The organism is Promicromonospora aerolata (assembly GCF_042682255.1).
GTDB lineage: Bacteria > Actinomycetota > Actinomycetes > Actinomycetales > Cellulomonadaceae > Promicromonospora > Promicromonospora aerolata.
In genome coordinates this window covers 5,766,881-5,881,143 of record NZ_JBHUHF010000001.1, presented here as the reverse complement: position 1 = coordinate 5,881,143, position 114,263 = coordinate 5,766,881, and the positions used below count along the sequence as shown (strand labels likewise).

104 protein-coding genes and 1 pseudogene (1 of these 105 cut by a window edge) are annotated in these 114,263 nt (G+C 71.4%); 37 read left to right on the top strand and 68 right to left on the bottom strand.

Annotated features, from left to right (window positions below):
* Together ACFSL2_RS26240 and ACFSL2_RS26235 are read left to right on the top strand one after the other, a co-directional pair.
* On the top strand, positions 1–323 hold the final stretch of the coding sequence (locus tag ACFSL2_RS26240; RefSeq protein WP_377200663.1) for a LuxR C-terminal-related transcriptional regulator. 2,377 nt of this gene lie to the left of the window's left edge; the window shows 323 of its 2,700 coding nt (coding positions 2,378–2,700); the start codon falls outside the window, past its left edge; the stop codon is at positions 321–323.
* A 100-nt stretch (positions 324–423) separates the two neighbouring features.
* Positions 424–1,611, top strand: coding sequence for an AI-2E family transporter (locus tag ACFSL2_RS26235; RefSeq protein WP_377200662.1), 1,188 nt, complete (start codon positions 424–426; stop codon positions 1,609–1,611).
* Here ACFSL2_RS26235 and ACFSL2_RS26230 read toward each other — a convergent pair.
* From ACFSL2_RS26230 to ACFSL2_RS26190, 9 genes are all read right to left on the bottom strand, one after another.
* The gene (locus tag ACFSL2_RS26230; protein WP_377200661.1) at positions 1,608–2,246 is read right to left on the bottom strand and encodes a hypothetical protein; all 639 of its coding nucleotides are present in this window, start codon (positions 2,244–2,246) and stop codon (positions 1,608–1,610) included. The two genes, ACFSL2_RS26235 and ACFSL2_RS26230, sit on opposite strands and share 4 nt — an antisense overlap.
* A 30-nt stretch (positions 2,247–2,276) precedes the next feature.
* Complete coding sequence (locus ACFSL2_RS26225) at positions 2,277–2,681, bottom strand: hypothetical protein (protein WP_377200660.1); 405 nt, start codon at positions 2,679–2,681, stop codon at positions 2,277–2,279.
* 79 nt (positions 2,682–2,760) lie between these two features.
* The gene (locus ACFSL2_RS26220; protein WP_377200659.1) at positions 2,761–3,120 is read right to left on the bottom strand and encodes an SHOCT domain-containing protein; all 360 of its coding nucleotides are present in this window, start codon (positions 3,118–3,120) and stop codon (positions 2,761–2,763) included.
* A 41-nt stretch (positions 3,121–3,161) separates the two neighbouring features.
* The gene (locus tag ACFSL2_RS26215; protein ID WP_377200658.1) at positions 3,162–3,602 is read right to left on the bottom strand and encodes a DUF6325 family protein; all 441 of its coding nucleotides are present in this window, start codon (positions 3,600–3,602) and stop codon (positions 3,162–3,164) included.
* A 49-nt stretch (positions 3,603–3,651) separates the two neighbouring features.
* Positions 3,652–4,125: a DUF6069 family protein gene (locus ACFSL2_RS26210; protein WP_377200657.1), complete on the bottom strand. Its 474-nt coding sequence runs from the start codon at positions 4,123–4,125 to the stop codon at positions 3,652–3,654.
* A gap of 92 nt (positions 4,126–4,217) precedes the next feature.
* A complete protein-coding gene (locus ACFSL2_RS26205; protein WP_377200656.1) occupies positions 4,218–5,201 on the bottom strand; it encodes an HAD family hydrolase in 984 nt (327 codons plus the stop codon).
* Entirely contained in the window at positions 5,198–6,220 is a 1,023-nt protein-coding gene (locus tag ACFSL2_RS26200; protein WP_377200655.1) for a formylglycine-generating enzyme family protein, read from the bottom strand. Before ACFSL2_RS26200 ends, ACFSL2_RS26205 begins: the two co-directional genes overlap by 4 nt.
* A complete protein-coding gene (locus ACFSL2_RS26195; protein WP_377200654.1) occupies positions 6,217–7,716 on the bottom strand; it encodes an arylsulfatase in 1,500 nt (499 codons plus the stop codon). The genes ACFSL2_RS26200 and ACFSL2_RS26195 overlap by 4 nt, the downstream gene beginning before the upstream one ends.
* 38 nt (positions 7,717–7,754) lie before the next feature.
* A complete protein-coding gene (locus ACFSL2_RS26190) occupies positions 7,755–9,104 on the bottom strand; it encodes a hypothetical protein (protein ID WP_377200653.1) in 1,350 nt (449 codons plus the stop codon).
* A 214-nt stretch (positions 9,105–9,318) separates the two neighbouring features.
* Between ACFSL2_RS26190 and putP the strand changes: the two genes are divergently transcribed.
* On the top strand, positions 9,319–10,818 hold the full coding sequence (gene putP, locus ACFSL2_RS26185; protein ID WP_377200652.1) for a sodium/proline symporter PutP: 1,500 nt from the start codon (positions 9,319–9,321) through the stop codon (positions 10,816–10,818).
* Positions 10,819–10,879: 61 nt separating this feature from the next.
* Here putP and ACFSL2_RS26180 read toward each other — a convergent pair whose 3' ends face one another.
* Positions 10,880–11,848 carry an MBL fold metallo-hydrolase gene (locus ACFSL2_RS26180; RefSeq protein WP_377200651.1) on the bottom strand — a complete coding sequence of 323 codons (969 nt, stop codon included), beginning with the start codon at positions 11,846–11,848 and terminating at the stop codon, positions 10,880–10,882.
* Positions 11,849–11,990: 142 nt separating this feature from the next.
* Between ACFSL2_RS26180 and ACFSL2_RS26175 the strand changes: the two genes are divergently transcribed.
* From ACFSL2_RS26175 to ACFSL2_RS26150, 6 genes are all read left to right on the top strand, one after another.
* Positions 11,991–12,863, top strand: coding sequence for a helix-turn-helix transcriptional regulator (locus tag ACFSL2_RS26175; protein ID WP_377200650.1), 873 nt, complete (start codon positions 11,991–11,993; stop codon positions 12,861–12,863).
* 99 nt (positions 12,864–12,962) lie between these two features.
* Positions 12,963–13,547, top strand: coding sequence for a DUF488 domain-containing protein (locus ACFSL2_RS26170; protein WP_377200649.1), 585 nt, complete (start codon positions 12,963–12,965; stop codon positions 13,545–13,547).
* A gap of 153 nt (positions 13,548–13,700) precedes the next feature.
* Positions 13,701–14,615 carry an ATP-binding cassette domain-containing protein gene (locus tag ACFSL2_RS26165; protein ID WP_377200648.1) on the top strand — a complete coding sequence of 305 codons (915 nt, stop codon included), beginning with the start codon at positions 13,701–13,703 and terminating at the stop codon, positions 14,613–14,615.
* Positions 14,612–15,430: an ABC transporter permease gene (locus ACFSL2_RS26160; protein WP_377200647.1), complete on the top strand. Its 819-nt coding sequence runs from the start codon at positions 14,612–14,614 to the stop codon at positions 15,428–15,430. Before ACFSL2_RS26165 ends, ACFSL2_RS26160 begins: the two co-directional genes overlap by 4 nt.
* 65 nt (positions 15,431–15,495) lie before the next feature.
* Positions 15,496–16,227 (top strand): response regulator transcription factor, encoded by a 732-nt coding sequence (locus tag ACFSL2_RS26155; RefSeq protein ID WP_377200646.1) that lies wholly within the window; start codon positions 15,496–15,498, stop codon positions 16,225–16,227.
* Entirely contained in the window at positions 16,224–17,684 is a 1,461-nt protein-coding gene (locus ACFSL2_RS26150; protein ID WP_377200645.1) for a sensor histidine kinase, read from the top strand. The genes ACFSL2_RS26155 and ACFSL2_RS26150 overlap by 4 nt, the downstream gene beginning before the upstream one ends.
* Before the next feature lie 36 nt (positions 17,685–17,720).
* On the opposite strand, the gene ACFSL2_RS26145 is transcribed toward ACFSL2_RS26150, so the two are convergent.
* Positions 17,721–18,365, bottom strand: coding sequence for a cytochrome b (locus ACFSL2_RS26145; protein ID WP_377200644.1), 645 nt, complete (start codon positions 18,363–18,365; stop codon positions 17,721–17,723).
* 151 nt (positions 18,366–18,516) lie between these two features.
* Between ACFSL2_RS26145 and ACFSL2_RS26140 the strand changes: the two genes are divergently transcribed.
* From ACFSL2_RS26140 to ACFSL2_RS26125, 4 genes are read left to right on the top strand one after another with little or no spacing between them, the layout of a single operon-like run.
* The gene (locus tag ACFSL2_RS26140) at positions 18,517–18,744 is read left to right on the top strand and encodes a hypothetical protein (protein ID WP_377200643.1); all 228 of its coding nucleotides are present in this window, start codon (positions 18,517–18,519) and stop codon (positions 18,742–18,744) included.
* Between the two features lie 7 nt (positions 18,745–18,751).
* Positions 18,752–20,452, top strand: a complete 1,701-nt coding sequence (locus ACFSL2_RS26135) for an alpha-amylase family protein (protein ID WP_377200642.1) — start codon at positions 18,752–18,754, stop codon at positions 20,450–20,452.
* Positions 20,449–21,405: a TIGR03885 family FMN-dependent LLM class oxidoreductase gene (locus ACFSL2_RS26130; RefSeq protein WP_377200641.1), complete on the top strand. Its 957-nt coding sequence runs from the start codon at positions 20,449–20,451 to the stop codon at positions 21,403–21,405. Before ACFSL2_RS26135 ends, ACFSL2_RS26130 begins: the two co-directional genes overlap by 4 nt.
* A 41-nt stretch (positions 21,406–21,446) precedes the next feature.
* Positions 21,447–22,943 carry a lipase maturation factor family protein gene (locus ACFSL2_RS26125; protein ID WP_377200640.1) on the top strand — a complete coding sequence of 499 codons (1,497 nt, stop codon included), beginning with the start codon at positions 21,447–21,449 and terminating at the stop codon, positions 22,941–22,943.
* A 9-nt stretch (positions 22,944–22,952) separates the two neighbouring features.
* Here the strand turns inward: ACFSL2_RS26125 and ACFSL2_RS26120 are convergent, their stop codons facing one another.
* The 18 genes from ACFSL2_RS26120 to ACFSL2_RS26035 form a co-directional block, all read right to left on the bottom strand.
* Complete coding sequence (locus ACFSL2_RS26120; RefSeq protein WP_377200639.1) at positions 22,953–24,461, bottom strand: multicopper oxidase family protein; 1,509 nt, start codon at positions 24,459–24,461, stop codon at positions 22,953–22,955.
* 45 nt (positions 24,462–24,506) lie between these two features.
* Positions 24,507–27,248, bottom strand: a complete 2,742-nt coding sequence (locus ACFSL2_RS26115) for an ATP-binding protein (RefSeq protein WP_377200638.1) — start codon at positions 27,246–27,248, stop codon at positions 24,507–24,509.
* On the bottom strand, positions 27,176–28,540 hold the full coding sequence (locus ACFSL2_RS26110; protein ID WP_377200637.1) for a hypothetical protein: 1,365 nt from the start codon (positions 28,538–28,540) through the stop codon (positions 27,176–27,178). The genes ACFSL2_RS26115 and ACFSL2_RS26110 overlap by 73 nt, the downstream gene beginning before the upstream one ends.
* Before the next feature lie 3 nt (positions 28,541–28,543).
* Positions 28,544–29,941, bottom strand: coding sequence for a family 43 glycosylhydrolase (locus ACFSL2_RS26105; protein ID WP_377200636.1), 1,398 nt, complete (start codon positions 29,939–29,941; stop codon positions 28,544–28,546).
* A gap of 208 nt (positions 29,942–30,149) precedes the next feature.
* Entirely contained in the window at positions 30,150–31,910 is a 1,761-nt protein-coding gene (locus ACFSL2_RS26100; protein WP_377200635.1) for an HNH endonuclease signature motif containing protein, read from the bottom strand.
* Between the two features lie 298 nt (positions 31,911–32,208).
* Positions 32,209–33,174: a hypothetical protein gene (locus ACFSL2_RS26095; RefSeq protein WP_377200634.1), complete on the bottom strand. Its 966-nt coding sequence runs from the start codon at positions 33,172–33,174 to the stop codon at positions 32,209–32,211.
* Between the two features lie 109 nt (positions 33,175–33,283).
* Positions 33,284–37,669, bottom strand: a complete 4,386-nt coding sequence (locus ACFSL2_RS26090) for an FtsK/SpoIIIE domain-containing protein (protein WP_377200633.1) — start codon at positions 37,667–37,669, stop codon at positions 33,284–33,286.
* Between the two features lies 1 nt (position 37,670).
* On the bottom strand, positions 37,671–39,536 hold the full coding sequence (locus ACFSL2_RS26085) for a discoidin domain-containing protein (RefSeq protein WP_377200632.1): 1,866 nt from the start codon (positions 39,534–39,536) through the stop codon (positions 37,671–37,673).
* On the bottom strand, positions 39,529–41,196 hold the full coding sequence (locus tag ACFSL2_RS26080) for a LysM peptidoglycan-binding domain-containing protein (protein ID WP_377200631.1): 1,668 nt from the start codon (positions 41,194–41,196) through the stop codon (positions 39,529–39,531). The genes ACFSL2_RS26085 and ACFSL2_RS26080 overlap by 8 nt, the downstream gene beginning before the upstream one ends.
* A 64-nt stretch (positions 41,197–41,260) precedes the next feature.
* Entirely contained in the window at positions 41,261–41,938 is a 678-nt protein-coding gene (locus ACFSL2_RS26075) for a hypothetical protein (protein ID WP_377200630.1), read from the bottom strand.
* Positions 41,935–42,579 carry a hypothetical protein gene (locus ACFSL2_RS26070; RefSeq protein WP_377200629.1) on the bottom strand — a complete coding sequence of 215 codons (645 nt, stop codon included), beginning with the start codon at positions 42,577–42,579 and terminating at the stop codon, positions 41,935–41,937. The genes ACFSL2_RS26075 and ACFSL2_RS26070 overlap by 4 nt, the downstream gene beginning before the upstream one ends.
* Positions 42,579–43,985 carry a DUF308 domain-containing protein gene (locus ACFSL2_RS26065; RefSeq protein ID WP_377200628.1) on the bottom strand — a complete coding sequence of 469 codons (1,407 nt, stop codon included), beginning with the start codon at positions 43,983–43,985 and terminating at the stop codon, positions 42,579–42,581. The genes ACFSL2_RS26070 and ACFSL2_RS26065 overlap by 1 nt, the downstream gene beginning before the upstream one ends.
* A gap of 62 nt (positions 43,986–44,047) precedes the next feature.
* A complete protein-coding gene (locus tag ACFSL2_RS26060) occupies positions 44,048–44,329 on the bottom strand; it encodes a hypothetical protein (protein ID WP_377200627.1) in 282 nt (93 codons plus the stop codon).
* A 2-nt stretch (positions 44,330–44,331) separates the two neighbouring features.
* Complete coding sequence (locus ACFSL2_RS26055; protein WP_377200626.1) at positions 44,332–44,628, bottom strand: WXG100 family type VII secretion target; 297 nt, start codon at positions 44,626–44,628, stop codon at positions 44,332–44,334.
* 244 nt (positions 44,629–44,872) lie between these two features.
* Positions 44,873–46,129 (bottom strand): lipase family protein, encoded by a 1,257-nt coding sequence (locus ACFSL2_RS26050; RefSeq protein ID WP_377200625.1) that lies wholly within the window; start codon positions 46,127–46,129, stop codon positions 44,873–44,875.
* Positions 46,130–46,281: 152 nt separating this feature from the next.
* Complete coding sequence (locus ACFSL2_RS26045; RefSeq protein WP_377200624.1) at positions 46,282–46,902, bottom strand: DUF6580 family putative transport protein; 621 nt, start codon at positions 46,900–46,902, stop codon at positions 46,282–46,284.
* The gene (locus ACFSL2_RS26040) at positions 46,881–47,300 is read right to left on the bottom strand and encodes a DUF4430 domain-containing protein (protein ID WP_377200896.1); all 420 of its coding nucleotides are present in this window, start codon (positions 47,298–47,300) and stop codon (positions 46,881–46,883) included. Before ACFSL2_RS26040 ends, ACFSL2_RS26045 begins: the two co-directional genes overlap by 22 nt.
* Before the next feature lie 81 nt (positions 47,301–47,381).
* The gene (locus ACFSL2_RS26035) at positions 47,382–49,505 is read right to left on the bottom strand and encodes a DNA gyrase/topoisomerase IV subunit B (RefSeq protein ID WP_377200623.1); all 2,124 of its coding nucleotides are present in this window, start codon (positions 49,503–49,505) and stop codon (positions 47,382–47,384) included.
* Between the two features lie 221 nt (positions 49,506–49,726).
* Between ACFSL2_RS26035 and ACFSL2_RS26030 the strand changes: the two genes are divergently transcribed.
* Positions 49,727–49,933: a DUF7455 domain-containing protein gene (locus tag ACFSL2_RS26030; RefSeq protein ID WP_253867690.1), complete on the top strand. Its 207-nt coding sequence runs from the start codon at positions 49,727–49,729 to the stop codon at positions 49,931–49,933.
* A gap of 100 nt (positions 49,934–50,033) precedes the next feature.
* On the opposite strand, the gene ACFSL2_RS26025 is transcribed toward ACFSL2_RS26030, so the two are convergent.
* Positions 50,034–52,646, bottom strand: a complete 2,613-nt coding sequence (locus tag ACFSL2_RS26025) for a LamG-like jellyroll fold domain-containing protein (RefSeq protein ID WP_377200622.1) — start codon at positions 52,644–52,646, stop codon at positions 50,034–50,036.
* 424 nt (positions 52,647–53,070) lie between these two features.
* Here ACFSL2_RS26025 and ACFSL2_RS26020 point away from each other — a divergent pair, with 424 nt between their 5' ends.
* Complete coding sequence (locus ACFSL2_RS26020; RefSeq protein WP_377200621.1) at positions 53,071–54,039, top strand: hypothetical protein; 969 nt, start codon at positions 53,071–53,073, stop codon at positions 54,037–54,039.
* A 164-nt stretch (positions 54,040–54,203) separates the two neighbouring features.
* On the opposite strand, the gene ACFSL2_RS26015 is transcribed toward ACFSL2_RS26020, so the two are convergent.
* From ACFSL2_RS26015 to ACFSL2_RS25970, 10 genes are all read right to left on the bottom strand, one after another.
* Positions 54,204–55,394 (bottom strand): hypothetical protein, encoded by a 1,191-nt coding sequence (locus ACFSL2_RS26015; protein ID WP_377200620.1) that lies wholly within the window; start codon positions 55,392–55,394, stop codon positions 54,204–54,206.
* A 2-nt stretch (positions 55,395–55,396) separates the two neighbouring features.
* A complete protein-coding gene (locus tag ACFSL2_RS26010; RefSeq protein ID WP_377200619.1) occupies positions 55,397–55,936 on the bottom strand; it encodes an HK97 family phage prohead protease in 540 nt (179 codons plus the stop codon).
* Between the two features lie 110 nt (positions 55,937–56,046).
* The gene (locus tag ACFSL2_RS26005) at positions 56,047–56,268 is read right to left on the bottom strand and encodes a hypothetical protein (protein ID WP_377200618.1); all 222 of its coding nucleotides are present in this window, start codon (positions 56,266–56,268) and stop codon (positions 56,047–56,049) included.
* A gap of 670 nt (positions 56,269–56,938) precedes the next feature.
* Positions 56,939–57,448 carry a hypothetical protein gene (locus tag ACFSL2_RS26000; protein WP_377200617.1) on the bottom strand — a complete coding sequence of 170 codons (510 nt, stop codon included), beginning with the start codon at positions 57,446–57,448 and terminating at the stop codon, positions 56,939–56,941.
* A gap of 513 nt (positions 57,449–57,961) precedes the next feature.
* Complete coding sequence (locus ACFSL2_RS25995) at positions 57,962–58,258, bottom strand: hypothetical protein (RefSeq protein ID WP_377200616.1); 297 nt, start codon at positions 58,256–58,258, stop codon at positions 57,962–57,964.
* A gap of 82 nt (positions 58,259–58,340) precedes the next feature.
* Positions 58,341–58,604: a hypothetical protein gene (locus ACFSL2_RS25990; protein ID WP_377200615.1), complete on the bottom strand. Its 264-nt coding sequence runs from the start codon at positions 58,602–58,604 to the stop codon at positions 58,341–58,343.
* Between the two features lie 44 nt (positions 58,605–58,648).
* Positions 58,649–59,557 carry a tyrosine-type recombinase/integrase gene (locus ACFSL2_RS25985; protein WP_377200614.1) on the bottom strand — a complete coding sequence of 303 codons (909 nt, stop codon included), beginning with the start codon at positions 59,555–59,557 and terminating at the stop codon, positions 58,649–58,651.
* A 115-nt stretch (positions 59,558–59,672) separates the two neighbouring features.
* Positions 59,673–61,349, bottom strand: coding sequence for an RNA polymerase sigma factor (locus tag ACFSL2_RS25980; RefSeq protein WP_377200613.1), 1,677 nt, complete (start codon positions 61,347–61,349; stop codon positions 59,673–59,675).
* Between the two features lie 325 nt (positions 61,350–61,674).
* Entirely contained in the window at positions 61,675–62,040 is a 366-nt protein-coding gene (locus ACFSL2_RS25975; RefSeq protein ID WP_377200612.1) for a universal stress protein, read from the bottom strand.
* Positions 62,041–62,080: 40 nt separating this feature from the next.
* A complete protein-coding gene (locus ACFSL2_RS25970; RefSeq protein WP_377200611.1) occupies positions 62,081–63,448 on the bottom strand; it encodes a DUF4192 domain-containing protein in 1,368 nt (455 codons plus the stop codon).
* A 130-nt stretch (positions 63,449–63,578) separates the two neighbouring features.
* Between ACFSL2_RS25970 and ACFSL2_RS25965 the strand changes: the two genes are divergently transcribed.
* A complete protein-coding gene (locus ACFSL2_RS25965) occupies positions 63,579–64,157 on the top strand; it encodes a hypothetical protein (RefSeq protein WP_377200610.1) in 579 nt (192 codons plus the stop codon).
* 10 nt (positions 64,158–64,167) lie between these two features.
* Positions 64,168–65,316 (top strand): polyprenyl synthetase family protein, encoded by a 1,149-nt coding sequence (locus ACFSL2_RS25960; RefSeq protein ID WP_377200609.1) that lies wholly within the window; start codon positions 64,168–64,170, stop codon positions 65,314–65,316.
* Positions 65,317–65,326: 10 nt separating this feature from the next.
* Here ACFSL2_RS25960 and pknB read toward each other — a convergent pair whose 3' ends face one another.
* Positions 65,327–67,207 (bottom strand): Stk1 family PASTA domain-containing Ser/Thr kinase, encoded by a 1,881-nt coding sequence (gene pknB / locus ACFSL2_RS25955; protein WP_377200608.1) that lies wholly within the window; start codon positions 67,205–67,207, stop codon positions 65,327–65,329.
* A gap of 126 nt (positions 67,208–67,333) precedes the next feature.
* Here pknB and ACFSL2_RS25950 point away from each other — a divergent pair, with 126 nt between their 5' ends.
* A complete protein-coding gene (locus tag ACFSL2_RS25950) occupies positions 67,334–67,699 on the top strand; it encodes an Rv2175c family DNA-binding protein (protein WP_377200607.1) in 366 nt (121 codons plus the stop codon).
* Here the strand turns inward: ACFSL2_RS25950 and ACFSL2_RS25945 are convergent.
* On the bottom strand, positions 67,696–69,057 hold the full coding sequence (locus tag ACFSL2_RS25945; RefSeq protein WP_377200606.1) for a class II 3-deoxy-7-phosphoheptulonate synthase: 1,362 nt from the start codon (positions 69,055–69,057) through the stop codon (positions 67,696–67,698). The two genes, ACFSL2_RS25950 and ACFSL2_RS25945, sit on opposite strands and share 4 nt — an antisense overlap.
* Before the next feature lie 31 nt (positions 69,058–69,088).
* Positions 69,089–70,315: a pyrophosphate--fructose-6-phosphate 1-phosphotransferase gene (locus tag ACFSL2_RS25940; protein ID WP_377200605.1), complete on the bottom strand. Its 1,227-nt coding sequence runs from the start codon at positions 70,313–70,315 to the stop codon at positions 69,089–69,091.
* Positions 70,316–70,943: 628 nt separating this feature from the next.
* On the opposite strand from ACFSL2_RS25940, the gene ACFSL2_RS25935 reads away from it, so the two are divergent.
* On the top strand, positions 70,944–71,477 hold the full coding sequence (locus ACFSL2_RS25935; RefSeq protein WP_377200604.1) for a GNAT family N-acetyltransferase: 534 nt from the start codon (positions 70,944–70,946) through the stop codon (positions 71,475–71,477).
* A gap of 151 nt (positions 71,478–71,628) precedes the next feature.
* Here the strand turns inward: ACFSL2_RS25935 and ACFSL2_RS25930 are convergent, their stop codons facing one another.
* Entirely contained in the window at positions 71,629–73,461 is a 1,833-nt protein-coding gene (locus ACFSL2_RS25930; RefSeq protein WP_377200603.1) for an AMP-dependent synthetase/ligase, read from the bottom strand.
* Positions 73,462–73,626: 165 nt separating this feature from the next.
* Between ACFSL2_RS25930 and ACFSL2_RS25925 the strand changes: the two genes are divergently transcribed.
* The gene (locus ACFSL2_RS25925; RefSeq protein WP_377200602.1) at positions 73,627–74,571 is read left to right on the top strand and encodes an ROK family glucokinase; all 945 of its coding nucleotides are present in this window, start codon (positions 73,627–73,629) and stop codon (positions 74,569–74,571) included.
* A gap of 76 nt (positions 74,572–74,647) precedes the next feature.
* On the opposite strand, the gene ACFSL2_RS25920 is transcribed toward ACFSL2_RS25925, so the two are convergent.
* A complete protein-coding gene (locus tag ACFSL2_RS25920) occupies positions 74,648–75,271 on the bottom strand; it encodes a hypothetical protein (RefSeq protein ID WP_377200601.1) in 624 nt (207 codons plus the stop codon).
* A gap of 55 nt (positions 75,272–75,326) precedes the next feature.
* Between ACFSL2_RS25920 and ACFSL2_RS25915 the strand changes: the two genes are divergently transcribed.
* Positions 75,327–76,091, top strand: a complete 765-nt coding sequence (locus ACFSL2_RS25915) for a lysophospholipid acyltransferase family protein (RefSeq protein ID WP_377200600.1) — start codon at positions 75,327–75,329, stop codon at positions 76,089–76,091.
* A gap of 46 nt (positions 76,092–76,137) precedes the next feature.
* Here the strand turns inward: ACFSL2_RS25915 and ACFSL2_RS25910 are convergent, their stop codons facing one another.
* Complete coding sequence (locus tag ACFSL2_RS25910; protein ID WP_377200599.1) at positions 76,138–76,701, bottom strand: sulfatase/phosphatase domain-containing protein; 564 nt, start codon at positions 76,699–76,701, stop codon at positions 76,138–76,140.
* A 93-nt stretch (positions 76,702–76,794) separates the two neighbouring features.
* Between ACFSL2_RS25910 and ACFSL2_RS25905 the strand changes: the two genes are divergently transcribed.
* The 4 genes from ACFSL2_RS25905 (at position 76,795) to ACFSL2_RS25890 (ending at position 81,477) form a co-directional block, all read left to right on the top strand.
* A complete protein-coding gene (locus tag ACFSL2_RS25905; protein WP_377200598.1) occupies positions 76,795–78,435 on the top strand; it encodes an alpha-amylase family glycosyl hydrolase in 1,641 nt (546 codons plus the stop codon).
* Positions 78,436–78,445: 10 nt separating this feature from the next.
* Positions 78,446–79,276, top strand: coding sequence for a phosphoribosylaminoimidazolesuccinocarboxamide synthase (locus ACFSL2_RS25900; RefSeq protein WP_377200597.1), 831 nt, complete (start codon positions 78,446–78,448; stop codon positions 79,274–79,276).
* Positions 79,277–79,402: 126 nt separating this feature from the next.
* The gene (locus tag ACFSL2_RS25895) at positions 79,403–81,202 is read left to right on the top strand and encodes a DEDD exonuclease domain-containing protein (protein ID WP_377200596.1); all 1,800 of its coding nucleotides are present in this window, start codon (positions 79,403–79,405) and stop codon (positions 81,200–81,202) included.
* Positions 81,196–81,477: an Lrp/AsnC family transcriptional regulator gene (locus ACFSL2_RS25890; protein WP_253867636.1), complete on the top strand. Its 282-nt coding sequence runs from the start codon at positions 81,196–81,198 to the stop codon at positions 81,475–81,477. The genes ACFSL2_RS25895 and ACFSL2_RS25890 overlap by 7 nt, the downstream gene beginning before the upstream one ends.
* A 75-nt stretch (positions 81,478–81,552) precedes the next feature.
* Here ACFSL2_RS25890 and qcrB (ACFSL2_RS25885) read toward each other — a convergent pair whose 3' ends face one another.
* The 6 genes from qcrB (ACFSL2_RS25885) to ctaE all read right to left on the bottom strand — a co-directional run bounded on the left by qcrB (ACFSL2_RS25885) (position 81,553) and on the right by ctaE (position 88,546).
* Positions 81,553–83,253, bottom strand: a complete 1,701-nt coding sequence (qcrB, locus tag ACFSL2_RS25885) for a cytochrome bc1 complex cytochrome b subunit (protein ID WP_377200595.1) — start codon at positions 83,251–83,253, stop codon at positions 81,553–81,555.
* Positions 83,254–83,422: 169 nt separating this feature from the next.
* Positions 83,423–84,052 carry a superoxide dismutase gene (locus tag ACFSL2_RS25880; RefSeq protein ID WP_377200594.1) on the bottom strand — a complete coding sequence of 210 codons (630 nt, stop codon included), beginning with the start codon at positions 84,050–84,052 and terminating at the stop codon, positions 83,423–83,425.
* Positions 84,053–84,218: 166 nt separating this feature from the next.
* Positions 84,219–85,931, bottom strand: a complete 1,713-nt coding sequence (gene qcrB / locus ACFSL2_RS25875) for a cytochrome bc1 complex cytochrome b subunit (RefSeq protein ID WP_377200593.1) — start codon at positions 85,929–85,931, stop codon at positions 84,219–84,221.
* Complete coding sequence (gene qcrA / locus ACFSL2_RS25870) at positions 85,928–87,010, bottom strand: cytochrome bc1 complex Rieske iron-sulfur subunit (protein WP_377200592.1); 1,083 nt, start codon at positions 87,008–87,010, stop codon at positions 85,928–85,930. Before qcrA ends, qcrB (ACFSL2_RS25875) begins: the two co-directional genes overlap by 4 nt.
* A complete protein-coding gene (qcrC, locus tag ACFSL2_RS25865) occupies positions 87,007–87,786 on the bottom strand; it encodes a cytochrome bc1 complex diheme cytochrome c subunit (protein WP_377200591.1) in 780 nt (259 codons plus the stop codon). Before qcrC ends, qcrA begins: the two co-directional genes overlap by 4 nt.
* Positions 87,787–87,892: 106 nt before the next feature.
* Complete coding sequence (ctaE, locus tag ACFSL2_RS25860) at positions 87,893–88,546, bottom strand: aa3-type cytochrome oxidase subunit III (protein WP_377200590.1); 654 nt, start codon at positions 88,544–88,546, stop codon at positions 87,893–87,895.
* Between the two features lie 178 nt (positions 88,547–88,724).
* Between ctaE and ACFSL2_RS25855 the strand changes: the two genes are divergently transcribed.
* Positions 88,725–89,162: a response regulator gene (locus ACFSL2_RS25855; protein WP_377200589.1), complete on the top strand. Its 438-nt coding sequence runs from the start codon at positions 88,725–88,727 to the stop codon at positions 89,160–89,162.
* On the top strand, positions 89,159–90,220 hold the full coding sequence (gene trpD / locus ACFSL2_RS25850) for an anthranilate phosphoribosyltransferase (protein WP_377200588.1): 1,062 nt from the start codon (positions 89,159–89,161) through the stop codon (positions 90,218–90,220). The genes ACFSL2_RS25855 and trpD overlap by 4 nt, the downstream gene beginning before the upstream one ends.
* 31 nt (positions 90,221–90,251) lie before the next feature.
* Here the strand turns inward: trpD and ACFSL2_RS25845 are convergent, their stop codons facing one another.
* From ACFSL2_RS25845 to ctaC, 4 genes are all read right to left on the bottom strand, one after another.
* Positions 90,252–91,094, bottom strand: a complete 843-nt coding sequence (locus tag ACFSL2_RS25845; protein ID WP_377200587.1) for an SCO4651 family lipoprotein — start codon at positions 91,092–91,094, stop codon at positions 90,252–90,254.
* 222 nt (positions 91,095–91,316) lie between these two features.
* Positions 91,317–91,718, bottom strand: a complete 402-nt coding sequence (locus tag ACFSL2_RS25840; RefSeq protein WP_377200586.1) for a cytochrome c oxidase subunit 4 — start codon at positions 91,716–91,718, stop codon at positions 91,317–91,319.
* Positions 91,715–93,529, bottom strand: coding sequence for an aa3-type cytochrome oxidase subunit I (gene ctaD, locus ACFSL2_RS25835; protein WP_377200585.1), 1,815 nt, complete (start codon positions 93,527–93,529; stop codon positions 91,715–91,717). Before ctaD ends, ACFSL2_RS25840 begins: the two co-directional genes overlap by 4 nt.
* The gene (gene ctaC / locus ACFSL2_RS25830; protein ID WP_465264544.1) at positions 93,529–94,440 is read right to left on the bottom strand and encodes an aa3-type cytochrome oxidase subunit II; all 912 of its coding nucleotides are present in this window, start codon (positions 94,438–94,440) and stop codon (positions 93,529–93,531) included. Before ctaC ends, ctaD begins: the two co-directional genes overlap by 1 nt.
* A gap of 361 nt (positions 94,441–94,801) precedes the next feature.
* Here ctaC and ACFSL2_RS25825 point away from each other — a divergent pair, with 361 nt between their 5' ends.
* Both ACFSL2_RS25825 and ACFSL2_RS25820 read left to right on the top strand, forming a co-directional pair.
* Positions 94,802–95,950 carry a cysteine desulfurase family protein gene (locus tag ACFSL2_RS25825; RefSeq protein WP_377200583.1) on the top strand — a complete coding sequence of 383 codons (1,149 nt, stop codon included), beginning with the start codon at positions 94,802–94,804 and terminating at the stop codon, positions 95,948–95,950.
* A 34-nt stretch (positions 95,951–95,984) separates the two neighbouring features.
* Complete coding sequence (locus tag ACFSL2_RS25820; protein WP_377200582.1) at positions 95,985–96,230, top strand: sulfurtransferase TusA family protein; 246 nt, start codon at positions 95,985–95,987, stop codon at positions 96,228–96,230.
* Between the two features lie 155 nt (positions 96,231–96,385).
* Here the strand turns inward: ACFSL2_RS25820 and erpA are convergent, their stop codons facing one another.
* On the bottom strand, positions 96,386–96,739 hold the full coding sequence (gene erpA / locus ACFSL2_RS25815; protein WP_108495706.1) for an iron-sulfur cluster insertion protein ErpA: 354 nt from the start codon (positions 96,737–96,739) through the stop codon (positions 96,386–96,388).
* A 142-nt stretch (positions 96,740–96,881) separates the two neighbouring features.
* Positions 96,882–97,478, bottom strand: coding sequence for a hypothetical protein (locus ACFSL2_RS25810; RefSeq protein ID WP_377200581.1), 597 nt, complete (start codon positions 97,476–97,478; stop codon positions 96,882–96,884).
* Between the two features lie 41 nt (positions 97,479–97,519).
* On the opposite strand from ACFSL2_RS25810, the gene nadA reads away from it, so the two are divergent.
* The 3 genes from nadA to ACFSL2_RS25795 all read left to right on the top strand — a co-directional run bounded on the left by nadA (position 97,520) and on the right by ACFSL2_RS25795 (position 99,964).
* The gene (gene nadA, locus ACFSL2_RS25805; RefSeq protein ID WP_377200580.1) at positions 97,520–98,734 is read left to right on the top strand and encodes a quinolinate synthase NadA; all 1,215 of its coding nucleotides are present in this window, start codon (positions 97,520–97,522) and stop codon (positions 98,732–98,734) included.
* Between the two features lie 15 nt (positions 98,735–98,749).
* Positions 98,750–99,340, top strand: coding sequence for a DJ-1/PfpI family protein (locus tag ACFSL2_RS25800; RefSeq protein WP_377200579.1), 591 nt, complete (start codon positions 98,750–98,752; stop codon positions 99,338–99,340).
* A gap of 66 nt (positions 99,341–99,406) precedes the next feature.
* A complete protein-coding gene (locus tag ACFSL2_RS25795) occupies positions 99,407–99,964 on the top strand; it encodes an acyl-CoA thioesterase (protein WP_377200578.1) in 558 nt (185 codons plus the stop codon).
* Between the two features lie 76 nt (positions 99,965–100,040).
* Here the strand turns inward: ACFSL2_RS25795 and ACFSL2_RS25790 are convergent, their stop codons facing one another.
* Positions 100,041–101,420, bottom strand: a complete 1,380-nt coding sequence (locus ACFSL2_RS25790; protein ID WP_377200577.1) for a dipeptidase — start codon at positions 101,418–101,420, stop codon at positions 100,041–100,043.
* Between the two features lie 56 nt (positions 101,421–101,476).
* Here ACFSL2_RS25790 and ACFSL2_RS25785 point away from each other — a divergent pair, with 56 nt between their 5' ends.
* A complete protein-coding gene (locus ACFSL2_RS25785; RefSeq protein WP_377200576.1) occupies positions 101,477–102,097 on the top strand; it encodes a DUF3043 domain-containing protein in 621 nt (206 codons plus the stop codon).
* Between the two features lie 155 nt (positions 102,098–102,252).
* On the opposite strand, the gene ACFSL2_RS25780 is transcribed toward ACFSL2_RS25785, so the two are convergent.
* A complete protein-coding gene (locus tag ACFSL2_RS25780; RefSeq protein ID WP_377200575.1) occupies positions 102,253–103,266 on the bottom strand; it encodes an aldo/keto reductase family protein in 1,014 nt (337 codons plus the stop codon).
* 70 nt (positions 103,267–103,336) lie between these two features.
* On the bottom strand, positions 103,337–104,041 hold the full coding sequence (gene yczE / locus ACFSL2_RS25775) for a membrane protein YczE (RefSeq protein ID WP_377200574.1): 705 nt from the start codon (positions 104,039–104,041) through the stop codon (positions 103,337–103,339).
* Between the two features lie 144 nt (positions 104,042–104,185).
* Here yczE and yczR point away from each other — a divergent pair, with 144 nt between their 5' ends.
* Positions 104,186–105,718, top strand: a complete 1,533-nt coding sequence (gene yczR / locus ACFSL2_RS25770; protein ID WP_377200573.1) for a MocR-like transcription factor YczR — start codon at positions 104,186–104,188, stop codon at positions 105,716–105,718.
* On the opposite strand, the gene ACFSL2_RS25765 is transcribed toward yczR, so the two are convergent.
* On the bottom strand, positions 105,691–106,344 hold the full coding sequence (locus tag ACFSL2_RS25765) for a TetR/AcrR family transcriptional regulator (protein ID WP_377200572.1): 654 nt from the start codon (positions 106,342–106,344) through the stop codon (positions 105,691–105,693). The genes yczR and ACFSL2_RS25765 overlap by 28 nt on opposite strands.
* A gap of 92 nt (positions 106,345–106,436) precedes the next feature.
* Between ACFSL2_RS25765 and ACFSL2_RS25760 the strand changes: the two genes are divergently transcribed.
* Genes ACFSL2_RS25760 through ACFSL2_RS25750 form a run of 3 tightly spaced genes read left to right on the top strand, consistent with a single transcriptional unit; the run spans position 106,437 to position 109,935 of the window.
* Positions 106,437–108,698, top strand: coding sequence for an MMPL family transporter (locus ACFSL2_RS25760; RefSeq protein WP_377200571.1), 2,262 nt, complete (start codon positions 106,437–106,439; stop codon positions 108,696–108,698).
* Entirely contained in the window at positions 108,695–109,081 is a 387-nt protein-coding gene (locus tag ACFSL2_RS25755) for a hypothetical protein (protein ID WP_377200570.1), read from the top strand. The genes ACFSL2_RS25760 and ACFSL2_RS25755 overlap by 4 nt, the downstream gene beginning before the upstream one ends.
* Positions 109,078–109,935 carry an alcohol dehydrogenase catalytic domain-containing protein gene (locus ACFSL2_RS25750; protein WP_377200569.1) on the top strand — a complete coding sequence of 286 codons (858 nt, stop codon included), beginning with the start codon at positions 109,078–109,080 and terminating at the stop codon, positions 109,933–109,935. Before ACFSL2_RS25755 ends, ACFSL2_RS25750 begins: the two co-directional genes overlap by 4 nt.
* Here the strand turns inward: ACFSL2_RS25750 and ACFSL2_RS25745 are convergent.
* The 6 genes and pseudogenes from ACFSL2_RS25745 to ACFSL2_RS25720 all read right to left on the bottom strand — a co-directional run.
* Positions 109,923–110,063, bottom strand: a pseudogene (locus tag ACFSL2_RS25745) (D-glutamate cyclase family protein); the annotation flags it as partial. The gene ACFSL2_RS25750 and the pseudogene ACFSL2_RS25745 overlap by 13 nt on opposite strands.
* A 134-nt stretch (positions 110,064–110,197) precedes the next feature.
* Positions 110,198–112,054: a SigE family RNA polymerase sigma factor gene (locus ACFSL2_RS25740; RefSeq protein ID WP_377200568.1), complete on the bottom strand. Its 1,857-nt coding sequence runs from the start codon at positions 112,052–112,054 to the stop codon at positions 110,198–110,200.
* Between the two features lie 72 nt (positions 112,055–112,126).
* Positions 112,127–112,336, bottom strand: a complete 210-nt coding sequence (locus ACFSL2_RS25735) for a hypothetical protein (RefSeq protein WP_377200567.1) — start codon at positions 112,334–112,336, stop codon at positions 112,127–112,129.
* Positions 112,333–113,421, bottom strand: coding sequence for a quinone-dependent dihydroorotate dehydrogenase (locus ACFSL2_RS25730; protein WP_377200566.1), 1,089 nt, complete (start codon positions 113,419–113,421; stop codon positions 112,333–112,335). The genes ACFSL2_RS25735 and ACFSL2_RS25730 overlap by 4 nt, the downstream gene beginning before the upstream one ends.
* Complete coding sequence (locus tag ACFSL2_RS25725; RefSeq protein WP_377200895.1) at positions 113,418–113,846, bottom strand: hypothetical protein; 429 nt, start codon at positions 113,844–113,846, stop codon at positions 113,418–113,420. The genes ACFSL2_RS25730 and ACFSL2_RS25725 overlap by 4 nt, the downstream gene beginning before the upstream one ends.
* The gene (locus ACFSL2_RS25720) at positions 113,846–114,205 is read right to left on the bottom strand and encodes a hypothetical protein (protein ID WP_377200565.1); all 360 of its coding nucleotides are present in this window, start codon (positions 114,203–114,205) and stop codon (positions 113,846–113,848) included. The genes ACFSL2_RS25725 and ACFSL2_RS25720 overlap by 1 nt, the downstream gene beginning before the upstream one ends.
* Positions 114,206–114,263: the final 58 nt, after the last annotated feature.

Here is a 114,263-nt window from a genome sequence, read left to right as displayed (position 1 = left end):
AGCGCCCGGCCACCCGGTGGCTGCACGAGCTCACCACCACGGCGTCCGGCCGCCCGGACGTCACCGCGCTCTACGCGTCGATGACCGCGACGCCCCGTGAGCTCGACGACGTCAGCCAGGCCCTCACCCCGCCGGCCCTGAGCCCCCGCGAGCGCGAGGTGCTCAACGAGCTCGCCCGGGGCGCGACGTACGCGGACATCGCCGCCGCCCTGTTCGTCTCGGAGAACACCGTCAAGACCCACGTGTCGAGCCTCTACACCAAGCTCGCGGCGTCCCGCCGCAGCGAGGCGCTCAAGATCGCCCGCAGCTTCCACCTGCTCTGACGCCGCCGCCGGCCCGCGCCGCCCGGCGGGCACCTCACCCGAAGCAGGTGAGCACACCGGGCCACCGCGCGGCTTGGCTGGTCGGTGTGGAGGCGAGAACATGACAGTTCCCGAACCGGCGCCCGTCGCGACCCCGGGGCGGGGCGAGCCCACCTCGCGCCGTCCGCCGCGCTGGCTCCCCCGAGCCCTCTTCATGGGGGTCGTGGCCGTCTATCTCGGAGCGTTCGGCTGGTACGCCATCGGCACGCTGCAGGCCCTCGCGATCAACGTGCTCATCGCGTTCTTCCTCACGCTGGCACTGGACCCCATCGTGGTCTGGTGCGTGCGGCGGGGCTGGCGCCGTCGGCTGGCGGCCGGCGTCTCGCTCGGCGGGTCCCTCGTCGCCATCGCGCTGGTCCTGGCGCTGTTCGGCAACCTCTTCGTCCAACAGCTCGTGCAGCTCCTGCGGACCGTGCCCGACATCTACACCGAGGTCCAGAACCTGGCCGAGGAACGGCTCGACGTCGCCATCCCGGACTCCGACGACCTGGTGCTCGGCGTGCTGACGCGGTTCGGCAACGACGTGGCGTCGGGCGCCTGGCTGTTCGGCACCAGCGTGATCGGCGGGCTCTTCGCGGTGCTGACCATCCTCCTGGTCACCTACTACCTCCTGGCGGCCGGGCCGCGGTTCCGCGCCGCGGTGTGCCGCTGGCTCACCCCCGCACGGCAGCAGGAGGTCCTCACGCTGTGGGAGATCACGCAGGTGAAGGTCTCGGACTTCATCAACACCCGCATCGTGCTGGCCGCGCTCTCCGGCGCCTTCACCTTCGTGTTCCTGCTGATCCTCCGCACCCCCTACGCGCTGCCGCTCGCCGTGTTCGTCGGGGTCGTCTCGCAGTTCGTCCCGACCATCGGCACGTATCTGGGCGGAGCGCTGCCCGTCGTGGTCGCGCTGACGTCGCAGGGCATGCCCCAGGCGCTCGGCGTGCTCGCGTTCGTCATCGCGTACCAGCAGCTGGAGAACCTGTACTTCTCCCCCAAGGTCTCCGCGAAGGCGCTGCAGATGAACCCTGCCGTGAGCTTCGTCGCGGTCCTGGGGTTCGGTGCGCTCTTCGGCGCGCTGGGCGCGTTCCTCGCGCTGCCCGTGGCCGCCACGATCCAGGCCACGGCCAACACGTATCTGCGCAGGCACGCGCTCATCGAGTCGCACATGCTGCAGGACCCGGTCCGCCGCCGGTCCGGCCGCGACGACGAGGCGCGCCACGGCGGGCCGGCGGACGAGACGGACCCGGCGGACCCGGCGACCTAGATGATCTTCGGGAATGCGATGAGCAGTCCGATGCCCACCAGCAGGAGGACCCCGGCACCCCCGAGCAGGGCCCAGGACCGGCGCTCGGAGTCGAACCGGCTGGAGAGCGCGCCGAAGAACAGCACCAGCGCGAAGAGCACGGTCAGCAGGGTGTAGTTGTCCCCCCGCCGGTTGTCGGCCAGCGCGTCGGCGAAGTACTCGTCGGCGCGTGCGTCGGCCTCCTGTGCCTCGACCTTGCCGGGCGGTACGTACTCCTCCAGCGCGAACGGGCTCCGGGGCGCGTCCGGGTTCTTCAGCGGACGCGCCGCGAGCCAATCGTCGAACGCCGGTGCGAAGTGGTCCGTGAAGCGTTCGCGGGCGAACTCCTCCAGCCGCGGGTCGTTCTCCGCGGTGGCCTCGAGCCAGATGCCGAACACCTGCAGGTCGACGGCGCGTGCGGCTTCCGCGGTCGTCGCCGCACGCGCCGCCTCGATCCGTTGGGTCGAGGCCCTGGAGAACGAGATCGACATCTCGCCGCTCCACTTGCTCGCCTCGAACCCGCTCCAGGCGGTGAGCACGGCAGTGATCGCCAGCAGCGCGACGGCGACGTTCTCCACGGACCAGTGGCTGTCCGGCTGACGCTTCTCCTCTGCCATGGCTCGGCCCTCAGCGACCCGGCCCGGGCCTCAGCAGCCGAGGTCCTCGGCGACGGCGTCCCGGGCCTCCTGGACCTCGACGGCGTCGTCACGGAGCGATTCGGCCGCGTCGGCGATGGTCGCGTCCCCGCTGAGGTCGTCGACCGACTCCGCGAAGCCGCTCCACGCGTCCTCGAGCGCCTGCCCACGGTCCTCGGCGACGGCGTCCGCCGCGGCGTCCAGGTCCTGCCACGCCGTGCGGACCTCGTCGCGCGCGGACCGCACGTCCTCGACCGTGGCGTCCGGGGTCAGTGTCATGTCGAGGTTGTCGAGCGCGACGGTGAGCTCTTCCGCCGCGCCGCACGCTGCTTGGGTGTTCTCCTCCGGCGTCTCGCTGGAGCACGCGGCCGTCACCAGGATCATCAGCCCGACCAGGACTCCTGTGGTCCGTCTCATGTTCATGCCCTTCTGCCATCGGTACGGATCGCCCCGAGGGGCCGAGTTCAGATGCGGCAGCCCACCGCAGCGCGGCGACTCAGCGCAGCAGCTTCGCCTTGGCCGCCGCGAACTCCTCGTCGGTGAGCACGCCCTGTCCGTGCAGGTCACCGAGCTGGGTCAGCTGCGCGAGCAGCTCGTCGTTCGCGCCGCCTCCACCGGCGCCGCGCGGCTGCGCCATCGGCTGCGGCGCAACGGCCTGTGGTGCAACGGGCTGCGGCGGCGCCACCGGGGCCTGGCTCTGCTGCTCGTACTGCTGGGCCTCGTAGCGCTGCTGGGCACGGTTGGCCTGGCGGCGGCCGACGGCACCGGCTGTCGCCTGGGCGGTACCCGCGATCACCGCGGTACGTGCCGCGGTGCCCAGCAGGCCCGGCCTGCCAAAGCGTCGTAAGGGGGCCATGTCGATGCTCCGTTCCGGTGAGGGTGGTGGTGGGGTGGCGCTCAGGCCTGGGCGCTCGGCTCGGCCTCGGCCAGAGCGGCGATCTCGTTGACGGTCACGGCGGGGACCCGCTCGTGCAGGATCACGTCGGCGTCCGCGGTGACGGCCGCCGACACCAGCTGCCGCGACCACGTGTGCTCGATCGCGAGGACGAGCACGGACGTGCCCGGGTCGACCGCCGCGGCGATCTCCCGGAGGTCCTCGTCGCCCGTGAGGCCGGACGCCGGCAGGTCGACCGTGACGAGGTCGACCTCGTCACCGAGGTCGTGCGCCTCCAGGACGGCGAGCTCGCCGTCCTCGCCGCGGCGCACCACGGCGAGGTCCAGCAGGGTGACCGCACCGGTCTCGGCGACCTCGAGCACGGCTCGGGCGACCGCTGGTGGTATGCGTGGAGCGTCGAAGGCGAGTGCGACGAGCTCGACGGGGCCGAACGACGATGGCATGGGATCCTCCAGGGCGGGTTGGGTGGGCAGACTGGGCACGGGCCGTACCTCACCCGTTCCGTACCGCACGGGCGACGGCGCTCCGCGCCACGCCCGAGACCAGACCGAGGATCGCGAAGCCGATGATCACGTTGATGAGCGCGCTCGCCAGCTTGCTGGCGAGGTCGGCATCGGTGATGAACGGCGCCACACCTGCCACGACGGTGGCGAGGCCCACGATCCAGCTGAAGAACGACAGGGCGCGCGGGGTGCTCAGCAGCAGGAGGTGGACCAGCGCCACCGCGATCAGCGCGGCGACGGCGGCGACGGACATGAGCCAGACCGTCGACACGTCACCCCAGACCCCGTCGCCCTCGGGTGCCAGGATGGGGATGCCGAACACGCCCCGGAAGACCACCACGCCCACCAGGGCGATCAGCGCCACGACCAGGGCAGTCGCCACGCCGCCGGACCACAGGGTCCGGGCGTCGATGCTGCGCGAAGGAACTGGAGCACCTTGCGGTTGCTGTCCATAGACAGCCATAAGCTCGCCTCCTGTACTCGTCGTGACTCGTCGGTCCCGTCGTCCTGCTCTGTCTGCCCTGCGACTGTGCGTGGTCCCCGCGGGCGAAGTACTCACCCGTTGCGGGTGAAGGTGGGCGGTTCGGTGTCGTCGCCGCGACCGACGGGACTGTCCTGGGCGAACACGGAGGCCCAGTCGTCCTTCATGCTGATGGTCGTCCAGCCGAGACGCCGGGCCGTCGTCGTGATGGGTTCGCCGGCCGCGAAGGACTGCGCCTCGCTGGCGTAGCCGAACTCGCGGTCGGGGTCGTCGTGGTCCACCAGGAGGGAGAGGTGCGGGCCGTCCGCGGCGGCCGCCCACTCGAGCAGCTCCGTGTCCCCGGCGGAGTTGCCGGCCGCGAGCGCCGGCGCCCTGCCCAGCTGGGTCTGGATGTTGGTGACCTTGGCGGCGCCCTCGTTGACGTCGCCGAGCACCCGTGCGGTGCGCCGCAGTGCCGGGCGGCCGCGGGGGTCCTGCTCCAGCTCGTACGCGATCATGGTGCCGACCACCCGTTCGGGCGGTACGCCGTACAGCTCCTGGCTGACGGCGCGGACGAACTCGGTGCCGCCGCCGGTCACGACACCGATCGAGAAGTCGAGCCCCTGGAGGGCGTCGAGCAGCTCCAGCATCGGGCCGTAGCGGACGTCGCTCAGCGGGCGGCCGAGGGTCGGGTGGGTGCTGGACCGCAGGAACGCGCGGACCTCGCGGGTGAAGGCGCGTGGTTCGAGCCCTTGGAAGAGCCCGGCCAGGGCCAGGGCCACGCGTTCGAGCCCGATCTCCCCGACCGCCGAGACGTCGCCCGCGAGCACCGCCCGGAACTCGGCCTCCTCGGCGAGCGCGGGTTCGTCCTGCACGCGCCGCCGCAGGGCGTCGAGGAAGAACTCGTACTGGACGTAGGTCGGCCGCTCGCACCACAGGGTGCCGTCGTTGTCGAAGTAGGCGACGCGGTCCTCGACGGGGATGGACGGCGCGGCCTCCAGGAACCCGAGCACGGCGTCGCGGGTCGCTCCGGGGCGCCACGACGGGAGCCGGCCGTCGGGGGCCGGGACGCCGCTCATGACGCCATCCCCAGGAGCCGGGCGCCCGCCGGCACCGCCGGGGCGGTGTCGTTGTGGACGCACCGGAAGCCCACGTGGCTCATCCCGGTGTCGACCGCCTGCGGCCGGCGCGCCGCCGGGCGGTAGCGGAGGCAGTAGGTGTCGGCGCAGAGGAAGGACCCGCCCTTGATGACCTTGCGCGGGACCGCGAACTGCGGCTGGCGGGGGTCCCGGCTCGCGTCGGCGTCGCCCCCGCGGGGGTTGACGGGTGCGCAGCACGGTTCGAGCGCGGCCTCGGGGTGCCGGTCGGTCCACCAGTCACCGGTCCATTCCCAGACGTTCCCGGCCATGTCGTACAGCCCGTACCCGTTCGGGGCGAACGACCCGACGGGTGCGGTGCGCAGCCAGCCCGACTCCCCGGTGGACCGCCACGGGAAGTCCGGGCCGTCCCACGTGTTCGCGAGGATGCGGCCACCGGGCCGCGGTTCGTCGCCCCAGGTGAAGGCGGCGCCCTCGACGCCGCCCCGGGCGGCGTACTCCCACTGGGCCTCCGTCGGCAGGTCGGCGCCGGCCCACGCGGCGTAGGCGGCGGCGTCCTCGTGGGCGACGTGGACGACCGGGTGGTCCCCACGGTCGTCGATCCCGGACCCGGGCCCCTCGGGGCGACGCCACGAGGCTCCGGGGACCCAGGCCCACCACTGGCTGAGGTGGCGCAGGTCCACGGGTCCGGGGGTCGGTGTGAACACCATGGACCCGGCCGCGAGGTTCTCGGGTGGCGCGCCGGGGTAGAGCGCCGGGTCCAACGGCCGCTCGGCCACGGTCACGTACCGCGTCGCCGTGACGAACGCGTCGAACTGCGCGTTCGTCACGGCGAAGCGGTCGATCCGGAACCCGTCGACCCGCACGGGGTGCGCGGGGGACTCCTCCGGGTAGTGGGCGTCGGAGCCCATGGTGAACGTCCCGCCGTCGAGCACGACGGCGTCGTCGGCGTGGGGGCGCTGCTCGCCCGTGGCGTGCGCGTGGTCGGTGTGGGTGGTCATGCGCTGGTGATTCCCGACTGGAGCTTGGCGAGGACCTGTTCGACGTTGAAGCTGGCTGGTTCCTGGCGGGCCGGGAACTCGGCCAGCGTCTCCAGCATCTCGGCCACGTACGCCTGGGCGGGCACGAGCAGCCAGACGTGGTCCAGCATCCAGTCGAAGTAGGAGTTCGACGTGATGTCCGCCCGTTCGAACGGGTCGGTGCGCAGGTTGAAGATCTTGGGTGCGCGCAGCTCGACGTAGGGTTCCAGCCAGATGTCGAGCGTGCCGGCCGCGCGCTGTTCGAGGAACACGATCTTCCAGTTGTCGAAGCGCAGCGCGGTGAGGTCGCCGTCGTCGGACACGTAGAAGAAGTGCTTGCGCGGCGACTCGTCGGTCTCGCCGGTGAGGTAGGCGAGCTGGTCGTGGCCGTCGAGGTGCACCTTGTAGCGGGTGCCGGCGAGCTCCGTCCCCTCGCGCAGCTTGTCGGCGATGGCGGGCTCTCCCGCGGCCGCGAGCAGCGTCACGAACCAGTCGTTGTGGCTGAAGAGCCCGTTCAGGATGGTGCCCTCGGGGATCCGGCCCGGCCAGCGCACCATCGCCGGGACCCGGTAGGCGCCCTCCCAGTTGGAGTTCTTCTCGTTGCGGAACGGTGTCATGCCGGCGTCGGGCCAGCTGTTCATGTGCGGGCCGTTGTCGGTGGAGTAGACGACTATCGTGTTCTCGGCGATACCGAGCTGGTCGAGCTCGTCGAGCAGGCTGCCGACGACCTCGTCGTGGTCGAGCATCGTGTCGTGGTACTCCGACTGCCACCGGCCGGCCCGGCCCTTGCTCTCGGGCTTGCCGTGGGTACGGAAGTGCATGTGGGTCGAGTTGAACCACAGGAAGAACGGCTCGTCGTCGCCGGCCCTGCCGCGCATGAAGTCGAGCGCGGCGTCCCGGAACTCCTCGTCGACGGTCTCCATGCGCTTCTTGGTCAGTGGGCCGGTGTCCTCGATCCGCTGCGTGCCGTCGTCGTTCGCCCACGAGTGGATCACGCCGCGCGGCCCGAACTTCTCCCGGAACCCGGGGAACTCCGCCTCCGTCGGGTAGTCGTCCAGCTCGGGCTCCTCCTCGGCGTTCAGGTGGTACAGGTTGCCGAAGAACTCGTCGAAGCCGTGGGCCGTCGGCAGGTGCTCGTCCCGGTCGCCCAGGTGGTTCTTGCCGAACTGGCCCGTGGCGTACCCCTGCTCCTTGAGCGCCGTCGCGATCGTGGGGTCCTCGTCCTGGAGACCGACCTTGGCGCCCGGCATGCCCACCTTCGTCATCCCGGTCCGGTACGGGTTCTGCCCGGTGATGAACGCCGCCCGGCCCGCGGTGCAGCTCTGCTCGCCGTAGTAGTCGGTGAACCGGGCACCCTCCGCCGCGATCCGGTCGATGTTCTCGGTGCGGTACCCCATCACCCCGTCGGAGTACGCACTGATGTTGGTGATCCCGATGTCGTCACCCCAGATGACGACGATGTTCGGCTTGTCGGCCACGATGTCTCCTTCGTGTGGGCGGTTCTCGTGCTACCGCGTCAGGACGGGTCGTCCCTGGCGGTGGACAGGGGTCGGGCGAGCAGTTCGACGAGCGCGATGAGCACGCCGGCGCCGACGGCGATCCCGACGACGAGGCCGGCCGTCGGGTTCGCGGCGAGGAGGAAGACCAGGATCGCGAGCGCGACGACGGCCGTGCGGGCGACACCTCGGTACCGGGCGAGCCACCCGCCGACCGGGCCGGGCGTCACACCACGCCCCTCGGCCCACCCGCGCGCCTTGCCGAAGCCGGTGCCGATGCCGGACCGCAGGCTGCGCGCCGAGGCGCTGGACCCGCCCAGGTAGGCGACCAGGGCCACGACCAGGCCGAGCACCGCGGCCGTGCGCAGGGCGACGCGCAGGAAGGCGACGAGCTGGTCGAAGACGACCTCGGCGGCGTCCAGCCGCACCACTGCCCCGCTGAGCGCGTCGAGGTACAGGCCGCGGGCCACCACGAGGCCGACCGCCAGCACCAGCATCGCCGCGGCGAGCGCGAGCCCGGCGGCGACCAGCGCCCGCAGGTGACGGTGCGCGACGGCGACGCCGGCGCCCAGCAGGCCGAGGACGATCCACGGGAGCCAGGTCCCCAGGGCGACGACCTGGGCGTACCGGTTGCGGGCCTCGACCAGCTGCGACGTCTCCAGGACGGTGAACGTCGCGTTGATCGTGGGCAGGTTGGCCGCGAGCCCGAACCCCCGCTCGTCCAACCGTTCCTTCAGCAGCTCGATCATCCCGGCGAGCTGGATCGTGAGCTGACCGTCCTGCCCCACCTGGACGACGTCGCCCCCGGTCCCGCGCAGGACCGCCACCAGCTGCTCGTGCGCCACCCGGTTGGCCTGGTCCCACGAGTCCGCGAACTCGTCGCTCGTCACGACCCGGTCGGCGGTCTGCCGTACGAACGACTCGACCCCGCTGGTCAGCGGCGCCTCGAGCGTGGCGAGGGCCTGGGTGGCGCGGGGTGGGACGTCCTGCTCGGCCAGTCCGGCGGTGACGCCGTCGACCAGCGCACCGACGTCGATCCGGGACATCACGGCCTCGGTCAGCCGGCCCGCGAGGGCGGACCGGACGGTCGGGTCGTCGGCCAGGGGGCCGACCGTGTCGACGTAGCGGTCGGTGTCGGTCAGCGTGCGTTCGGTCCAGGCGGCGGCGACGGCGACGGGTGCCAGCAGGGCGCCGACGACGATCAGGACGACGGCGGCCGCGCTCCGCGCACGGTTGCGGGCCGACGTGCCGGACGGGCCGGCGGGCGTCGTCGGCCCGTCGGCGAGGCGCCGGCGGAGCGCCTCGTTCTCCCGTTCGAGCGCGGCGAGCCGGGCCGCGACGTCGTGCTCCGCTCCGGTCGCCTCGCTCATGCTGTCGCTCCCCTCGGTACGCACCGCAAGGTGGCTGCACCTGCCGGGTTCGATGCTTGCGGGAGCACGCACGAGGGGCCTCACCCAGAATGGGTGAGCGCTCAGGAAGCGGTCCGGAGAGCGATGTGAGCTCTCGGCAATACTTCTGCCAGACTGCCGGGCTCAGGTATGACCCGCACGTAAGTCTTTTCCGCAACGAAACTGGAGCGACTCCATGACCCCCGAGGCTTGGAAGACGATCGCGATCGTCGCGTACCTCGCACTGATGCTGGGTATCGGCTATGCGGCGTTCCGCCGCACGGACAACCTCGACGACTACATGCTCGGTGGCCGGCGACTGAGTCCCGGCGTCGCCGCCCTGAGCGCCGGCGCGTCGGACATGTCCGGCTGGCTGCTGATGGGCCTGCCCGGCGCCATCTACGTGAGCGGGCTCGTCGAGTCCTGGATCGCCATCGGTCTGACGATCGGCGCCTGGCTCAACTGGAAGTTCGTGGCGCCGCGCCTGCGCGCCTACACGGAGACGGCGAAGAACTCGATCACGATCCCGAGCTACTTCGAGAACCGCCTGCACGACACGTCGCGCCTGCTGCGCGTCTCGTCGGGCGTCATCATCCTGGTGTTCTTCACCTTCTACGTCTCCTCCGGCCTGGTCGCCGGTGGCACGTTCTTCGAGGGCTCGTACGGGTTCGACTACACGACCGGCATCTGGGTCGTCGGCGGCGTGACGCTCGCGTACACGCTGTTCGGCGGGTTCCTCGGCGCCACCTGGACCGACGTCGCGCAGGGCAGCATGATGCTGCTCGCCCTGATCGCCGTTCCCGTGGTCGCGTTCTTCGACCTCGGCGGCTGGGAGCCGATCCGCGAGGGCATCCTCGCCGCGGAGTCCAGCGGCGCGGCCAACCACCTGTCGTTCGTGGCCGGCGCGTCCGCCACCACCATCATCTCCGCCGCCGCGTGGGGCCTCGGCTACTTCGGCCAGCCGCACATCATCGTCCGCTTCATGGCGATGCGCTCCCCGCAGGACGCCGTCGCCGGACGCCGCATCGGCATCAGCTGGATGATCGTGACCGCGCTCGGCGCGATCGTCACCGGACTGATCGGCGTCGCCTACGTCAACGTGCACGGCGAGACGCTGGAGAACCCGGAGACGGTGTTCCTGTACCTGTCGCAGGTCCTGTTCCACCCGCTGGTCGCCGGCCTGGTCCTGGCCGCCGTCCTCGCGGCGATCATGTCGACGATCTCGTCCCAGCTCATCGTCTCGTCCTCGGCCCTGGTCGAGGACCTCGTCAAGATCACGGGCAAGGAGATGTCCGCTCGCACCCAGGTGATGCTGGGCCGCGCCGGCGTGCTGATCGTCGCCGTGATCGCGGCGATCATCGCGTTCGGCCGGACCGACACCATCCTCGACCTCGTCGGGTTCGCCTGGGCCGGGTTCGGTGCGGCGTTCGGCCCCATCGTGCTGCTGAGCCTGTACTGGCGCCGGCTCACCCGCTGGGGCGCGCTGTCCGGCATGGTCGTGGGCGCCGTCGTCGCCTTCGGCTGGGGCCGGTCCCCCCTGGCCGACACGCTCTACGAGCTCGTCCCCGGCTTCGTGCTGGGTGGGCTCGTCGCCATCGTCGTCAGCCTGGTCACCCCGGCGCCGTCGGAGTCGATCCGCGAGGAGTTCGCCGAGGCGACCCGCCTCGCGACGGCGAAGAGCACCGTCGCTCCCTGACGCCCGCCCGGTCCGCCCGGCCGCACCCGTACGGCATCGCCGGACGGGTGCGGCCGGCGGATCAGACCGGGCTGAGCCCGGACCAGCCGGCGACCCGGAATCCGTCCCCGTCCTTCGCCACGCGGAACCCGCCGTGCCCGCCGAAGTGGGCAGGCAGCAGGAGCAGATCCCGGTCCGCCGCCTCGGTGAACAGGCGGTCGCGGGTGCGGTAGGCCTGCGCCGGGTCCTCGTCGAAACAGCTGCTGGTGTGCACGTCGAGCACCTGGGCCGGGCTGTGCAGGCTGTCCCCGACGAAGAGCACCTCGTCGCCCCCGGACACCAGCCGGAGGATCGAGGCACCGGGCGTGTGGCCCGGAGCCGCCTCCAGCGTGAGGGCGGCGTCGATCCGATGGCTGCCGCTCCAGGCCATGACCTGGCCGGCCGCCAGCACCGGGGCGACGCTGTCGGCCCAGACCTGGTGCGCCCCTGGCCCCATCACCGTCGCGTTGTCGTGCACCGGGTCCCAGAACGCCAGGTCCTCGGCCGGCATGAGGTACTCCGCGTTGGGGAAGGTCGGTACCCAGGCCCCGTCCACGAGACGGGTGTTCCAGCCCACGTGGTCCGCGTGCAGGTGCGTGTTGACGACGACGTCGACGCTCTCCGGGGTGACCCCTGCCGCTGCCAGGTCGGCGAGATAGGCGGTCTGCAGGTGTGACCAGCTCGGCACGTCCGGCCGGTCCTTGTCGTTGCCCACCGCGGAGTCCACGAGGACCGTCCTGCCCCCGCTGCGAATGATCCAGGTCTGCATCGCGACCCGGGCGGTGCTCTCCATCGTCGTCGCGCCGTCGTCCTCCAGGAAGTACGGCCGCAGCTCGCTCTCGTGCCCGTTCCACGCGGACGGGTCCGTGCCGGGGAAGAACTGGTCCGGGGTCATGCCGATGCTGCCGACGCTCTCCACGACCCGGCTCACCGTGACGTCACCGACGGCGTACCGGTCGCCTGCCGAGGTGGCCTCGACCGTGGTGCTGTCCGTACTCAGGTTCTCGGTCATCGTGTTCTCCGTCCAGGCGCCGCAGACACCCTGTCGCGGCGAGGTCAACGGTCGCCCGGCACACGCGCGGTCCACCAGACCCGCCCGTGGCTATCCCTGGGAGGGTCAGGCACCGGAGGGCGACGTGCTGGAGACTGGCACCATGCCCTCCGACGCCCCCACCGACTCCCTCGGTGCCTTTCTCCGGGCCAGCCGTGCGCGCATCTCCCCGGAGGACGCGGGCGTGCCGCGCTACGGAGACCGCCGCCGCGTCGCGGGGCTGCGCCGTGAGGAGCTCTCGCTGCTCGCGGGCGTCAGCTCCTCCTACTACACCCGCTTGGAGCAGGGCCAGTCCCGCAACGCGTCGCCGGAGGTGCTCGACGCCCTGGCCACCGCCCTCCGGCTCGACGACGCCGAACGCACCCACCTCCGGCGTCTCGCCACCGGCCGCGGCACGCAGCGGACCCCGAGGCGGAGCGCGCCCGAGCGGGTCGACCCGGCCCTGACGGCACTCCTGGGCTCGCTCACGGACGTGCCCGCGCTCGTGCTGGGACGCCGGAGCGACGTGCTGGCCTGGAACCCGCTCGGGCACGCCCTGCTCGCCGGGCACCTGGAGCCCGGTTCCCCGACCACACCCGGAGCCCGGCCGAACATGGCGTCGCTGGTCTTCCTCGATCCCGACACGCGCGAGCTCTACGCCGACTGGCGGGCGAAGAGCCGGGCCGTGGTCGGCAACCTACGCCTCACCGTCGGCCAGCATCCCGAGGACCCCGACCTGGCGAGGCTGATCGGCACCCTCTCGATGTCCAGCACGGACTTCGCCGCCCTGTGGGCAGACCACAAAGTCCGGGCGTGCGCCACCGCGGACTACACGCTGCACCACCCCGTGGTCGGAACCCTCACCGTCACGCAGCAGACCCTGCGGTCGATCGACCAGCCCGACCAGACGCTCGTCACGCACACGACGCTGCCCGGCACCCCCTCGGCCGAGGCACTCTCACTGCTGGCCCAGGTGGTCGGGTCGCGGCCAGTGTGAGGTGGCCGCCGCGATGGCCGTGGCCACCTCCTCGAACCCGGCGTGCGCCCGGCGTCGTGCCATCGTGGTGGTGGGACCGTCGCCGCACACGACCCGGAGGTGAAGCGGTTGACCACGGACGCGTCAGGTTCACCCCAGCTGTGGACGATCGGCCACTGGACCTGCCCGGAGCAGGAGTTCCTGCGGCCGCTCGACGAGCAGGGGATCGAGCTGATCGCCGACGTCCGGGCGCAGCCCGGATCGCGGCGCACCCCCCACTTCGACCAGGACCGGATGCCGCAGTGGCTCGCACGGGCCGGGATCGGCTACGTGCACCTGCCCGAGCTGGGCGGCCGGCGCCGCAAGCAGCAGGTGGATCCCGGCATCAACGCCGGCTGGGAGAACGCGAGCTTCAAGAACTACGCCGACCACACCCTCGGCCCGGAGTACGGGCGGGGTGTCGAGCAGCTCACGACGCTGGCCCAGCACCGGAGGGTCGCCCTGCTCTGCGGCGAGCCGATGCCGTGGCGCTGTCACCGGCTGCTCGTCGCCAACACCCTCGCAGCACGCGGCTGGGTGGTCTGGCACCTGATCGTCGGGGACCGGCCACGACGGCACGAGCTCGGGCGGTGGGGCGCGGCGCCGTCGGTCGACGCCGACCTGAACGTGACCTACCCGGCGGGCGACGACGCCGTCGTCCGGTAGACCGGATCTCCGGATCTCCTGTGAGCCGGACCGACCAGCGAGCCGACACCCGGCGGACGGCGCGCGGCACGGCGCAGGACACGGCGCAGGACTCACCGAAACCTCACAGAGGTTCCCAGAACCCGGCCAGCACCGCCCGGCAGGGTCACCGGCATGAACACGATCGACGTACGAGGACTGACCAAACGCTACGGACCTGACACGGTGGTGGACGACCTGTCGTTCACCGTGGAGGCCGGCCACGTGACCGGGTTCCTCGGCCCCAACGGTGCCGGCAAGTCCACGACCATGAAGATGATCATGGGCCTGGCCGCACCGACCCACGGGTCGGCCACCATCGGCGGCCGGCACTACCGCGACCTGCCCGTTCCGCTCACGCACGTGGGCGCGCTGCTCGACGCCGGTGCCATCCACGGCAGCCGGACCGCCCACGACCATCTGCTGGCGCTGGCGGTGAGCAACGGCCTGCCGACCGCCCGGGTGGGCGCGGTGCTCGAACGGACCGGCCTGACGAGCGTGGCCCGCAAGCACGCCGGAGGGTTCTCGCTCGGCATGCGCCAGCGGCTCGGGATCGCGGCGGCCCTGCTCGGCGACCCACAGGTGCTCATCTTCGACGAGCCGGTGAACGGGCTCGACCCGGAGGGCATCCGGTGGATCCGGGGATTCATGCGCTCCCTGGCCCACGAGGGCCGCGCGGTCCTGGTCTCCAGCCACCTGATGAGCGAGATGGCGCAGACCGCCGACCACCTGGTCGTCATCGGGCGGGGCAAGCTGATCGCGGACACCAGCATGACCGACTTCATGGCCGCCAACGGCGCGGGCACCGTGCTCGTCCGTTCCTCGGAGCCCGGAACCTTCGCACGCCTGCTCACCGCCGCGGGAGCCACCGTGCGGGACGGGCTCGAGTCCTCGCTCGTCGTCTCGGGCATGACCGGTGCCGAGATCGGCCGGCTCGCCGCCTACCACGACGTCGTGCTCAGCGAGCTGGCCCCGCAGCAGGCCTCGCTGGAGGACGCCTTCATGGAGCTGACCAAGGACAGCCTCGAGTACCTGGGAGCCACCTCATGACCACACTCGCCGAAGCCCGCACGCTGCCCGTCTCCGGCACCGTGCCCTTCTCCCGTACGGTCCACGCCGAGTGGATCAAGTTCCGCAGCCTGCGCTCCACCTGGTACACCCTCGCAGGCCTCGCCTTCGCGGGGCTCGGGATCACCGCCCTCTCCATGAGCTCCATGGGAGCGCACTACGCGAGCATGACCCCGGCGGAGCGGATGGACTGGGACCCGACGAACCAGAGTCTGACGACGTACCTCGTCGCCCAGCTGATCATCGGCGTGCTGGGCATCCTCGTCGTCACCTCGGAGTACGCGACCGGCCTGATCCAGACGTCGCTGGCCGCCACCCCGAGCAGGCACCGGCTGCTCGGGGCCAAAGCACTGCTGCTCACCGGCGTCGCCGCGGTGGTGGGGCAGGCCCTGATGTTCGCCGCGTTCTTCGTCGGGCAGACCATGCTCGGCGCCCAGGGTGTGCCGAACGCGAGCATCGGCGACCCCGGGGTCCTCTCGGCGGTCATGGGTGGCGGCGTCTACCTCGCGGCGATCGCGCTGCTCGCACTCGGCCTGGGTGCGATCCTGCGGGCCACGGCGGGGGCGCTCGCGACCCTGGTAGCCATCATCTACCTGGTCCCGGGCTTCGCCGGCCTGTTTCCTGCGTGGCTCGAAGGAGTCCTGGACTACTGGCCCACCCTGGGCGCGTCAGCGGTCCTCACCACCGTCCCGAGCCCCGACTATCCGGACCCGTGGCTGAACCTTGCCGGGATGTGCCTCGGGGTCGCAGCGGTCCTGACCGCCGCCTTCGTCCTCTTCCGACGCCGCGACGTGTGATGTCCCGGGCCGCGGAGAGCCGGTCGTCCGCCGATCTGTCCCCAGGTCTCCGTACCCTGATCGACGTGGAGCGAACAGGTGGGGCGCGCAAGCCGCCGGAAGCCGCACAGCGGCTGCTGGTGGTCGACGACGAGGACACGGTCCGTGAGCTGCTCTCCGCGACCCTGCGGTTCGCCGGGTTCGAGGTGTCCTCAGCGGCCACCGCCGGTGCGGCGGTGGCCGCCGCCGTCGCCGAGCCGCCCGACCTGGTGCTGCTCGACGTCATGCTGCCGGACATGGACGGCTTCGAGGTGGTCCGGCGGCTGCGCGAGCAGCACCCGGGCGGCCGGGTCCGCCCGGTACCCGTCCTCTTCCTCACCGCCAGGGGTCGCCAGGCCGACAAGGTCACCGGGCTGTCCCTCGGCGCCGACGACTACGTGACCAAGCCGTTCGACCTGGAGGAGCTGATCGCCCGGATCCGCGCGATCCTGCGCCGCACCGCCGAGCACCCCGCCGAGGTGCTGACGGTGGGCGAGCTCGACCTCGACGCCGAAGGGCACCAGGTGACCCGGTCCGGACACCCGGTCCGGGTCTCGCCCACCGAGTTCCGGCTGCTGCGCTACCTGATGGAGAACGCCGGGCACGTGGTGTCCAAGGCACAGATTCTCGACCGGGTGTGGAGCTACGACTTCGGCGGTGACGTCAGCATCGTGGACACGTACATCTCCTACCTGCGGCGCAAGGTGGACATCGGGGAGCCCAAGCTGATCCACACCGTGCACGGCGTGGGCTACGTGATGCGCGAGCCGCGGCGGTGAGGCGGCTGGGCAGGCTGTCCCTGCGCGTCCGGCTCCTGCTGATCACGGCCGGGCTGCTGCTGGCCGGGCTCACCCTCATCAGCGCGGCGCTCTCCGAACATCTCGAGCGGTACCAGCTGGACCGCATCGACGCTCAGCTGCGTTCCTTCACCGACCTCGTCTCGCACGCCCCGCCGGGTGCGCCACGGCAGCTCGACGCGGCCAGCGAGCTCTTCGGGCCCGCGCTCGACCTGCTCGGTGCTCCCTACCTGGTGTATCTGGACGCGGCGGGCGACGTGGACCAGGACCTGCGCTCCCCCGGGCTCGACAGCACCAGCCTGCCTGCGCTCGACGACCTGCGCGCCGTCCCGACCGACGGCGAGGCCGTGGGGCTCCCGTCCGCCGAAGGATCCGCGGGGTGGCGTGCGGCCGCCCGGCCCATCGCCGGGATTGACGGCACGGTGATCGCGGCCGCCCCGCTCGCCGAGAGCCACGCCACCATCGACGCCCTGCGCCGGAGCAGCGTGCTGAGCGGTGGCGCGCTGCTGGTCCTGCTCACGGCGGTCGGCTGGCTCGCCCTCGGCCGGGGTCTGCGGCCGCTGCGCCAGATCGAGCACACCGCGGCCGCGATCGCCGGCGGCGACCTCACCCGGCGCGTCCCCGACCTCGCACCGCCCGAGACCGAGATCGGTCACCTCGGCGGCTCGCTGAACACCATGCTCGGCCAGCTCGAGCAGGCCTTTGCCGACCGGGCGGCGTCGGAGACCCGGATGCGCGACTTCGTCTGGGACGTCAGCCACGAGCTGCGCACCCCGCTCTTCGGCATCAAGGGCTCCACCGAGCTCTACCAGATGGGCGCGCTGCCGGACCGGGCCGACGTCGACGACACGATGCGCAGGATCAACCGCGAGGCCACCCGGCTGGCCGCTCTCACCGAGGACCTGCTGGTCCTGGCCCAGCTGGACGAGGCCCCCGAGCAGCTCGACCGGACCCCGATGGACCTGCGCACCCTGGCGAGCGACGGTCGGCTCGACGTGCGCTCCCTCGACCCGACCCGCCCGGTCGAGCTCACCGGACCGGGCGGCACGGGGCCCGCTGGTCCCGCACCGGTCCGCGCCGACGAGGCCCGGCTGCGGCAGGTCGTCACCAACCTCGTGGGGAACGCCGCGACCCACACCCCGCCGGGCACAGCCGTCCGGATCGGTGTGGGCACGACGGGTGACCGTGCCGTGCTCGAGGTCGCGGACGACGGGCCCGGGCTCAGCGCCGAACAGGCCGACCGCGCCTTCGACCGCTTCTACCGGGCCGATCGCTCCCGGAACCGCCAGGGTGAGGCCGGTGCGGGACTCGGGCTCGCCATCGTGCGCTCGATCGCGCGGGCCCACGGCGGCGAGGTCGAGCTGGAGACCCGGCTCGGTGAGGGTGCCTGCTTCAGGCTGACGCTGCCCCTGGCGGGGACGCCGACCGACCCCGGGTAGCCGTCGGCCCGCGCGGTGTCCGGCCCGGGCGAGCACTCATCCGGTCCGTCCCCCGAGCATCCGGCCCACCACCCGGCGTCGTACCACCACGGCGACGTGCACCACCAGCGCGACGTAGAAGCACAGGTGCGCGGCGATGTGGAGCGGCACGAGATCGCCGTCGCCCACCACGAGCACGATGCCGGTCGCCGGGACCACGAAGAGCAGCGCGAGCAGGGTTCGCTCGGCATGGTGCAGCACCACGCGGTCGCGCGCCGTGAGCCGCGGGTCCCACGGCGGCAGCGGTGTCATCCTGCGCCATACGACGCGCAGGACGCCGATCGCGATGATCGCGAGCCCGAGCACGACGTGCCAGCCGGGCAGGGTCAGGTCGCCGGCGCCCAGGTCTCCGGTCCACAGGTCGGACCACGCGGCACCGACGGCCTCCTCCGCGTCCTCCTCGCGGGCCTCCTGCGCCTGCTCGCACCGGTCCTCGAGCTCGTCGAGCCGCCGTTCCTCGGCATCGGACGTGTCACCGCCGCTGCGGTCTTCCCCGGCCGGGTCGCAGTCGGGGCCGGGCCGGTCCGCCGCCTCGTCCATCACGTAGCCGACGGCGAGCTGACCGAGCAGCAGCGCGACGGTGGACCAGTGCAGCACCTTCGTGACGATGCCGTACCCGTGCTCGCCGTTGCGCCACCTCATGCGCGTCACCCCACCGCAGATCGCTCGCGCCGTCCAGCGCTGCCGCGGTGAGTCGCACGCCCGGCGGAGTGCGAGCCGCCCGGGGCCGTGGCACGGTGCGAAGAGATCAGCGGTCCAGCACCGGCCACGACCTACCGGACGGGAGACCAGGATGACCGAACAGCCCGGCTACGACCCTGCCGAGGACCCGGACGCCGACCCGGAGCAGCTCAACCCACGCACGGGAGCCGCCGCGGGCCGGGACGAGGGCGAGGACGACGCGGCGGCTCCCCAGACCGCCGGTGAGCCCGACCCGCACGCCGACCAGGATGCCGACCCTGACTCCGACCCGGACCCCCTGAACCCCCGGACGGGCGACCGCTCACGCTCCGAGGGCTGAGGTGGCGATGCGTTCCTCCTGGTTCACCGACGCGGTCATCTACCAGCTCGACCCACGCCTGTTCGTCGACTCGGACAACGACGGCTGGGGCGACCTGCCCGGCGTCATCGAGCGGCTGCACTACCTGCGCGGGCTCGGCGCCACGTGCGTGTGGCTGCTGCCGTTCTACGCGTCGCCCTTCCGCGACGGCGGCTACGACGTCGTCGACCATCTCGCCGTCGACCCGCGCCTGGGTGACCTGGCCGACGTGGCCCGCCTGCTGGAGACGGCCGACGACCTCGGCCTGCACGTGCTCGTCGAGCTGATCACCCAGCACACCTCGGACCAGCACCGCTGGTTCCAGGAGGCGCGGCACGACCGGAGCTCCCCGTACCGGGACTACTACCTGTGGTCCGACGAGCCCCGCGACGACATCGAACCCATGTTCCCGGACGTGGAGCCGAACGTGTGGACCTGGGACGAGGAGGCGCAGCAGTTCTACCGGCACGGGTTCTACGCGCACGAGCCCGACCTGGCGCTCGACAACCCGCGCGTACGTGAGGAGCTGCACCGCATCGTGTCGTTCTGGCTGCGCATGGGGGTCTCGGGCTTCCGGGTGGACGCCGTGCCCCTGATGCTCGAGCGCGCCCGGGCCGCCCGGCCGGACACCGACGGCCAGTGGCTCGTGCGCGACCTGCAGGCCTCCGTGTCGGCGCAGCGCTCGGGCGCGGTGCTGCTCGGGGAGGTCGACGTCGAGCCGGACCGCTACGCCGACTACTTCGGTACCGACGACGAGCACGGCATGACGATGCTGCTCGACTTCTGGTCGAACAACCACGTCTTCCTGGCCCTGGCACGCGGTCGGGCCGAGCCGCTGGAGCGGGCCCTGCGTGAGCAGCCCGCTCCCCCGCGCGGCTCCACGTACGCGCACTGGCTGCGCAACAACGACGAGCTCGACCTGGAGCGGCTCACCGAGGAGGAGCGGCAGGAGGTGCTCGACGCGTTCGCGCCCGAGGAGTCGATGCGCATCTACGACCGTGGCATCCGGCGCCGCCTGGCCCCGATGCTCGACGGCGACCCGCGCCGCCTCGCCATGGCGCACGCCGTCCTGCTCTCCCTGCCGGGTCCGCCGGTGCTGCGGTACGGCGACGAGATCGGGATGGGCGACAACCTCGACCTGCCCGAGCGGGAGGCCGTCCGCACACCGATGCAGTGGGCCACGACGGCGTCCGCGGGCTTCTCCCGGGCCCCGCAGGACCGGTTCCAGGCACCGGTGATCCGCGGCCGTTACGGTCCGGAACGCGTGAGCGTGGACGAGCAGAACGTACGCGCGGGCTCGCTGCTGCACCGGGTCGGCGGGCTGGTGCGGGCCCGGCTGGGGATGAGCGAGCTCGGCAGGACCCGGCCGGAGCCCTGGGACGTGGGTGCCCCGTCCGTCCTGGCGCTGCGGTACCGGGTCGAGGAGTCCAGCGTCCTGCTGCTCGTCAACCTCGCGGACGAGGAGGCCGTCGCGACCCTGCCCGACGACGAGCTCACGGCCCTGCGGACGGGCGAGGCCCGCTATGTCGACGTGCACGTGGACCAGGACTATCCGGCCGTGGAGACGGACGGCCGGATCTCCCTCGCCGGGTACGGCTACCGGTGGCTGCGCCGCACCATCGACGGCGACGCGGCCGGCGCGAGCGGCCCGGCGGAGCCCGGCGACCTCGGCGGCGGGGACGACGCGTGACGGTCATCGGCTTCCACGTCTCCCACGAGCAGCTCCACCCGACCGAGGGCCTGCGGGTGGCCCGCCTCGCGCAGGACGCCGGGTTCGACGCCGGGATGTGCTCCGACCATCTCGCGCCGTGGAGCGAGCGACAGGGCGAGTCGGGCCTCGCGTGGTCGTGGCTCGGTGCGGCGCTCACCGGCACCGAGCTCTCCTTCGGCACCGTGTGCGCCCCCGGTCAGCGCTACCACCCGGTGGTCGTGGCGCAGGCGGTGGCCACCCTGGGGGCGATGTTCCCGGGCCGGTTCTGGGTGGCGCTCGGCTCGGGCGAGAACCTCAACGAGCACGTGACCGGCGACCTGTGGCCCCCGAAACCCGAGCGGGACGCCCGGCTGGCGGAGTGCGTCCAGGTGATCCGCGCGCTGCTGCACGGCGAGGAGGTGGACCACGCCGGTGTGGTGGTGGCGCGCCAGGCACGGCTGTGGACCCTGCCGGAGGTGCTGCCGCCGCTCCTGTGCCCCGCGCTGACGGCGGCCACGGCCCGCCGGCACGCCGCCTGGGCGGACGGCCTGATCACCGTGAACCAGCCCGTCGCCGACCTGCGCCGGATCGTCGAGGCGTACCGGGAGGCCGGCGGTGCGGGAGAGGTCACCGTCCAGGTGCACCTCTCGTGGGCACCGGAGCTCGCGCAGGCCGAGGCGGTGGCGCTGGACCAGTGGCGCACGAACACCGGATCGCCCGAGACCGCGGCGGACACTGCCACGACCGCGGCGTTCGACGCCAGGGCCCGCGACGTCGGGATCGCGGAGGTCCGGCGTACCGTCCTGGTCTCCGCCGACCTCGGCGAGCTGACGGCGTCCCTGGCCGCCCTGCGCGACGCCGGCGCCGACCGCCTCTACCTGCACCACGTCGGACGCCGGCAGGACGCGTTCATCGAGGCGTTCGGCGAGCACGTGCTGCCCGCCTTGCGCTGAGCCGGCGGGAGAGTGGACCGACCGCCGGATAACGTGGCGGTATGGCAGGCACCCTGCCCGACTGGCTCGACTGGTGGGCGAGCACGGACTACGACGTGGCGCGCACCGTGCTCCAGCGCGGCTTCGGTGCCCTGTACGCGCTCGCGTTCTGGGGTGCGCTGCGGCAGTTCCGGCCCCTGCTCGGGGAGCACGGCCTCCAGCCGGTCCCGGCGTTCGTCGCCCGCACGCGCTGGCGCGACGGTCCTTCCCTGTTCCGGTGGCACTACTCGGACCGGCTGCTCGTGGCGGCCGCCTGGTGCGGCGTGCTGCTGGGGGCGAGCATCGTCGTCGGACTGCCGCAGGCCGGGCCGTGGTGGGTGCCCGCGCTGGTGTTCCTCGCACTGTGGTGGCTGTACCTGTCGCTGGTGAACGTCGGGCAGACGTTCTACGCGTTCGGCTGGGAGACCCTGCTGTGCGAGGCCGGTCTGCTGGTCGCGTTCCTCGGTTCCGGCGCCGTACCCGTGCCGCTCGTGATGATCTTCGCGGTGCGCTGGCTGCTGTTCCGTCTGGAGCTCGGCGCCGGCCTGATCAAGTGGCGGGGCGACACCGCGTGGCGTGACCTGACCGCCCTGAGCTACCACCAGGAGACCCAGCCGCTGCCCGGCCCGTTCTCCTGGCACGCGCACCATCTGCCGCGCTGGTGGCACCGGTTCGAGGTGGCGGGCACCCACGTCAGCCAGCTGATCGTGCCCTGGCTGCTCTTCCTCCCGCAGCCCTTCCCGTCCGTCGCGGGCGTGGTGTTCGTCCTCACCCAGGGCTGGCTCGTGGTGACGGGCAACTTCGCATGGCTCAACTGGGCCACCATCGTGCTCGCCCTCGGGGTGGTCGACGACGGCACCTGGGCCTGGCTGGGCGGCCTGCTCGGGCTGTCGGACGGCGCCGCGCCCGCCCCGTCCGCTGCCGTCGCCGCTGCGCCGGTGCCGCTCGCCTTCGTGCTCGTGGTCGGTGTCCTGGCCCTGCTGCTCCTGGTGCTGTCGGTGCGGCCGGCACTGAACCTCGCGTCGCGCCACCAGCGGATGAACGCGAGCTTCGAGCCGTTCCGGCTGGTCAACGCCTACGGGGCGTTCGGCTCGGTCACCCGGCAGCGCGACGAGATCACCGTGGAGGGCACGCTCGCCGACCGGCCGGGACCCGACGACTGGGTCGAGTACGGGTTCCGGGCCAAACCCGGCCGCCTGGACCGGCGTCCGCCGCAGGTGGCGCCGTACCACCTGCGGCTGGACTGGCTCATGTGGTTCCTGCCTCTCGGCCACCCCGGCAGGTGGTTCACCGTGTTCCTGCGCCGGCTGCTCGAGGCCGACGCCCCGACCCTGCGGCTGCTGCGCCACGACCCGTTCGACGGACGGCGGCCGACCGCCGTCCGGGCCGTCCTGCACCGTTACCGCTACACGACGCCCGAGGAGCGGCGCCGCACCGGTGACTGGTGGGTTCGGGAGTCGCTCCACCTCGCCGTCGAACCCGTGCGGCTGGACGGCGGGCGGCTTCGCGGCACACCGTGACGGCGGGTGTCAGGAGTGGTCGTGTCGCGCGGGGACGGTGCCGACCTTCTCGCCCTCGCCCAGGACGACGAACTGGCCCATCATCCCGTCGTCCTCGTGCTGCAGCAGGTGGCAGTGGAACATGTACGGCATGTCCGGGTCGGTGTGATCGGTGAAGTGCAGGGCCAGCCGGTAGCGGCGGTCCGGCACGAGCAGCACGGTGTCCTTCCAGCCGCTCAGGTGCGGTGGCGGCTGCTCGCCGTCGACCGTCAGGACCTGGAACTGGACGTCGTGCACGTGGAAGTTGTGCAGGTAGCCGTTGTCGTTGACCACCTCCCACACCTCGACCGTGCCCTCGCGGACGCCGAAGTCGATGCGGTCCATCTCCATCGACAACCCGTTGATCTTGTTCGCGGCCAGCGAGAAGGAGCGTTCGGCGGCGACCGTCGCACCGGCCAGGTCCGGGGCGTCGGCGAGCGCCGCGGGCAGCTCGGCATCGTCGGACAGCGTGTCCGCGGCCCGGAACCGGCAGATGTCGAGGCGGTCCTCGAAGCCGTCGAGCCGTCCGGAGAGGGCACCGCCGTACTCGGGCGAGGGGTACGACCGCAGCTCGATGCTCTCCCCCGGCTCGAACGCCACGACGATCTCCGCGCGCTCGCCGGGCGAGAGGTAGAGCCGGTCGGTCTCCCACGGCCCGGCCAACAGGCCACCGTCGCTCGCGATCAGTGAGAACGTGCGCTCGTCGGAGAAGCCGAAGTTGTACGGGCGTGCGTTGGAGGCGTTGAGCAGCCGCAGCCGCACGAGCCTGGTCGTGACGTCGAAGTACGGGCCCAGCGTGCCGTTGACGAGGATCTCGTCACCGATCACGCCCAGCGATCCCGCCAACGGGATGCGTTCGGTGAACTGGTTGTCGCCGTCGAACGCCCGGTCCTGCACGATCATCGGCACGTCGTCGACGCCGTAGGTGGACGGCAGGTTCAGCGCCTCGGCGTCCTCGTCATCGATGACGAACAGCCCGGTCAGGCCGCGGTAGGTGTGGTCGGCCGTCTCGCCGTGCACGTGCGGGTGGTACCAGAGCGTCGCGGCCCGCTGGTCGACCGCCCATCGTGGTTCCCACGTCGCACCGGGTGCGATCGGCTGGTGCGGGCCGCCGTCCATGGCCGCGGGCAGGTGCATGCCGTGCCAGTGCAGCGAGGTCTCCTGGTCCAGGCCGTTGTGCACGGCGAGCTCGACCTGCTCCCCGCGCCGGGCGCGGATCGTCGGGCCGAGGTAGCTACCGTTCACGCCCCACGTGCGCGTGGCCGGGCCCGGCTTGAACGCTGTCTCGCCCGCCTGGATGCCGAGCGTGAACACCCGGGCCCCCGCGGCACTGACGCTGGACTCGGCCAGCGGCGGGATCACCAGCGCCGTGTCGAAGTCGATGCTGCCGACCGTGTCCCGCCTGGCGGTGGCGTAGTAGGTCCCGAGGCCACCGGCGCCGAGCGCCACCGCTCCGCCGATACCGATGCCGAAGATCTTCAAGGCTGTGCGACGTTCCATGGACCGACGGTCCCGCGCCCGGGGTCACCATCGCGTCGGCGAGAACTACGTAGACCCGAGTCCCGGCTGCTCCCGGAGCTGACGCCGGGACCTGATCCCGAGCTTGCGAAAGATGTTGCGCAGGTGCGCGTCGACGGTGCGCGGGCTGATGAACAGCCGGGCGGCCACCTCGCTCGACGTCGCACCGGTGGCCACGAGGCGGGCGATGTGCAGCTCCTGCATGGTGAGCTGGTCGCGGGTGTGCCCGGACCGGCGACGGGCCGTCTCGCCGGTGGCGCGCAGCTCGTCGGCCGCCCGCTGGGCGAACGCCTCGAGCCCGGCCCCGGACAGCAGCTCGTGGGCGGTGCGCAGGTGGGGGCGGCAGTCCCGCCGGCGCCCCTCGCGCCGCAACCACTCCCCGTACAGCAGGTGGGCTCTGGCCCGGTACGGGAGCGCCGGGCTCTGCTCCAGGCGGTCGATCGCCTCCCGGTAGTGGTCCTCCACCCCGGTGACCAGACCGCGTGCGGTCGCCGCCACGCCCAGGCCGAACGCCGTCCCGCTCGCTTCGGTCCGTTCGGTCAGCGCCTCCAGCGCCGCGACGGCGGCATCGTGCTCGCCACAACGGACCGCCGCCTCGACCAGCTCGGGCAGGGAGATCGCGGCGATGAAGAGGTCGCCGTCGGCGGCCGCACGCCGGGCCGCCGCGAGCGCGGCCGGGTAGTCCGCCAGACCATTGCCCAGCACGGCCTCCGCCCAGTGCACGTTGGCGAGGAACTGGCCCGCGTCGCGCGCCCTCTCCGTGGCGGTCCCGAACAGGGCGAGCGCCTCCGCGCGCCGTCCGCGCATCGCCGCCAGGTGCAGCCGGTGGTACATGACCGACGTGCCGCCGGTCGCGTCACCGATGGCCTCCTCCTCGGCGACCGCCGCCATCGCACGGTCGAGGTCGCCGGTCAGCGCGGCGTGCGAGGCCGTCTGCGCGAGGCCGAGGCGCAGCACCAGCGGCGAGCCCGACTCGCGGCCGTTCTTCATGAGCCAGTCGATGATCGTCTCGTGGGTGGCCGGGTCCCAGAGCTCCGCCGCGAGCGTGATCGCCAGTGCCGGGTGCCGGGTCCACATCGCGCCGTCGGCGCCGTCGAGAGCCTCCCGGATCAGGGGGACGGCCACCCGGTGCCCCTCGGAGCCCAGCACGGACAACGCGTCCAGGATGTCCGGCCGCCGCGGCGTCACCACCGGCGAGCCGCCCGGGGCCGACGTCGGGGACGCGGACCGGGCCGCGGCAAGGACGCGGTCCATCATGCCGGTCGCCCGGCCGACCAGGAGGCTCATCTCGAGCGCCTCCAGGTAGATCGCACGGGACCGCTCCGGGTCCAGCACCGCGAGCCGGTCGGCCGCACGCAGCATGTACGTCGGGCCGTCGCAGTCCCCCTCCCGCACGAGGGCGATCCGCCCCCGCAGGAGGTCGGCCTCGGCACGTTGCAGCTCGTCGAGGCCCGAGCCGTGCACGGCCGTGAGCAGCTCCGCGGCCCGTTCGGCGGCACCGGTCTCGAGCTGGGCGCGCGCCGCCGTCAGCGTCCGCTCGATGCGCCTGCCGGCGTCCAGCGACAGCTCCGCGGCGCGTTCCAGGAAGGCCGCCGACGCCGTCCCCCCACCACGCGCCCGAGCGCGGGACGCCGAACGCTCCAGCTCCACGGCGACGTCGTCGTCCGGACCGGCGCTCGCCTGCGCACGGTGCCAGGCACGCCGGTCCGGGTCCGCGACGGGGTCCGTCACGGCGCCGAGCGCGCGGTGCGCCAGCCGGCGCTCCCGCGCACCCGCCGCCTGATAGGCCGCCGTCCGGGCCAGCGGGTGGTAGAAGCGGACCCGGGCGCCGAACTCGACGAGACCCGTCGCGGTAGCTGCCGCGACCGCCGCCGGAACGTCGATGTCCAGGTGCTCGGCCGCGGGCCACAACAACGCGGGGTCCCCGGTCGGGTCGGCGCTCGCGACGGTAAGGAGCAGCAGCGCCTCGGTGGGAAGCCCGGCCAGTGCGGAGCGGAGCCCCTGCTCGACCCGGGTCGGCGCGGGGGACGCGTCCGGTGGAGCGAAGCCGCCCGCCCGCGGCAGCGTGAGCAGCGCCAACGGGTTGCCCCGCGCCTCGGCCACGAGCCGGTCGCGCACCTGCTCGTCGAGGGTCTCGTGGCTCTGCGCCGTGAGCAGCACCCGGGCCTCGGCGTCACTCAGCCCGTCGACCGTCAACACGGGCAGGACGTCCAGCCCGTCCGCGAGAGCGGGCCGGCCGGCCGCCGGAGCGGGCAGCCGCACGGCGAACACCATGGCGACCGGCTCGGCTGCGATCCGCCGGGCAAGGAACGTCAGCACGCGTGACGACGCCGAGTCGAGCCACTGGGCGTCGTCGACCAGGTACAAAAGCGGGCGCTCGCGGGCCGCGGCCGAGAGCAGGCCGAGGGTGGCCAGGCCGATGTGGAAGACGTCGGGGCTGCCGGCCGACAGGCCGAACGCGACCCGGAGCGCCTCCTGGTGCCGAACGGGCAGGCCGTCGAGATGCCGCAGCACCGGTAGGCACAGCTGGTGCAGGGCGGCGAACGGCAGGTCCGCCTCGTACTGGGCCCCGGTGGCCTCGATGACCTGGAACCCGGGCGCGCTCTGCCGGGCGTGGCCCAGCAGAGCGCTCTTGCCGATGCCCGCCTCGCCACGCAGGACCAGGGCCCCGCCCAGGCCGTCCCGCGCGGCGTCCGTCAGCTCGGTGACGCGCCGGACCTCGTGCTGCCTTCCGACGAGCGACCCACGGGACCCGGCTGACGTGCGCATACCCGTACGGTATCGAGGCCGGAGCACGGCCCTGCGCCGTCGGCGGTCTCTTGGAGCGCCCTGAAGTCGTCGAGCCACGCGTAGCCCGGAGCCGCCATGCCCTGGCCGGCCGGCCGCACGGTCAGGTCCGCGAACACGCTGTTCAGCAGCCAGGGCGGCTTCGTGGCGCTCCAGCCCGCCGTCATCGACGGAATCTGGTTGAAGCCGTACGTCGCCACGGCGAGCCTGCCGGTGCTCCGGAACCGTTCCATCTCGTCCCGCAGCAGGTGCTTCTTGACCTCGAACCAGGGGCTCTGCGACAGCAGGTCGTCCCACTTGCGCGAGGGGAAGGGCTGCTCGATCGCCTCGTCGATCACCTGCCACACCTCGGTGTCGGCCGCGTACCCGTAGCGCTCGGCGAACGCGGCGGGGATGCGGTCGGTCATGTGCCGCTTCCAGTACCAGACCAGGGAGAACTCCGTCACCAGAAAGGTCTGTTCCGGGCGGAGCCGGGGCAGCGTGTAGTCCAGGAAGTCCTGGATCCGAGCCTGGTCGGCCACGTGCGGATGGAGGTCGACGCCCTCGATCTCCGGCGTCCCGCGCACGAAGGCGAGATACCGCTCGACGGCCGGCGTGCGGTTCCTGGGCAGGTCCAGGCGGTTCAGCGCACCCATGTAGAGATGGGTACCGCACTCCGCACCGCACAGCTCCGAGCGGCGGTCGATGACGTGGCGGGCGACGGTCTCGTAGAACTCGTTGAGCCGCTCGTCCCGCTCGGCCGGGATGCTCTCGATGAACGGCTCGTTGCCGATGGTCACGATGTCGGCCGTGGCGAACACCTGCGGCAGCACACGATCGAGCCGGGCCAGCTCGGCCGCCATCTCGGCGCTGCCGGGCCGCGGGAAGGAGCTTCCTGCCCGAGGGAACTTCAGGCTGAGCACGGTGCGCAGCCCACTGTCGTGGGCGTCGCGGACCGCCCGGAGGGTGGGGCTCTGCGCCGGAGGAACCGAGTCCGCCTCCGGCAGCACATAGAAACCGCGGACCCAGTCGGCGCGAGCTCTGCGCAGCTCGCGGTGGTTCAGCTGGTCCAGGTTCTCGTTGTAGTTGGCGCCGAGCGCCCCCAGCGCGGGTAGCGGCTGGACCCCGCCGCCTGCGCCGTCCCCGGCGCCGGAAGCGGTGCTGCTCCCGGCGCCGGACGCCGTGTCGATCCCGGCGCCGGACGCGGGCGCGGCGACCGTGAGGGCCAGGGCGAGCGCCGTCGTGAGCACGCTCGCGACGGCGCGACGCCTCGTGGTGAATCGTAGGGCTCGCACGGGTCAGCCGTCGATGTCGCCGCGGCCGTTGCGGCGCTGGACGTAGAGCCGGTTGCCCTCGGTGCCGGTCCACTCCAGCTGGACGACACCGGCCACGGCGGAGTCGTCGATGCGCGACGGGTCCGCCCAATAGCCCTGCGCGGGGTTGCGGAAGAAGGTCGCCCAGGGCTTGCCGCTGCGGTCCTCGAAGAAGTTGTTGTGGCCCGCGCCCACCCCCGCCGTCCAGCGCTCGGAGTACGGTCCCTCGAACCGGTCGGAGACGGCGACTATCGCGTCGTACTGGTACTGGACCCGGCCGGGGGCGGGTGGGTCGTAGGCGTTGCGCGTGGTCCCGTCGGGGTTGGTCGACGTGCGGTCCCACGCGGCGTGCAGGAGGTAGTACTTGCCGCCGTGCTTGAACACGTACGCGCCCTCCAGGTACGGCTCGGGCGAGTACGGCACCTGCTGGAACCTCGGCAGGTCGGTGGTCGGGACGATGTCCTCCATGTCGTCCCGGAACTTCGCGTAGAGGTCGTTGTGCAGCACCAGCCACGCGTCGTCACCCTCGGAGAAGAGGCTGCCGTCGATGTGGTGGTAGGCCCCCGGCTCGATGAAGCGCGGCCCACCGATGAACGATTCGCCGAACGGCTTCTCGAGGTTGCCCTCGACCAGGCGGTACGGTCCCTCGACACCGCCCTCGCTCACCAGCATGAACGAGCCCACCTTGCGCGAGTGGTCCCCCATGCACGCCACGATGTACCAGGTGCCGCGGAAGTAGTGCACCTCAGGGGCCCAGGTGTTGCCTCGCTTGCCGAACTGGCCGGTGTCGTGCCAGTACTCCTGCCAGGGCGCGACGACGGTGCGACCGGGCCGGTTCTCGTCGACGAACTCCGGCGACCACACCTTGCCCTTCTCCGCGCCGGGCCGGATGCCGGTCGTGTCGACCAGCTTCCACGGCCCGCGGAGGGACGACGCCACCCACATGAAGATGCCGTCGTTCCAGGGCCCGGCCTTGGGCAGCCCCGGTACGCGCGTGGTCCCGGTAGCGACGTAGACGGGCCGCCCGTCGACGACGAAGCAGTTGACGTAGGTGTCGCGGATCCAGACCTGGCCCCGCTCCTCGTCCCGGGGGCGCAGCTCCAGGGGCAGGATGAAGGAGTTGTCCTCGCGCGGCCACAGGTCCAGCCGGGTGTCGGCGGCTCCGTAGGGCTCAGGGTCGGGCCAGTTCGCCGGGTAGCTCGCGGGGTTCCGCTGCGCCGCCGCCCCCGCCGCTCCCGTCGTCCCCGCACCGGGGGCAGGGTGGGAGGCGGACGCCGCCGCAGCAGGCTGTGTCCAGCCCAGCGCCAACGAGCCGGCGAGGCCCGCTGCCCCCGCCAGGACCGACCGCCGGTCGACGCGGAACTCGTTCTCGAAACCAGTCATCAGACACGTTCTCCTTCCACGCACGGCGCCGGTGCCGTACGTCGAGGGGGACGCTAGCCAGCAAGATTTCGACACTCAATAACCGACAGAAAGGTTCCTCGCCGAGGTGCCGAAGTGCTCGCACGCGTAGGCACGGGCGGGTGTGCTCGCACGCCTCGCCGCCGAGAGCTGAAGCCGCGACCCGACGGTCAGGCGGCTTCAGGCGGCTTCAGCTGCTGGTGGCTCGGCGGCCGGGTGCGCTGGTCCAGCGGCGTCGGGCAGGGGTTCGAAGGGCATCGGACAGGCGGATGCGGTGCCCGCGGGCGTCGGTGAAGGCCCACCCGGTCTCGAGCAGGGCGGCGGGAGCACCGTCGGGGGTGCTGTCGGTGTCGGTGTCGGTGGTAGGTCGCCCCGTCCAGTGCATGGTGATGCCCCGGGCGTCGACGAGCTGATGATGGAACCAGCACAACAAGGCACTGTTGGTGACGGAAGTGCCGCCGCCGTGAGCCCAGTGGGTCACCGCGTGATGGACCTCGCACCGGGACGGCGGCTGATCACACCCCGGGAACACACAGTGCTGATCCCGCGCGATCACGGCACGCCGCATCTGACCGGTCACCGTGCGCTGTGCCCGGCCCACGTCCAGGACCGCACCATCGGGGCCGAACACGACCCTGGTGACCGCACTGTCACACGCCAACCTGCGCAGCACCGCCCGCGGCGCACGGCCACCGGTCTCGGTGAACGCAGGGCCACCGGCCGACAGCAGCCCCGACACCGTCCTGGTGCCCACTGCATCTGCGCTCGTGCCTGGTGTGCCCGTGCCTGGCGTGCCCGTGACTGGTGTGCCCGTGTCTGCCGTGCTCGTGCCGGCCGGACCTTTGCCCGTCGCGCGCCGTGGTGCCGGACGGTCCGGTGTGGCCTGTCCGCACGTCAGGCACAGGCCGTCCCGGGTACGGGTGACCTGGGTGACCAGCTCGGTCCAGGACACGGTCACGTTCAGGTGGGGTGGGATGGCCGCCCCGGGTGCGGCCTGGTTGGTGTCCAGCACCACCCGGGCGACGTCGGCGAGTCCCTGCGCCCGCCGCTGCGTCGACGAACGCGTGTCCTCAGCCGACGGCGCACCCATGACCGCGTTCACGGCAGCGGTGACCAACAGCCCGTGCTCGTCGGTGAGGAACCCTGCCACGTGATACCCGCCGAAGGTCTTGGCCAGGTCCAGGAACTCGCCCCGGGCGGCCTTGTCGTCCTCGGCATCGTCGGTGTCCGGGTCGGTCACCGTCGCGAACCGACGCGCCACCACCCGGAACCGGTCCGCGTTCAGCACACCGGCCTCGCGGAGCACCAGGCCCTCACCCGTCACCAGCGTCCCCGCCGCGACGGCGTCTTCCACGACCCGGGTGACCAGCTGGCGGGTGCGGGCTCCGTCCGGGTCGTCGACCGGGTCGGGAAAGTCGACCGCAACGGTCTGCACGAACAGCTCCGGCGTCGTCGTCTGCCCGGTACGGGTGTCGATCAGCCACGCCAACGCGTCCGTGCGGGACTCGCTCGTCGGCGCGACCTCGGCCATCACCCGCGCGTGATCGGCGCCGAGAGTTCCGGCGACCAGGCGGTCTCGGGTAACGGGCAGCGCGGTAGCCAAACGGCGTGCCATCACCATGTCCTTGCCCGCCGTCGCCGACGACACACCCTCACGCACTCGCAGCCAGGTCGTGAACGCACGCGCCATCCCACCGGACCGCCACGAGCCCTCAGCCTCGATCCGCGACAGGAGCGTGTACCGGGCCCCGTCCAGGCGGCCGGTCAGCCCACGGATCCTGGTGTGCGCCTCGGCCAACCGCGTGATGCTCGGCGCGTTCCACCCGTCCAGTACACCCGGGTCGGTCAGGTTCGCCAGGTCGTCCATCACGCTCTCGAACCGGGCCAGCACCTCCTCGATCGAACCCGCAGCAGCGGACAGGCCGGGTCCGTCACTCGTCGACTGCTCCACCGGTCCCACCTCCGCTCCGTTGTTCGACCACCCCCATTCTCTCGAACATTTGTATGAGCAGCACGTGCAAAACGAAATCTGTGGATAACTGCTCTGCGCAGATGAGCGCGGTCAGGATTGATGACGTGTCGAAGGGAAGCGGCAGGCTTCAGGGACCGGGCCATGCACAGCGCTGAGATCCGCTACGCACACCAGACCGGTAAGCCGGTGGAGTAGACCGACGCACCCGACAGCGTCGGCACCACGTGACCACGCTCAGCTGCGCCGAGCCGGTGGCCGGCCGGCGAGCCCTGCCGGCTCACCGGCCGCGTGCCGCGCGGCGACGGCGGCGGGCGTCCGCGGCGCGCTCCACCGCATCGTCGAGCTCGTCCTCGACCGCCTCGAGGTCCGCACGAGCCTCGTCCGCCGCCGTCCGCGCCTCGTCGAGCGCGTGTCGCGTCGTGTCCCTCTCGGCGGCCAGCTGGTCGAGCTCCCGCGCCAGGCGTTCCAGCTCGCTCTCGCCATGCTCGATCCCGGCGTCGGCGGAGCGGAGCCGCTCGCGGATGTCGTCGCGGCGCGACTCCAGCCGGTCCACCTGTGCGGCAGCTTCCTCGACGGCTTCCTCCGCGGCGGTGAGCTCCGCAGCAGCCGGATCAGGCTTTCCACGCCCGGACTTCTTCGACTTCTCCGCTCGAGCGGGCTTCTCGACGTCGCGCTCCGGGGCAGTACTCGAGCCGTCGTCGGACGCCGCGGGATGCAGCTCGACCAGCTCGGCCTCATCGCCCTGCTCGTCCACGATCCCGAAACCGACGTGCTGCAGTGCCCGGGAGAGCCGGCCGGCCCGGACCACCGCGGCGGCATCCGGGTCCATCACGGCAGCGGTCAGCGTCTCCGTCAGCCGGTCGAGCACAGCGGACGACACGGGCCGTCCGCCCACCTCGCCGGCCTCGCGGACGGTGCGGACCAGGCCGTCCGTCCGCTCGCGGCGCAGATGGTCCAGCGCCCGGACCCGGCCGCGGTCCCGCTCCTGCGTGGCGGCACGCAGCTCGTCGCCGAGGTCCGCGAGCGCCGCGATCTCCTCGGGGTGTCCCCGCGCGACCTGGTTGATCACCCAGGCGGCGACCGACGGTTTCGGCAGTCGCTTGACCCGTGCGGCACCCAGCCGGTCTCCGCTGTCCGTCGCTTGTCGGACGACGGCGTCGCGGGCAGCGATGAACTCGTCGAGCGGGCGGGTGTAGAGCACGTCGACGGCGGTGTCGAGATCGAGCTGATCGTGCGCTGGCACGGTCCTACGGTGGCACGACGACGCCCATCGCGCGCGACCGCCACGCCCGGCGTGTGTGCGAGGTGCCCCGCACGGCGTTCGGCTCGGGCAGGTCTACGTCGCGTGTTCCCTACACCGTGGGCACCAGCAGCGTGACCAGCTCCCCCGATCCCAGGTGTACCAGGGCCTTGCCCGGGCTGACCTGTGACGAGACGGCCGAACGTGGCAGGCTCACGCCCACCAGGTCGCCGTCGAACCGGTCCTGCGGGCTGAGCAGGGCGCCCCGTCGGCTCTTCTTGGCGTCCACCTGCCAGCCGGAGAACCCGCCCGCGACCTCGGAGGCCTCGCCCCCCAGGATCAGCCCTCGCTGGTTGTCGGCGGCGGTGCGCAGGTAGGCGCGGAGCCAGGTCTTGGCCGGGGCGTCGGTCACCTGCTCGCCGTCGTCGACGACCAGGACCACCGGTGTACCGTCCGGGTCGAGGTGCGGCGCCAGGTCCTCCTCGGTCACCTCGGGGTCGGTGAGCACCGCGCGCACGCCGTTCCGGCCCGCGAGGTCGCGCAGGATGCTCGGCCGCGGCGCCAGCACCACCACCTGTGTCCCGCCGCGCAGCAGGGACTCGGCCATGACCGCGAGCATCGTCGACCGGCCGGACCGGGAGGGTCCGGCCACGATGAAGGACGGCGCGTCGTTCGCCAGGTCCATGCCGAACGCCGCCAGGTCGTCGCCTCCCACACCGAGCAGGGCCCACATCGGCCGGGCCGCCTCGCGGCCCACGTACTGGTAGGCCGCGTCCACGGTGATCGTGGACGGCAGGTCGTCCACCCGGAACGGCCCGGTTCCGGGCACCACGTCCTCGCGTTCGCGGATGGTCGCGGCGATCCGGCGCGCCGCCGCCGTCTGGGCGCGGCCCGACGGGTCGTCCCCGAGGATGGCGACCTGCACCTCGAGCCCGGTCCCGGACCGGAAGCCGCGGCCGGGCTGGATCTCCTCGGGCAGCTTCTTGTGGTTGATGCCGGCCATGCCGAAGTCGAGCCGGTCGGTGAGGCGCAGCAGGAGGGCGTCGTCGGACAGCACGCTCATCCGGCTCGACAGCAGGCTCCGGTCCCCGGCCAGCACCAGGTGGATGCCGGCGCTCGCGCCGTCCCGGAGGAGCTCCTGGACCATCTCGACCAGCGCGCCGCCATCGACATCGCCATAGCTGCTCATGAAGCTCTCCCAGCGGTCGACCAGCACCAGCACACGGGGCAGGCGCGCCTCCGGTTCGGCGAGCTCCCGCTGCTCCGTGACGCTGGCGTAGTTGCCGGCGGCGAGAACCTGCTGTCGGCGCCCGAGCTCCGCCTGCAGGCGCCCGAGCAGGCGGCCGGCCCGTTCGGTCTGCCCGCGCTGCACCACGGCGCCCGTGTGCGGCAGCTCGTTCAGCACCGCCAGCGCCCCATTGCCGCAGTCGATCGCGTAGAGGTGCAGGTCGGCCACCGACATAGCGGTGGCGGCGGCGAACGCCGTGGTGCGCAGGGCGGTCGAGCGTCCGCTGCCGGGCGCTCCGACCACGTAGCGGTGACCGAAGGTGTCCAGGTCGATCACGGCAGGACCCTGCCGCTGGTCGGCCGGCGAGTCCTCCGTCGCCCACGCGAACGCTGACGCCACCGCGGGCTGCGCCACGTCGGCGAGCTGGAGCAGGTCCGGCAGCGGGGGCAGCCACGGCCGGCGCGGGCTGGGCCACTCCCCCGTCGCGGCGGCCTCGCGCAGGACCGCGACGAGCGCGGCCAGGTCGGTCTCGACGTCCTCCCGGCGCTTCACCGCAGGGCGGCGGGGCGAGGCGGTGCCCAGGTCCGTCACCGGCACGCGCGCGACGAACGGGGCCTCCACCTGCCCGACGTCGGCCAGTGACAGCCGACGACCACCTACCCGGGCGGACTGGAAGGGGATCACGGACGCATGCCCGAGGCGGGCGTAGCCCCGACCGGGCTGCGACTTGGCGATCTCCGCCGCCTCGGTGGCGTCGATGACGTCCTTCGACTCGCCCTTGTCGGTCATCCGGAGGGCCACACGCAGGTTCGTGTTGGCGCGGATCTCGGGCGAGATCACACCGGAGGGACGCTGGGTCGCGAGGATCAGGTGGATCCCGAGGGACCGGCCGCGCTGTGCGATGTTGACCAGGCCGCTGACGAAGTCGGGCAGCTCCCGCGCCATCGATGCGAACTCGTCGATGACGATCATCAGGCGCGGCAGCGTGGGCCCCGAATGGCCGCGGGCCTGCGCGTCGAGATAGTCCTCCAGGTCCTTCGCGCCGGCGTCGGCCAGCACGTGCTCCCGGTAGGTCAGCTCTGCGCGCAGCGAGTCGAGGGCCCGCTCCACGAGGTGTGAGTCGAGGTCCGTGACCATGCCGACCGTGTGGGGAAGCCGCTCGCACTGGCTGAACGCGGCGCCGCCCTTGTAGTCGACCAGCACGAAGTTCATGGTCTGCGGCGTGTTCACCACCGCGAGCGACGCGACGACGGTCTGCAGGAACTCGGACTTGCCCGAACCCGTGGTGCCGCCGACCAGGGCGTGCGGCCCGTCCCGCACCAGGTCGAGAGCGAACGGCCCGTCCAGGGACACACCCACCACCGCCTGGGTGCTGCCCTTCGTCACGGCCCGCCACCGGGCGGCCATCTGTCCGGCGTCGATCTCCTCGATGCCGAGCACCTCCACCAGGCGCGCCGAGTCCGGGATCAGGCCCTCGCCCTCGCTGGCCGTCACGTCGTGCACGGCGGCGACGGCGCGCGCCACGGGCTCGAACCAGTCGTCGGTCACCTCGTCGACCAGCACGGAGCGCAGGTCGTCGGCGTCCTGCCGGCGCAACGTCAGGCCCCCGTCGACCCGGGCCAGAGCGACGGCGGTGCACTCCTCCGGCAGCAGCTGCTCGTCGCCGTCCAGGCACACGACGCTCACGCCGACGCCGGGGCCGTCGCGCAGGATCGACACCACACCGGGCAGCGCACGCAGCCGGCGGGCGCCGTCGAGTACTACCACCACCTGCGGACCGGACATGACCTTGGCGCTCGCCGCATCCATGGCGGCACGGCGCTGGGTGATCAGCGAACCCACCTCGGCGACCCGTGCGGCCAGGGTCTCCGTGGTGGTCCCGAGCAGGGCCACGGCGGACTGCCCGAACGCGGGACGGACGTGCGGCAGCCAGGCCGCCCACGCCCACTCCTGCACGTGCTCGGAGCTGGTCAGCACGTAGATCTGCACGTCGCGCGGGCTCTGCAGCACCCCGAGCTGACCCACGATCCAGCGGGCCCGGCGACGCGGCCAGTCCCCCGGGCCGGCCAGGCCGACGACGCCCGCCTCCCGCAACGGCACGGTGACCGGCACGGACCGTACCGTGGCACGCGTCTTGCGCCGGTGCTCGGGCTCGGCGCTGTCGTCCACCTCCACCCGGCTCGTCGCGTCGGCGAGGCCCAGCCGCACCGTCAGATGGTCCCCGTCCGTACTGCGCCGCTCCCAGAGGCGACGCGTCGGGGTGGTGGCGATCAGGCGCAGCTCGGCGGCACCAGGGCTCGACACCCGGCGCCGGTGCTGCTCGCGCCGGACCGCGTCGAGGACCTCCTCCTCGAGCGCCGCGCGCTCCTCGGCGTGCTGCTTCAGCCGTTCCTTGTGGGTGGTCACGCCGTTGCGCTTCTGCATCCACCAGTTCCCGAGGCCCATCAGCGGCGAGGCCAGCGCGAACATCAGGTAGTACGGGGACTGGAACACGAATGCCATCGTGACGCCCAGCACCGCGGGCATGGCCATGGCCAGCCACGGCAGCGGGTTGCGGGCGGGTGGGGCCGGCTCGGCGGGCAGGCGGAAGTGCGTGACAGGCATGGGCGGCAGCAGCCGCGGTGGCCGGTTGTAGTCCAGGTGACCGGGCTGCGCGGCAGGACGCAGGTCCGCGTCGGGCCGGGTGGCCGCCTGGACCGTCAGGACGCTGGGGCCGATACGCAGCTGCGTGCCAGCGGCCCAGGGCGCTTCCTCCTCGCCCAGCGGGTCCTCCAGCCGGTCGAGGTGGACCGGCCGGGCGGCAGACCGGGGGTCCGGCACACGCCGCACCCGCACGCCGCCGTCCAGCGCGACGACGACAGCTACCGCGGCCTGCCCGCCCTCGCGCGGCTCGTCCACGCGGACGCGCCCGTCCTGCCCCACCTGCACGACCGACTCACCGACGCCGAGCCGGACCACCGTGCCGGTGCCGGTGCCGCCCGTGACGCACAGGTCGACGGGACCACCCAGGATCCCGTTCGAACCGGCCGGGTCGGCGGCGAACGTGACGACCGTGCCGTCCCGGACCCCCGACGCCGCCACGAGCACCTCGGCGCCGTCCCCGCGGCAGGTCGGCACCGGGGAGCCGTCCACGTACATGGTGCTGCCCCGCGGTGCACCCACCTCGGCGGCGAGCCGCTCGCCCAGGTCCTCCGCCGTGGTGCGTTCGTCCAGGTCCAGGAACAGCAGCACGTCGCGCGACCCGTGCCGCGCGGTGATCAGAGCCTGCACGTCACTCGCTTCCCCGCCGTACGGCGGTCTGCTCGTCGTAGCGCACGTCGGGCAGGAACCCGCTGCGCAGCCAACCGTCGTCCCCGGCCGTGAACCGCCACCTCGCCGACGGCGCGGAGCCGAGCACGACCACCACCCACGTGAACTCCGGACCGGCGAACCGGGCGGCGAGCATGTCCTGCTGGGCCGCGGACGGCGCCTGCGACAGGACCAGCACGCCGCCCTCGCCCACCTCCAGCTCGGCGGCCACCTGCTCGATGCCCGCGAGGTGCTCCACCTGCTCCGGCTGGGGCAGGCCGTTGCCGACCATGACCACGCGCGGGTCGTCCGACCACGGGTTGCCGGTCAGCTCACCGAGCCAGCGGCGCAGCACCTCGTGCCGTGCCCGGCTGGGCCCGTCCAGGCTGATCACACCGCGCGCCGACGCGAAGTCCACCAGCACCCGGCCCGTCTCGCTCATGCCGACGTTGACCAGGCGGGCGAACCGCGCCGTCGAGCCGTCCGACGCCTGACCCGACTGCAACCGCGCCAGCGGAGCGGCCCAGCTCTGCCCGTCCTCGCTCACCGCCCAGGGCTCCGGGGCCGGCGAAGCCGGGTTGGTGAGCCGCAGTCGCAGGGAGCTGCCCTCGATGAACACGCCGGTGATGGCCGGCAGCTCCAGCCCGTCCCGTTCGCACGCCGCCATCAGCACCCGTAGCGACCGGTCGACCGTCCACGCGGCCGACGTGTCGGTACGCAGCAGGCTGTCGTCGAACGGCTCCTGGCGCTTCCGGCGCCGCAGGAGCCAGATCACGGCCCAGACCAGCGCCGCGAGCGCCAGACCGGCCCCGACCGCGTACCCGGCCGGACCGATCGCGCCGACGCTGCCCGCCTCGTCGAGGTCGGCGGCCTCGATCGAGGACTCGGCCGACGGCGACGGGGAGGCCGACGGCTTCGGCGTCTTCTGCTCGAAACCGGGCAGGGGCGCGAACTCCAGCTCCTCGCCCGACGCGTCCTTCGGCATCTTGAGCACCCAGCCGGCCTTGAGCGTGCGGGGATCGGTCAGGAACGTGCCGTCGGGCTGCCGGTGTCCCTCGGTCAGTTCCGCGATCTCCGGCCACCGGTCCCGGTCACCGAGGAACCGCCCGGCGATGTCGTTGAGCTTCTCGACCGAGCCGTCCGGCTCCTTGCCGACCACGTAGTAGAGGACCGATCCCGGCGGACCGGTGCGCTCCGGGACCGGGGGCGCCGAGGCCGTGGGCGGCGGGGAGGAGGAGGCCGGCGCCGACTTCGATGGCACCGCCTTCGGCTCGGACGCCGTGGGCCGCGGGTCCGCAGCCGGCGACGTGGCCGGAGCCGGGGCCGACTGCTTCGTCTTCGGCGCGGGATCGCCGTAGACACGCATCTCCCAGATCGAGTTGCCCGCCGTACCGACCCGAGCGGTGGAGTACATCCGCACGAACCGGCCGGTGCCCTCGATGGTGATCACGTCCGTGCCGCCGTCGGCAGTGTCCGTGGACCAGTGGCTCGTCCAGGCCTCGCCGTCGGCCGACAGCTCGATGGCGTACGCCGTGGAGTGCGAGACCTCCCAGTCGATCTCGATCCGGCGCACCACCGTGGACCGCCCCAGGTCGACCCGCAGCCACTGCGGGTCGCTGAAACCGCTGGACCAGCGGGTCCCCGCGTCCCCGTCCACCGCCTGGCGCGCGGGAAAGTCAGCCTTCTCCAGCGACGACGCCACCGCCGGCCTGCCCTGCGAGAGCAGGACCGGTTCCGGCTCGGAGACGGGTAGCACGACAGTCGCGGCGGGCAGCACGGGGACGAACAGGGCCGTCAGGACCAGGAGCACCAGGGCCCGCAGCGCCCCGGCTCCCCGCGCGTCACTCACCGGCACGCCGCACCGCGGCCTGCTCGGTGTAGCGCACGTCCGGGAGGAACCCGCTGCGCAGCCAGCCGTCCTCGCCGGCCGTGAGGCGCCACTTCGCCGACGGGGACTCGCCGAGCACGATGACCACCCAACCGAAGCCCGGCGTCGCGAACCGTGCGGCGAGCAGGTCCTGCTGCGCCACCGACGGCGCCTGCGAGAGCACGAGCACCCCGCCCCCCGCGGCGTCCAGCTCCGGGATCACCTGCTCGATCGCCGACAGGCGCTCCGCGGCCTCCGGCTGCGGGAGGCCGTTGCCGACCATGACCACCCGGGGGTCGTTCGACCACGGGTTGCCGGTCAGCTCACCGAGCCACCGGCGCAGCACCTCGTGCCGGGCGCGTGTGGGTCCGTCCAGGCTGATCACGCCGCGCGCCGACGCGAAGTCCACCAGCACCCGGCCCGTCTCCCCCACGCCGATCGTGACCAGGCGCGCGAACCGCGCCGTAGAGTCGTCCGACGCCGGGGCCGACTGCAGCTTCGCCAGCGGCGCCGACCAGCTCTGCCCGTCCTCGTTCGCCACCCACGGCGCCGGCGCCGGGGAGACCGGGCTCGCGAGGCGGAGCCGCATGGACCCGCCCTCGATGAACACTCCGGTGACCGCCGGCAGGTGCTGGCCGTCCCGTGCGCACGCGGCGAGCAGCACCCGCAGCGACCGGTCCACCATCCACGCGGCGGACGTGTCGGTACGCAGCACGCTGTCGTCGAACGGCTCCGCCCGACCCGAGCGCAACCGGCGGACGAGCAGGACCAGCCCGAGCGCGGCAGGCACCGCCAGCACCACGGCACCGGTGACGACGAGTGCGGGAATCAGCCAGGTCGGCTCCGCTCCGGCGCTCGGCCCGTCGTCCGCCACCGCGTCCGACGCCGGGGCGCTCGCCTTCGCGACAGGATTCGGCCCCGGGAGCGGGCCGTGTCGCAGACCCTCGCCCTCAGCGTCCGCCGGAAGCTGGAGGGCCCAGCCCACCTCGACCACCTCGGGGTCGCTGAGGACGCCGCCGTCGGGCTGCGTGCGCCCCTCGTTGAGCTCGAAGATCTCCGGGTGCCGCTCACCGTCGCCCAGAAACCGCTCGGCGATCAGGTACAGGTACTCCGTCTCACCCTCCGGCGTCCGGCCGACCACGTAGTACGGCACGGCGGGCACGGACGCGTCGTCCGTGGGCGCCACGGCGCCCGCCCCGTCGTCGGCCCCCGCCGGAGCGGTCGGCAGCACGCCGACCTCGATGCCCTCGCCCTCGGCGTCAGCGGGCAGCTGCATCACCCAGCCCGGCAGCACGGCGTTCTCGTCGGTCAGCGCGTTGCCGTCCGGCTGGATGCGCCCCTCGTTGAGCTCGACGATCTCCGTGTACCGACCGCCGTCACCGAGGAACCGCTGGGCGATCTCGAACAGGTATTCGTGGTCACCGTTCGGCTTGGTCCGCATCACGTAGTACTTGACCTGCTCGCCGTCCTTGTCCGTGGCAGGCCCCGCGGCGAGGGCGCCGTGCGCCGTGCCGACGAGGACCGGGCCTGTGCCGGCAGGCGCTGCCGCGGCCGGCGGGCCCGTGACGGCCAAGGAGACCGTGGCGGCCGTCGTGAACAGGGCGGCCGCGAGAGCGGCAGCGGCGCGTTGGGCGTGGTGCACAGTTGCTCCGTCTTCAGATGTGCCGCATCAGGCAGGGTCGTTCGGTCGTCCCGGCGGTTCGGGCTCACGCGGTATCGGGTTCACTCCGCTCCGGCAGGTGCACGGGGTTCGCTCCGGGGCCCGCCCACCGGAAGGTGGTCATCACAGCGTCGAAGAAGAAGACGAGGGCCTCGGCGAGGCGCTGGGTCTCCTCGCTGTTCCAGACGATGCTGAACGAGAGGACGAGCCACTCGCCGTCAGCCTCGGAACGGGAGACGACGTAGACGACCTGGCGGGTCGACACCTCGGGCAGATCGCCCTCGGGATGCGCGTCGATCGTCGTCTCGACGACGCGCACGCCCGGCCTGCCGTCGACCTCGACGAGCTCGCTCTCCTCGTAGTCGTCGGACACGACGTCCGACATCACCTCGAGCGGGTTGGCGCCCGGGTCGCTGATCAGTTCCAGCTCGGTGAGGGACGCGGGGATGATCACACCGTTCATCGGCTCCGTCGGCAGGTAGACGGCCCCCGCTCCCGCGGCGCGCGCGTCAGCGAGCGAGGTGCGTAGACCGTCAGCGAGCATGCGGCGGTGCGGTTCGGCGGAGTCGCGCGGTAGGTCGGCGGGCAGAGCGCGGGCGACCACCTCCTCGATCGCCTCGTCCAGCTCGCGCAGGAACTCGTCGCTGGTCGGGAAGCGGACCCAGCCGGGCGGGAGCAGGAGGGCCCAGGCATCGGTCGGCCTACCGGTGGTCGTCCCGGTCACGGTGTGCTCCTGGTGACGTGTACCGCGGGCAGCAGCTCGTCGAGCAGCTCGGTCATCGCCGGGCCGTGCAGCAGGTCCTGGGACCGCCACTGCAGCACGGTGTCGACGACGGCGTCCGGGTGCTCGGTGCGACGGCCGAGGCACACGCTGACCCACGCGCCGCCCGTCTCCGGGTCCAGGTCCAGCCGCGTCACGCGCATCCCGTCTCCGTCCGGCAGGTCGAGATGCTCGATCTTGGGTGGTGCGACGGACTGACCGCCGGTGGCGCCGAGCGCCGTCAGGAGGTGGTCACCGGGATCGCCAGGAGGCTCGATGCCGACCGTGACGAGCACCGGCACGGGCGTCGAGTCCGGCACCCGGAAGGTGGCGACGACCATGGCGCCCGCGTCGGCCACGCCGTCGGCAAAGGCACGCAGGTTCGTCATGGACTCCAGGGCGACGCGGTCACGCAGGGTGTTCAGGGTCTCGGTGGTCTCGTCGTCGGCCTGTTCCTCCGGACCGTCGTCGAACGACGCGCGGATCACGTCGACGACCTCCCGCTCCCAGGTGGTGAGCAACTCCGGCGGCAGTGCGTCGGTCGTGGGGACGAGCAGCCAGCCTTCTGGTTCCTCGACGAGCCAGGTCCGTTCGTTCGTCGCCATCAGACCGGGTTCTCCCCGGTCAGGCCGGAATAGTTCGCGTCGTGCCAGCCGTCGTTGTTCTTGCGCGGGTCGTTCGGGTTCAGGCTGGAGGGGTTCATCATGCTGAACGGCCGACCGAACCACCCGACCGTGTACGCGATGGGCCCGAGGTACATCCATGGCTTGATCTGGTAGATGTTCCCGAGCAGCCCGAGGTTGCCGGCGATCTTGTTGACGTCCCTGATGTCGCTGATGCCGATGAGCCGGTCCCAGCGGTAGTCGCCCTTGGGCCACGCCTTCGTCAGGCGGCTCCAGTCCTCCTTGAGGACCCACTTCGGGTCCTTGAACATGTGCCACCATCCGGGGCTGACCCGTTGCTTGAGCAGGAAGTCGCCCATGCTCCGGAGGTTGCCGACCTTTTTCCAGAGGAGGTTCACGAGCCCGGCGCGCGGCGCGTTCGCGCTCAGGTTGCGCAGCGAGAACAAGATGTGGTGGATGTCGTCCTGCGCGTTCTTCAGCTGCGCCGGCCCGGCCTTGGTCAGTCCGATCTTCTGGATGTGCTTCAGCTTGCTCGCCATCTTCGCCGCGATACCGATCCCCACGAGGCTGAGCACGCCCATGATGACGCCGAGCCAGCTCCCCTCGCCCTGGGCGGCCAGGACGATGCTCGCGGCCACGGAGACCAGTGCGACGCCGATGCCGATGAACGCGATGACGTTCAGCCCGGGTATCAGGATCGCCAGCACCGCGAGCGCCAGCCCGATGTACGTCAGGATCTCGACCAGCGCCTTCAGGAACTTGTTGAGCCGGTGCACGAAGGCGTCCCAGCCCGAGGTGTGCAGGCCGTCGACGTTCCAGTTCTCGCGGATCTTGGTGGCCGCAGCCTCAGCGGCGGCCCTGAGCGCTTCGAGGGCGCCGGCCACCTTCTGTTTCGCGGCTGCGATGCCGGCGCCGGCGTTCTCGATAGCGGTCTCGCGGTCCGCGGAATCCTTCTTCTCCTGGGCGGTCAGCGGCTTGGCGTCGTCCGGCCGGGGCGCGTTGACGGGGTCGGGCATGCCCTCGGCGGTCTGGAGGTTCCTGCTGGCGTTCTCCGCGTCGGTCAGGGCGTTCCAGGTGTCGGTCCGGGCCGTGGTCAGCGACGGCTCGTAGCCGTCGAGTGCCGTGTGCACGTCGGCGTACCGGCCGGCCGCCTTGTCGAGGGCGCCGGCACTCTCCCGGGCGCGCTTGCGCAGGGCGTCGGCGGACTGTCCCTTGAGAAGACGGACGTCGCCGTCACCGATCCGCTTGAGCAGTGCTGCCTGCTCGGTCATCGCCTCGGAGATCTTCTTGTAGTGGTCGATGACCTTCTCGAGCTCCGTGGGATCGGCCGGGACCGGGTCGGAGTCGTGATCGACCAGTGGCCAGTCCCCGTGGCGGGCGGCGCTCATCCGTCTCCTGTTCTACTGCTCGTGCATCGGCGCTGGCTGCTGCCCAGGGGCGGCGGGGTGTCCTACTTCTGGTCGAAGGTCGAGGCCAGCTGGTCCTCGGTATCGGTCCAGGTCGCCGCGGCCTCGTCCATCTTCTTGGTGAGGTTGCTGAGCTGCTCCTGCAGCTTCTCCCGCTTGACCCACCAGTCGTCGATGAAGTCGTCCATGGCCCTCTTCAGGACCTCGTGACCCCACACGTTGCCGCCGTCCCACAGCTTCGACATGTTCTTGAACTCGTCGTTGATCGCCTTCAGATCCCTGGCGGAGTCCTCCAGGACCTCCTTGGTGACGACAAGGTCTGCCATCGCTACTTGTTCAGCGCGTTCGCGAGTTCCTCGTCGGTCTTGCGCAGGGCGTCGGCAGCCTGCTTGAGGTACTCACCGATACCGGTGAGGCCCTCCATGACCTGCTTGCCACCCTTGTCGAGCTCCTTGTAGGACTCGTCGAACCGCTTGGACGACTTGTCCGTGACGTAGCCGTCCTGCACCAGGTTGTCCACCATCGCGCGCAGCTGGTCGAGCTTGCCCTGCATGTCGTCCGATTCCTGCTTCATGCGCTGAGCGGCGTCTTCCATCTCCTGGAAGGTCACCTTGATGTTGGCCATGGCAGAACCTCTCGCTCGTGTGTTGTGAACTCGTGCGTCGCAATCGTCACGAATCGGACCAACCGGACGGCCAACCCCATGTGAATTCCGGACAAACGACACACGGCGCACCGACGACGGGTCCCGGTCTCCTCCGGGACCCGTCGTCAGATGGTGAAAGAGCACTCTCACCAGGGGTTTTACCAAGGGGTTCAGGCTGGCCGACGAGCGGAGAGCGACCGCGGTCGGCGATCGCGGTGAGTGATCAGCAGTGCACGAGGAACGGGCGGTCCCTGAACCGCCGGTCGAGGAAGGCGATCACGCCCGGTGCACCCGTCACCATCGTCGAGACGTGCTCGCCGACGTGCCACTCCCACTGCACGTCCGCGCCGGCGGCGCAGTACTCGTTCCGCAGCGTCCGAGCCTGCCCGGGTGCGACGATCTCGTCGTGCGTGCCGTGGAAGAGCCGGATCGGCACGTCCGGCGGATCGTCCCCGAGGCGGTTCTCGGCGAGGCGTGCCTGCCAGTCCGCGGACCGTAGCGGGTTGGTCGTGGTGAACATCCCGAGGTTCTGGTAGGCGTGCGTCAGCGTGACGTCCACACAGGCGTCCTGCTCCCGCTCGTAGGTGTCGCGCCCGCGCTCGTTGAGATAGGCCTCGAGGTCCAGCTCCGGGTAGGCGGCATCCAGCCCGTAGGCGGCCAGCAGCAGGAAGCCGAACCCGACCTCTCCGTCGAGCCCCTCGGCCACCTCGGTGAGGTCGGCCGGCACACCGCCCGCCGCGACACCGACCAGATCGAGCTCCGGCGCGTAGCCCGGCTGGAGCTCACCGGCCCACATGGCCGCCCCGCCGCCCTGCGAGTACCCGGAGAACGCCACCTTGCCCCCCGCCTCGAGCCCGGTGGCCGGCAGGTTGGTCGCGGCGCGCACCATGTCGATGACGGCCCGCCCTTCCGACTGCCCGACGACGTAGGTGTGCATGCCCGGAGTGCCGAGACCCTCGTAGTCGGTCACCACCACCGCCCAGCCCGCCAGCAGCATCGGCTCGATGAAGGGCCGCTCGTAGTCGAGCCAGCGGGACGGGGCGCAGGTGTCGCCGACGCCGCGGGTCCCGCTCGCCACCGAGACGATCGGTCGCGGCCCTTCCCCGCGCCAGGGGGTGCTCGGCACGAGGACGCGCCCGGTCACCGGGATGTCCGCACCCATCGCGTTCGTCGAGTGGTACATCAGCAGGTAGCTGCGGGCACTGAGCTGCCGCGTCTCCTCGCGCCAGCGGACCACCTCGCCGTCCCGGCCGTCCGGCAGCGGGGCGGGCGGGGTGTAGAAGTCGTCTTCGAGGGTGAGCGGGGCCGGCGCGTGGGCCGTCGGTGCAGCCTGGGCCACGGGCGGCGCGACGACGGCCCCGGCGGACAGTGCCAGCAGGGCGAGGCCCGCGATCGCGGCCGTCCGGCGTCGCGACGACCGACGCCGACGGGGAGCCGGCAAGGGCGGGGTGGGCGGGTGCGGATCAAGGGTCAGCAGCATCGGATCTCCTCGTCGAGGTCCTCCGGACGCTCGACACTGAGCGCCCGGACCCGCGGGGCGGGCCGCTACTGACTGTAACCCCAATAGTGACGAGCCGAAAGGCGTGAGGCCTCTCGGGCGGCTACCGGAGGGGCGACGCTACCGGTGGGGCGCTAGCGGGGCAGGCTCAGCGCCCTCGGCATGAACAGGACCCGCTCGGAACGCTCCACGAGGGCCACGACGCCCGCCGCGAGCGGGACGAGCACCAGGTTGCCGAGCAGCATGGTGCGGAAGAACGGCAGGCCGGCCACGTACGACGCCATGAGCCCGTCCAGGCCCGGCGCGTAGAACGTGCCCCTGGCCTGCAGCCACACGCCGAAGTTGGTCCACAGGAAGAACCACAGCGACCCACCGGCGCCGAGTCCCAGCGCCGCGCCGAACCTCGTCCACCCGGCGGTGCGACGCACGAGCAGCGCCCCGAGGCCGATCACCGCCCACGCCGTCCAGGTGAACACCAGGATCGACGTGTTGCCGAGCAGGGCGTCGCTCACCGCCGCGGCGGCGAACGGAACGAGCACCGCGGCACGGTGCCGCAGGAGGACGGCGGCGAAGAACGTGGCCGCCGTGATCAGCTCCAGGTTCGGCGGTGCGCCCAGGTCCGCACGGACCAGGCGCCACAGCACCGCGAGGCCTACGACGGCGACGGCGAGCGCCGGCCGCCACCAGCGCCGCGCGAGGTCCGCGAACGTCAGGTCGCGACCGTCGGCCGGGGTCAGAAGGTGTCGATGGTCCATGTGATCTCCTGACCGTCCTCGGTCTCCAGTGCCCCCGCGCCGACCTGGGCGTTCTCGCCGTCCACGGACAGCGCCCAGAACTCGTTCTTCGACTCGTCCGCCACCCGGCCGCCGATCGCGGTCACGAACGCGTTCTCGCCCTCGCCCGTGACCTCAGCGGACGGGTCGGTCTCGAGCAGCAGCTCCAGCGCGGTGGCGCCGGTGCGGCCCGGGTAGCTGAGGGTCTCCGCTCCGGCGGACGGCGACGCGCTGCTGGAGGCGGCGTCCGCCGGCGCGTTGATCGTGGCCGTGACGGTCTCCGGCTGATCACTCGCACCGCCGCACGCCACGAGCAGGCCTGCGGCGAGGAGGGCGGTGATCGCGGAGCCGGTACGGCGGACCGAGCGGCCAGAAGTCATGTTCACACGGCCGAGTCTAGGTCGGCGGACACCACGGGGCCGCGCCGTCTCAGAACCGTCGCAGCGCCGCAGGCCGTGCCGTCAGACGTCGATGCGGGAGCGGTCCAGCTCGGCAGCACCCGCGATGAGGAACTCCTTGCGGGGCGCCACGTCAGTGCCCATCAGGAGCTCGAACGCGCGCTCGGCCGCCTCCGCGTGCTCTGCCGTGACCCGGCGCAGCGTGCGGTGGCGGGGATCCATGGTGGTCTCCGCGAGCTGGTCGGCATCCATCTCGCCCAGGCCCTTGTATCGCTGGATGTCGGGCTTGTAGCGCCGGCCGGCCTTGTCGAGCTTCTTGAGCGTGGCGACGAGCTCGGCCTCCGAGTACGTGTAGATGTACTCGTTCTTGCGCCGGCCGTTGCCGATCACCTCGACGCGGTGCAGCGGCGGGACCGCCGCGAACACCCGGCCGGCCTCCACCATCGGCTTCATGTACCGGTAGAAGAGCGTCAGCAGGAGCGTACGGATGTGCGCGCCGTCCACGTCGGCGTCGGTCATCATGATGATCTTGCCGTAGCGGGCGGCCTCGATGTCGAAGGACCGGCCGGAGCCCGCGCCCAGCACCTGGATGATCGCGGCGCACTCCGCGTTGCGGAGCATGTCGCTGATCGAGGCCTTCTGGACGTTCAGGATCTTGCCGCGGATCGGCAGCAGCGCCTGGAAGTCGCTGGACCGCGCGAGCTTGGCGGTGCCGAGCGCGCTGTCACCCTCGACGATGAACAGCTCGGAGCGCTCCACGTCGTTCGAGCGGCAGTCGGCCAGCTTGGCCGGCAGCGAGGAGGTCTCCAGCGCGTTCTTGCGGCGCGAGATCTCCTTCTGCTTGCGGGCCGTGATGCGCGCACGCATCTCGGCGACGACCTTGTCGAGCAGCAGCGAGGTCTGGGTCTTCTCGTCCCGCTTCGTGGAGGTCAGGCGGGCCTGGATCTCCTTCTCGACCACCCGGGAGACGATCTGACGCACGGGCCCGGTGCCCAGCACCTCCTTGGTCTGCCCCTCGAACTGCGGCTCGGAGAGGCGCACGGTGACCACGGCGGTGAGGCCGGCGAGCACGTCGTCCTTCTCGATGCGCTCCGCGCCGTCCCTGGTGGAGACCTTCAGCTTGCGGGCGTTGGTCTCCACCCCCTTGCGGATCACCTTGAGCAGCCCCTGCTCGAAGCCCGTCAGGTGCGTGCCGCCCTTGGGCGTCGAGATGATGTTGACGAAGGAGCGCACCTCGGTGTCGTAGCCCGTGCCCCAGCGGAGCGCGATGTCGACCTCGCAGTCGCGCTGCAGCTCCCGCGGCGACATGTGGCCGCGATCGTCCAGCACCGGCACGGTCTCCTTGAAGGTGTCGGAACCCTGCAGGACCCAGGTCGCCGTGACCGGTGAGTCGGGGGCGAGGAACTCCACGAAGTCCGCGGCGCCGCCGCTGTGCTTGAAGACTTCCTCGTGCGGACCGTTCTCCGCGGGCGTGCCCGGCAGCCCGCGCTCGTCGCGCACCCGGATCTCGAGCCCCGGCACCAGGAACGTCGTCTGGCGGACGCGCGTGACCAGCTCGTCGTAGCTGAACACGGCCGACTTGGGGAAGATCTGCCGGTCGGCCCAGTAGCGCACGCGCGTTCCGGTACGGCCCCGGGGCGCCTTGCCCACCACCGCGAGCTCGGAGTGGTCGACGAACGGCTGGAACGTCGCCTCCGGGTCGGGGCCCGGCGCCGGGTCGGAGAACTTGCCCGGCTCCCCGCGGTGGAAGGTCATGCGGTACGTCTTGCCGCCGCGGTCCACCTCGACGTCGAGACGTGCCGACAGCGCGTTGACCACGGAGGCGCCGACGCCGTGCAGACCGCCGGACGCCTGGTACGAACCGCCGCCGAACTTACCGCCGGCGTGCAGCTTGGTGTAAACGACCTCGACGCCGCTCAGCCCGGTCTTGGGCTCGATGTCGATCGGGATGCCGCGCCCGTCGTCGGTCACCGTCACGGACGTGTCAGGGTGCAGCACGATGCCGATCTTCGTGGCGTGGCCGCCCAGGGCCTCGTCCACGGAGTTGTCGATGATCTCCCAGAGGCAGTGCATCAGGCCACGGGAGTCGGTGGTCCCGATGTACATGCCGGGACGCTTACGAACCGCCTCGAGGCCCTCGAGGACGGACAGGTGGCGAGCGGTGTACGACTCGGACGTTGCGGTCACGGCGCCAGCGTAGACGAGGTCTCCGACAACCCCTGGCAGACCCTCCGTGCGGAGCCCCGGGCACCCGGGCAGGCGGGTAGATTCACCCCCTGACGGAAATTACCCTTTCAGCGCAATTGGGGGCGGATGACCCCCAGGAGTGTGAGCCACGCCGCTATGCTCGCAGCGAACCGGCCACCCGGGCTGGCATGAACCGCGCGAGCGAATGGTTGGATGGAGATGTGACGACCTTGACGACCGAACCGCTCACCGCCCTCGACCGCTGCGACCGCTGCGGCGCCCAGGCCTACGTGCGTGTCGTTCTGCCCGTAGGCGAGCTGCTCTTCTGCGGCCACCACGCCCGTGCACACGCGTCCGCCTATGCGGACATCGCCACCCATGTCCAGGACGAGACCGACCGGCTCCACGCGGAGCACGGTCAGGCCTGAGCCCAGGCCGGACACCCACCAGACCCAAGACGGCGGTGAGTCACCCTGTGAGGTGACTCACCGCCGTCGTCATGCCCGGCGACGCCCGGGCCGGGCGTGATCAGCCCGCGGCGAGCTCCGCCACCTCCGCGTCGGACAGCGCCCGGTCGAAGACCCGGACGTCGTCGACGTCGCCCCGCAGGTGGTCCACCTCGTTGCCGCCGTACTGGGCGCGGCCGATGACCAGGGGCCCTTCGGTGGCGGGCGCCAGGCAGACCTCCTGGGTGGCCATCCGCTCGCCGTCCACATAGAGCGTCAGCTCACCGGCCTCCGCGTCGCGCACCCCCGTCAGGTGGTACCAGCGGCCCGGCTCCGGCTTGGTGGGCGACAGCGCTCGCGCGCCGATGAAGCTCATCGCCCAGCGCTGGTCCTGCCCGGAGTACTGCAGGAAGAACGCGCTGTTGCTGCCGGTGTCCTGGCTCACCACCGTCTGGAAGCCGCCGTCGGCCACATCGAGCCGTGCCCACGCCGAGACGCTGTAGGAGCCGTCCGTGCGCACCAGGGCCTGCCCGGTATCGGCCTCGCCGGCGCCGTCGAACGACAGGCCGCCGCCCACCACGCCGTCGGTCCAGGTGGTGCCGGTGAGGGTGGCGTCGGCGTCACCGACACCGTCCGCCGCCGTGGTACCGGCGCCCTCGTCGAAGCCCCAGGCGTGCACCCCGGCGAGCCCCGGCGTGCCCGGGTCGACCACGGGCGGCTCGCCGCCCGTGCCGTCCGCGCCCTCGATGATCTTCTCGTTCACGGCGCGCACCTGTGCGAAGTCCATCTTCTCGACCTGCCGGTCGTAGGTGAAGAACCCGTTGACCTCGTGCTCCACGTCCGTGATCTGCGTGTAGATCGAGCCGCTGATGCCGCACTGCTGGGCGGCGGTCAGCACGTCCTCCTGGTTCTCGACGTACCGGCGGGTGAGCGTGGCGGCGTCGGGCGTCATCTCGTACGCGTGGCCCTCCCCGAACCACATGTGGCCGTCCACCTCGAGGCCGAACCCGCCGTGCTCCCCGTCGATCGAGGCCCGCGTGGCGTCGGGCAGCGGCTGGGCCGGACCCACGTACTGGTGCCAGTCGATGATGTCGCCCGCACCGCTGTCCCCGAGCGAGTCGCAGCAGTTCACGCCGGAGTGCGCGTTCACGAGGCGCGTCGGGTCCTGTTCCTTGACCTCCCGGGCGATCCGCCCGGTCGCGTCCCGGGACCACTCGCCCCAGCCCTCGTTGAAGGGCACCCAGCCGATCACCGAGGTCCAGCTCGAGTGCTGCTCGATCATCTCGTGCAGCTCGCGCTCGAACCGCTCCTGCGCCTCGACCGGCGGGCGGCCGGTCTTCATCGACGGCATGTCCTGCCACACCAGGAGCCCGAGCCGGTCCGCGTGGTAGAACCAGCGGTCCGGCTCCACCTTGATGTGCTTGCGCACGGTGTTGAAGCCCAGCTCCTTGTGCTTGACGAGGTCGAACGCGAGCGCCTCGTCGGTCGGGGCGGTGTAGATGCCGTCCGGCCAGTAGCCCTGGTCCAGCGTGGACTGCAGGAACAGCACCTCGCCGTTGAGCGTGATGTGGTTGCGCCCGTCCTCGCCCTCGGCGACGCCGATCTCGCGCATGCCGAAGTACGAGCCGACGGTGTCGACGACGCGGCCGCGCGCGTCCCGGACACGAACCTGCAGGCCGTAGAGGTAGGGGTCGTCGGGCGACCACAGGTGGGCGCCCGGCACCCGCACGGCGAGCTCGTCGCCGACGGCGCCCGTGGCCTGTGCCACGACCTTGCCCGTCCGGCCGTCCGCCACGGGCTTGGTGCCCTGCTCGCCGGTGGCCGCGCCGCCCTCGCGCACGACGACGTCGACGGTGCCGCCGTCGGCCGCCTCGCTGCCGTCCACCGTGAGGGCGAGGGTGCTCGTGTCGATGTCGGTGGTCATGTCGAGACGCTCGGCATGGGCGCCGGCCACCGGCTCCATCCAGACGGTCTGCCAGATCCCCGAGGCGCCCTCGTAGAAGATGCCTCGGTCGGGCTCGTTGCGCTGCTTGCCGACGGGCTGCCAGGTGGCGTCCGTGCGGTCGGTGACGCCGACCAGCACCTCCTGCGGGCCCGACACCGTCAGGGCGTCCGTGACGTCGGCGGAGAACCGGCCGTAGCCGCCCTCGTGGTGGGCCACCTCCTGGCCGTTGACCCACACCGTCGCGGTGTGGTCCACCGCACCGAAGTTGAGCAGCACCCGCTGGCCCGCGGTGCGCCAGGACGTCGGCACCTCGACCGTGCGGCGGTACCACATGTGGTCCTCGTGCCGGTCGATGCCCGACAGCTCGGACTCCGTCGGGTACGGCACCAGGATCTTCTCGGCGAGGGTCTCGCCGAACGGCGGCGCCTCGTCCGCGGTCGCTCCCGCGAACTCCCAGAGCCCGTTGAGGTTGGTCCAACGGTCCCGCACCAGCTGCGGTCGCGGGTACTCCGGCAGCGCATCGTCCGGCGTGACCTCCGCCGTCCACGGCGTGGGCAGGCGGGCGTCGGCGATCGGCCACCCGGCCGGGTCGCCGTCGGCGGGCGTCGCCGCCGGTGCGGAGGTGCTCGGCACGACGGCGAGCACGGCGCCGGTGGCGAGCGCCACGAACGCCGCGCCCAGGCGTCGTCGGGCAGCAGTGGGCGGGGTCGGGGTGGAGGGGTGTCTGCGGTGCGGCCTTGCTAGCGACATCGGCGTCACCTTCCTGGTCCGATACACGGTGGGCATCGTTGCCAGGAGCTACCGTAGCTCCGGCCGGCGGCCCCGAACAGGAGTCGCCGCACACTTCTTGTCCAGCGCTGTCATCCCGGGCGGGGCACGACGCACACGAAAAACGCCGGGCGGGTGACTTCCGAAGAAGTTCACCCGCCCGGCGTTCAGGTCAGCCCCTCGTGCGGGCTCGAAGCGAGCCCTGCCGAGGTGGACCGAGGTCAGTCGAGGTAGTCGCGCACTAGGGACGCTTGAACGCTGTGCGGCATCGGCGGAAACGTTGGGGTTGTTAGTCCAGGTCAGGAGCGCTGTGGTGCGAAATATCCTGGCCTGAGAAGTCGGCCCCGGGGAGCGCTGGAACGCTCACCCGGGGCCTAGGCCAGGAACCTTCACAGGAGGTTCAGCCATGGCCAACAACCCTACCTACGCCGTCGGCCAGTACGTGAGCTGTCAGCACGACACATGGCCAGCCCGTCGCACGGGCGTCGTGATCGATGTCGTTCCGCCGGCAACCGCGTTCGGCCACGACTTCACGGCATACATCGTCGCCTACCCGCCCTCGGCCGACGAGCACCCCGCCGTACAGGCACTCGCGATCTACGACGGGCAGCACCGGGGCATCTTCCGCGCGGAGGAACTCCGGCCGGTCTCGGCCGACGACGCACCGCCTACCACGGGTGCCGATGCCGTCGGGTACGTCACCGGCAGGCGGTTCTACTACTGCCCCGTACTCGGCTGCGACCACATCATCGGCAACCACGGCGACGACGACTTCGCCCGCGAGGTCGAGGCGCACCGCCGCACCCACCACCAGATGCCCGCAGGGGCAGCAGACCGGCTTCTTGCCGCGATCCGTGAACTCGACGGCGAGGAACCCACAGGTGCGCTCACGGGCGAGCCCGGAGCACACTCAGAGGCACGACACAACGATGTGGAGAAGACGATGAACACCAACCCCCTGACCGACGACGACCGCGCACAGCTCGTCGCAGCCTTGCCCCCGGGATCGGACATGCCCGTCGCCGAAGCCCTGCTCGAGCGAGGCGACACCCTGGACGAGGTCGTCCGGCGGTTCACGCCCGCGTTCCCGATGCCGTCCGACGTCCCGTTGCCGTCGTGGGCGAACGGGGCCAGCGCCTGGGAGTGGTCGGTCCTCGACCGGCACTGGAGCCGCAGGGTCGCCCGTGACAGCGGCATCATGCGCGTCGACGTGAACGCGTTCCAGGACATGGCGACGGACGGCGGTCCCGTCGAGGTGAGCACCCCGGTCGCTGGCCTCGACGGAATCGACGAGGAGGAGGTGAAGCCCGACCAGCTCGCCGCCGTCGGCCGGTTCCTCATCGACGCGGCCGACGCCCTGCGCGCGCAGGACTGAGCTGCGACACCACGAAGGGCCCGACACCAAACAGGTGTCGGGCCCTTCGTTCGTGCGCGCTGGCCGGGGTCGCTGGGACTTGAATGGGTGAGCCCCTCACCAACCATCGATCCCCTCGCCGCATGGAGACACAGCTACGGGGCGACGTTGACGCGCGGGTCAGGTCACGGGGTGACGACGTCGACCGACGCAGCGGCACCGACGATCCCGACACCCGCCGGGGTCGAGTGGAGCCACTGGCCGAAGGTGTTCGAGCCGTCCTTCGGGTCGATGGCGGACGTGGAGCGCATCCCGGATGCGAACGTGCGGAACCCTCCGGGTGCGAACGCGGTCACGACGCCTGCAGCAGCCGCAGCCGTCGCGTACACGCGAGCCCCGTACACGCGGGTACTGACGCTGCCCCGGTCGCTGCCGTTGGCCGGCGCGAACCCGGTCACGACGGCCAGGGCGTCGGCGGTACCGAACAGCACGACGGCGGACGGCTCGACCATCGCAGCCTCAGCGACCCGCAGCACGGACGCCCTGACGTTCTGGTCGAGAAGTGCGGCGTCGAACGCCGTAGCCGCACCCGCGGCGGTCTGGATCGCGGTCACGTCCGCGAGGTTGAGGTCACGCGCGATCGCGACCGCGTGCGCCCCGTTGATGGACACCAGCTCGTCGAACGCGTCCACGGCGCTGGTGACCTGTGTCCACCGCCCGTACCGCAGCGCGACGAGGTCTGCCCGGGCCACGGCGTCGTACTCGCCGTGCTGGGCACCCTCCGCGACGCCAGCGGCACCGGCCGGAAGAGTCAGGGACGGCATCGAGGCGGCCATGCCAGTGAGCGGCGTGTTGGCGATGCCCGCGAACACGCGCAGCGGCACCGGGCCGGGGATGGGGTTCGAGCCCCACGCCTCCGCGCCGCCCATGTCGGTAGCCACGGTGACGGCAGCACGCTCCAGCGACTCGTTCGCGCCGAAGGTGCGACCCTCGCGGATCGCGTCGGCGTGCGCCCGCAGGTGCTCCGTGGAGACCATGATGCGCGGGTGACCCGCCGGTGTGGTCTCCTCCCGCCGGTCGTCGTGACGGTGGCCCGTGATCCGGTTCGGCCCCGACGGCGACGCCGGGTCCGTTCCCGGGCTGGCTGGGGTGATCCGCTCCAGGGCGTCCGGGTTCGCGGCGAACCGCTCGACGTTCGCGAGCGCGGCGTCACGAGTCCGGAGCGACTCCAGGTCCGCGATCAGACCGTCGTAAGCGGTCAGGTCGTCGCCGGACAGGTCGCCGGTCGAACGGGTCAGGATCGCCTGGGCCTCGGCCGTCAGTCGGTCACGTTCTGCCGGGATGTCCCGGCGCTGAATGTCAGGGTTGAAGGGCATGGCTAGCTCCAGCTTCTGAGAAGGAGGTCGAGACGCCGGGCGGCGAGATCGACAGAGAGTGTGCGGGTGGCCGAACGGATGCCGGCCACGAGGGCATCGGGGTACGCGGGGAACGCGACGAGGCTCACCTCGCGCAGCGCTACCTCGGTGCGGACTACGACGTTTCCGTCCTGGCGTTCGGAGACCGGTGCGAAACCGACGCTGAACGAATCGACGGTGCCGGAGCGGACCAGCTCCAGGGCCTCGTTTCCGGCCACGGTGTCGGCCACCGTGAACGCGGCGTGCAGGCCGTCGGATCGCTCCTCGAGCGACGTCGCGCGACCGATCGGGAACACGCGGCTGTCGTGGTTCGCAAGGAGCTTGATCTTGCTCCCGCGCTGGGCGATCGACCGTGCGAACGCACCAGGAGCGAACCGTTCGCGGTAGCGACCGAAGCCATCAGAGACCTCGGTCTCGACGTCGAACGGCACCGCGAGACCGTGAATCGTACGGCCGTCGCCGTCGGCGCGGAGGAGGGCATTGCGGTACAGGAGGAGGCTCATAGGTCACCTTGTGGGCAGGATCGTGTGATCGACTGCGCGTGGCGACCGAGGTGTCCGGGCTGCCCCCCGCGGGGTTCCGGCGTGGCTCAGGTACCGAGCTGCTGGGATAATCATACCGCGTCACCCCCACAGTCAGCGGGAGCCACGAGGACCGACAGCCCGGATCGCTCGACGTGGAACGAGACGCGGCCGGCGAGGAAGCCTTCAACGAGCTGCGGCGCGTTCGGGCGAGACCAGACCTCGGCGAACGCGTCGGCCGCAGCGGTCATGATGGATTCGACGGCCTCGGTCAGGATCGGATTCGGCTCGGGAGCGGTGCTTTCGTCGTTCATGATGTGCCTTCCTAGTCGATAGTGTTCAAAATCCCCAGACTCCGTACACATTGCGACTGACAAACAGTGGCGGGGTCTTCTGCGCTGACCTGCGATTACGTCGGCGATGCCTCCCCCTACCCCTCTGTCCCCGCCTGTCCCTCCGCCTCTGGCGCCCACTGCCATGGGCCGGCGCGGTGTGGTCCTCGGTGTCGGGCAGGTCGCTCACAGTCGAGCGAGGTTGACCCGATGTCGCGGTGTGCGGTGCATCGTTCGGTCTGCTTCGTCGTCGGCATCGGTCGTCCTCTCGTCAAGGCCGGGCGTGTGGGTCGTGACTGCGATCGATCGTTCGATCGATCGCATCGTTGGGTGTGAGGTGGGTGGGTGGGTGGGGGGGCACCCTCCCCTCCCCCTCCTGCCCGCACCGGGCGTGGTGCGCGACGACGACGAGGCCGTGGCGTCGGACAGGTGGGTGCCAGGCACCACGGACAGCTCTGGTGCGGGCGACCGCGCTGGGCGCGGTCGGTGGGGTGAAGCTGAAAATTCGAAAGTGAAAGAGGAAAGGGCACCGAAAAGGGCTTCTCACCCGACCCCCAGGGTCGGGTGAGCGACCCGGGGGTACATCTCACCCGACCCCCAGAGTCGGGTGAGCGAATCTCACCCGACCCCCAGAGTCGGGTGAGCGGCCCCCTCACTGCTCCAACCCCTTCGCCCCGGGTGGTGCCTGACCGCCGTCGAACCCAGGTTTGCGGGGTGGGTTCTGGCGGGCATCGCCCTGGCCTCGCCCGTTCTGAGCGACCGTGACGGCGACGTAAAGCGTCTGCGCCCACGAATCGGTCAGCAGGTACCCCCGTTCGACGAGACGGGCGATCGCGCGGTTCAGACCGTCGGCAGACAAGGGCTTCAGCTCGCCGGTCTGCCGGTCGAGTTGGGCGCACAGCCGAGACAGCTCGGAGCGCTTGAACACCGCGACCCCGTGGAAGTCCATTCGGAGCATCGCGTGCGCCATGACACGCTCGCCCACGGACTCCATCGGGTTGGAGCCCTTGGCGTAGAGGTACAGCGTCGAGGTCGCGATCCATCGGACGTCGTTCCCCTCGACGTCGACACCGAAGTGAACGGGCTGACGGGCGGTGCGCTGGATGCTCGCCGGCCGCACGGGAACGGGTGGTTTCGCGTTGCGATTCCGTCGAGGGCTCATGAGGCCAGCCCCTCGACCGCGAGCGCCGGGCAGTCGGGCAGGTGGCCGACGACCCGGTGAGGTGGTTCGGGAGACCCCTTCACTCGCTCGTGCCACGGCCAGCTCTTGACGTGGCTTCCGCATGGACACACGTGACCGGTAGCCACGAGCCACCGCCGGCGGACACCCTCCGCCCGAAGGTCGGCGTCGACCGCCGCCCACAGGTCGTCCTGGTCCGGGCGGCTCATCGTGCACCTGCCCGGGTGAGCCTGTACCGACGGGCCAGGTATTCCAGATCCCACCCGTCAGCCGCGAGCATGTTCGCAAGCTCGCGGCGTTCAGCCTCGGTGGGCTCGGCGCAGTCGAGGGGGTCGGCATGTCCACAGGGGAGCGTCGTCATGCGTCGAGACGCGTCACGCCGACGGCGCACCGTGGCGGGGTCAGTGGCGGCAGATAGACTCTGGGGGTCTGCTTCTGCGAGATCCGTCGCCGTCCGGTTTGCGTCCCGGGCGGCGTCTCGCGTTCGGGAGTCCGTCACGCAGCGTCACCGCCGCCCAACTCCTCGAGCTCGGCCTCGGCGACCCGAGCAGCGTTAGTCAGGTCGCGGGCCTTGCGGCGGGATGCGGCCGACTTCAGAGCGAGGCGAGCGAAGTGCGCTTTGCGAAGGTGCTCGGCGCGAACCGGGTCGCCGTCGGCGGCGTCGAGGAACTTCCGTTCCACAGCGGCGCGGGCGTTTGCAGTGCGGGCGGCGCGGTTCTTGGTGTTGGCCCACGATTCGTGGGCGGCGAGCGACGCTGAGAGCTTGCGTTCGGCAGGCGTCTGGGCAGACAAGGACAGCCTCCAGTGAGGTCTGTCCGGTCTGCCATTCCGAACCGCCGGGCCCATGCCCGGTTGTTGGCGCTACGCCAGGGCACTACTTGATGTCGAGATACACCTTACCGGCCGACCGCCGTACAGCGCTGGTGGCGACACGCCCGGGGCCGCAACTCTCGCACCACACATCCAGGTGCTCGGGCAGCGGAAGAGGCTGCCGGTAGAACTTGGGGTTCGCGAGCGTGGTGGATGTCCGGGGTCGCTTCAGGTCGCGTGCCCACTGGGGCATCTTCCGACGACGGCGGGCGTCCTCGGCGTGGAAGACAACGACACCGTCGGACGCAGCCCAGACGATCCCGAGCATGCCCTTACAGTCGGCACACCGTACGGTCGCCCGCTTGTGGCGGCTCACAGGTCCCCCAGGTTGAGGTCTCGGGCCTCGGCTGCGGCACGGTCGGCGGCGCGTGCCCGGGTGTACCGCACGAGCATGTCGGGGCGGGTCCAGCCCGCCACAGCCATAAGCCCGCCCTCGGAGCCCCCGGCGGCGAGCCACCGATGCGCGGCGGTGTGCCGCAGCAAGTGCGGGTGGAATCCCTCGATGCCGGCCATCCGAGCGCGCAGGGCAAGCGACTTGTGCAGCCCGTCGTACGAGAACGGCTTGCCCCGATCACCGAGCCACAGCGCGGGCGTGCCCGCCAGGCGGTGCGTACGCCGTACCCGCGTGTACCGGTCGATGGCAAGGGCGGTCTGCGGCCCGAACGGCACGCTGCGGCCCTTGCCACCCTTGCCCCGGCGGACGATGGCGACGCCCTCGGCAAGGTTCACGTCGTCCAGTTCGAGCGCGGCGGTCTCTCCCGCCCGGGTGCCGGTCTCCAGCATGAACCGGATCACCGCGGCGTCGCGCTTGTCGCGCAGCGGGTCGAGCCCCGAGCACGCCGCGAGCAGCGCCTTGAGCTGTTCCTCGGTCAGGGGCTCGATGACCTTCTGGTCGAGCTTGGGTGCCTTGACGCCGAGTAGCGGGTCGGCGGGCAGCTCGCCCTCCTCAGCGAGCCAGTCGGAGAACCGGCGCACGCCGAGCTGGCGCGCGCGAGCGGTCGCGGGCTCCTGCCCGTCGTCGAGCATGGACGCGACGTAGCCGTTAACGGCAGCGCGGGTCAGGACGGGCGGTGTGCCCGTGGCCTCGCACCAGGCGAGGAACCCGCGCACCCCCGTCGTGTAGCTCTTGATCGTCGAGGCGGCCTTGCGCTCGGCGCGCAGGGCGAGCACCCACGACTCCACGAGCGGGTCCAGGTCCGGGTGATCTTCGGTCGTCGTCACCCGCCCAGAATACTTGATATCTCGACTAAGAACGCTGTGCGGTGCTACCGTGGGTCATGTCAGGCACCGAAAAGTGCCTCTGACCTGGAATAGCACCGCACAGCGTCGGCGTGTCTCAGTCGAGGTAGTCGCGCAGCACCTGCGACCGCGAGGGGTGGCGCAGCTTCGACATCGTCTTGGACTCTATCTGGCGAATACGCTCGCGCGTCACGCCGTAGACCTTGCCGATCTCGTCCAGCGTCTTCGGCTGGCCGTCCTGCAGGCCGAACCGCATGGAGACCACACCGGCCTCACGCTCGGAGAGCGTGTCGAGCACCTGGTGCAGCTGCTCCTGCAGGAGCGTGAACGACACGGCGTCGGCGGGCACGACCGCCTCGGAGTCCTCGATGAGGTCACCGAACTCGCTGTCGCCGTCCTCACCGAGCGGGGTGCTCAGCGAGATGGGCTCGCGACCGTACTTCTGGACCTCGACCACCTTCTCGGGGGTCATGTCCAGCTCCTTGGCCAGCTCCTCCGGCGTGGGCTCGCGGCCCAGGTCCTGAAGCATCTGACGCTGCACACGGGCCAGCTTGTTGATGACCTCGACCATGTGCACCGGGATGCGGATGGTCCGGGCCTGGTCGGCCATGGCACGGGTGATCGCCTGACGGATCCACCACGTGGCGTAGGTCGAGAACTTGTAGCCCTTGGTGTAGTCGAACTTCTCGACCGCACGGATCAGACCGAGGTTGCCCTCCTGGATCAGGTCCAGGAACAGCATGCCGCGGCCCGTGTAGCGCTTGGCCAGCGAGACCACGAGTCGGAGGTTCGCCTCCAGCAGGTGGTTCTTGGCCCGCTTGCCGTCGTGCGCGATCCACTTGAGGTCGCGCTCGAACCGGCGCTGGTCCTTGTCCGTCCGGTCGAACTCCGTGGTGGCGAGCCGCTCCTCCGCGAACAGACCGGCCTCGATGCGCTTCGCGAGCTCGACCTCCTGCTCGGCGTTCAGCAGCGCGACCTTACCGATCTGCTTCAGGTAGTCCTTGACCGGGTCGGCGGTGGCGCCGGCCGTGACGACCTGCTGCGCGGGCTGGTCGTCGTCGTCCGTGTCGGAGACGACGAAACCGGAGTTCTCGTCACCCTCCTTCGCGGCCTTGCCACCGCGGCCACGAGTCGCCTTGGTGACGATCTCGGGGCCGGAGTCGGCCTCTTCCTCGGGCTCGTCGACGGCGACGCCGTCGGGCTCGATGTTGTCGTACTTCGACTTGCCGCGAGCGGCGGGCTTCTTGGCGGCGGTCTTGGCCGCCGGCTTCTTCCGCGTGGTCGTGGTGAGGTCGTCGACGTCGACCTCGTCGACGTCGTTCGGCTCGGCCTCGTCGACGTCGTCCTTCGGCTTCGCGGTGGAGCGCGCCGGGGTCTTCTTGGCGGTGGTCTTCGCGGCCGTCGAGCGGGTGCGTCGAGCGGGCTTCGCGGAGGCATCGGCCTCGCCGTCGGCGGGCGCCTTGGCGGCGACCGAGGTGGAGCGGGTGGCCGCGGCGGCGGCCACCTTGGTCACGGTGGGTAGTCCGACCTGCACGCCGGCGTTGGCCAGTGCACGCAGCACCGCCTTGAGCCGCTTGGCGTCACCGACCTCCGCGGTCTCGCATGCACGCCGGAAGCTCTCGGCGTCGACCGAGCCGTCGGCGGCGCCGCGAGAAAGGAGCTCCTGCAGGGCAGGATGCTCGAACTCACGGGGTAGGTTGTCGCGTGCAGGGACAGGAGCGATGTCCTGGGGGGCTTTCAGCGGAGTGGGCGCCACAAACCGACCTTTCGGCATTCGAGGGGGCGGTGTACCGCCGACGGGGCCTTCACTGGACCTTCTGCTTCCGTCGGCGAACATATATATTGTACCGTCGACCTCCCTGTCCGCCGCGACGAACGCGGCGATATGGGCAAAGTCAGTGCGAAGTCACGTCCGGCGGGGCAGCCCCGCAGGTGTATCTGATATCGCGTGCCAAGAGTCAACGAACCAGGTGGCCCCACCATTCCCGGTCGGGCAAATCTGCCCGCGACCAGGCCTTCGACCAAGCCTTCGACCAGGCCCAGGATCCGGGCTGGTCCCGTCCGGCCGACTACCGGTCCGGCTCCCCGGGACTACCCGGTCAGACCTTGACGGCCAGCACCGGGCACGGCGCCTCGACCAGGATCCGCTGGGCACCGGCGCCCAGGATCAGCTTGCCGACAGGGCTGCGCTTGCGCAGGCCGATCACGATCAGGGCCGCACCGGTGCTCGTCGCCGTGCGGATCAGGTCCTCGGCCAGGTCACCGGTGCCGTACTCCACCCGCACGTCGACCTCGTCCGCGAGCCGCGTGACGAACTCGTCGGTCTCGGCCCGGCACTCGTCCAGGGGCCGCTTGCCGTTGGTGACGACGACCAGCGGTATCCCCCGCTCCCTGGCCTCGGTGACAGCGGTACGCAGAGCCTCTTGGCCCTCGGGCGTGGCGAGGTGGCCGACGACGATCGTCATGTCCACCGACGCTACCCCACGCCGCGACCCCTGCCGTGCCTCACACGGCCGCCGCCTCCTCCGGTTCCGGTTCGCCGGGGAAGGAGCCACGGCTCCGCCGCACCCAACCGGGCGGCACTCCCCCGGCGAGCGCCCCGCGCAGCAGGAGCGCGAGCCGGTAGCCCGGGTCCACCCCGAGCGCGTCCGAGACCCGCTCGGCAGCCAGGCCGCCGTCGCCGCGCCACCATGCGACCAGTGCCAGCAGCAGGTAGGCCGGAGCCCGGCGGTTCCGCGGCACGTGCGTGACCACCGCCTCCAGCACGACGCTTGCGGCACGCGTGCCGTCCTCGTCCGGCGGCACGCCCTGGACCGGGTCGACGATCCGGGCCATGACCGTCCCCGTGGCCGCGTCGGTGTCACCGTCCAGCTCGCGGCGCGCGGTGCGCAACGCCGTCTCCTCCGTGTCCGGCGCCAGGCTCAGCAGCACGGCGTCCCGCACCGGGATGTCGGCGAGCGCCGCGCCGATCTTTCCGAGGTCCACCGGCGACAGGGCCACGGGCTGTCCGGGTTCTGCGGCTGCCGCGGCCCGCACGGCGGAGCGCCACAGGCCCAGGCTCTGGGCGCCCCACTCGGCCAGCGCCCGCTCGGCGCGCAGCCCGTGCACCGGGGCGGTCCGCGGGCCGGAGACCGCACCGGGGCGCCGCGCGGGGGCGTCGGCCGGAGCCGGGCCGTCGATGGGGCCGCCGCCCTCCGGGTACCTGGTTCCGTTCAGGAGCCGGCGGCGTGTGTCGGTCCAGCGGGCCGCCGCGCGGCGGGCCTGGGTGCGGGCCGCCTCGGGTGCGGGTCGCAGCGCGTACCGCTCCTCGCGCGTCCCGGCGACCGAACGGCCCTCCAGGACCATGTGGGCGGCCACCCGGCTGCCCTGCAGCGCGGTCAGGGGCCGGCCCTGGGGCGGGCAGCACGTCGGGTCGACGCAGTCGAGCGCCCGGAAGCCCGTGGGGGCCACGAGCCACACCTCGGTCCCGGGCAGCCTGCGCTCGAGCCGTGCGCGCAGCAGGTCCACGGCACGCCGGGCGGCGCTCGCCGGGACGGTCGGGTCGGTGGCGGTGTACAGGACCACGACCGCGCGGTCCGCGCCGTCGTCCACCACGTGGTCGGCGAGCCAGCGGGCGGTCGCCGCTCCGTCAGGTCCGTCCGGGTCGTCGGGCTGCCGCAGGCGGAGGTCGTCGAGGTCGACCCGGGCGACGAGCCCGACGCGCTGCCGTGGGCCGCTCAGGCTCACGGCGACGACGGACTCGGCCGGCACGAAGCCGAGCCGGTAGGGGATGTAGGCGAGCAGGTCCTCTGGTCCGGCGACGCGGACCACCGTCGCGTTCGGCACTGCCGACCGCCGGCCGAGGTTCTTCGAGGTGACGTCCTTGGGGTTCATGTCCTCGATCTCAGCCGCCCCGCGGGAGGACGGCGCGCCCAGGAGGGCGGTGTGGACAACGCCTGGTCTGTGGTCGGCCTCCGAGCGGCGCACTGTCCTCACGAGGGTCTCTCCGGCTACGGTGTCCGACGTGCCACACCTCGCCACCACCCGCCGCACGGCAGCGCTCGCCGCCGCCGTCGGGCTGGCGCTGGCAACCGGAGGGTGCGGCGCCGGGTCGGAGCCACCGGCGTCGGCGGCCACCGCGACAGGGACCGCGGAACCTCGTTCCGCCGTGTCCGGCGGGCCCGCCGAGCTGCCCACCTTCGACCCGTCGTCGGCCGTCGGCACCTACGCGGAGGAGTTCCCGCCCGACCTGTTCCCGATGCCGGAGGACGCGCTCCTGCTCGCGTCGTCGGCCAGAGCCGCACCAGCCCCGAAGAGGTCGAAGGGCTCGAAGGCCACGAGCCCTCCGATGACGCAGGTGACGCTCAACCTGGCGTCGAGCCGGCCCACCAAGAAGGTCGTCGCCCAGGTCGAGAAGATCCTGGTCGGCCAGGGCTTCGAGCAGATCGAGGCACCGGAGTCGAGCGGCCTCACCGCGCAGACCGCGTTCGTGCGGGTCTCCGAGGCGAAGTCCGGCGAGGTCCAGGAGTCGCTCATCGTCGGTGTGCTCGACGACGGCGAGCGGCGTCTCGCCACGATCAGCGGCACCGTCCGCACCCCATAGGCTTGGCCACGTGTCCGTCTCCCCCGCCCGTACCGGCGCCATGACCCCCTCAGCTCTGCTCGACGCCGAGAACCTCCGTGCCGACGTCGACGCCGCCGTGACCGCTCACCTCGCCCGGCTGACGGCCGAGGTCGGCGCGATCAGCCCGAACGCCGAGGCTCTGGTCGAGGAGGCGGCGGGCCTGCTCATGGGGGGCAAGCGCCTGCGGGCCGCGTTCTGCTACTGGTCCTTCCGTGCGCACGGCGGCGCCGCCGATCCGGCCGACCCGGCCCGCACCGCCACCGTGCGGGTGGGGGCGGCGCTCGAGCTGTTCCAGGCGGCGGCGCTGCTGCACGACGACGTGATGGACAACTCCGACACCCGCCGCGGCCGGCCGACCACGCACCGGGCGTTCGCAGCCAAGCACGCCGAGGCCGGCTGGTCCGGCGAGGCGGTGCGGTTCGGCGAGGCCGCCGCGATCCTGCTCGGCGATCTCGTGCTCCTCGCCGCTCAGCGCGAGCTGTCGGCGGCGCTCGCGCCCCTGCCCGCCGACGTCGCGGCGGCGGCCCGCGCTCGCTTCGACACCATGCAGAGCGAGGTCGTCGTCGGTCAGTACCTCGACGTGCTGGTCCAGGCGGAGCCGTGGGGCAGCGACCCGGCCTCGGACGAGGAGCGCGCCCGGAAGGTGCTGCGCGCCAAGTCCGCGAGCTACTCGGTGGCCGCGCCGCTCGCGCTCGGCGCGCTGCTCGCCGGCCGGGGCGCGGAGGCGGCGGCCGGGATCGAGGCCGCCGGCCTGCCCCTCGGCGAGGCGTTCCAGCTCCGGGACGACGTGCTCGGCATCTTCGGCGACCCCGCGGTCACGGGCAAGCCGGCCGGTGACGACCTGCGCGAGGGCAAACGCACCGTCGTCGTCGCGCGGACCCTGGCGCTGCTGCCCGACGTCGACGGACCCGAGGCGGCCACGCTGGCCGCGGCGCTGGGCGACCCGGACCTGTCCGAGGAGGACGTGGCCAAGGTCCGGGAGGTCATCGTCGGTTCGGGCGCGCTGGACGCGGTCGAACATCTGATCGACGACCTGTCCGTCCGTGCCCACGCCCTGCTGGAGCTCGCGCACCTGACCGAACCCGGTCGCGGCGTGCTGACCGACCTGGCCCACGCCGCGGTCGACCGAGCAGCCTGACCGGCTCGGGTCACCAGGTCCAGATGGTGACCTCGCCGCCCTGCTTCAGATGCTTGCCGGCCGCCGGCTTCATCTCCGTGACGCCTTCGCCGAACAGCTCGCCGAAGCCGCGGAGCAGCACCGTGTAGCCGGCCTCCTCGAGAGTGGCCCGGGCGTCTTCGACCGACATCCCGACGACGTCGGGCACCGTGCCCTCCGGGCCCTGGCTGACGACGATCGTCACGGTGCTGCCCTGCTGGGCGCCGGCCCCGCCCGCCGGATCCGTCTCGAGCACCGTGCCCGCCGGCACCTTCTCGTCGTAGCGGTCCTGCCGCTCGACACCGAGGCCCTCGGCCTCCAGCGCAGCGGTGGCCTCGTCGACGCCGAGTCCGACCACCTCGGGCACCGTGGCCGGCGGCGGGCCGTCCGACACGGTGAGCCGCACGTGCTCGTCCGTCGGCACCATGTCGCCGTCCCGGACGGAGGCCCAGATGACCTCGTCCCGCGCCCCGTCGTTCGTGTACTCGCGTGACACCTCGACGTCGGCGAGACCGGCGTCCCGCAGCGCGGCCTGCGCCGCCTCCGCCGTCATGCCGACCAGGCCCGTCGGCACCTCGGCCATCTCCTGCCCGAGCGAGACCACCAGGCGCACCGGCTCGTCACGGCGCCAGCGCTGACCCTCGTCGGGCACCGCCGAGATGACCTCGCCCTCGGGCACCTCCGAGTCGTGCTCGGCGGTGCTCGTCGGCGTCAGCCCGGCCTCGGTCAGCGTCTCCTCCGCCTGGGCGGCGGTGACCCCCACGACGCCGTCGGGCACCACCGCATAGGCACCCGGACCGCGTTCCGTGTACCACCAGGCGCTGAACAGGACGGCGACGACCGCGACGGCCAGCAGGAGCTTGCGCCCGCGTCGCGGCTTCTCCACCGGGGGCGGAGGCGGCTGTGGCGGGCGCTGGGCCGCCCAGCGTCCGGCGGCCGGCCGCTCCACCACCGCGGTCCGCGCAGCCTTCACGGCAGCCTGCGACGGCGGCGGCGCCGCGCTGGCGGGTATGTCCAGCACCTCGTTCGGGATCTGCTGGAACGTGTTCCGCAAGGCGTCGAGCGCTTCGGCGGCGTCGCTCGGACGCCGGTCCGGGTCGCGGGCGGTGAGCGCACGGACCAGCAGGTCCAGCGGGCGGCCCAGGTGGCCGGCGAATGCGCTCACCGGTGGCACGTCGCTGTTCACGTGCGCGTAGGCGACCTGGATGGGCCCCTCGCCCGCGTGCGGCAGGCGGCCGGTGAACATCTCGAACGCGAGGATCCCCACGGCGTACACGTCGGCGCGCGCGTCGACGTGCCCCGTGGAGATCGTCTCGGGCGCGAGGTACGCGACGGTGCCGAGCACCGTGCCCGTCGTGGTGTTGGACACCTCCGAGATGGCGCGAGCCAGGCCGAAGTCGGCCACCTTGGGGCGTCCGGTGCCCTGCTCCAGCAGCACGTTCTCCGGCTTGATGTCCCGGTGCACGATCCCCTTGGCGTGCGCAGCCGCCAGCGCCGACAGCACCACGTCGAGGACGGCGAACGACCGGCGCAGGGTGAGGTCCCCGTCGCGGATCAGCTCGCGCAGGTTGGTGCCCGGCACGTACTCCATGGTCAGGTAGCGCATGTCGCCGTCGGTGCCCTGGTCGTAGACCGCCACCACACCGTGATGCTGCAGCCCGGCCGCCGAGCGTGCCTCACGCTCGAAGCGCTGCCGGAAGCTCGCGGCCTGCTCCCCCTCCGCCAGGTGCGGGTGCATCACCTTCAGGGCGATCTCGCGGTTCAGACGCGTGTCGAGCGCCCGGTAGACCGTGGCCATGCCACCACGCGACACGCGCGCGACGATCTGGTACCGCCCGTCGACCAGGCGGCCGATGAGAGAGTCTGCCGTCACCTGAGCCACGGTGGGAGTGTACGGGTGACCACCGACGCCCCACCCGAAACACCCATAGCGGGCAGTGCGCCGTTGCCGGATCGTTGCGGCGTCCCGGAGCGGCTCCCCGTCGCATACCCTTCTACCGTGACAGATCTCGACGCCCTCGTGGGCGAATGGCTGACCCTCCCCGACCTTGCCGAAGCCCTCGACATCGAGGTCGGCAAGGCACGCGGGCTCGTCCGCGACCAGCATGTCGTCGGCATCAAGCGCGGCGAGCGCACCACCTTCCAGGTTCCCGCCAAGTTCGTGCTGCCGGAGGTCGACGGCCGCCCCGGTGTGATCCCGACGCTGCGCGGCACGGTGATCGTGCTGTCGGACGCCGGGTTCACCGAGGAGGAGATCCTCGAGTGGCTGTTCACGCCGAACGACGAGCTCGGTGAGCAGCCCGTGGACGCCCTGATCAACGGCAAGCGGGCCGCCGTGCGCCGGGTGGCGCAGACGCTGCTCTAGGCCCGGAGCATCTCCGCCACCTGGAACGCCAGCTCCAGCGACTGCTGGTGGTTCAGGCGCGGGTCCACGAGGGTCTCGTAGCGCAGGGCCAGGCCCGCGTCGGAGATCTCCTCGCTGCCGCCCAGCACCTCGGTGACGTCGTCCCCGGTGAGCTCCATGTGGAGACCGCCGGGGACGGTGCCCAGAGCTCGGTGCACCTCGAAGAAGCCGGCGACCTCGTCGAGCACGTCCGTCAGGCGACGGGTCTTGTACCCGCTGTCCGAGGTGATCGTGTTTCCGTGCATCGGGTCCGTCACCCACGTGACGTTCGCGCCGGACCAGGTCACGGCCTCGACGATCGCCGGCAGCACGTCCCGGACCTGGCCGGCGCCCATGCGCGTGACGAACGTCAGCCGGCCGGGGACGTTGTCCGGGTTGAGCCGCTCGGTGAGCGCCAAGGCGTCGTGCGGGGTGGTCGTGGGGCCCAGCTTCACGCCGATCGGGTTGGCGATGCGCGACATGAAGTCGACGTGGGCGCCGTCGAGCTGACGCGTGCGTTCCCCGATCCAGAGGAAGTGCGCGCTGGTGTCGTAGGCATGCCCCGTGCGCTGGTCGGTGCGGGTCATCGCGCGCTCGTAGTCGAGCACCAGGGCCTCGTGGCTCAGGAAGAACTCGACCGAGCGCAGGGCGTCGAAGTCGGCCCCGCACGCGTGCATGAACCGGATGGCGCGGTCGATCTCGTCCGCCGTCTTCTCATAGCGCGCGTACGCGGGGTTACGCATGAAGCCGCGGTTCCACTCGTGCACCTGGCGCAGGTCGGCGAAGCCGCCCTGCGTGAAGGCGCGCACCACGTTCGCGGTGGCCGCCGAGATCCGGTACGCCTGCTCGAGCCGCTCGGGGTCGGGGATGCGGGCCTCGGACGTGAACGGGAACCCGTTGATCATGTCGCCGCGGTAGGCGGGCAGCGTCACGCCGTCGCGCGTCTCCGTGTCGCTGGAGCGCGGCTTGGCGTACTGGCCCGCCATACGGCCCATCTTCACCACCGGCGTGCTGGCGCCGTGCGTGAGCACGACCGCCATCTGCAGGATGGTGCGGACCTTGTTGCGGATGCGGTCGGCGTTCGCCTCGGCGAACGTCTCCGCGCAGTCCCCGCCCTGGAGCAGGAACGCCTCGCCCCGGCCGGCGGCGGCGAGCCGCTCGGTCAGGGTGTCGGCCTGCGCGGGCACCACGATGGGCGCAGCCTGGGCCAGCCGGCCGGTGGCGGCGGCCAGCGCGTCTGCGTCCGGCCACGTGGGCTGCTGGCGCGCCGTGAGCGTGCGGTAGTGGTCGAGGCCTGTCAGGCCCGCCGACCGTTCGGCCGGATCTGTGACGGTGCTCATCGCTTCGCCGTTCGTGGTGCCCGCACCGTGCTCAATGCTCCGCGGGGGCGGCCGGCACGAGCGGCTGGCCGATGTCCGCGAGGATCTGCCCGAACCAGTCCTGCGAGACGTCGAACGCCTTGCCGCCGGCGATCCGCGGGAACGCGATCGCCTTGAGCCGGTCGCCGTCCTCCTCGTCGTGGCCGATGACGCCGGACTCCCCGCGCAGCGCGCACTCCACCGCGTAGTCGGTCATCGACTTGATCAGGCGCAGGTCGTCGCTGTTCGCGGCGGCGGCGCGCGAGTAGTAGCCCGACTTCTGCACCATCGTCTTCTCCGCGCCGAGCTTCTCCGCGAACTGCTTCGCGAACCACTGGCCCGGGTTGATCGTGTCGAGCTTCACGTGCCCGAACGGGTCACGCTCCACGGTCTCGCCCGCCGCCTCGAGCTGCGCGACGATCTCGTGCATGCCGGCACCCTCCGACAGGAAGATGTTGACGTTGCCGATCTCGTCCATGACGCCGCGCAGGCGCTTGGCCTCGCCCTCGAGGTCGATCTCGAGCTCCGGCAGGAAGACGGCGTGCACGTCCCAGCGCTCCCGGGACAGACCGAGGGCGGGTGCCCACTCCTGCTCGTCGAGCCACTCGCGGTACTTCCCGGCCGTCGCCGCCGTCAGCCAGCCGCAGTGCCGGCCCATGACCTCGTGCACGATCAGCATGCGCGGGCCCACGCGGTTCTCGCCGATGACGTTGGCGGCGAACTTCGCGCCCTCCTCGGCCGCGGTCCAAGCACCCAGCGACTGCTTGATCGGCACCACGTCGTTGTCGATGGTCTTCGGCAGGCCGACGACGGTCAGCTCGTAGCCGTTGTCGTGCAGGTACGCGGCGAGGTCGGCGGCCGTCGTGTTGGTGTCGTCACCGCCGATGGTGTGCAGCACGTCGACGCCGTCGGCCTTGAGCTGCTCCGCGGCGACGTGCAGGGGGTCCTGGCCCTCCTTGACGAGGCCGCGCTTGACCGCGTCCTTGACGTTGGTCAGCTTCACGCGCGAGTTGCCGATCGGCGAGCCGCCGAAGCGGTGCAGGACCGGGGCCTGCGCACGCGCCTCTTCGCCGATCTCGATCTTGTTGCCCGTCAGCAGGCCGTGGTAGCCGTGCAGGTAGGCGATGATCTCGATCTCGGGGTCGAGCTCGGTGTAACGCTCGATCAGGCCACCGACCGAGGACGACAGGCAGGGCGCGAAGCCGCCGGCGGTCAGCAGGGCGACACGACGAACAGCCATCTTCAGGAGCACCTCTCATCGGGGAAAGTCCACGGGCACCCCGGCCGGCGATCGCCCGCGCGGCACCCTTCGTCGTCATCCTACTGACGGCCGGGCACCGCGCCCGGCACGTCCGGTGAATGAGCAGTCCGGCGACCGGGTCCGCGGGGGCAGGTCCGTGCCGAACCGCAGGTTGCGCGTGGACCGGGGGACGGCGCACGGGTCGAACCGCAACTTGCACGTCGACCCGGGGATGCCGCGGGGTCGAACCGCAACCTGACAGTCGTTCTCGGTGCCGAGCCGAAGGTTGCTGGTCGCGACAAGCAGCGACCGACGTGCAGCTTGCGGCTCGGCACCGAGAACCACTGTCAACCTGCGGTTGAGAGACGGAGAACATCGACAACCTGCGGCTCGGCGACCGAGACCACCATTAACCTGCGGCTCGGCGACCGAGACCACCGCCAACCTACGGCTCGGCATCTAGAACCACCACCAACCTGCGGTTCGACACCCCGAACACCCATCAACCCGCAGCTCGGCAGCGGCCGATACGCCCTTTCCGAGAAGTTGCTCCTCGACTCGGGCCGGTGCCGCGTGAGAGACTCGCTGGGAGCCTCCCGGTGCCTAGCGGCCCGGGAGGCTTGCCGTTATGACGACATTTTCCGGCGCCCGGCCGCCACGACTCACCATCCGCCCGACGACGCCCGCCGACCGCCTCGTGCTGGAGCGGCTCTGGCTCTTGTTCCGGCACGACATGTCGGAGGTCTCGGGCGCACTCCCCGACGCGACCGGCCAGTTCCGGCGCGAACGCCTCGACGCCGCGTTCACCGATCCCGGCTGGCGCGGCTTCCTGGCCCACCTGGAGTCCGACGGCGCCCCGGCGTCACCGGTCGGATTCGCGCTCGTGCGTGGGCTCGACCGTCCCCACCGAGTACTGAGCTCGTTCTTCGTGGTGCGCGGAGCTCGCCGGAGCGGCGTCGGGCGGCAGCTCGCGGCGCACACGTTGGCGAGTTTGCCGGGCCGCTGGGAGATCGCGTTCCAGGACGACAACCCGCCGGCCGTGCGCTTCTGGCGGGCGGTGGCCACCGACGCCGTCGGGCAGGCGTGGACGGAAGAGCACCGAGCCGTTCCCGGTCGCCCCGACCTGCCGCCCGACACGTGGATCTCGCTCACCACGGGCTAGGGAGGCGCAGCGCTCCGGAACTCGCGGCCTCCGGAGCCGACCGCGGCCTCCGGAGACGACTTCGGTCGGTTGTTTCGGCTTCGGTCCGCCGAGGGACCGAACCCGAAACAACCGACCGAAGTCGCCGAACAGCGTCAGACCAACAGCCCCGTCAACCGATCAGGTGCAGGCTGTCCTTGTTCTTGTCCAGGTACAGCCGCTCGACGTCCCCGTCGAAGTCCTTCAGGAACACCGCCCGCTTCACGCTCTGCTTCGGCGTGAGGTAGCCGTTCTCGATGGTGAGGTCGCCCGCCAGCACGGTGTACTTGCGGATGGACTCCGCCGTCGAGACGGCCTTGTTGGCACGCTGCACCGCGGCGTCCAGCGCGGCCAGGACGTCGGGGTCCTTCCGGGCCTCGTCCACGGAGAGCGCCGGCTTGCCGTGCATCTTCAGCCAGCCCGGCAGGCCCTCGGCGTCGAGCGTGACGAGCGCACCGATGTACGGCTTGTTGTCGCCGACGACCACGCACTGGCTGACCAGCGCGTGCGCCCGGATGCGGTCCTCGAGCATCGAGGGCGCCACGTTCTTGCCGCCCGCCGTGACGATGATCTCCTTCTTGCGGCCGGTGATCGTGAGGAACCCGTCGTCGTCCAGCACGCCGAGGTCCCCGGTGCGGAACCAGCCGTCGTCGGTGAAGGCCTCCGCCGTCGCCGCCTCGTTCTTGTGGTACGCCCGGAAGATGTGGTGTCCCTTGAGCAGGATCTCCGAGTCGGCGGCGATCTTGACGCCGCAGCCGGGCAGCTGGAGACCGACGGAGCCGATCTTCGTCGCCGTCGGCCGGTTCACCGAGGTCGGTGCCGTGGACTCGGTGAGCCCGTAGCCCTCGAGCACCTTGAGGCCCAGGCCGCGGTAGAAGTGGCCGAGGCGCTCACCCAGCGGGCCGCCGCCCGACACCGCGAACTCCGCCTGGCCGCCCAGCTTGGCCCGCAGCTTGGAGTACACCAGGGCGCTGGCGACCTTGTGCTGCAGCTTGAGGCCCAGGCTCGGGCCCGACGGCGTGTCCAGTGCTCGCGACCAGGCGATCCCCGTCGCCGTCGCCCAGTGGAAGATCTTCGCCTTGCCGCCGGCCGCGGCCGTCTGCTCCGCGGTGTTGTAGACCTTCTCGAACACGCGCGGCACCGCGAGGATGAACGTGGGCTTGAACTCGCCCAGCCCGTTGACCAGCGTCGTCGTGTCGCCCCAGTGCCCGGTGACCACACCGCCCGCGATGGCGAGCACGTGGATGTAGCGCGCGAAGACGTGCGACATCGGGATGAACAGGAGGGTCCGTCCGCCCTCCTTGGCGAACACCTCGGGCACCGCCTCGACGGCGTTCACGGAGAGCGACGCGAAGTTGCGGTGGGTCAGCTCGGCGCCCTTGGGCCGGCCGGTCGTTCCCGAGGTGTAGATGATCGTGGCGAGGTCGTCCAGGTCGGCGATGGCTCGGCGGCGGGTGATCTCTGCGTCCGGCACGTCCGTGCCCTCGGCGGCCACCGCGTCCAGCGCGCCGTCGTCGATGACGAGCACGTCGGACAGCAGCGGGCAGGCTTCACGTACCTCGGCGACCGTGGCGGCGTTGCCCGCGGTCTCGGCGAAGACGAGCTTCACCTCGGCATCGGAAGCGATCCACTCGACCTGTTCGGCCGAGGAGGTCTCGTAGATCGGGACGGGCACCGCGCCCGCGGCCCAGACCGCGAAGTCCAGCACGGCCCACTCGTACCGGGTGCGGCACATGATGCCCACCCGCTCACCCGGCTCGATCCCGCGGGCCACGAGGCCCTTGGCCACAGCGACCACCTGGGCGTCGAACTGACCGGCCGTGACGACTCGCCAGGGCTCGCCCTCACCGCCGGGTACCTCCATCAGCGGCTTGTCGGCACCGGCGCCGACACGCTCCGCGAGTACGTCGTTGAGATTGGAGGTGGGGGGCAGCTCGATGAGAATCGGGCTGAAGATCTCGTCCATTCTGACTCCAGTGGCAGTACTGACCGTGCCTGCAAAGATACCGGGAAACGGACTCCGTGTGTTGCACTCCGTGCGGTCGCTACGCTGGGTGTGCGCACCTACCCGGTGCTACTCCCTTTTCGACGGTCCGTACGACCGTCGTGCAACGAGAGAACGTGAGGACGAATGCACGCCATCGGGGTCGACATCGGCGGCACCAAGATCGCTGTGGGAGTCGTGGACGAGGAAGGCAAGATCCTCGCCCAGGTGCGCCGGGAGACCGACGCCGACGACGTCGCGCACATCGACCGTGCGATCGCGGACGCCTGCAACGAGCTCGTCAAGGAGCACGAGGTGGGCGCGATCGGGCTGGCCGCCGCAGGCTTCGTGAGCCCGGACCGGACGTCCGTGAACTTCGCGCCCAACATCGCCTGGCGGGAGTACCCGCTGGCGGCGAAGGTCGCCGAGCTCGTGGACGCCGACCTGCCCATCGTGGTGGAGAACGACGCGAACGCGGCCGGCTGGGCCGAGTTCCGGTTCGGCGCGGGGCGCGACGCCACCGACATGCTCATGCTCACGGTAGGTACCGGCCTGGGCGGCGCCGTGATCTCCGAGCGGGAGCTCGTGCGCGGCAAGTGGGGCATGGCCGCGGAGGTGGGGCACATGCGGGTGGTGCCGGAAGGGCACTACTGCGGCTGCGGCCACGAGGGCTGCTGGGAGCAGTACGCGTCGGGCAGCGCACTCGAGCGCGACGCCCAGCACGCCGCCGTGGCGCGCGTGGAGCAGGCAGCCCGGCTGCTGGAGCTCGCGGGCGGCGACGCGGCCGACATCGAGGGCAAGATGGTCACGGAGGCCGCCCAGGAGGGCGACGCACTGTCCGTCGAGCTGCTGGCCACCCTGGGCCGCTGGATCGGCGAGGGCTCGGCGTCGGTCGCAGCCCTGCTCGACCCGGAGCTCATCGTCATCGGGGGCGGCGTCGGCGCGGCCGGGGACCTGCTGCTCGGCCCGGTGCGGCGCGGGTTCGAGGCGCAGCTGTCCGCCATGGGCCACCGGCCCGTCGCGAAGATCGAGCTGGCCGAGCACGGTAACGAGGCGGGCATCGTGGGCGCTGCCGACCTCGCCCGCCGCTGAGCCGAGACTCGCCCGGCGAGACAGAACGGCAGCGAGACAGAGCCAGAGCTCTGTCTCGCTGCCGTTCTACGTCGGATCAGACGACGGCGCCCGGGCCGTCGTCGTCCGGGTCCCGCTGGTGCGGCATGCGCCAGATCAGCACGCCCAGCCCCGCCACGAACAGGCCGACGCCGACCTGTCCGACCAACGGCGGGATCGCCACCGCCGGCACCGCCGCCGCCACGATCATCAAGATCAGAGCCAGCGTCGGCACCCCGACGACAAAGCTCCATGCCATCGTGAGCAGCGGGTCGCGGGACAGCAACGGGGGCGGCTCCGGGGGCGTGAAGTGCGACTCCGCCTCCTCGAGCGCCTCGGTCTCTGGCGACAGCGGCCAGTCGCGCGGCCCGGCGGGCAGGATCACGCGCGATCCGGTCGCCGGCTCGTCGCCGGCGGGGTCGTCCGCCGGGCCGTCGGCACGGGGTCCGGTGCGGCCGTCGGCGCGCTCCTCCGCGGCTGCCTCGTCATCGAGCCGCGAAGTCTGAGAGGATTCGGCGGGCTTCTCGGGGTCGGCGGCCACGCCGTCGGCCCGGGAGACGTCCATGTCGCCCAGAGTGGCGACGATGTCGGCCCAGCGTGAGGCCACGTCGTCGTCGCCCAGCTCGCGTGGGGTGTCGCCGGGTACGTCGTCGTCTCGGTCGTCGGTGTTCGATGCGGCCATGGGCACACTCTATTGTCGTCAGCGGGCCCGCGGGGCCGGGTCTTGAGGAGGAATCTTGTTCTACTGGGTGATGCGGAACGTGTTGGTCGGCCCGCTGCTGCGCCTCGCGTACCAGCCGTGGGTCATCGGCGCCAAGAATGTGCCACGAACCGGCCCCGCGATCATGGCCAGCAACCACCTGGCGGTGATCGACTCGTTCATCCTGCCGCTCCTCATCCCGCGCCGGGTGACCTTCCTCGCCAAGTCCGACTACTTCACGGGCAAGGGCATCAAGGGCAAGATCGTGGCCTGGTTCATGACCGGCATCGGCATGATCCCCGTGGACCGCTCCGGCGGCGCCGCGAGCGAGGCCGCGCTGCGCACGGGGTTGCGCGTGCTGCGCGAGGGCACCCTGTTCGGCATCTACCCCGAGGGCACCCGCAGCCCGGACGGCCGCCTCTACAAGGCGAAGACGGGCGTCGCCCGGATGGCGCTCGAGTCGGGCGCCCCGGTGATCCCCGTCGCGATGGTCGACACGGACGTCGCCCAGCCGCCGGGGCGCGGGCTGCCCACCTTCATGCCGCTCGGCGCCGTGATCGGCGAGCCCCTCGACTTCAGCCGGTACAAGGGCATGGAGACCGACAAGTTCGTGCTGCGCGCCGTCGCCGACGAGATCGAGTACGCCATCCTCGCGCTGTCGGGTCAGGAGTACGTCGACGCGTACGCCGCCAGCGCGAAGGAGCGCGTGGCGCGCGGCGAGGCGCCCATCCCCGCCGCCGAGGAGGGGCCCGGCGGGCTGCCGCTGCCGGAGGTCGGGAAGCCGAGGCGCCCGCGGCGCTGACCGCCGCGCCCGTGACCGGATCCGCGCAGCACTCCGGGTGCGGGCATCACACCGGGTGCGGGACCGGCTGGCTCGGATGGGGCTCGTCGCCGACCGCCGCCTGCGCCTCCGCCAGCGCCACCTCGAGCCGTGCGCGGACGTCCGCGTACCCGGGGTCGCCGGCCACGTTGCGCAGCTCGTCCGGGTCCCGCTCCAGGTCGTACAGCTCCCACTCGCCCGGGTACCGGCCCGGTCCGGTGCCCGGGAGCCCCAGCCCGTCGTTGTAGAAGTAGATCAGCTTGTACCGGGCGTCCCGGTAGCCGTAATGGGCGGCCGCGTGGTGGTTCCCGTCATCGTGCTCCCAGTAGCGGTAGTAGAGGCCCTCCGGCGCGTCGCCCGGGTCACCGTCGCCCGCCAGGTCCCCGAAGAAGCTGCGGCCCTGCATGCCCGGGTGGGGCGGCACGTCCGCGGCCTCCAGGACGGTCCGGGCCAGGTCGACGTTCGTGACGATACCGGCGTGCACCCCGCCGGCGGGCAGCCGCCGCGGGTAGGACAGCACGAACGGCATCCGGATCGACTCCTCGTACATGTACCGCTTGTCGAACCAGCCGTGGTCCCGCCGCGTGGTCATCGGTGAGGATCAGCACGATGTCGGGCTTGCGGGCGGATGCGCTCATATGGCCTGCCTACCAGACTGGAGCTGTCCCGACGAAGGAGCAGACCGTTGACCACCACCGCCGTCGACCTCGCCGCGCGCCTGGGTCGAACCGTCCTGTACCAGATCTACCCGCAGTCGTTCGCGGACGCCGACGGCGACGGGATCGGCGACCTGCCCGGCATCGCCGGACGCCTCGACTACCTCGCCTGGCTCGGCGTGGACGCGATCTGGATCAGCCCGTGCTTCGTCTCGCCGTTCGCCGACGCCGGGTACGACGTCGCGGACTTCTTCCAGATCGCCCCGCGGTACGGCACGAACGACGACCTGGCCCGGCTCACCGATGAGGCCGGCCGCCGTGGGATCTCCGTGCTGCTCGATCTCGTGGCCGGTCACACCTCCGACCAGCACCCGTGGTTCCGCGCGTCCGCCGACGATCCCGACGACCACCGGTTCATCTGGAGCGACGTGCCCGTGGACGGGTTCGAGCCCGGCCCCGGCCTGCGCGGCGGGTACTACCTACCGAACTTCTTCCCCGTCCAGCCCGCGCTGAACTACGGCTACGCGCGCCTCGACCCTGCCGAGCCCTGGCGCCAGCCGGTCGACGCGCCCGGCCCGCAGGCCAACCGCGCCGCGCTGCGCGAGATCATGGCGCACTGGTTCGACCTCGGGGTCGCCGGCTTCCGGGTCGACATGGCCTCGTCGCTCGTCAAGGACGACCCGGGGCACGTCGAGACGGGCCGCCTGTGGCGCGAGATGCGCGCCTGGCTGGACGACGCCTACCCGGGCCGCGTGCTGGTCAGCGAGTGGGGCAACCCGCGGGTGTCCGTCCCCTCCGGCTTCCACGCCGACTTCTTCCTCCAGTTCGGGGGCGACGACAACGGGCTCCCGATGCGGTCCCTGTGGAACAACAGCGCCGGCACCGTGAACCCCGCCTGGGCCGAGGTCCCCGCCTGGGCCGCCGCCGACGCGCGAGGTGACGCCGAGTCGTTCGCCCACGCCTGGCGCGAGGCGGCCGAGGCGATCGCCACCGCCGGACGCGGCGGGGTGGTGGGCCTGCCGACCTCGAACCACGACTTCACGCGGCTCGTCGCCGGCGACCGGGACGCCGATCAGGCGCGAGTGGGGCACGTGCTCACGATGACGTGGCCCGCCATGCCGTCCCTGTACTACGGGGACGAGATCGGCATGCGGTACGTGCCGGACACGCCGACGCTGGAGGGCTCTCGGCTGGGTCCGACCTACGACCGGTCGGGCTCACGCACCCCGATGCAGTGGGGCGACCTCCCGGACGGCACCCTGGGTCCTGGCAGTCCCGGCACGTCCAGGTACCTGCCACAGGACCCCGACCCGGACCGCCCGACCGTCGCCGGCCAGCTCGGCGACGCGGGCTCCCTGCTGCACCTGGTGCGCGAGCTCATCGCGCTGCGGCACGGCGACCACCGCCTCGACGTCGAGTCACCCGTCGAGGTGCTCGCCACGGCGTATCCCATGGCCTATCTCCGGGGCGGCACGCTCGCGGTCGTGCTCAACCCCGGCCGGGCGGCGGTCCAGCTGCCGCTCGACGGCGCGGCGAGCGCCCGGACGCTCCTGGCCCGGCGCTACCGGGCCGAGCCGAGGGAGGGGCAGCCCGACGTGGTGCACCTCGACGGTCACGGGTACGCCGTGCTGGACCTGGACGCGCCGGAGGACTCGCGGGCGGCGGGTTAACCTTGGCCGCGTGGAACTGATCCGTAAGGGCAAGGTTCGCGAGGTCTACGCGGACGGCGACGATGTGATCCTGGTGGCTTCCGACCGGGTGTCGGTGTACGACGTGGTGCTGCCGACGCCGGTACCGGACAAGGGCGCGATCCTCACCCAGATCTCGCTCTGGTGGTTCCGGCAGTTCGCCGACCTCGTGCCCAACCACGTGATCAGCGAGGACGTCCCCGAGGAGTGGAAGGGCCGCGCGGTCCGCTGCAAGCGCCTGGAGATCGTGCCGGTCGAGTGCATCGTGCGCGGCTACCTCGCGGGCGGCGGCCTGGAGAGCTACCGCGAGACGGGCAGCGTGTCCGGTGTCGCGTTCCCGCCCGGCCTGGTCGAGGCCGACCGGCTGCCGCAGCCCGTCTTCACGCCGTCGACGAAGGCGGACGAGGGTCACGACGAGTACATCTCCGTCGAGGAGATCGCCGAGGACCTGGGTGAGGAGACGACGAACCGGCTGCGCGACCTGTCGCTGGAGATCTACGACCGCGGCGCCGAGATCGCCCGCGAGCGCGGCGTGCTGATCGCGGACACGAAGTTCGAGTTCGGGAAAGACGCGGACGGCGTGCTGACGCTGGCCGACGAGGTGCTCACGCCCGACTCGTCGCGCTTCTGGAAGGCGAGCGAGTACGAGCCGGGTCGTGGGCAGTGGTCCTACGACAAGCAGTTCGTGCGCGACTGGTCCTCCACGCTGACCGGCTGGGACCGCACCTACCCCGGCCCCGAGATCCCGGCCGACGTGGTCGCCGAGACCCGGGCCCGGTACATCGAGATCTACGAGCAGCTGACGGGCGACACCTGGACCTGACCCGTTGAGCCCTGGCTAGTTGAGTGCTGGCTATTTGCGGGCCCACGGGCCGATTCTCCGCAGATACCCAGCACTCAACGAAGCGGGCGTACAGGAGTGTCAGTGACGCCAGCTAGCGTGCTCGGCGTGAGCACCACCGCATCTGCGTACCAAGCAACGTTCGAGGAGCTCGGCACACCGCTGCGGGACGTGACCTTCGTGGTGGTCGACCTCGAGACCACGGGCACGAACGCCAAAGAGGGCGGCATCACCGAGATCGGTGCCGTGAAGGTGCGCGGCGGGGAGGTGCTGGGCGAGTTCCAGTCGCTCGTGAACCCGGGGCAACCGGTCCCGGCCTTCATCGCGCGGTTGACCGGCATCACCAACGCCATGGTGGCGACGGCACCGGACATCGCACTGGTGCTGCCCAGCTTCCTGGAGTTCGCCCGCGACACGGTGCTCGTGGCGCACAACGCGCCGTTCGACGTCGGCTTCCTCAAGGCCATGTGCGCCCGGCTCGACTACCCGTGGCCGGGGTTCGACGTCGTGGACACGGTGCCGCTGGCCCGGCGCCTGGTCACGCGGGACGAGGCACCCAACCACAAGCTGTCCACGCTCGCGAAGCTGTTCCGCGCCTCCGTCTCCCCCGAGCACCGTGCCCTGGCTGACGCGCGGGCCACCGTGGACGTGCTGCACGCACTCTTCGACCGTCTGGCACCCCTGGGCGTCACCCACCTCGAGGACCTCGCGACGGCCGCCGACCCGGTACCGCCGGAGGTGCGCCGCAAGCGGCACCTCGCCGACGACCTGCCCGACGCTCCCGGCGTCTACCTGTTTCGCGGCCCGGGCGACGAGGTCCTGTACGTCGGTACCTCGGTCAACATCCGCAAGCGTGTGCGCTCCTACTTCACCGCCGCCGAGAAGCGGAAGCGGATCGCGGAGATGGTGCGCATCGCCGAGCGGGTCACGCCGGTCGCGTGCGCCACCCCGCTGGAGGCCCAGGTCCGCGAGCTCCGGCTCATCACGGAGCACGCGCCGCGCTACAACCGGCGCTCGAAGTTCCCGGAGCGGCACTCCTGGGTGCGCCTCACCGACGAGGCCTACCCGCGGCTCTCGGTCGTGGGCGGCGTGGTGGCGGGCGCTGCGCACATCGGCCCGTTCGCGTCCCGGCGCACCGCGCAGGACGCCGTCCACGCGCTGCACGACGCTCTGAACCTGCGCCAGTGCACCGCGCGCATCCCGCTCGTGTCCAAGAACCCCGGGAGCCCGTGCGCCCTGGCCGGCATGGGCCGCTGCTCGGCCCCGTGCGTGGCGACCAACGCACCCGACACCTCCTACGCCCCCGTGGCCGACGCCGCCCGCCGTGCCCTCACCGGTGACCCCGCCCCGGTGGTGCGGGCGCTGTCGGACCGCATCGCCACGCTCGCCCACCAGGAGCGGTACGAGGAGGCCGGCGAGGTCACCCGACGGCTGCGCGCGTTCGTCTCCGGCGCCCACCGGGCGCAACGGCTGACGCCGCTCGCGGCGTGCGCCGAGCTGGTCGCGGCGCGCCCCTCCGGCATCGGCGACGCCCCCGGCCGGCCGGGCGGGTGGGAGCTCGTGGTGATCAAGCACGGACGGCTCGCCGCTACCGACGTCTCGGCGCCCGGTGCGAGTCCCCTTCCGCTGGTCGCCGCGCTGCGCACGACGGCGGAGCATGTCGAGCCGCCGGTCGCCCCCGCGCCCGCCGCGCACCCGGAGGAGACCGACCTGCTGATCGCGTGGCTCGACTCCCCGGGCGTGCGCCTGGTGCATCTCAGCGACACGTGGGCGTGCCCGGTCCGCGCGGCCGGGGCGCACGCGGACCTGACGTGGGCGTCGGAACGGGTGCGCAACGAGATGGACGAGGCCACGCCCGCTCGGGAACCCGAGAACGCGCGGCACGTGGATACGATGACGGCATGCTGACCGCGATCGTCCTCATCGACGCCGAGACGTCCCGCATCCCCGAGGTCGCGCAGGAGGTCGCGAACATCGACGGGGTGAGCGAAGTCTTCTCCGTGACGGGCAAGACCGACCTCGTCGCCATCGTGCGCGTACCCGAGCACGAACAGCTCGCCGGGGTCGTGTCCGACACCGTGAACAAGGTGCCCGGCGTGCAGAACACCGAGACCCTCATCGCGTTCCGCGCGTTCTCGAAGGCGGACCTGGAGCAGGCGTTCGCCCTCGGGCTCGACGACTAGTCCCTGTCACGACTGGTCCGTCGTCGAGCCCTGCTCGGCGGCCTACGGCTCGCCTGCGTGCCCGGTAACAGGTGCCTAGGCGTCGTCCCGCTGGCCGCTGACGGCGCCCGCCCCGGCGCCGGTCGGCGCCTTCGGCTCGATCTCGTCGTGGTGCCCCGGGTCGTGGTGCCCGTGCGAGTGCGCGGCCTCGAGCTCGGCGGGCGTGACGGGCGAGACGCGGTCCTCGTAGAAGAAGCGGGAGATCTTCTGCCAGCGCCGGTCGGACCTGTAGCCCTGACGCCGTACGCCGCGCGCGTCCGTGAGGGGCTGGATCTCCAGCGGCGCGGGCGACTCGTAGTTGACGCGCAGCCAGCGCTCCTCCTCCTCGAGCGGCGTGTGCACCTCGATGTACTCGCCGTTCGCGAACCGCACGATGCGGCCGGACTCGTGGCCGTGCAGCACGAGCTCGCGGTCCTTGCGCTGCAGCCCGAGGCACACGCGTTTGGTCACCCAGAAGCCGAGCACCGGACCCACGAAGATGAGCACGCGCAGCGCCCACGTGATCGCGAAGATGTCGAGCGAGAAGTGCGTGGCGATGAGGTCGTTCGTGGCCGCCAGGGCACAGACCACGAAGGCCACGAGGAGCGCCACACCCATCCCGGTGCGCACGGGCCGGTTGCGGGGCCGGTCGAGCACGTGGTGCTCCCGGTGGTCACCGGTGACCTTCGCCTCGAGGAACGGCCAGCCGAACAGCAGCGTGAACAGGATGCCCGGCACCACCAGGGCAGGAATGATCAGGTTCATGCTCAGCGTGTACCCGCCGATGACCCACTCCCAGCCCGGTCCGGGCATGAGGCGCAGCGCGCCGTCGACGAACAGGATGTACCAGTCCGGCTGCGTGCCCGCCGAGACCGGCGACGGGTCGTACGGCCCGTAGTTCCACACGTTGTTGATCGCCATCGTGGCGCCCATCAGGGTCAGCACGCCGGCGATGATGAAGAAGTTGCCGGTCATCTTGGCGACGTAGACCGGGAGGGCCGGGTAGCCGACCACGTTCTTGTCGGTGCGGCCACCGCCCGGGTACTGCGTGTGCTTCTGCAGCACCATGAGGAACAGGTGCAGCGCGATGAGGGCGATCAGCAGGCCGGGGATCACGAAGATGTGCAGGGTGAAGAGCCGCGGAATGATGTGGTGCCCGGGGAACTCGCCGCCGAACACCAGGATCGACAGCCCGGAACCGATCACCGGGATCGACTTGACCACACCGTCGATGATGCGCAGGCCGTTGCCGGAGAGCACGTCGTCGGGCAGCGAGTAGCCCGTGAAGCCCGCCGCCAGCGCCAGGATCAGCATGACCGCGCCGACCAGCCAGTTGACCTCGCGCGGCTTGCGGAACGCACCGGTGAAGAAGATCCGGAACATGTGCACCACGATGGAGGCCACGAAGATCAGCGCCGCCCAGTGGTGGATCTGCCGCATCAGCAGCCCGCCGCGCACCTCGAACGACATCTCGACGGTCGAGGCGAACGCCGCCGACATCAGCTGGCCCTCCATGGACGCCGGGTGCTCACCCTCGTAGCGCACCAGGGCCATGGACGGTTCGAAGAACATCGTCAGGAAGAAGCCCGAGGCGATCAGCACGACGAACGAGAACAGGGCGATCTCGCCCAGCATGAAGGACCAGTGGTCCGGGAAGACCTTGCGCGCGAACTCCTTGACCAGCACACCGATGCTGGTGCGCTGGTCCAGATAGTCGGCCGCCTTGCCGACACCGGTCGGACGTTGCTGCTGTGCCACGCCATCACTCCTGGAGTAGGAGACACGCTGTCTTGCCAGTAGACCCAGTAGACACCGTGCCAGGTGCTGCTTTCCACCCCAATGACGAATCAGCGACCCGATCCGTGACACAAGAGATCCGGCGCACCCCGGGGTACTGCCCCGGGGTGCGCCGGATCCGGTCAGCCGGTCAGGCCGACGGGACGACCAGACCCGCGGTCTGCGTCTTGGCGCGGCCCAGGCGCTCGGAGACGTTGCTCCAGGACACCAGGTTCCACCAGGCCTTGATGTAGTCCGGGCGCACGTTCAGGTAGTCGATGTAGTAGGCGTGCTCCCAGCAGTCCAGCATCAGGACCGGGGTGAGCGCGAAGGGAATGTTGCCCTGCTGGTCGAACAGCTGCACCACGACCAGCTTCTGACCGATGGAGTCCCAGGCCAGGACGGCCCAGCCGGAACCCTGCACACCAGCGGCGACGGCCGTGAAGTGCGCCTTGAACTTCTCGAACGACCCGAAGTGCTCGTCGATCGCCGCGGCGATGTCGCCGGTCGGCTCACCGCCGGCCTCAGGCGCCATGTTCGTCCAGAAGATCGAGTGGTTGATGTGCCCACCGAGGTTGAACGCGAGGTCCTTCTCGATCTTGTTGACGTTTGCCAGGTTGCCCGTCTCGCGGGCCTCCTCGAGCTGCTCGAGGGCAGTGTTCGCGCCCTTGACGTACGTCGCGTGGTGCTTGGAGTGGTGCAGCTCCATGATCTTGCCCGAGATGTGCGGCTCGAGCGCGGCGTAGTCGTAGGTCAGGTCAGGGAGCGTGTAGACAGCCATTGCTGAGGTACCTCCAGGATGGGGCCGCACACCGGACGGTGTGCGGGGGGAAGACGCCGTCCTGGTCGCGCGCCGAGTGGTGCCCGCCGGGACGGCAATGGCCCGCGTCCCCCGGCCGCATTCGCGGACCGGGAGACACGGGCCATCGCTTGGTATCGCAGGTCGCTCAGTGCTCCCGCGAGGTGGTTCCCGCGCCGGCCTCGACGGCCTGGCGCTCGGAGCCGTTCAGCTCGTCGTGCTCGCCGTGCGAGTGCGCGGCCTCGAGCTCCGCCGGGGTGACGGGTGCGACGCGGTCCTCGTAGAAGAACCGGGACAGACCGTGCCACCGCTTGTCGGAGCCGTAGCCCTTGCGCTTCACACCGCGGGCATCCGTCTTCGGGGCGATCGCCAGCGGGGCGGGCGCCTCGTAGTTGACGCGCAGCCAGCGCTCCTGCTCGTCGAGCGGCGTGTGGACCTCGATGTACTCGCCGTTGGCGAACCGCACGATGCGGCCCGACTCGTGGCCGTGCAGCACCAGCTCGCGGTCCTTGCGCTGCAGCCCGAGGCAGATGCGCTTGGTGATGTAGTACGCGAACACCGGCCCGACGAAGAACAGGATGCGGAACACCCACGTGATCGCGTTGATCGACAACGCGAAGTGCGTGGCGATGAGGTCGTTCGACCCGGCCAGGGCCAGGATGATGAACGCCGCCAGGAACGCGACACCCAGGGCCGTGCGCACCGGCTTGTTGCGCGGCCGGTCCAGCACGTGGTGCTCCTTGTCGTCGTTCGTGACCCGCGCCTCGAGGAACGGGTAGACGATCAGGAACGTGAACAGGATGCCGGGGATGACCACGGCGGGCACCAGGACGTTCAGCGGGAGCGTGTACCCGGCGATGACCCACTCCGTACCCGCACCGGGCATCAGGCGCAGGGAGCCCTCCAGGAACAGCATGTACCAGTCCGGCTGGGCACCGGCGGACACGGGCGACGGGTCGTACGGCCCGTAGTTCCACACGTTGTTGATCGCCATCGTGGCGCCCATCAGGGTCAGCACGCCGGCGACGATGAAGAAGTTGCCGGTCATCTTGGCGACGTACACCGGCAGCGCCGGGTAGCCCACCACGTTCTTGTCGGTACGGCCACCGCCCGGGAACTGCGTGTGCTTCTGCAGCACCATGAGGAACAGGTGCAGCGCGATGAGGGCCAGCAGGATGCCCGGGATCACGAAGATGTGCAGCGTGAACAGCCGGGGAACGATGTGGTGGCCCGGGAACTCGCCGCCGAAGACGAAGTACGACAGGGGCGAGCCGATCAGCGGGATCGACTTGATCACGCCGTCGGTGATGCGCAGGCCGTTGCCGCTCAGCACGTCGTCAGGCAGCGAGTAGCCGGTGAAGCCGGCGGCCAGGCCAAGGATCATCAGGACGATGCCGACGATCCAGTTGATCTCGCGGGGCTTGCGGAACGCACCGGTGAAGAACACGCGCATCATGTGCACCACGATCGACGCCATGAAGATCAGCGCGGCCCAGTGGTGGATCTGCCGCATCAGCAGCCCGCCGCGCACCTCGAACGACATGTCGAGGGTCGAGGCGAACGCCACGGACATCAGCTGCCCGTGCATGTTGGCCGGGTGCTCGTTCTCGTAGGTGGTGAGCGCCATCGACGGTTCGAAGAACATCGTCAGGAAGAAGCCCGAGGCGATCAGGACCACGAACGAGAACAGGGCGATCTCGCCCAGCATGAACGACCAGTGGTCCGGGAAGACCTTGCGCGCGAACTCCTTGACGGCGACGCCGATCGAGGTGCGCTGGTCGAGGTAGTCAGCCGCCTTGCCCGCAGGCGTCGTCGGCTTGGCGGGTGCCTCACGCTTGGTGTCGTGGGTCGCGGTGCTCACTTCAGTCGCTCCCAGAAGCTCGGGCCGATGGGCTCGGCGAAGTCGTCCTGCGCCACGAGGTAGCCCTCGTCGTCAACGGTGATCGGCAGCTGCGGCAGCCGGCGGTTGGCCGGGCCGAAGACGACCTTCGCGCTGTCGGCGATGTCGAACGTCGACTGGTGGCAGGGGCACAGGAGGTGGTGCGTCTGCTGCTCGTAGAGCGCCACCGGGCAGCCCACGTGCGTGCAGATCTTCGAGTAGGCGACGATGCCCTCGTAGGACCAGTCCTCGCCCTCGGGCGACTGGTCGGTCTGGAGGTCCTCCGGGTTGAGGCGCACCATCAGGACGACGGCCTTCGACTTCTCCGTGATCCACTCGTGGGTCGCGCGGAACTCCTCGGTGGTCTCCGGGACCACGTGGAACACGGAACCCACGGTGACGTCGGTGGCCTTGATGGGACGGCCCGACGGGTCGATCGCGAGGCGCATGCCGCGCTTCCACATCGTGTGCTTGAACTTGGAGATGTTCCAGTCGCCACCCACGGAGCCGATCAGCGGCACGGCGATGGCCAGGGGGAACAGCGCCAGCGCACCGAAGAACGCACCCTTGAGCATGCCGCGGCGCCCGACGACGCCGGAGTCCGCGAGGCCCTCGTTCAGGTCGTTGACCGCGGCCTCGCGGTCCTCGCCCTGCGTCGCGAGCGTGTGCCGCTCCTGCACGAACTCGCGGTCGCCCATGAGCGCCTTGGCCCAGTGGATGCCGGCGATGCCGATGCCGAGCAGCGACACCGCGAGGCCGAGGCCGATCAGCAGGGTCGACAGGCGGACGCTCGAGGTGGTGCCCTCGGGCGGGATCATCACGTAGGCGACGATCGAGCCGATCGTGCCGAGGATCGACAGGACGAACAGGAACGTCACCGTGCGCTCCGCGCGCTTGGCCGCACGCGGGTCCGTGTCGGTGAGGCGCGCCTTGTGCGCCGGCACGCCCGGGTCCTGGAACCGCTCGGCGGGTCCGACGGCGGTGCCGGTCTCCGAGGGCACCGTCACGTCGGAAGACGTGTCGCCCAGCTTGTTCTGGTTCTCGTTCTGGTTCTCGCTCACGAGGACTTGGCTCCGATCCACACAGCGGCACCGATCAGCAGGCCCATGCCGACCACGAACGCCCACAGACCCTCGGACACCGGTCCGAGAGCACCCAGTGAGGCGCCGCCGGCCGAGCCGTCGCGCTGCTCGACGAGGAAGGAGATGATGTCCCGCTTCTCGTCGGGCGTGATGTTCGCGTCGTTGAACACCGGCATCGACTGGGGGCCGGTCTGCATCGCCTGGTACAGGTTGCGCTCGGAGGTGTCCCACAGCGGCGGGGCGAACTTGCCCTCCGAGAGCGCGCCACCGGCGCCGACGGCGTTGTGGCACATCGCGCAGTTGGTGCGGAACAGAGCCATGCCGTTGGACGGGTCGCCCTTGCTGGCGTCCACCTGCTCGTCCGTGGGGATCGCCGGCCCGGCGCCCAGCGAGGCGACGTACGCGGCCAGCGCCGCGGTCTGCTCCTCGTTGAACTGCGCGGGCTTGGCCATCGCCTGCGGGCCGTTGGCCTGCATCGGCATGCGACCGGTCGACACCTGGAAGTCGACGGCAGCAGCGCCGACGCCGACCAGGGACGGCACGCCGTCGGTACCTTCCGCGTTCGGGCCGTGGCACGTCGCGCAGTTGGCCTGGAACAACTTCTTACCGGTCTCGATGTCCGCGGTGCTGACGGTCTCGGCCTGAGCCGTACTCGGAGCCAGGGCGGCGTAGACGCCGCCCGTGGTCAGCAGCGCCAGCAGCAGAAGCACGACCGGAGCCAACCGGTGGTGCCTGCGGGCGGCGAGTGCCTTCACGAAAATGTCCTCGTCTCGCTGTGAGTGTTTGAGCTTCTCTGTTATGAACCTATGCCACCGCACGGGCCCCGGTGGACGCACTCCCGAAGGGGTGGTCGCTACGGGGTCACTGCAGCAGGTAGATCACCGCGAACAGCGCGATCCACACCACGTCGACGAAGTGCCAGTAGTAGGACGTGACGATCGTGGTGGTGGCCTCGTGGTGACCGAAGCGCTTGGCGGCGAAGGAGCGGCCGAGCACGAAGAGGAATGCGATCAGACCGCCGGTCACGTGCAGGCCGTGGAAGCCGGTGGTCATGTAGAAGACCGAGCCGTACGCGCTGGACGAGATCGTCAGGCCCTGGTGGACCAGCTCGGTGTACTCGAAGATCTGACCACCGATGAAGAACGCACCCATCAGGTAGGTCATCGTGAGCCACTCGTGCATGCCCCACGTCCAGAACTGGTACAGCTTGCCGGAGCGCGAGGGCTTGAACTGCTCAGCCTTGAAGACCGCCCACTGGCAGGTGAAGGAGGACAGCACCAGGACGATCGTGTTGATCGTCGAGAAGGTGATGTTCAGCTTGTCCGCCTGCAGCGCCCACTCCTCGGCCGGCATGGTCTGCCGGACCGTGAAGTACATCGCGAAGAGCGCTGCGAAGAACATGAGCTCGCTCGCGAGCCAGACAATCGTCCCGACCGAGACCGGGTTCGGGCGATTGACTGTCACGTGCTGGTGCGTGGGGTTGGCTGCAGCCGTTGCGGTCGACACGACAGCCATTATGGCCGACGTTGGACCGTCCCGAACGCCGAAGCGCCCCACCCGCTCGCGTCGAATCTCACAAAGTCCTTCCAACGCCCTACCTGCGACGTCTCTTGCTGACGCGATTCCGCAGAGTGCCATGAAAAGAGCGCGGACAAATCTGCCGTGCGGGCGGTGACTGTGCCACGATCGACGCATGACCGGCATGACGACGGATGTGACCAGCGCAGGTGCGGACGGTGTGGCGACGTCGAGCCCGCGCGTCCTCCTGTACAGCGACGACCGCACGGTGCGTGAGCAGGTCCGACTCGCCGTCGGCCCGCGCCTGCACGCAGGTGCGCCCGACATCGAGTGGACCGAGGTGGCGACCCCCGCCGCCGTGGTGGACAAGGCGGACAACGAGACGTGGGACCTGCTCGTCCTCGACGGTGAGGCCGACCAGACCGGCGGCATGGGACTGTGCCGCCAGCTCAAGAACGAGATCTACGAGTGCCCGCCGGTGCTCGTGCTGACCGGCCGCCCCGAGGACGCGTGGCTGGCTTCCTGGTCCCTGGCCGACGGCGTGGTGGCCCGCCCGCTCGACGCCATCAAGGTCCAGGAGGCAGTCGCGAAGCTCCTGGCGGGTACCGCGTGAACCTCGAGACACCCACGTGGTCGGGCCTGCTCGCCGGGCTGATCACCGGAGCCGATCTCACCCAGGCGGAGGCCGCCTGGGCGATGGACCAGGTGATGACGGGCGAGGTCTCCCCCGTCCAGCTGGGCGGGTTCCTCGTCGCGCTGCGCGCCAAGGGCGAGACCGTCGAGGAGCTCGCCGGCCTGACCGAGTCCATGGTCCGGCACGCGACCCGGATCGAGGTTCCCGGCCCCTCCGTCGACATCGTCGGCACCGGCGGCGACCGCGCCCACACGGTGAACATCTCCACGATGGCGTCGGTGGTCATCGCGGGCGCCGGCCTGCGGGTGGTCAAGCACGGCAACCGGGCGGCGTCGTCGTCGTCGGGCAGCGCGGACGTGCTGGAAGAGCTCGGCATCCGGCTCGACCACACGCCGGAGCGGGTGGCGCAGATCGCCCGCGAGGCCGGCATCACCTTCTGCTTCGCCGCCGCCTTCCACCCGTCCATGCGCCACGCCGGCGTGACGCGCCGGGAGCTGGGCGTACCGACGGCGTTCAACTTCCTGGGGCCGCTCACCAACCCGGCCCAGCCGCGCGCAGCGGCCGTCGGCTGCGCGGACGCCCGGATGGCGCCCCTGATGGCCGGTGTGTTCGCCGAGCGTGGCAAGTCCGCGCTCGTGTTCCGTGGCGACGAGGGACTGGACGAGCTCGCCGCCACGGCCGGCTCCACCGTCTGGGAGGTGCAGCCCGGTGCCGAGGGCGGCACGGTCATCGAGCACCGTCTCGACCCGGCCGCCGACCTGGGGCTCACCCGCATCAAGGTCGAGGACCTGCGGGGCCACGACGCCGCCTACAACGCGGGCGTCGCCCGGGCGGTCCTCGCCGGTGAGGACGGCCCGGTCCGCGAGACCGTGCTGCTCAACGCGGCCTCCGGACTCGTGGCCGACGGCACGCTGCCCGGCACCGGCTCCGGGACACTCGTGGAGCGCCTGACCGCCGGCATCGAGCTGGCGGCACACGCCGTCGACTCCGGAGCGGCGCAGGAGACCCTGCGCCGCTGGGCCGAAGCCGCGAAGTAGCACCGGCCGGGCGGCCGGTGCCGGACGACGGTCAGCCGCCCATGCCCTCCAGCATCGCGTCGAGGGTGATGAGCTGGTCCCCGGTCGGCGCTGCGACGTCCACGGGCTCGCCCCACGCGGAGAACGCACTGGTCATGACGATCTCTTCGCCGTCGGGGCCCATGGTGAGCACCAGCTGGCGCGCCAGGTTGTCCTGGTCCACGTTGTAGATGATCTCGACGTCGCCGGCCTGGGCCAGGGCCTCCTCCGGGAGGTCCTCGACCTGGGGGCCGGTCATCTTGGTGGCGTCCACGAGGATCGTGTAGACGTCGGTCTCCACGCCGTCCACCGTCTCGGTACCGGTCTTCTCGAAGGACGTGATGGCGCCGTCCATGCCCTGCAGCTGGGCAGCGGGGTCCATGTCCTTGAGGCTGTTCTGCATGACGTCACCCATGCTCTTGAAGAGCTCGCCCATCGGGTTGTCGCTCTCGCTGGCCTCCGCGAGGCTGAGGAACTTGCCGGACGTCGACTCGCCCATGTTCATGTAGAAGTCGCCGCCGGACAGCACCATGTCGGTGGTCTCGCCCTCGATGTCCATCTGCATCGCCATCTCCGGGCTCTCCGGGTCGGAGATGTCCACGTCGGCCTCCAGCGGCGCCCCGGCCATGCCGGTGGCTTCGGCTCCTGCCCCGGAGTAGGTCATGGTCATGTGGACCGTGCCGGCGTCGCTCTGCGCCGCGGCGAGCTCCTCGACGAACGAGGCCTGAGTCAGTCCGACCGCCGCCTCCGCTGAGGCTGCCGTGGTCGCGTCAGCCTGCTCGCCGGCCCCCTCGGCGGCCGCACCGCAGCCGCTCAGGCCCAGGGCGAGAACGCCTGCCGTCGCCAGACCTACCATCTTCGAGTAGCGCACTGTTCCCTCTCTGCCGCCATTCCGGCCAGCGCACACCATGCGCCCGGGAGCCGGTCAGCAGCCGTTCAATCCCATCACGAACGACCCGTCGCGCACTCGTCGACCGCGGGTGAAAACCGGTACGGGCGCCAGACGGGACGAACGAGCCCGGCGCCGGTACCCGCTCTCGAGAGAACGGGACCGACGCCGGGCACGGGTCACCAGGGATCAGTGCGAGTGGATACCACTCGAGTACTCGAACACCCAGCCCACGAGCGCGATCACGGCTGCGCAGAAGCCGATGTAGAACACCCACCAGCCCACGGCCAGGCCGAGGAAGCAGATCGCGGCGGAGCTCGCGATCGCCAGCGGCCACCAGCTCCAGGGTGCGAACACACCCTGGTCGCCCGCAGCGTCCTCGATGTTGCCGTTCGGGTCGTCCTCCGGGCGAGCGTCGATCCGCCTGGCCGTCAGGGCCAGGTACGCACCGATCATCGCCACCAGACCACCGACCAGCGGCATGCCCAGGTACCCGACGGGCTCGCGCCACTCGGTCATGAACCCGTAGACCACACCGGCCAGGACGAAGAAGGGTGTTCCCCAGAGGAACAGCCGTGCCTCGATCTTCACTTGCTGGTCCCCTCGTCCGGCGTGTCAACGACCGTCGTGCTGCTCTGCTCCGGTGTACCGCCACCGTCTGCGGCGCGCTGCTGCGCCTGCGTCTCCTGGCCACGGCGGTCCGCCTCGCCGTACACGTTGTCGAGCACGCCCCGGTTGTACTCGGGGTGCTCCATCGCGACGACCTCCGGGTGGTGCAGGTCGAAGGCGGGCGACTCCGAGCGGATGCGCGGGAGCGACGTGAAGTTGTGCCGCGGCGGCGGGCAGGACGTGGCCCACTCCAGGGAGCGGCCGTAGCCCCACGGGTCGTCGACGGTGACCATGGGCGCCTTGCGCCAGGTGACGTAGACGTTCCAGAGGAACGGCAGGGTCGACGCCGCCAGGATGAACGCACCGATCGTGGAGACCTGGTTCTCCCAGGTGAAGCCCTCCTCCGGCATGTAGTCCGCGTACCGACGCGGCATGCCCTCGACACCCAGCCAGTGCTGGATGAGGAACGTGAGGTGGAACCCGACGAAGAGCAGCCAGAAGTGCAGCTTGCCCAGCCGTTCGCTCAGCATCCGTCCGGTGAACTTGGGCCACCAGAAGTAGAAGCCGGCGAACATCGCGAAGACGACCGTGCCGAAGACGACGTAGTGGAAGTGCGCCACCACGAAGTACGAGTCCGACAGCTGGAAGTCCAGGGCGGGGCTCGACAGGATGATGCCCGTCAGACCACCGAAGAGGAACGTCACGAGGAAGCCGATGGACCAGAGCATCGGTGTCTCGAAGGTGAGCTTCCCTCGCCACAACGTGCCGATCCAGTTGAAGAACTTCACACCGGTGGGCACCGCGATGAGCATCGTCATGAACGCGAAGAACGGCAGCATGACGGCCCCGGTCACGTACATGTGGTGCGCCCACACGGTCACCGACAGCGCAGCGATGGCGATGGTCGCGTAGACCAGGCCCGTGTAGCCGAAGATCGGCTTGCGGCTGAACACCGGCAGGATCTCCGTGACGATGCCGAAGAACGGCAGCGCGATGATGTAGACCTCGGGGTGCCCGAAGAACCAGAACAGGTGCTGCCAGAGGATGGCACCGCCGTTCTCCGGGTTGAAGATCTGCGCGTCGAGACGCCGGTCGGCGCCCAGCGCGAACAGCGCCGCGGCCAGGGGCGGGAACGCCATCAGGACCAGCAGGCTGGTGACCAGCGTGTTCCAGGTGAAGATCGGCATCCGGAACATGGTCATGCCCGGGGCACGCATCGTGATGATCGTGGTGATGAAGTTGACCGCACCGAGGATCGTTCCGAAGCCCGCCAACGCGAGGCCGAACACCCAGAGGTCACCACCGAGCCCTGGACTGTATGTGGTGGTCGAGAGCGGGGCATAGGCGAACCAGCCGAACGACGCGGCGCCCTGCGGGGTGAGGAAGCCGGCGGTCACCATGAGGCCGCCGAACAGGTACAGCCAGTAGGCGAACATGTTCAGACGCGGGAACGCGACGTCGGGCGCGCCGATCTGGAGCGGCATGATCACGTTCGCGAAGCCCGCGAAGAGCGGGGTGGCGAAGAGCAGCAGCATGATCGTGCCGTGCATCGTGAACAGCTGGTTGTACTGCTCCTTGCTCTGCACGAGCTGGATGCCCGGCTCGAACAGCTCGGCGCGGATCGCCAGCGCCATCAGGCCGCCGATGCAGAAGAACAGGAACGACGAGATCAGGTAGAGATACCCGATCGTCTTGTGGTCAGTGGACGTGATCCACTTGATGACGGTCCGGCCGAGCGTCTGCCGCCCGGGTGCCAGACCCGGGATCAGCTCGGTCGTGGTCGTTGCGGCCATCAGTGCCCAGCCTCCTCTTCCTCGGCGTCAACCGGGCCTTGTGTCCGTGCGAGGTCCATGCCGAGCGAGCCGGTCTGCCCCTCCGCCGCCAGGTCCGCCATGTGGGCGTCGTATTCCTCGGCCGACACGACCTTCACGTTGAAGAGCATGCCCGAGTGGAACTCGCCGCAGAGCTCGGCGCACTTGCCGGCGTACGTGCCCTCACGGGTCGGCGTCACCTGGAACGTGTTGGTCCGGCCAGGGATCATGTCCTGCTTGTACAGGAACGCGGGGATCCAGAACGAGTGGATGACGTCCCGCGAGTCCAGCGTGAACTCGACGGTCTCGTTCACCGGCAGGTAGAGCGTCGGGAAGGACTGCGAGGTACCGGGCGCGTCGTCGACCTGGTCCTCCGCGGTGAGCTCCCCGACGTCGGGCTCGTGCACGCCCGAGTCGTAGACGTCCGCGTCGAGGTAGTTGAAGTCCCAGCTCCACTGCTTGCCGATGACCTGGATGTGCTCGGTCGCGGTGCCGTCGACGTTCTTGATCGCCGTCACGTCGCGGTCGGTGTACCAGAACAGCACGAGCACCATGATGATCGGCACGGCCGTGTACATGAGCTCGAGCGGCAGGTGGTAGCGCGTCTGCACCGGGAGCTGATGGTCGTCCTTGCGCTTCCGGTAGGCCGCGATGCACCAGAGCATCAGGCCCCAGGTCACGATGCCCACAGCAAGGGCAGCGATCCACGAGCCCACCCAAAGGTCGGTGATGCGCGCAGTCTGGTTCGTCACCTCCCCGTCGGAATAGCCGGGCAGGTATCCGCGCTGGACGGATTCACTGGCACAGCCGGAGGCCAGCAGTGCGACTCCGACGGCAAGAGCCGACGCGCGCATGATGGCCCGCCGGGTGCGGGTAGGTGGCTGCGAGTGCAAGGGAGGCCTTTCACGTCTCGTCCGGCGCGTCGCACCGGTTTCCTCCCGAGCTCCACGCAGAACCTTCGTCCTCGATGGGTGCAGCCTAGCGCGCTCCGGAGCCCGATGATGCCCGGAGCGGGCCCTCCCGGACGTGATCCTCTCCGCATCCGGGGTACGCATCGACGCTGTTCAGGACACCGACCGGGAGGTGTCAGAACGATCGGCGTGCCGGACCCGTCGGCGCAGGTGCGAGGATCAGGCGAAGGACGGCGAAAGGATGCCGTACGCCGCCGTCGGCCCTCGCCACCGAGGGCCGGACGGGCCGGCCAGGACCAGGATGCCGACTCGACCGAGCAGCGACGCAGGAGCAGGAGGACGTGTGAGCCACGCCACCCCGGGCACCCCCGACCGGGTGCATCTCGACAACGGCGGACGTGCCCCGTGGCACCCGCTCGCCCGCCAGGCGTTCGAGCAGGCCCTCGCCGACGGCTGGGCGGATCCCCGGCGTCTCCATGCGGAGGGCCGACGGGCCGCCCGCCTCGTCGACGGTGCGCGGGAGGCGGTCGGCGCGGTGCTCGGTGCGCGGACCCAGGAGATCCACTTCACCCCGGGGCACACCGCGTCGCTCCACGCCGCGGTCGCGTCGGCGGCCGCCGCCCGACGGCGGGCAGGCAGCGTGATCGTCACCAGCGCCGTCGAGCGTTCGGCGCTGCTGCACGCCGCCCGCGCGGCCGGCAAGCAGGGTTCCGTCCCCGTCGACCGGCTCGGCCGGGTCGACGCCGACGCGATGGTCGCCGCCGTCCGCGTACCGGGCGCGGCGCTGGCCGCGCTGCAGCATGCGAACGGTGAGGTGGGCACGCTCCAGCCGGTCGGGACCGTGCACGACACTGCCCGCGCGGCCGGCGTCCCCCTCCTGGTCGACGCAGGCGCGAGCGTCGGGCACGTGGCGGTACCCGAGACCTGGGACCTGCTGGCCGCCGACCCCGCCGACTGGGGCGGTCCGGCGGGCGTCGGGGTGCTCGCGGTGCGGCAGCGGGTCCGCACGGCGCCCGTCGGCCCGGAGGACGAGGACCCGTGGGCCCCCGGCGGCGTGAGCGTGCCCCTCGCGTTCGCGGCGGCGGTGGCGCTGCAGGCGGTCGAGGCCGACCGCGTGGCGCAGGACGCGCGGCGCCGCGAGCTCGTCGATCGCATACGGGCGGAGGTGTCGCGCATCCCCGACGTCGAGGTGGTGGGCGATCCGCGCGGCCGGCTGCCCCATGTCGCGACGTTCTCGTTCCTCTATGTGGACGGCGAGGCGCTCGTGACGGAGCTGGACCGGCACGGGTTCGCCGTCGGATCGGGCTCCGCCTGCACGGCGAGCACCCTGGAGCCGTCGCACGTGCTGGCCGCGATGGGGGTGCTGACGCACGGCAACGTCCGGATCGCCCTGGACCGCGGCACCACCGCGGACGAGGTGGACCGTTTCTGCGCGGTGCTCCCCGGCGCGGTGGCGCGCGTGCGGGAGATGCTAGGAGTCGGTGGCCTCTGACGTGTCGGACGCAGGAGTCACTAGGGTGACCTGTGTGCCTGACACGGTGGTGGATGCGCGGGGGCTCCGCTGCCCCCTGCCCGTGATCCGGCTCGCCGCGGCCGCGAAGGGCCTGCCCGCGGGCACCGAGCTGATGGTGCTGTCGACCGATCCCGCCGCTCGGCTCGACGTGCCGGCCTGGTGCCGCATGCGGGGCCACGAGCATGTGGCGACGGCCGAGCACGCGGCCGAGACCGGGGACGGCGTCGACGGCTGGGCCGTCACCGTACGCCTGCGCTGACCGGCCGACGGCGACGGCCGCAGCGCCCGGACGGAACGCGCCCGAGCCGAACGTGCCCGGACGGAACGCGCCCGGGCAGAAAAGCAGACGGGCCGGTCACCGCGAAGGTGACCGGCCCGCCGTCGTGCAACGCCTGTCGGCGCAGCAAGCTTCGATCAGGAGAACGACCCGCCACAGGCGCACGCGCTGCCTGCGTTCGGGTTGTCGATCGTGAAGCCCTGCTGCTCGATGGTGTCCTTGAAGTCGATGGTGGCGCCCTCGAGGTACGGCACGCTCATCTTGTCCACGACGACCTCGACGCCGTCGTAGTCACGCAGCGCGTCCCCGTCGAGCACACGCTCGTCGAAGTACAGCTGATAGATCAGCCCGGAACAGCCACCCGGCTGCACCGCGACGCGGAGGCGCAGGTCGTCGCGGCCCTCCTGCTCGAGCAGGCTACGGACCTTGCCCGCGGCGACGTCGGTGACGTTGACGCCGTGGGTCCCGATGTCCGTGGTCGTGTCGGTCATGTCATCTCCCGATCGTGTTCGACATACCGGTAGTCGATGTCTCAGCGGTGCCAACCCATCGGGCCGTCCGTCTGTTCCCGTCGCCGGTCTGTTCTGACGATCGTACGCCCACGAGCCCGCTGGGCCGAGCCCCGTCCGGCGTTCAGCGCGCCCACCCCGGTGTCCAGGTCCGGGCCACGCGCGCGACGTCGCCGTCGACCGTCTCGTGCACCCCGCTCAGGCCCGCCGTCGACCACTCGCGCCTGCTCACCTCGCTGCGCTCCGTGACCGCGACGACAGGCACGGCGTGCCCTGCCGCCGCCGCGGCGGCCTCCACCACGACGCCGCGGTGCAGCATCTCGCCGTCGAGCCGCGTGACGTACGCCACCACGACGTCGGCCCGGGCGGCAGCCTCGGCGAGCGCCGCGCCCTCCGCACGCGGCAGGGCGGACGGCGCGGGGCCGGGCGCGGTGGGGCCGGGGTGGGCGGGGCCGACGTCCTGCGCCCCGACGCTGTCCGGCCGGCCCACGGGGATCGCCGCACCGGCCAGCAGCACACCCCCGCCGCCGGTGCCGTGGGTCGGCGCGGCGGCGAGCGCGCCGCTCCCGCTCAGCGCTCCCGCCGAGGCCCCGTGGCCGCCCGGGACCCGCACCGCGCGCGCCTCGGTGTCGGTGTGGGGCGCGGCGGTACGCCACGCGGAGGCGAGTCGCTCGGCGTCGGGCAGGGTCTCGGCAAGCAGCAGCACGTGCACACCAGGCATCGTGGCACCGTCGGGGACCGGTGTCATCACCGCGTGTCATCATGGTGACTGTGAGCACCCTGCTGGCTGAACACTCTGGCTTCTCCGAGCCCGCCCCGTCGCCGCTGCTTCTGCTCGGCCAGGGCCGTGACCTGGCCTCCGAGCGGGGCGTGGAGTGTACGGGCGAGCTGCCCGCACCGAGCGACCCGAACCTCGTCGAACGAGCGCGTGCCGCCCGGGCCGCGCTGGGCAGCCGGGCATTCGTGCTGGGCCACCACTACCAGCGGGACGAGGTCATCGACTTCGCCGACGTCACCGGCGACTCCTTCAAGCTGGCGCGCGAGGCCGCTGCCCGCCCCGAGGCGGAGTTCATCCTGTTCTGCGGCGTGCACTTCATGGCCGAGAGCGCGGACATCCTCACCTCGGACGAGCAGCAGGTGGTGCTGCCCGACCTCGCGGCGGGCTGCTCCATGGCCGACATGGCGGCGATCGGCCAGGTCGAGGAGGCGTGGGCCGTGCTGCAGGACGTCGGCGTCGCGGACTCGACCGTCCCGGTCACCTACATGAACTCGTCCGCCGCGATCAAGGCGTTCACCGGGCGGCACAGCGGCACGGTGTGCACGTCGTCCAACGCCGAGGTCGCGCTGCGCTGGGCGTTCGACCAGGTGGGCGGCATCGACGGCACCGGGAAGGTGCTGTTCCTGCCCGACCAGCACCTGGGCCGCAACACCGCGGTCCTCGCGCTCGGGATGTCGCTGGACGACTGCGTGGTCTTCGACCCGCGCAAGCCGAACGGCGGGCTGACCGACAAGGAGCTCCGGGACGCCCGGATGATCCTGTGGCGCGGCCACTGCTCGGTGCACGGCCGCTTCTCCGTGCAGAACGTCACGGACATCCGCGCGGCGGTGCCCGGCGTCAACGTGATGGTGCACCCGGAGTGCAAGAACGAGGTCGTCACGGCCGCCGACTTCGTGGGCTCGACCGAATACATCATCAAGCAGCTCGACGCGGCCGAGCCGGGATCCTCCTGGGCGATCGGCACCGAGCTGAACCTGGTGCGGCGCGTGGCGAAGGCCCATCCGGACAAGAACGTGCACTACCTCGACTCGACGGTCTGTTTCTGCTCCACCATGAACCGGATCGACCTGCCCCACCTCGTGTGGGCCATGGAGTCACTCGTGGAGGGACGCATGGTGAACCGGATCGTCGTGGACGCCGACGACGCCCACTGGGCACGTGTGGCGCTCGACCAGATGCTGGCCCTCCCAGGAATCTGACCGGATCGGGTACACATGAGCGGCAACGGCGGGCTGCGCATCGGGATCTTCGTCTTCGACGGGGCGGAGGAGCTCGACGTGGTCGGACCGTTCGAGGTGTTCGCGGAGTGGGCCTCCCACTCACAGCTGCGGCCCTCGGTGAGCACGTTCTCCTGGGACGGCTCCGGCGTGCGGCTCGCGAAAGGGCTGCGGATCCTGCCGGCCCACGGCGCGGACGACGTCGGGCCGCTGCACATGCTCGTCTACCCGGGTGGGCTGGGCGCGCGGCCGCTCCTGGCCCAGGCTCGGCACCTCGAGTGGCTGCGCATGATCCGCAAGCAGACCCCGATCATGGCCAGCGTCTGTACGGGGGCGCTGCCGTTCGCGGCGGCCGGTCTGCTCGCGGGGCGGCCGGCGACGACCCATCACGGCCACTACGACGAGCTCACCGACCTCGACCCGAGCATCCTCGTGGACACCGAGGCGCGGTACGTGGACGACGGCGACGTGGTCACCTCCGCGGGTGTCTCGTCGGGCATCGACATGGCGCTGCACCTGGTCGAGCGGCTCGAGACGGTGGCGGTGGCACGAGCGGTGCGCAGCGAGATCCAGCACCCGGTGAGCTGACGTCCCGGGTCCCGGATCCCGGGAAAAGTATCTGATACTGCCGGTTCCCGGTATAACCTTCGACGCATGGCTCGCATGCTCCAGCTCACCTGGACCGGACTCTTCCCGCGCAAGGCCCGCCCCGGACAGACCCTGCTCGACCCGTCGGTCACCCGGATGCGCGTCGGCCCCCTGGACCTCGACTCCTACCTGCACGTCAACAACGGCACGTACCTGCAGATGATGGACGTGGCCCGCAACAACCAGATCGCCGACCTCGGCATGTTCCCCATCGCCCGCGAGAAGGGCTGGGCACCGGTCGTCGCGGCGTCGACCATGAAGTACCGCCGGTCCCTGCAACCGTTCGAGCGGTTCGAGATCACCACCCGGATCCTCGGCTGGGACGAGCGCATGTTCTACCTGGAACAGGTCTTCACGCGACGCGGCCAGCTCTGCGCGCGCGGCATCGTGGCCAGCCGGTTCCTGGACCGCAAGGGCACCCGCATCTCGGCGTTCGACGTCGTGCGGGACGTCATGGGCACCGACGTGCCCTCCCCCGAGCTCCCCGGCGACGTGGCGGCCTGGGCCCGCGCGATGGACGTCGCCCCGCGGGAACCCTCCGCTGCCTCCACCTTCGAGGCCTAAGTTTCTTCGCTTTGAGGGGGCTCAAAGCGAAGAAACTTAGGCCTCGAAGGGGTGGCGGAGGGTCTATTCAGAGGGTCTAGAGACCTTCTCCGAGCTTTGCCAGCAGCAGCGCCTCCGCGAGGACCACGCGCTGCAGCTCGCCCAGGTGCACCGACTCGTTCGCGCCGTGCGCCCGCGAGTCGGGGTCCTCGACACCGGTCACGAGGATCGCGGCGTCCGGGAAGACCTCGAGCAGGTCCGCGATGAACGGGATCGACCCGCCCACACCGACGTCGACCGGCGCCGTGCCCCAGGCCTCCGTGAACGCCGCACGTGCCGCACGCATCGCCGCCGAGTCACCCGGCGCGAGGAACGGCTTGCCCTGCTCCCCCGAATGCCACGTGACCCGAGCGCCGAGCGGCGCGTGCTTCGCCACGTGGGCAGCCAGGGCCGCGTCGGCCGCGGCCGGGTCCTGCCCCGGAGCGAGGCGCAGCGAGATCTTCGCCGTGCAGCTCGGCGCGATCGTGTTGGACGCCGCGGCCACCGAGGTCACGTCGATCCCGATCACGGACAGCGCGGGCTTGGCCCAGAGGCGCCCGGAGACCGTGCCGGTCCCGGCGAGCGCCACACCGTCGAGCAGCGAGGAGTCCGCACGGAACGCGGCCTCGTCGTAGTCGACCTCCGGCTCGGACGCGGTGACCAGGCCCTCGATCGCCACGTCGCCCGCCTCGTCGTGGAACGTCGCCACCAGCCGCGACATCAGGGTCACGGCGTCCAGCACGGCACCACCGAACATGCCGGAGTGCACCGCGTGCTCCAGGACCCGCAGCTCGACCTCACCGTCGACCAGCCCACGCAACGACGTCGTCAGGGCCGGCACGCCCACCTTCCAGTTCGTCGAGTCGGCCACGACGATCACGTCGGCCGCGAGCAGCTCACGGTGTGCCTCCAGGAACGCGCGGAACGACGGCGAACCCGACTCCTCCTCACCCTCGAGGAAGACCGTGACACCGACGGGCAGGTCCTCGCCCTCCGGCAGGCCGAGCGCCCGCAGCGCCCCCAGGTGGGCGACGATGCCCGCCTTGTCGTCGGCCGCGCCACGACCGAAGAGCCGCTCCCCCACCTGCGTGGGCTCGAAGGGGTCGGTGTCCCAGGTGGCGGCGTCGCCGGGCGGCTGCACGTCGTGGTGCGCGTAGAGCAGCACGGTCGGCGCACCCTCGGGCGCGGGGCGGCGCGCGACGACGGCGGGCGCGCCCGCCGTCCCGTCGGGGCGCGGGGCGGACAGGATCTGGACGTCGGGCAGGCCCGCGTCCCGCAGGAGCTGCTCCGTGGCGGCGGCGCTCGCGGCGACGTGCGCCTGGTCGAACGCGCCGGCCGAGACGCTCGGGATGCGCACCAGCGCCTCGAGGTCGGCCTGCAGGGCGGGGAACAGCTCGGCGACGCGGGCGCGGAGGGCCGCGGTTGTATCGGAGTTCACCGCCCCACGTTAACGGCTCGCAGCGGGGCACTGTCGCGAGCCATTAGGCTGGGGAGGTGTTCTCCCGCAGCAAGACTCCGACACCCGACGGCGTGACCCCCGTGGGCGACTCACCCGACGAGGTGGCGTCCGCGTCCGAGACGACGCCGGACGGCGCTCCCAAGAAGGGGCGCCCGACACCCAAGCGCACCGTCGCGCAGGCCGCGAACAAGCGACCCCTGGTCCCGGACGACCGCAAGGCCGCGAAGAAGGCGCAGCGCGAGAAGTCGCGCATCGACCGCGAGCGCGCCTACCAGGCGATGCAGACCGGCGACGAGCGCTACATGCCGGCCAAGGACAAGGGCCCGGTGCGCCGGTACGTGCGCGACTTCGTGGACGCGCGCTGCAACCTCGGCGAGTTCTTCCTGCCGGTCGCCTTCATCTTCCTGTTCGCGACGTTCTTCACGCAGCAGTACCCGGAGCTCAGCATCGTCGTGATGCTCGGCCTGTACGGGTTCCTGTTCCTGACGATCATCGACGCGTGGCTCCTGTGGCGGTCGCTGAAGAAGCGGCTGACGGCGAAGTTCGGCGAGGTGCAGCGTGGGCTCCTGATGTACACGATCACCCGCGCCTATCAGCTGCGCCGGTCGCGTCTGCCGAAGCCGATGAGCAAGAAGCGCGGCAACTACCCGGAGTAGCTCCGGCTCCCCGGCCGCCCGGCTCCCGGGGTGACACCACGCATTCGAGGTCGGTTGCTGTCCGTAGACATCGTCTACCGGCAGCAACCGACCTCGAGTTCGTACTACCACCTCGCCGACGCGCTCCCGGAGCTACCTCGGCAGGTCGGCGCCGATCAGACCGGGCGCGTCTTCGGCATGCCGTCGAGCGTCTTGGCCGCGTCCCGCTCGACCACACCGGCCAGCGCGTCGTCGATCTGCTTCATCAGCTCGGCGGGGATGGTCACACCCGAGGCCTTGACGTTCTCGGCGACCTGCTCGGGGCGCGACGCACCCACCAGCGCCGCGGCCACGTTGTCGTTCTGCAGCACCCAGGCGACGGCGAGCTGCGCCATGGAGAGGTCCAGCTCCGCAGCCACCGGCTTGAGGTTCTGCACGGCGGTCAGCGTCTCGTCGCTCATGAAGCGGCTGATCGTCTGGGCGCCGCCCTTCTCGTCCGTGGCGCGCGAGCCGGCGGGTGCAGGCTGCCCCGGCAGGTACTTGCCGGACAGCACACCCTGCGCCATCGGCGACCACACGATCTGCGAGACGCCTGCGTCCTTCGAGGCGGGCACCACCTCGTCCTCGATGACGCGCCACAGCATCGAGTACTGCGGCTGTGAGGAGATGAGCTGGAAGCCGAGCTGCTTGGCGAGGGCTGCGCCCTCGCGGATCTGGTCGGCCGTCCACTCGGAGACGCCGATGTAGAGGGCCTTGCCCTGGCGGACGACGTCGGCGAACGCCTGCATCGTCTCCTCGAGCGGGGTCTCCACGTCGTAGCGGTGCGCCTGGTACAGGTCGACGTAGTCGGTGCCGAGGCGGGTCAGGGAGCCGTTGATCGACTCCATGATGTGCTTGCGCGACAGACCCGTGTCGTTGGGGCCCTTGGGTCCGGTGGGCCAGTACACCTTGGTGAAGATCTCCAGCGACTCGCGGCGTTCGCCCTTCAGCGCATCACCGAGCACCTGCTCCGCGGCCGTGTTCGCATAGGCGTCCGCGGTGTCGAAGGTGGTGATGCCGGCGTCGAGGGCGGCACGGACACATGCCGTGGCGACATCGTTCTCCACCTGCGAGGCGTGGGTGAGCCAGTTGCCGTACGTGATCTCCGAGATCTTGAGACCACTGTTGCCGAGGTACCGATAGTTGACCATGTCGTCACCCTACGACGAAGATCGAATCGAATCGGCCCTCTGACCGAGCGTGACGTCGCGCGCTACCCGCTCACCGGCGTGCCACGAGGCCGGACGGCGCGAACCACCGCACGCCGACCTGCACCACCGGGCCGACGCCGAGCGCGAACGCGACGGTGGCCCAGCCGAACGTGCCGCCGAGCAGCACCCCGATCACCACGACCGTGACCTCGATCACGGTCTTGATCAGCCACACGGGCCAGCCGGTCAGGCGCACCGCCCCGGTCATCAGCCCGTCGCGCGGCCCTGGCCCTAGCCGGGCACCCACGTAGGCGGCGGTCCCCAGGCCGTTGAGGACGATCCCGCCCAGAGCGAGCCCGATCGAGGGCGCGAGCGCCGGGTCGGGCAGCAGCCGGTGCAGCGCCCAGAGCGCCGGGTCGATCACCAGGCTGAGCAGGACGATGTTGGCGACGGTGCCGACTCCCGGCCGCTGCCGGAGCGGGATCCAGGCGAGCATCACGAGGATGCTGATCCCGAGCACCACCCAGCCGTACGCCAGGCCGGTCCGACCCACGATCCCCTGGTCCAGCACCGACCACGGCATGGCTCCCTGGTTGGCGTGCAGCATCATCGCCATGGACGCACCGAACACCAGCAGGCCGAGCACGAGCTGGACGCCGCGACGCAGGGGGCTCATCGCGACGGACGCCACCGGCGCGGGAACGGGGGCCGGCTCGGCCGGCGGTACCGCTGGGTGCAGGGCGTCGTCGGCCGGGCGGCCGCTGGTGGTCGTCATACGCTCATGATGCGCGGCATTGGCCTTGTCTTCCATGGCCAATGCCGCAAGAGTGGACCCATGTCCGCTGTGCCTCACGCCGCGATCCCCAGCGCGAGTCCCACGACGACATCCACCACGGCACCCGTCCCGGTGCCCCGACCAGTGTCCCGACCGAGATCCAGGTCGACGCCGAAGGCGACGCCCACCTCGTCACCCGTCGTCCTCCGACAGCTCTCCGCCCCCGCCGCCACGCGCCTGCTCGGCACGTGGCACGCCGGCGGACCGGCCTATGTCGCGCTCGCCGACGCGCTGCGCTCTGCCGTCCTGTCCGGCACCCTCTCGCCGAACACCCGCCTGCCCAGCGAACGCGAGCTCGCGGCCTCCCTCCAGGTCTCGCGCACCACCACGTCCAGCGCGTACGCCCGGCTGCGGGACCTGGGCTTCGCGGTCAGCCGGGTCGGTTCTGGAACGGTCACCACGCTCCCGCAGGGCCGGGTCGAGCACGGATCACAACGCCCCGCCGGCGGAGACGCCCCCGTGGCGGACGAGTCGCTGCGGCATCGCGGGGCCCCGAACATCCGGCCCGCCGCCGTCGGCCACCTGGACCTGTGGCAGGCGACGCCGTCCGCGCCGCCAGAGCTGTACGACTCCTTCGCGCGGGCCCTGGACAGCCTGCCCGCCTACCTCGACTCGGGCGGCTACGAGCCGTACGGGCTCGCGCCGCTGCGCGAGGCGGTGGCCGCGCGCTACCGCGAGCGCGGGGTGCCCACCATGGCGGACGAGATCCTCGTGACCACCGGTGCCCAGCAGGCGATCGCGCTGCTCGCGCGCACGCACCTGCGCCCTGGCGACCGCGCGGTCGTCGAGTCCCCCACCTACTTCCACGCCATGGAGGCGATGCGTGAGGCCGGCGGCCGCGTCGTCGGCGTCCCGACCGGCCCGCTCGACGTCGACCTGCTCGCCTCGACGGTGCGCCGCACCCACGCACGGCTGGTGTATCTCGTGCCGGACTACCAGAACCCGACGGGCTACGTCCTGTCCGCCGCCGAGCGGGCAGCGGTACGGGAGGTCGCCGACCGGAACGGCGTCACCGTCGTGGGCGACGAGACGCTCGTCGAGCTCGGGCTGGACGACGAACCGACGCCCCCGGCCTTCGCCGGGTACGGCACGTCGCCGCACGTGGTGTCGGTCGGCTCGGCGTCGAAGGCCTTCTGGGGCGGCCTGCGGGTCGGCTGGATCCGCGCGCACCCGCAGACGATCGCGCAGCTCGCGCGGGCGCGGCAGTCCATGGACATCGCGACGGCGGTGCTGGAGCAGCTCGCCGTCACCGACCTGCTCGGTCGGCGCGCCGAGATCATGGTGGGGCGGCGGACCATGCTGCGTGAGCGGCGCGACCTGCTCGTCGGCCGGCTCCGGGAGTCGTTCCCGTGGGACGTCCCCCTCCCGGCGGGCGGTCTGTTCTGCTGGGTCGACCTGGGCAGGCCGGTCGCGCAGGCCTTCGCAGCGGCCGCAGCGGCGGAGGGCGCGCTCGTCGCAGCGGGACCGCTGTTCACGCCGGACGGCGCCGGGGCCACCTCGCGCGTGCGCCTGACCTTCACCCGGTCACCCGCTGAGCTGGCCGACGCCGTCCCGCGCCTGGTCAGGGCATGGGCGCGGGTGGCCGGTGGTCAGCGCAGGGCCAGCTCGCGGACGTAGGCGCTCAGCATCCGCTTGACCTCGGTGACGATCACCGGCCGCTCCCCCGGGTCGGCGGCGGTGATCGTCGGCATCGCCGCCTGGACGACCTGGATCATCAGCTGGGCCGCCAGGTGCAGCTCCACGGACGACCGCTCAGGGAACCTCGTCTCCAGCAGACCGATCACCCGGCCTCGCAACGCCTCGTGGATGGGCCGGGTCGCCGCCACGAGACCCGGTGGCATGTCGGGCCGCGCGTGCAGCGCCTTGAAGCCGGGGTTGGCGACGTTGAAGGCGAGGATCGGGTCGATCACGCGGTCGACCGTCTCCTCGGCCGTCAGGTGCACGACGTCGGCGAGGTCGAACGCGGCGTCGTGCGCCGCGCGCAGACCGGTCGCGTAGGTGGTTGCCAGCTCCGCGGCGATCTCGTCCTTGTTCCGGAAGTACTGGTAGAGGGAGCCCGGTGAGATCCCGGCCTCTGCCGCTATCGCGTTGGTCGTCGTCTTCTCGTAGCCCTGTGCGGCAAGGATCCGTGCTGCGGCCGCGAGGATCTCGGCGATGCGCCGCTCGCCGCGGGCCTGCCGCTTGCGCGGCGCCGTGCCCTCCTCCGCGGCGACGGCCGCCCCGGTCTCCCGCTGATCTTCCATCCGTCCACCCTAGGCGTTGACAAACACGAGTGATCGCTCGCATTATTAACGCGAGTCATCGCTCGCATTCATCCTAGACCCCGGGAGCACCTGTGCTCGGTCGCCTCGTCATCCGCCGCCCCTGGCGGGTGCTCGTCACCTCGACCCTCGTCCTGCTGGCCTCGTTCGCGGTAGCCGCCACCACCGTCAGCTCGCTGTCCCTCAACCGCTACGAGGCGCTGGGCTCCGAGTCCGCCGCCGCGCGCTCGGCCCTCGACAGGCTCTTCGATACCGGCAGCCCCAACGTCGCCCTCCTCGTCTCGTCGTCCACCGGCACGGTGGACGACGACGCGGTGGTCGCCCTGGGCGGTGAGCTCACCGAGGCCGTCACAGCCTTCCCTGGCGTCGGCGACGCCTGGTCCTACTGGAGTCCCGACGCGCCCGACACCCTCGCCGGGGCGGACCGGCGCCAGGCGCTGGTGCTGGCATGGGTGCCCGGCGACGCGGACCACGTTCGCGGCGAGGTGCTGCCCGCCCTGCAGGCCGAGGTCGTCGAGCGCTTCGACAGCGACGACGTCGAGGTAGCGCTCGGTGGCGGCGACGAGATCTTCCGGGTCGTCGCGGGCCAGGCCCGCGCCGACTTCCTGCGCGCCGAGCTGATCGTCATCCCCCTTGTGCTGGTGCTCCTGTGGCTGGTCTACCGACGGCTCACGCCGGCGCTGGCCACCCTCGCCGTCGGCCTGTTCGCCGCTGCGGGCAGCCTCGCCCTGCTCCGGCTGGTACTTCCGTTCACGGACATCTCGACGTTCGCAGCCAACATCTCGCTCGTGATGGGGATCGGCCTGGGCGTGGACTACAGCCTGTTCATGATCTACCGCTACCGCGAGGAGGTCGCCGCGGGACACGACACCACGACAGCCGTGGGGCGCACCGTGGCAGGGGCCGGCCGCACCGTCCTGTTCAGCGGCCTGACCGTTGCAGCGGCCCTGGCCGTGCTGTTCGTCTTCCCGTTCCCGTTCCTGACGTCGTTCGCCTGGGCGGGGATCGCGGTGGTGCTCTGCGCGGTGCTCGGCGCGACCGTGGCTCTCCCCGCCATCCTCCGCCTGGCCGGCCGGAGGATGCTGCGCCCGACCGGTCCAGGACGGCCGGAGGACGGATTCTGGTTCAGGGTGTCCACCACGGTGATGCGCCGGCCGTTCGTGACGGGCGGTGCGGGGCTCCTGGCCCTCCTCGTGCTCGGCGCCCCCACGCTCGGGCTGACGTTCGGCTCTCCCGATGACCGCGTCCTCAATGACGGCGACCAGCCGGTGCGCACGATGTACGACACGATCCGCTCCGACTTCGCCGCCGAGGACGCCGACGCACTCTTGGTCGTCGCACCGGACACGACCGTCGGCCCGGGATCCACGGCCGTACCCGACAGCGATCTCCACGACTACGCGGCGTCCTTGTCGCAGCTCCCGGGCGTCGCCCGGGTCGACTCCGCGGCCGGCGCCTTCACCGCGGGCGACCGGACCGGGCCGGCAGGGCCGTTCGGTGCCGACCGGTTCGAGTCCGGCGCGGCTACCCGCCTGTCCGTCCTGCCCACCAGCGAACGCCTTGCCCAGGACCCGGTGGGTCTGGTCCGGGAGGTGCGCGGCACGGACGCACCGTTCGAGGTCGTCGTCGGCGGCTACCCAGCGGAGCTCGCCGACTACCGTGACGGCATCGTCGACCGTCTGCCGCTGGTCGCGTTGCTCATCCTCGTCGTGACGTTCGTCGTGCTGTTCGTCATGACCGGTAGCGTCGTCGCGCCGCTGACCGCGATGGTGCTGAACCTGCTCTCGCTCTCCGTCATGTTCGGAGTGGTGGTGTGGGGCTTCCAGGACGGTGCGCTCGCCGGCCTGCTCGGGTTCACTCCCACCGGTGTGGTGGAACCCAGCATCCTGTTGCTGATGTTCTGCATCGCCTACGGCCTGAGCATGGACTACGAGGTGTTCCTGCTGGCCCGGATCCAGGAGGAGTACGCGCGCACGGGCGACGTGGTGAGCTCGGTGCCGGCCGGCATCGCGCGCTCAGCGCCGCTCGTCACGGCCGCCGCGCTCATCCTGGCCGCGTCGTTCGCCGTCTACGCGTCCAGCGAGGTCGCGTTCATGCAGCAGCTCGGCATCGGCATGGCGCTCGCCGTGGCGGTCGACGCCACCCTGATCCGGGGCGTGCTCGTACCCGCAGCACTGCGCCTCACCGGACGGGCGAGCTGGTGGTCCCCCGGTCCGCTGCGCGCCCTGCACGACCGGTTCGGTCTCCGGGAGCACCCGGTGACTCCCGCCGCAGGCCCACCGCCGACATCCCCGTCCGCAGACACCCGACCCACCCTCGAGAGGACTACCCGATGACCGTCCTGCGCACAGCCCGTGTCGTTGCCGCGATCCTGGCCACAGTCATGCTCGTCTACCTCGCCGCCACCGGTGCGATCCGCACCGACAACCCGTTCATGGTTCCCGACGTGCTGCTGGGCGTCCTGCTCCTGGCCACCGCCTGCCTCCCTGCCCGCTGGGCGGCACCAGCACTCTTGTTCGCCTTCGGGCTGGCCTCCGGAGTGTGGACCACCTCCCTGTCGCACTACGCCGTGCGGGGCGAGCTCGTCGACGGCCTCGACCACCTACCCCTGATCGGAGCGTGCGTGATCCAGTCCGTCTTCCTCGCCCGCCGGCTCATCCGCGGCCCGGTCGGAACACCTCGGGATCCCGCGCCCGCCGAAGAGCCGGCGGCCGGATGACGCTCCAGGCGAGCGCTGCGCTCGCCCACCGGCTGGTCGTCACCGCGCTCGGGGACGAGGCGACCATGCGCCTCGTACCCGGCGCGATCCCCCACCCCGGCCCTGGACACGCGCTGGTCGAGACGCATGCCGCAGGGCTCGCCCGCGCCGACCTGCTGCAGCGTTCGGGACACTACCCGGGCGGCCCGCGACCGCCGTTCGTGCCAGGCCGGGACGTGGTCGGGAAGGTGATCGCCGTGGGGCAGGGTGTACCGAAGAGCTGGTCCGGACGCACCGTCGCCGCTCATCTCGCCGTCGGCGGCGGGCACGCCACCCACGTCACCGTCCCCGAGGCGCAGCTCGTCCCCGTGCCGGACGGCGTCCCCGCCGCCCGGGCAGCATGTCTCCCGCTCAACTACCTGGCAGCGCGCCAGCTGCTGCGCGCTGCACGCTTGAAACCCGGTGACGTCACCGAGTGGACCGGGACGCCGGGCGCCGGAAAGATCATGCGGGCTCTCGACGCCGCGGTGGTCCAGGCGGACTCGCACGGCGACCCTGCGCAGGCGCGCAAGATCCTCGGCGGTGCGCTGCGCCGGGCGTCAGGACCGGACGACTCCGCTCTTCCGGTCCCGAGCTGGCGCCGGCTCTCGCCTACCTGGTCGAGCTGTGCGTCCGCACCGGGGACGAGGAGACCGCGTGGTCCACCTAGGCCCGGCTCACGCACCTCGCCGAGGGCGACCACGCCCCGGCCGACCGGGCGGCCCTCGACGCTGCCCTCCCCGAGGCCCGCGGGATGCTCCCTGCACCGTGAGCCCCACGCAGTGAGCCCCACGCAGCGAGCCCTGGGTCTGCGGCCTTGGGTCGGCACCACGTAGTTCGACTTCCGGGCGTCGGTGATCGCCATGTGTCCGGGCGCGTGACCGATGGCGTACGACGGGCGCGACCGCATCACGGCGGCCTGCGGCGTCACCCCGCACGCCCAGAACACGGGCACCTCGCCGTCGCGACCTCCACTGCCTCGATGTGGCGCACGGGCACACCCGCGTCAAGGAGGGCAGGGCGGTCTCTGCGGCGGGGTCCATCGGACCACCATGCCGCCGGCCGGTGCAGGCGGCTCGCACCCCGGTGCCGGGAAGGTCAGCGGTCCACCGGCAGGATCCGTGCCAGGTGCAGCTGCGGGTCGGACCCCGCGGGGTCCGTGGTGGCCCACGCCAGCCGGTCGCCCGCCACGGCGATCTCGACGACGTCGTCCGCCAGCCGGTACGCCTGGTCGTGAAGGAGGAGATACCCCGCCCGCTCGTCCTCCGACCCACTCGTCCACGCCACCGCTGAACCGTCTGTGTCGATCCCCGTCACGCCTCCAGGCGGCTCGGCCAGCGTCACGGCCTCCGACTCCCGGTCGAGCACATAGATGCCGCCCGCCAGAGCCCACGCCAGCACAACGTCCGACGACGCGATCTCGGTCACGGCCTCGGCCGGGTACTCGCCCATCGGCGGGAGCGTCACGAGCGGCCGTGGGACGCCGTCGTCCGCATGGGCGGCAAGCTCGATGCCGGTACGCAGGTTGTTCGCCGCCCACTCCACCCCGTCCGACGTGGTGGCGAACCCGGTGGAGCCCTCGACCAGGATCTCGTCATCCCCGGTCGCCAGCCAGACCCTGGCCTGCTCGCTCTCGCCCTGGCCCGTAGGCCGCTGCAGGTGCAGGTACCCGCTGCTCAGCCCGATCCGGTACCCGACAGGCACCGGGTCGCCCGACGACTCCACGAGAGTGCGCACCTCGGGCTCCCGGACGTCGTCGACACTGCGGACCGCCCAGGGCGACGACTCGCTCTCGACCGTCGCTACCTCGAGCCAGACGACCCGGTAGCCCTGCCGCGCGACATGCGCGATCTCGGCCCGATGGCCATCGACGGTGCCGTTGACCGCTACCGGGCTGCTCGCCCCGTCCGCCGCACGCAGCTCCAGCGCCAGCTCCCGATCGGGGTAGACATCGCCGTCGTCCGGGCCGGGGGACACCTCCACGAGCGTCACGATCGAGCCGTCCGCCGCGAGCGTTCCCGTCAGACCGCTACCCGCCGCCGGCCAGGCAGCGTCGTCGACCACCGACTGGTCGACGACGGCCCCCGCTTCGATGGCGTCGGGTGCGGTGCCCACCTCGACCCGGAGCACGCACCACCCGTCCATCCACGGAGGGGCCTCCAGACCCGACGGCTCCGCCGGGCAGTCACCGGGCAGCGCGTCCGCGTCGTCGTCGGGCCGCTCCAGGCCCACGATCGAGCGGAACCACTCGCTGCCCGGCAGCGCGACCGGGCCCAGGCCCGGGACCGGGACCGGCCCCGCGAGGAAGAACGCGACCAGGAGCGCCGCTACGCCGCCGAGCACTCCCTGCGTGGCGCGCCGCCGGCGCAGTGCGGTCCTGCTCCCGCCGAGCGTCTCGGCCACGTCCCGGTACGGCACGGGGATGTCCGCGAGCTCCGCGCGCTCCAGGATGGCGCGCAAGTTCTCCAGGCCGCGTGCGTTCGTCGACTTCACCGTCCCCACCGATCTCCCCAGCTCGCCGGCGACCTGGGCCTCGGACAGGTCCAGCAGGTGCCGCATGACCACCACCCGACGCTGCTGCGGCGGTAGCTGCGCCAGCGCCTGCACCAGCTCGTCCCGGACGGCGACGCGGGCGGCGTGGTCCGGGGTGTCGGGAGGCCGGATCACGTCGTCGCCGGGCAGGTCGGTGCGTCTGGTGCGGCGCCAGGTGTCGGTGCGCAGGTTGACGAGGATCCGGCGGGCGTACGCACGTGGTTCGGTACGCACCTGGTGCCACGACCGGTAGACGCGCTCGAACGTGCCCTGGACGAGGTCCTCGGCACGGTACGGGTCCCCGCACAGCAGATAGGCGGTGCGGAAGAGGTAAGGACGTGCGTCCTCGACGAATGCGACGAACTCCTGGTCCTTGGATCGGACCACGCGGACCTCGGCCCGCTCGGGTACGTGGATGCTCATGTCCCCCATGACGCACCCCTCCCTGGGAAGGTTCAGCCTACGTTCGAGGATCCTCGGCTCAGGATGCTCGACTCAGGGCATCCGTAGCTCCACGCTCGGAGCCGCCTCGGTGCCGTCGTGCAGCAGCCGCGCCCGGACCGCGCCGGCCTCGGCCAGCGCGCCCCAGTGCTCGCCGAGCCACTGCTCGGCGTCGTACTGCGCGGTGAAGACGGGCGTCAGGGGCTCGCTCAGGCGATGTCCCTCGGCGTCGTCCAGAGCCCACTCCCACTGCGGACGGATCACTCGTACCTCCCACTGGCAGTCGAGCCGGCCGAACGGGTCAGTGCGCGGTTGATCCGCGACGCCCACAGCGGCCCCTCGTAGACGAATGACGTGTAACCCTGAGTGAGGTCCGCTCCGGCGCGCAGGTAGGCGCGGACGTCGTCGGCCCGGGTGATACCACCCACGCCGATGATGACGGGGCCCGTGCCGAGCCGCTCGCGCAGCCGCGCGACCACCTCGATGCCCCGGCCCAGCAGCGGCGGGCCGGACAGGCCGCCCGGGCCGCGGTCGTGGCCGATCGTCGTGTTGACGGCGACCACGCCGTCCAGCCCGAGCTCGAGCACCAGGTCGGCGACGGCGTCGACGTCCTCGTCCGCGAGGTCCGGCGCGATCTTCACCAGGAGCGGGATACGGCGGCCGCCCGGCGACACGGTGGCGTTGGCCTCGTCGGCGGCCGCGCGCACCGCCTGGAGGATGGGCCGCAGCGACTCCGTCGCCTGCAGGTCGCGCAGACCGGGCGTGTTCGGGGACGAGACGTTGACGACCAGGTAGTCCGCCCAGGGCGCCAGGAGGCGGGCCGAGGTCGCGTAGTCGGCGGCGGCGCCCTCCGGCGGGGCGACCTTGGTCTTGCCGATGTTGGCACCGACCACGATCGCGCGGCCTGCGGCGGTGCTGCGCAGCTCCCGCAGGCGTTCCGCCGCGGCGGCCGCGCCCTCGTTGTTGAAGCCCATCCGGTTGCGGACGCCACGCACGTCCAGCTCCCGCCACATCCGCTGCTTCTCGTTGCCCGGCTGCGGGCTCGCCGTGACCGTGCCGATCTCGATGAACCCGAAACCGAGCATCGTCAGGCCCCGGATCGCTCTCGCGTTCTTGTCGAACCCTCCGGCCAGGCCGAACGGTGCGGGCACCACCCGGCCGAAGAGCCGTACGCTCCCCGGCCCTCCGGCGCGCTGCCCCAGGTAGGGAGCCACGGCTCCCTGCACGACGTCACGCAGCACCGGCACCTTCCCGGCGCGCTCGATCATCGAGAACGCGAGCTCGTGCGCGCGTTCCGGATCCATGCGGCGGAAGGCGACGTTGAACAACAACGAGTACGGCCAGCTCATGCAGTCCTCTCCTCGGGCGTGCTGCGCGACGTCCGCCACAGCCACCACAGACCCACGAAAGGCAGGACGAGCGGCACGTAACCGTAGCCCTGGCCGAACGCGGACCAGACGGTCGACTCACCGAACGCCTGCGCGTCGGCGAGCGACAGCGCGCCGACGGTCACGACGCCCACTGCCTCGATTCCGACGGTGATCCATGCGACCAGGCGCCAGGCGGGGCTCCCGATCGCCAGTGCGACCGTCGCCACCACGTAGACGACGGCAGCGAGCGTGGACAGTGTGTACGCCACGGGCGCCTCGGCGAACTTCACGACCAGCTCGTAGGACGACCGGCCGAGCGCGGCGAACGCCAGCACCCCGTACACGGTCACCAGGACCCGGCCGAAACCTCGTCCGGTCCGCCGCGCGGAGGTCCGTTCCGCCATCATCCCGCCGTCCAGATCTGCCACATACGCCACTCCAGGAACGCCACCGTCAGGGACGCCACGAGCAGCACCACCGAGCTCCACCGGGTGCGCTCGGCGAACGCCCACGCTGCGGCGACCGGCAGGATCACCAGGGTCGTCGCGTAGTAGCCCCAGAACAGCAGCGGATCGACCGCGCCGGCTCCGGTAGCGCCCTGCACGATCGCGACGACGCCCTGGACCAGGATGACGGTCTCGACCGCTGCCCCGCCCCACAGCTGGTTCAGGATGACCGCGCGGTCGCGGGCCACGAACCAGCCGGCCCATCCGGCCAAGGCCACGCACAGGGCGACCACGAGGAGGACGAGGGCAAGGATCACGTCCCGCAGACTACCGGGCGGTCCCTGCGGAGCGGCAATCGGACCGGGCGTGACCTGC

Excerpts from the sequence above, each read along its gene's own strand:
- ACFSL2_RS26235 (WP_377200662.1), top strand. The coding sequence starts at position 424 with ATGACAGTTCCCGAACCGGCGCCCGTCGCGACCCCGGGGCGGGGCGAG.
- ACFSL2_RS26230 (WP_377200661.1), bottom strand. The coding sequence starts at position 2,246 with ATGGCAGAGGAGAAGCGTCAGCCGGACAGCCACTGGTCCGTGGAGAAC.
- ACFSL2_RS26225 (WP_377200660.1), bottom strand. The coding sequence starts at position 2,681 with ATGAGACGGACCACAGGAGTCCTGGTCGGGCTGATGATCCTGGTGACG.
- ACFSL2_RS26220 (WP_377200659.1), bottom strand. The coding sequence starts at position 3,120 with ATGGCCCCCTTACGACGCTTTGGCAGGCCGGGCCTGCTGGGCACCGCG.
- ACFSL2_RS26215 (WP_377200658.1), bottom strand. The coding sequence starts at position 3,602 with ATGCCATCGTCGTTCGGCCCCGTCGAGCTCGTCGCACTCGCCTTCGAC.
- ACFSL2_RS26210 (WP_377200657.1), bottom strand. The coding sequence starts at position 4,125 with ATGGCTGTCTATGGACAGCAACCGCAAGGTGCTCCAGTTCCTTCGCGC.
- ACFSL2_RS26205 (WP_377200656.1), bottom strand. The coding sequence starts at position 5,201 with ATGAGCGGCGTCCCGGCCCCCGACGGCCGGCTCCCGTCGTGGCGCCCC.
- ACFSL2_RS26200 (WP_377200655.1), bottom strand. The coding sequence starts at position 6,220 with ATGACCACCCACACCGACCACGCGCACGCCACGGGCGAGCAGCGCCCC.
- ACFSL2_RS26190 (WP_377200653.1), bottom strand. The coding sequence starts at position 9,104 with ATGAGCGAGGCGACCGGAGCGGAGCACGACGTCGCGGCCCGGCTCGCC.
- putP (WP_377200652.1), top strand. The coding sequence starts at position 9,319 with ATGACCCCCGAGGCTTGGAAGACGATCGCGATCGTCGCGTACCTCGCA.
- ACFSL2_RS26180 (WP_377200651.1), bottom strand. The coding sequence starts at position 11,848 with ATGACCGAGAACCTGAGTACGGACAGCACCACGGTCGAGGCCACCTCG.
- ACFSL2_RS26175 (WP_377200650.1), top strand. The coding sequence starts at position 11,991 with ATGCCCTCCGACGCCCCCACCGACTCCCTCGGTGCCTTTCTCCGGGCC.
- ACFSL2_RS26165 (WP_377200648.1), top strand. The coding sequence starts at position 13,701 with ATGAACACGATCGACGTACGAGGACTGACCAAACGCTACGGACCTGAC.
- ACFSL2_RS26160 (WP_377200647.1), top strand. The coding sequence starts at position 14,612 with ATGACCACACTCGCCGAAGCCCGCACGCTGCCCGTCTCCGGCACCGTG.
- ACFSL2_RS26145 (WP_377200644.1), bottom strand. The coding sequence starts at position 18,365 with ATGAGGTGGCGCAACGGCGAGCACGGGTACGGCATCGTCACGAAGGTG.
- ACFSL2_RS26140 (WP_377200643.1), top strand. The coding sequence starts at position 18,517 with ATGACCGAACAGCCCGGCTACGACCCTGCCGAGGACCCGGACGCCGAC.
- ACFSL2_RS26135 (WP_377200642.1), top strand. The coding sequence starts at position 18,752 with ATGCGTTCCTCCTGGTTCACCGACGCGGTCATCTACCAGCTCGACCCA.
- ACFSL2_RS26125 (WP_377200640.1), top strand. The coding sequence starts at position 21,447 with ATGGCAGGCACCCTGCCCGACTGGCTCGACTGGTGGGCGAGCACGGAC.
- ACFSL2_RS26120 (WP_377200639.1), bottom strand. The coding sequence starts at position 24,461 with ATGGAACGTCGCACAGCCTTGAAGATCTTCGGCATCGGTATCGGCGGA.
- ACFSL2_RS26115 (WP_377200638.1), bottom strand. The coding sequence starts at position 27,248 with ATGCGCACGTCAGCCGGGTCCCGTGGGTCGCTCGTCGGAAGGCAGCAC.
- ACFSL2_RS26105 (WP_377200636.1), bottom strand. The coding sequence starts at position 29,941 with ATGACTGGTTTCGAGAACGAGTTCCGCGTCGACCGGCGGTCGGTCCTG.
- ACFSL2_RS26070 (WP_377200629.1), bottom strand. The coding sequence starts at position 42,579 with ATGGCGACGAACGAACGGACCTGGCTCGTCGAGGAACCAGAAGGCTGG.
- ACFSL2_RS26065 (WP_377200628.1), bottom strand. The coding sequence starts at position 43,985 with ATGAGCGCCGCCCGCCACGGGGACTGGCCACTGGTCGATCACGACTCC.
- ACFSL2_RS26060 (WP_377200627.1), bottom strand. The coding sequence starts at position 44,329 with ATGGCAGACCTTGTCGTCACCAAGGAGGTCCTGGAGGACTCCGCCAGG.
- ACFSL2_RS26055 (WP_377200626.1), bottom strand. The coding sequence starts at position 44,628 with ATGGCCAACATCAAGGTGACCTTCCAGGAGATGGAAGACGCCGCTCAG.
- ACFSL2_RS26050 (WP_377200625.1), bottom strand. The coding sequence starts at position 46,129 with ATGCTGCTGACCCTTGATCCGCACCCGCCCACCCCGCCCTTGCCGGCT.
- ACFSL2_RS26045 (WP_377200624.1), bottom strand. The coding sequence starts at position 46,902 with ATGGACCATCGACACCTTCTGACCCCGGCCGACGGTCGCGACCTGACG.
- ACFSL2_RS26040 (WP_377200896.1), bottom strand. The coding sequence starts at position 47,300 with ATGACTTCTGGCCGCTCGGTCCGCCGTACCGGCTCCGCGATCACCGCC.
- ACFSL2_RS26025 (WP_377200622.1), bottom strand. The coding sequence starts at position 52,646 with ATGTCGCTAGCAAGGCCGCACCGCAGACACCCCTCCACCCCGACCCCG.
- ACFSL2_RS26020 (WP_377200621.1), top strand. The coding sequence starts at position 53,071 with ATGGCCAACAACCCTACCTACGCCGTCGGCCAGTACGTGAGCTGTCAG.
- ACFSL2_RS26015 (WP_377200620.1), bottom strand. The coding sequence starts at position 55,394 with ATGCCCTTCAACCCTGACATTCAGCGCCGGGACATCCCGGCAGAACGT.
- ACFSL2_RS26010 (WP_377200619.1), bottom strand. The coding sequence starts at position 55,936 with ATGAGCCTCCTCCTGTACCGCAATGCCCTCCTCCGCGCCGACGGCGAC.
- ACFSL2_RS26005 (WP_377200618.1), bottom strand. The coding sequence starts at position 56,268 with ATGAACGACGAAAGCACCGCTCCCGAGCCGAATCCGATCCTGACCGAG.
- ACFSL2_RS26000 (WP_377200617.1), bottom strand. The coding sequence starts at position 57,448 with ATGAGCCCTCGACGGAATCGCAACGCGAAACCACCCGTTCCCGTGCGG.
- ACFSL2_RS25990 (WP_377200615.1), bottom strand. The coding sequence starts at position 58,604 with ATGCTCGGGATCGTCTGGGCTGCGTCCGACGGTGTCGTTGTCTTCCAC.
- ACFSL2_RS25980 (WP_377200613.1), bottom strand. The coding sequence starts at position 61,349 with ATGCCGAAAGGTCGGTTTGTGGCGCCCACTCCGCTGAAAGCCCCCCAG.
- ACFSL2_RS25975 (WP_377200612.1), bottom strand. The coding sequence starts at position 62,040 with ATGACGATCGTCGTCGGCCACCTCGCCACGCCCGAGGGCCAAGAGGCT.
- ACFSL2_RS25970 (WP_377200611.1), bottom strand. The coding sequence starts at position 63,448 with ATGAACCCCAAGGACGTCACCTCGAAGAACCTCGGCCGGCGGTCGGCA.
- ACFSL2_RS25945 (WP_377200606.1), bottom strand. The coding sequence starts at position 69,057 with ATGAGCACCGTCACAGATCCGGCCGAACGGTCGGCGGGCCTGACAGGC.
- ACFSL2_RS25940 (WP_377200605.1), bottom strand. The coding sequence starts at position 70,315 with ATGGCTGTTCGTCGTGTCGCCCTGCTGACCGCCGGCGGCTTCGCGCCC.
- ACFSL2_RS25935 (WP_377200604.1), top strand. The coding sequence starts at position 70,944 with ATGACGACATTTTCCGGCGCCCGGCCGCCACGACTCACCATCCGCCCG.
- ACFSL2_RS25930 (WP_377200603.1), bottom strand. The coding sequence starts at position 73,461 with ATGGACGAGATCTTCAGCCCGATTCTCATCGAGCTGCCCCCCACCTCC.
- ACFSL2_RS25925 (WP_377200602.1), top strand. The coding sequence starts at position 73,627 with ATGCACGCCATCGGGGTCGACATCGGCGGCACCAAGATCGCTGTGGGA.
- ACFSL2_RS25920 (WP_377200601.1), bottom strand. The coding sequence starts at position 75,271 with ATGGCCGCATCGAACACCGACGACCGAGACGACGACGTACCCGGCGAC.
- ACFSL2_RS25910 (WP_377200599.1), bottom strand. The coding sequence starts at position 76,701 with ATGACCACGCGGCGGGACCACGGCTGGTTCGACAAGCGGTACATGTAC.
- ACFSL2_RS25890 (WP_253867636.1), top strand. The coding sequence starts at position 81,196 with ATGCTGACCGCGATCGTCCTCATCGACGCCGAGACGTCCCGCATCCCC.
- ACFSL2_RS25880 (WP_377200594.1), bottom strand. The coding sequence starts at position 84,052 with ATGGCTGTCTACACGCTCCCTGACCTGACCTACGACTACGCCGCGCTC.
- ctaE (WP_377200590.1), bottom strand. The coding sequence starts at position 88,546 with ATGGCTGTCGTGTCGACCGCAACGGCTGCAGCCAACCCCACGCACCAG.
- ACFSL2_RS25855 (WP_377200589.1), top strand. The coding sequence starts at position 88,725 with ATGACCGGCATGACGACGGATGTGACCAGCGCAGGTGCGGACGGTGTG.
- ACFSL2_RS25845 (WP_377200587.1), bottom strand. The coding sequence starts at position 91,094 with ATGGTAGGTCTGGCGACGGCAGGCGTTCTCGCCCTGGGCCTGAGCGGC.
- ctaD (WP_377200585.1), bottom strand. The coding sequence starts at position 93,529 with ATGGCCGCAACGACCACGACCGAGCTGATCCCGGGTCTGGCACCCGGG.
- erpA (WP_108495706.1), bottom strand. The coding sequence starts at position 96,739 with ATGACCGACACGACCACGGACATCGGGACCCACGGCGTCAACGTCACC.
- ACFSL2_RS25810 (WP_377200581.1), bottom strand. The coding sequence starts at position 97,478 with ATGCCTGGTGTGCACGTGCTGCTGCTTGCCGAGACCCTGCCCGACGCC.
- nadA (WP_377200580.1), top strand. The coding sequence starts at position 97,520 with ATGGTGACTGTGAGCACCCTGCTGGCTGAACACTCTGGCTTCTCCGAG.
- ACFSL2_RS25800 (WP_377200579.1), top strand. The coding sequence starts at position 98,750 with ATGAGCGGCAACGGCGGGCTGCGCATCGGGATCTTCGTCTTCGACGGG.
- ACFSL2_RS25795 (WP_377200578.1), top strand. The coding sequence starts at position 99,407 with ATGGCTCGCATGCTCCAGCTCACCTGGACCGGACTCTTCCCGCGCAAG.
- ACFSL2_RS25780 (WP_377200575.1), bottom strand. The coding sequence starts at position 103,266 with ATGGTCAACTATCGGTACCTCGGCAACAGTGGTCTCAAGATCTCGGAG.
- yczE (WP_377200574.1), bottom strand. The coding sequence starts at position 104,041 with ATGACGACCACCAGCGGCCGCCCGGCCGACGACGCCCTGCACCCAGCG.
- ACFSL2_RS25765 (WP_377200572.1), bottom strand. The coding sequence starts at position 106,344 with ATGGAAGATCAGCGGGAGACCGGGGCGGCCGTCGCCGCGGAGGAGGGC.
- ACFSL2_RS25755 (WP_377200570.1), top strand. The coding sequence starts at position 108,695 with ATGACCGTCCTGCGCACAGCCCGTGTCGTTGCCGCGATCCTGGCCACA.
- ACFSL2_RS25750 (WP_377200569.1), top strand. The coding sequence starts at position 109,078 with ATGACGCTCCAGGCGAGCGCTGCGCTCGCCCACCGGCTGGTCGTCACC.
- ACFSL2_RS25740 (WP_377200568.1), bottom strand. The coding sequence starts at position 112,054 with ATGAGCATCCACGTACCCGAGCGGGCCGAGGTCCGCGTGGTCCGATCC.
- ACFSL2_RS25730 (WP_377200566.1), bottom strand. The coding sequence starts at position 113,421 with ATGAGCTGGCCGTACTCGTTGTTGTTCAACGTCGCCTTCCGCCGCATG.
- ACFSL2_RS25725 (WP_377200895.1), bottom strand. The coding sequence starts at position 113,846 with ATGGCGGAACGGACCTCCGCGCGGCGGACCGGACGAGGTTTCGGCCGG.